Origin of the sequence: Isoptericola sp. NPDC019482, from assembly GCF_040632295.1 — a bacterium.
GTDB lineage: Bacteria > Actinomycetota > Actinomycetes > Actinomycetales > Cellulomonadaceae > Isoptericola.
On record NZ_JBEYBQ010000005.1, the window covers coordinates 1 to 113,927 of the forward strand.

The 113,927-nt window shown below is 74.2% G+C and carries 107 protein-coding genes (1 of these 107 running past the window's edge); 71 read left to right on the forward strand and 36 right to left on the reverse strand.

Annotation, left to right across the window (positions count from 1 at the left end; genetic code table 11):
- Positions 1–119: 119 nt before the first annotated feature.
- Positions 120–755 (reverse strand): nucleotidyltransferase family protein, encoded by a 636-nt coding sequence (locus ABZ493_RS05360; RefSeq protein WP_430581145.1) that lies wholly within the window; start codon positions 753–755, stop codon positions 120–122.
- A complete protein-coding gene (locus ABZ493_RS05365; RefSeq protein WP_430581146.1) occupies positions 752–1,180 on the reverse strand; it encodes a helix-turn-helix domain-containing protein in 429 nt (142 codons plus the stop codon). The genes ABZ493_RS05360 and ABZ493_RS05365 overlap by 4 nt, the downstream gene beginning before the upstream one ends.
- 159 nt (positions 1,181–1,339) lie before the next feature.
- Here ABZ493_RS05365 and ABZ493_RS05370 point away from each other — a divergent pair, with 159 nt between their 5' ends.
- The 3 genes from ABZ493_RS05370 to ABZ493_RS05380 all read left to right on the forward strand — a co-directional run bounded on the left by ABZ493_RS05370 (position 1,340) and on the right by ABZ493_RS05380 (position 4,108).
- A complete protein-coding gene (locus ABZ493_RS05370; RefSeq protein ID WP_430581147.1) occupies positions 1,340–2,206 on the forward strand; it encodes an SDR family oxidoreductase in 867 nt (288 codons plus the stop codon).
- 88 nt (positions 2,207–2,294) lie between these two features.
- A complete protein-coding gene (locus tag ABZ493_RS05375; protein ID WP_430581148.1) occupies positions 2,295–3,179 on the forward strand; it encodes a LysR family transcriptional regulator in 885 nt (294 codons plus the stop codon).
- A complete protein-coding gene (locus tag ABZ493_RS05380) occupies positions 3,176–4,108 on the forward strand; it encodes a serine hydrolase (protein WP_430581149.1) in 933 nt (310 codons plus the stop codon). Before ABZ493_RS05375 ends, ABZ493_RS05380 begins: the two co-directional genes overlap by 4 nt.
- A gap of 13 nt (positions 4,109–4,121) precedes the next feature.
- Here the strand turns inward: ABZ493_RS05380 and ABZ493_RS05385 are convergent, their stop codons facing one another.
- Positions 4,122–5,093 carry an MBL fold metallo-hydrolase gene (locus tag ABZ493_RS05385; protein WP_430581150.1) on the reverse strand — a complete coding sequence of 324 codons (972 nt, stop codon included), beginning with the start codon at positions 5,091–5,093 and terminating at the stop codon, positions 4,122–4,124.
- Between the two features lie 161 nt (positions 5,094–5,254).
- Between ABZ493_RS05385 and ABZ493_RS05390 the strand changes: the two genes are divergently transcribed.
- From ABZ493_RS05390 to ABZ493_RS05420, 7 genes are all read left to right on the forward strand, one after another.
- Positions 5,255–6,235: a bile acid:sodium symporter family protein gene (locus ABZ493_RS05390; RefSeq protein WP_430581151.1), complete on the forward strand. Its 981-nt coding sequence runs from the start codon at positions 5,255–5,257 to the stop codon at positions 6,233–6,235.
- A 42-nt stretch (positions 6,236–6,277) separates the two neighbouring features.
- The gene (locus ABZ493_RS05395; RefSeq protein ID WP_430581152.1) at positions 6,278–6,565 is read left to right on the forward strand and encodes a DUF3175 domain-containing protein; all 288 of its coding nucleotides are present in this window, start codon (positions 6,278–6,280) and stop codon (positions 6,563–6,565) included.
- A 343-nt stretch (positions 6,566–6,908) separates the two neighbouring features.
- Positions 6,909–7,544 (forward strand): TetR family transcriptional regulator, encoded by a 636-nt coding sequence (locus ABZ493_RS05400; RefSeq protein WP_430581153.1) that lies wholly within the window; start codon positions 6,909–6,911, stop codon positions 7,542–7,544.
- Positions 7,541–8,173 carry a GNAT family N-acetyltransferase gene (locus ABZ493_RS05405; RefSeq protein ID WP_430581154.1) on the forward strand — a complete coding sequence of 211 codons (633 nt, stop codon included), beginning with the start codon at positions 7,541–7,543 and terminating at the stop codon, positions 8,171–8,173. Before ABZ493_RS05400 ends, ABZ493_RS05405 begins: the two co-directional genes overlap by 4 nt.
- 477 nt (positions 8,174–8,650) lie before the next feature.
- Complete coding sequence (locus ABZ493_RS05410) at positions 8,651–9,925, forward strand: GAF domain-containing protein (protein ID WP_430581155.1); 1,275 nt, start codon at positions 8,651–8,653, stop codon at positions 9,923–9,925.
- Between the two features lie 90 nt (positions 9,926–10,015).
- On the forward strand, positions 10,016–11,539 hold the full coding sequence (locus tag ABZ493_RS05415; RefSeq protein ID WP_430581156.1) for an aldehyde dehydrogenase family protein: 1,524 nt from the start codon (positions 10,016–10,018) through the stop codon (positions 11,537–11,539).
- Positions 11,540–11,555: 16 nt separating this feature from the next.
- Positions 11,556–11,969 (forward strand): DUF779 domain-containing protein, encoded by a 414-nt coding sequence (locus tag ABZ493_RS05420; protein ID WP_430581157.1) that lies wholly within the window; start codon positions 11,556–11,558, stop codon positions 11,967–11,969.
- A gap of 3 nt (positions 11,970–11,972) precedes the next feature.
- On the opposite strand, the gene ABZ493_RS05425 is transcribed toward ABZ493_RS05420, so the two are convergent.
- Positions 11,973–12,338, reverse strand: coding sequence for a DoxX family protein (locus ABZ493_RS05425; protein WP_430581158.1), 366 nt, complete (start codon positions 12,336–12,338; stop codon positions 11,973–11,975).
- 171 nt (positions 12,339–12,509) lie between these two features.
- Between ABZ493_RS05425 and ABZ493_RS05430 the strand changes: the two genes are divergently transcribed.
- The gene (locus tag ABZ493_RS05430) at positions 12,510–13,502 is read left to right on the forward strand and encodes a hypothetical protein (protein ID WP_430581159.1); all 993 of its coding nucleotides are present in this window, start codon (positions 12,510–12,512) and stop codon (positions 13,500–13,502) included.
- Between the two features lie 14 nt (positions 13,503–13,516).
- Here the strand turns inward: ABZ493_RS05430 and ABZ493_RS05435 are convergent, their stop codons facing one another.
- From ABZ493_RS05435 to ABZ493_RS05460, 6 genes are all read right to left on the reverse strand, one after another.
- Positions 13,517–13,996 (reverse strand): HNH endonuclease, encoded by a 480-nt coding sequence (locus tag ABZ493_RS05435; protein ID WP_430581160.1) that lies wholly within the window; start codon positions 13,994–13,996, stop codon positions 13,517–13,519.
- 215 nt (positions 13,997–14,211) lie between these two features.
- Entirely contained in the window at positions 14,212–14,577 is a 366-nt protein-coding gene (locus ABZ493_RS05440) for a hypothetical protein (RefSeq protein ID WP_430581161.1), read from the reverse strand.
- Positions 14,578–14,701: 124 nt separating this feature from the next.
- Entirely contained in the window at positions 14,702–14,983 is a 282-nt protein-coding gene (locus ABZ493_RS05445) for a DUF3892 domain-containing protein (protein WP_430581162.1), read from the reverse strand.
- A 100-nt stretch (positions 14,984–15,083) separates the two neighbouring features.
- Positions 15,084–15,968: a DUF4190 domain-containing protein gene (locus ABZ493_RS05450; protein WP_430581163.1), complete on the reverse strand. Its 885-nt coding sequence runs from the start codon at positions 15,966–15,968 to the stop codon at positions 15,084–15,086.
- Positions 15,969–16,021: 53 nt separating this feature from the next.
- The gene (locus tag ABZ493_RS05455; RefSeq protein WP_430581164.1) at positions 16,022–16,633 is read right to left on the reverse strand and encodes a hypothetical protein; all 612 of its coding nucleotides are present in this window, start codon (positions 16,631–16,633) and stop codon (positions 16,022–16,024) included.
- Complete coding sequence (locus ABZ493_RS05460) at positions 16,630–17,166, reverse strand: hypothetical protein (RefSeq protein WP_430581165.1); 537 nt, start codon at positions 17,164–17,166, stop codon at positions 16,630–16,632. The genes ABZ493_RS05455 and ABZ493_RS05460 overlap by 4 nt, the downstream gene beginning before the upstream one ends.
- A 175-nt stretch (positions 17,167–17,341) precedes the next feature.
- Here ABZ493_RS05460 and ABZ493_RS05465 point away from each other — a divergent pair, with 175 nt between their 5' ends.
- From ABZ493_RS05465 to ABZ493_RS05495, 7 genes are all read left to right on the forward strand, one after another.
- The gene (locus ABZ493_RS05465) at positions 17,342–19,411 is read left to right on the forward strand and encodes a hypothetical protein (protein ID WP_430581166.1); all 2,070 of its coding nucleotides are present in this window, start codon (positions 17,342–17,344) and stop codon (positions 19,409–19,411) included.
- Between the two features lie 65 nt (positions 19,412–19,476).
- Positions 19,477–21,051, forward strand: a complete 1,575-nt coding sequence (locus ABZ493_RS05470) for a class I SAM-dependent DNA methyltransferase (RefSeq protein WP_430581333.1) — start codon at positions 19,477–19,479, stop codon at positions 21,049–21,051.
- Positions 21,023–22,180, forward strand: a complete 1,158-nt coding sequence (locus ABZ493_RS05475; protein ID WP_430581167.1) for a restriction endonuclease subunit S — start codon at positions 21,023–21,025, stop codon at positions 22,178–22,180. Before ABZ493_RS05470 ends, ABZ493_RS05475 begins: the two co-directional genes overlap by 29 nt.
- A gap of 801 nt (positions 22,181–22,981) precedes the next feature.
- A complete protein-coding gene (locus ABZ493_RS05480; protein ID WP_430581168.1) occupies positions 22,982–23,494 on the forward strand; it encodes a hypothetical protein in 513 nt (170 codons plus the stop codon).
- Entirely contained in the window at positions 23,478–23,876 is a 399-nt protein-coding gene (locus ABZ493_RS05485) for a helix-turn-helix transcriptional regulator (RefSeq protein WP_430581169.1), read from the forward strand. The genes ABZ493_RS05480 and ABZ493_RS05485 overlap by 17 nt, the downstream gene beginning before the upstream one ends.
- Entirely contained in the window at positions 23,866–24,249 is a 384-nt protein-coding gene (locus tag ABZ493_RS05490) for a hypothetical protein (RefSeq protein WP_430581170.1), read from the forward strand. Before ABZ493_RS05485 ends, ABZ493_RS05490 begins: the two co-directional genes overlap by 11 nt.
- A complete protein-coding gene (locus ABZ493_RS05495) occupies positions 24,246–25,793 on the forward strand; it encodes a DUF4041 domain-containing protein (protein WP_430581171.1) in 1,548 nt (515 codons plus the stop codon). Before ABZ493_RS05490 ends, ABZ493_RS05495 begins: the two co-directional genes overlap by 4 nt.
- Before the next feature lie 30 nt (positions 25,794–25,823).
- Here the strand turns inward: ABZ493_RS05495 and ABZ493_RS05500 are convergent, their stop codons facing one another.
- Together ABZ493_RS05500 and ABZ493_RS05505 are read right to left on the reverse strand one after the other, a co-directional pair.
- A complete protein-coding gene (locus ABZ493_RS05500) occupies positions 25,824–27,092 on the reverse strand; it encodes a type II toxin-antitoxin system HipA family toxin (RefSeq protein ID WP_430581172.1) in 1,269 nt (422 codons plus the stop codon).
- Positions 27,089–27,352: a helix-turn-helix domain-containing protein gene (locus ABZ493_RS05505; RefSeq protein ID WP_430581173.1), complete on the reverse strand. Its 264-nt coding sequence runs from the start codon at positions 27,350–27,352 to the stop codon at positions 27,089–27,091. The genes ABZ493_RS05500 and ABZ493_RS05505 overlap by 4 nt, the downstream gene beginning before the upstream one ends.
- A gap of 262 nt (positions 27,353–27,614) precedes the next feature.
- Here ABZ493_RS05505 and ABZ493_RS05510 point away from each other — a divergent pair, with 262 nt between their 5' ends.
- Positions 27,615–30,926: a type I restriction endonuclease subunit R gene (locus tag ABZ493_RS05510; protein WP_430581174.1), complete on the forward strand. Its 3,312-nt coding sequence runs from the start codon at positions 27,615–27,617 to the stop codon at positions 30,924–30,926.
- 3 nt (positions 30,927–30,929) lie between these two features.
- Here ABZ493_RS05510 and ABZ493_RS05515 read toward each other — a convergent pair whose 3' ends face one another.
- A complete protein-coding gene (locus ABZ493_RS05515) occupies positions 30,930–32,030 on the reverse strand; it encodes a class I SAM-dependent methyltransferase (RefSeq protein ID WP_430581175.1) in 1,101 nt (366 codons plus the stop codon).
- Positions 32,031–32,156: 126 nt separating this feature from the next.
- Here ABZ493_RS05515 and ABZ493_RS05520 point away from each other — a divergent pair, with 126 nt between their 5' ends.
- Both ABZ493_RS05520 and ABZ493_RS05525 read left to right on the forward strand, forming a co-directional pair.
- Entirely contained in the window at positions 32,157–34,937 is a 2,781-nt protein-coding gene (locus ABZ493_RS05520) for a LuxR family transcriptional regulator (protein WP_430581176.1), read from the forward strand.
- Positions 34,938–35,003: 66 nt separating this feature from the next.
- On the forward strand, positions 35,004–36,200 hold the full coding sequence (locus ABZ493_RS05525; RefSeq protein ID WP_430581177.1) for a glycosyltransferase: 1,197 nt from the start codon (positions 35,004–35,006) through the stop codon (positions 36,198–36,200).
- 20 nt (positions 36,201–36,220) lie between these two features.
- Here the strand turns inward: ABZ493_RS05525 and ABZ493_RS05530 are convergent, their stop codons facing one another.
- From ABZ493_RS05530 to aceA, 4 genes are all read right to left on the reverse strand, one after another.
- Positions 36,221–36,643: a hypothetical protein gene (locus ABZ493_RS05530; protein ID WP_430581178.1), complete on the reverse strand. Its 423-nt coding sequence runs from the start codon at positions 36,641–36,643 to the stop codon at positions 36,221–36,223.
- Between the two features lie 65 nt (positions 36,644–36,708).
- Positions 36,709–36,885 carry a hypothetical protein gene (locus ABZ493_RS05535; RefSeq protein WP_430581179.1) on the reverse strand — a complete coding sequence of 59 codons (177 nt, stop codon included), beginning with the start codon at positions 36,883–36,885 and terminating at the stop codon, positions 36,709–36,711.
- Positions 36,886–36,950: 65 nt separating this feature from the next.
- A complete protein-coding gene (gene aceB, locus ABZ493_RS05540) occupies positions 36,951–38,672 on the reverse strand; it encodes a malate synthase A (protein ID WP_430581180.1) in 1,722 nt (573 codons plus the stop codon).
- A gap of 97 nt (positions 38,673–38,769) precedes the next feature.
- Positions 38,770–40,080, reverse strand: coding sequence for an isocitrate lyase (aceA, locus tag ABZ493_RS05545; protein ID WP_430581181.1), 1,311 nt, complete (start codon positions 40,078–40,080; stop codon positions 38,770–38,772).
- Between the two features lie 149 nt (positions 40,081–40,229).
- Between aceA and ABZ493_RS05550 the strand changes: the two genes are divergently transcribed.
- Positions 40,230–41,738 carry a helix-turn-helix domain-containing protein gene (locus ABZ493_RS05550; protein ID WP_430581334.1) on the forward strand — a complete coding sequence of 503 codons (1,509 nt, stop codon included), beginning with the start codon at positions 40,230–40,232 and terminating at the stop codon, positions 41,736–41,738.
- Between the two features lie 75 nt (positions 41,739–41,813).
- Here the strand turns inward: ABZ493_RS05550 and ABZ493_RS05555 are convergent, their stop codons facing one another.
- Complete coding sequence (locus ABZ493_RS05555) at positions 41,814–42,491, reverse strand: helix-turn-helix domain-containing protein (RefSeq protein WP_430581182.1); 678 nt, start codon at positions 42,489–42,491, stop codon at positions 41,814–41,816.
- Between the two features lie 142 nt (positions 42,492–42,633).
- Between ABZ493_RS05555 and ABZ493_RS05560 the strand changes: the two genes are divergently transcribed.
- Entirely contained in the window at positions 42,634–44,046 is a 1,413-nt protein-coding gene (locus tag ABZ493_RS05560; RefSeq protein ID WP_430581183.1) for an MFS transporter, read from the forward strand.
- A 13-nt stretch (positions 44,047–44,059) separates the two neighbouring features.
- On the opposite strand, the gene ABZ493_RS05565 is transcribed toward ABZ493_RS05560, so the two are convergent.
- Complete coding sequence (locus ABZ493_RS05565; protein ID WP_430581184.1) at positions 44,060–44,569, reverse strand: hypothetical protein; 510 nt, start codon at positions 44,567–44,569, stop codon at positions 44,060–44,062.
- Positions 44,570–44,678: 109 nt separating this feature from the next.
- Here ABZ493_RS05565 and ABZ493_RS05570 point away from each other — a divergent pair, with 109 nt between their 5' ends.
- A complete protein-coding gene (locus tag ABZ493_RS05570; protein ID WP_430581185.1) occupies positions 44,679–45,446 on the forward strand; it encodes a VTT domain-containing protein in 768 nt (255 codons plus the stop codon).
- Here ABZ493_RS05570 and nhaA read toward each other — a convergent pair.
- A complete protein-coding gene (gene nhaA / locus ABZ493_RS05575) occupies positions 45,412–46,788 on the reverse strand; it encodes a Na+/H+ antiporter NhaA (protein ID WP_430581186.1) in 1,377 nt (458 codons plus the stop codon). The two genes, ABZ493_RS05570 and nhaA, sit on opposite strands and share 35 nt — an antisense overlap.
- 46 nt (positions 46,789–46,834) lie before the next feature.
- Positions 46,835–47,407, reverse strand: a complete 573-nt coding sequence (locus tag ABZ493_RS05580; RefSeq protein WP_430581187.1) for a DUF1697 domain-containing protein — start codon at positions 47,405–47,407, stop codon at positions 46,835–46,837.
- A 259-nt stretch (positions 47,408–47,666) separates the two neighbouring features.
- Between ABZ493_RS05580 and ABZ493_RS05585 the strand changes: the two genes are divergently transcribed.
- Positions 47,667–49,052 (forward strand): PhoH family protein, encoded by a 1,386-nt coding sequence (locus ABZ493_RS05585; protein ID WP_430581188.1) that lies wholly within the window; start codon positions 47,667–47,669, stop codon positions 49,050–49,052.
- A 21-nt stretch (positions 49,053–49,073) separates the two neighbouring features.
- Here the strand turns inward: ABZ493_RS05585 and ABZ493_RS05590 are convergent, their stop codons facing one another.
- Positions 49,074–50,420: an FUSC family protein gene (locus ABZ493_RS05590; protein ID WP_430581189.1), complete on the reverse strand. Its 1,347-nt coding sequence runs from the start codon at positions 50,418–50,420 to the stop codon at positions 49,074–49,076.
- Positions 50,421–50,489: 69 nt separating this feature from the next.
- On the opposite strand from ABZ493_RS05590, the gene ABZ493_RS05595 reads away from it, so the two are divergent.
- Entirely contained in the window at positions 50,490–50,978 is a 489-nt protein-coding gene (locus ABZ493_RS05595) for a MarR family transcriptional regulator (protein WP_430581190.1), read from the forward strand.
- Positions 50,979–51,173: 195 nt separating this feature from the next.
- On the opposite strand, the gene ABZ493_RS05600 is transcribed toward ABZ493_RS05595, so the two are convergent.
- Positions 51,174–52,610, reverse strand: a complete 1,437-nt coding sequence (locus ABZ493_RS05600) for a class II fumarate hydratase (RefSeq protein ID WP_430581191.1) — start codon at positions 52,608–52,610, stop codon at positions 51,174–51,176.
- An 83-nt stretch (positions 52,611–52,693) separates the two neighbouring features.
- On the opposite strand from ABZ493_RS05600, the gene ABZ493_RS05605 reads away from it, so the two are divergent.
- On the forward strand, positions 52,694–53,248 hold the full coding sequence (locus ABZ493_RS05605) for a DUF1697 domain-containing protein (RefSeq protein ID WP_430581192.1): 555 nt from the start codon (positions 52,694–52,696) through the stop codon (positions 53,246–53,248).
- Between the two features lie 6 nt (positions 53,249–53,254).
- Here ABZ493_RS05605 and ABZ493_RS05610 read toward each other — a convergent pair whose 3' ends face one another.
- Genes ABZ493_RS05610 through ABZ493_RS05620 form a run of 3 tightly spaced genes read right to left on the reverse strand, consistent with a single transcriptional unit; the run spans position 53,255 to position 55,163 of the window.
- Positions 53,255–53,893: a carbonic anhydrase gene (locus ABZ493_RS05610; RefSeq protein WP_430581193.1), complete on the reverse strand. Its 639-nt coding sequence runs from the start codon at positions 53,891–53,893 to the stop codon at positions 53,255–53,257.
- A gap of 29 nt (positions 53,894–53,922) precedes the next feature.
- A complete protein-coding gene (locus ABZ493_RS05615) occupies positions 53,923–54,882 on the reverse strand; it encodes a carbohydrate kinase (RefSeq protein WP_430581194.1) in 960 nt (319 codons plus the stop codon).
- Positions 54,879–55,163 carry an exodeoxyribonuclease VII small subunit gene (locus ABZ493_RS05620; RefSeq protein ID WP_430581195.1) on the reverse strand — a complete coding sequence of 95 codons (285 nt, stop codon included), beginning with the start codon at positions 55,161–55,163 and terminating at the stop codon, positions 54,879–54,881. The genes ABZ493_RS05615 and ABZ493_RS05620 overlap by 4 nt, the downstream gene beginning before the upstream one ends.
- 102 nt (positions 55,164–55,265) lie before the next feature.
- Between ABZ493_RS05620 and ABZ493_RS05625 the strand changes: the two genes are divergently transcribed.
- A complete protein-coding gene (locus tag ABZ493_RS05625) occupies positions 55,266–56,885 on the forward strand; it encodes an ATP-binding cassette domain-containing protein (protein ID WP_430581196.1) in 1,620 nt (539 codons plus the stop codon).
- Positions 56,886–56,900: 15 nt separating this feature from the next.
- Here the strand turns inward: ABZ493_RS05625 and ABZ493_RS05630 are convergent, their stop codons facing one another.
- Positions 56,901–58,049 (reverse strand): epoxide hydrolase family protein, encoded by a 1,149-nt coding sequence (locus tag ABZ493_RS05630; RefSeq protein WP_430581197.1) that lies wholly within the window; start codon positions 58,047–58,049, stop codon positions 56,901–56,903.
- A gap of 73 nt (positions 58,050–58,122) precedes the next feature.
- On the opposite strand from ABZ493_RS05630, the gene ABZ493_RS05635 reads away from it, so the two are divergent.
- Complete coding sequence (locus ABZ493_RS05635) at positions 58,123–59,085, forward strand: WYL domain-containing protein (RefSeq protein ID WP_430581198.1); 963 nt, start codon at positions 58,123–58,125, stop codon at positions 59,083–59,085.
- Here ABZ493_RS05635 and xseA read toward each other — a convergent pair.
- Positions 59,051–60,343 (reverse strand): exodeoxyribonuclease VII large subunit, encoded by a 1,293-nt coding sequence (gene xseA / locus ABZ493_RS05640; protein WP_430581199.1) that lies wholly within the window; start codon positions 60,341–60,343, stop codon positions 59,051–59,053. The two genes, ABZ493_RS05635 and xseA, sit on opposite strands and share 35 nt — an antisense overlap.
- A 75-nt stretch (positions 60,344–60,418) precedes the next feature.
- On the opposite strand from xseA, the gene ABZ493_RS05645 reads away from it, so the two are divergent.
- Complete coding sequence (locus tag ABZ493_RS05645; protein ID WP_430581200.1) at positions 60,419–61,462, forward strand: 4-hydroxy-3-methylbut-2-enyl diphosphate reductase; 1,044 nt, start codon at positions 60,419–60,421, stop codon at positions 61,460–61,462.
- A 26-nt stretch (positions 61,463–61,488) separates the two neighbouring features.
- On the opposite strand, the gene rmuC is transcribed toward ABZ493_RS05645, so the two are convergent.
- A complete protein-coding gene (gene rmuC, locus ABZ493_RS05650) occupies positions 61,489–63,066 on the reverse strand; it encodes a DNA recombination protein RmuC (protein ID WP_430581201.1) in 1,578 nt (525 codons plus the stop codon).
- Between the two features lie 72 nt (positions 63,067–63,138).
- On the opposite strand from rmuC, the gene ABZ493_RS05655 reads away from it, so the two are divergent.
- The 7 genes from ABZ493_RS05655 (at position 63,139) to ABZ493_RS05685 (ending at position 70,430) form a co-directional block, all read left to right on the forward strand.
- The gene (locus tag ABZ493_RS05655; RefSeq protein ID WP_430581202.1) at positions 63,139–63,957 is read left to right on the forward strand and encodes an ABC transporter ATP-binding protein; all 819 of its coding nucleotides are present in this window, start codon (positions 63,139–63,141) and stop codon (positions 63,955–63,957) included.
- Positions 63,927–65,528: a hypothetical protein gene (locus ABZ493_RS05660; protein ID WP_430581203.1), complete on the forward strand. Its 1,602-nt coding sequence runs from the start codon at positions 63,927–63,929 to the stop codon at positions 65,526–65,528. The genes ABZ493_RS05655 and ABZ493_RS05660 overlap by 31 nt, the downstream gene beginning before the upstream one ends.
- Before the next feature lie 77 nt (positions 65,529–65,605).
- A complete protein-coding gene (locus tag ABZ493_RS05665; RefSeq protein WP_430581204.1) occupies positions 65,606–66,655 on the forward strand; it encodes a GNAT family N-acetyltransferase in 1,050 nt (349 codons plus the stop codon).
- Positions 66,656–66,816: 161 nt separating this feature from the next.
- Positions 66,817–67,998: a phosphotransferase gene (locus tag ABZ493_RS05670; RefSeq protein ID WP_430581205.1), complete on the forward strand. Its 1,182-nt coding sequence runs from the start codon at positions 66,817–66,819 to the stop codon at positions 67,996–67,998.
- Between the two features lie 11 nt (positions 67,999–68,009).
- Positions 68,010–68,798 carry a pentapeptide repeat-containing protein gene (locus ABZ493_RS05675; RefSeq protein WP_430581206.1) on the forward strand — a complete coding sequence of 263 codons (789 nt, stop codon included), beginning with the start codon at positions 68,010–68,012 and terminating at the stop codon, positions 68,796–68,798.
- Positions 68,799–68,823: 25 nt separating this feature from the next.
- Complete coding sequence (gene ychF / locus ABZ493_RS05680) at positions 68,824–69,909, forward strand: redox-regulated ATPase YchF (protein WP_430581207.1); 1,086 nt, start codon at positions 68,824–68,826, stop codon at positions 69,907–69,909.
- 95 nt (positions 69,910–70,004) lie between these two features.
- Positions 70,005–70,430, forward strand: coding sequence for a hypothetical protein (locus ABZ493_RS05685; RefSeq protein WP_430581208.1), 426 nt, complete (start codon positions 70,005–70,007; stop codon positions 70,428–70,430).
- A 13-nt stretch (positions 70,431–70,443) separates the two neighbouring features.
- Here ABZ493_RS05685 and ABZ493_RS05690 read toward each other — a convergent pair whose 3' ends face one another.
- Positions 70,444–70,854: a YciI family protein gene (locus ABZ493_RS05690; protein ID WP_430581209.1), complete on the reverse strand. Its 411-nt coding sequence runs from the start codon at positions 70,852–70,854 to the stop codon at positions 70,444–70,446.
- Positions 70,855–70,875: 21 nt separating this feature from the next.
- Here ABZ493_RS05690 and ABZ493_RS05695 point away from each other — a divergent pair, with 21 nt between their 5' ends.
- Entirely contained in the window at positions 70,876–71,361 is a 486-nt protein-coding gene (locus ABZ493_RS05695; protein ID WP_430581210.1) for an acetyltransferase, read from the forward strand.
- Between the two features lie 80 nt (positions 71,362–71,441).
- On the forward strand, positions 71,442–72,011 hold the full coding sequence (locus ABZ493_RS05700) for a dienelactone hydrolase family protein (protein WP_430581211.1): 570 nt from the start codon (positions 71,442–71,444) through the stop codon (positions 72,009–72,011).
- A 16-nt stretch (positions 72,012–72,027) separates the two neighbouring features.
- Here ABZ493_RS05700 and ABZ493_RS05705 read toward each other — a convergent pair whose 3' ends face one another.
- Positions 72,028–73,647 carry an alcohol dehydrogenase catalytic domain-containing protein gene (locus ABZ493_RS05705; RefSeq protein WP_430581212.1) on the reverse strand — a complete coding sequence of 540 codons (1,620 nt, stop codon included), beginning with the start codon at positions 73,645–73,647 and terminating at the stop codon, positions 72,028–72,030.
- A 145-nt stretch (positions 73,648–73,792) separates the two neighbouring features.
- Here ABZ493_RS05705 and ABZ493_RS05710 point away from each other — a divergent pair, with 145 nt between their 5' ends.
- From ABZ493_RS05710 to ABZ493_RS05720, 3 genes are all read left to right on the forward strand, one after another.
- Positions 73,793–74,212: an oxidoreductase gene (locus tag ABZ493_RS05710; protein ID WP_430581213.1), complete on the forward strand. Its 420-nt coding sequence runs from the start codon at positions 73,793–73,795 to the stop codon at positions 74,210–74,212.
- A 34-nt stretch (positions 74,213–74,246) separates the two neighbouring features.
- A complete protein-coding gene (locus tag ABZ493_RS05715; RefSeq protein WP_430581214.1) occupies positions 74,247–74,702 on the forward strand; it encodes an SRPBCC family protein in 456 nt (151 codons plus the stop codon).
- A 123-nt stretch (positions 74,703–74,825) separates the two neighbouring features.
- Positions 74,826–75,593, forward strand: coding sequence for a phosphatase PAP2 family protein (locus tag ABZ493_RS05720; RefSeq protein WP_430581215.1), 768 nt, complete (start codon positions 74,826–74,828; stop codon positions 75,591–75,593).
- A gap of 109 nt (positions 75,594–75,702) precedes the next feature.
- Here the strand turns inward: ABZ493_RS05720 and ABZ493_RS05725 are convergent, their stop codons facing one another.
- Entirely contained in the window at positions 75,703–76,386 is a 684-nt protein-coding gene (locus tag ABZ493_RS05725; RefSeq protein WP_430581216.1) for a LysE family translocator, read from the reverse strand.
- Positions 76,387–76,494: 108 nt separating this feature from the next.
- Here ABZ493_RS05725 and ABZ493_RS05730 point away from each other — a divergent pair, with 108 nt between their 5' ends.
- The 19 genes from ABZ493_RS05730 (at position 76,495) to ABZ493_RS05820 (ending at position 101,859) form a co-directional block, all read left to right on the forward strand.
- Positions 76,495–76,926 carry a GNAT family N-acetyltransferase gene (locus ABZ493_RS05730; protein WP_430581217.1) on the forward strand — a complete coding sequence of 144 codons (432 nt, stop codon included), beginning with the start codon at positions 76,495–76,497 and terminating at the stop codon, positions 76,924–76,926.
- A 101-nt stretch (positions 76,927–77,027) separates the two neighbouring features.
- On the forward strand, positions 77,028–77,831 hold the full coding sequence (locus ABZ493_RS05735) for a GNAT family N-acetyltransferase (RefSeq protein ID WP_430581218.1): 804 nt from the start codon (positions 77,028–77,030) through the stop codon (positions 77,829–77,831).
- A gap of 10 nt (positions 77,832–77,841) precedes the next feature.
- A complete protein-coding gene (locus ABZ493_RS05740; protein WP_430581219.1) occupies positions 77,842–78,057 on the forward strand; it encodes a hypothetical protein in 216 nt (71 codons plus the stop codon).
- Positions 78,054–81,026, forward strand: coding sequence for an FtsX-like permease family protein (locus ABZ493_RS05745; RefSeq protein ID WP_430581220.1), 2,973 nt, complete (start codon positions 78,054–78,056; stop codon positions 81,024–81,026). Before ABZ493_RS05740 ends, ABZ493_RS05745 begins: the two co-directional genes overlap by 4 nt.
- Positions 81,026–83,764, forward strand: coding sequence for an FtsX-like permease family protein (locus ABZ493_RS05750; RefSeq protein ID WP_430581221.1), 2,739 nt, complete (start codon positions 81,026–81,028; stop codon positions 83,762–83,764). Before ABZ493_RS05745 ends, ABZ493_RS05750 begins: the two co-directional genes overlap by 1 nt.
- Positions 83,765–83,818: 54 nt before the next feature.
- The gene (locus ABZ493_RS05755) at positions 83,819–84,766 is read left to right on the forward strand and encodes an ABC transporter ATP-binding protein (RefSeq protein ID WP_430581222.1); all 948 of its coding nucleotides are present in this window, start codon (positions 83,819–83,821) and stop codon (positions 84,764–84,766) included.
- Positions 84,763–85,494, forward strand: a complete 732-nt coding sequence (locus ABZ493_RS05760; RefSeq protein WP_430581223.1) for an ABC transporter ATP-binding protein — start codon at positions 84,763–84,765, stop codon at positions 85,492–85,494. The genes ABZ493_RS05755 and ABZ493_RS05760 overlap by 4 nt, the downstream gene beginning before the upstream one ends.
- A 211-nt stretch (positions 85,495–85,705) precedes the next feature.
- Positions 85,706–87,328, forward strand: a complete 1,623-nt coding sequence (locus tag ABZ493_RS05765) for an ABC transporter substrate-binding protein (RefSeq protein ID WP_430581224.1) — start codon at positions 85,706–85,708, stop codon at positions 87,326–87,328.
- Between the two features lie 251 nt (positions 87,329–87,579).
- Positions 87,580–88,506: an ABC transporter permease gene (locus tag ABZ493_RS05770; protein ID WP_430581225.1), complete on the forward strand. Its 927-nt coding sequence runs from the start codon at positions 87,580–87,582 to the stop codon at positions 88,504–88,506.
- A complete protein-coding gene (locus ABZ493_RS05775) occupies positions 88,499–89,476 on the forward strand; it encodes an ABC transporter permease (RefSeq protein ID WP_430581226.1) in 978 nt (325 codons plus the stop codon). The genes ABZ493_RS05770 and ABZ493_RS05775 overlap by 8 nt, the downstream gene beginning before the upstream one ends.
- The gene (locus tag ABZ493_RS05780; protein WP_430581227.1) at positions 89,473–91,254 is read left to right on the forward strand and encodes an ABC transporter ATP-binding protein; all 1,782 of its coding nucleotides are present in this window, start codon (positions 89,473–89,475) and stop codon (positions 91,252–91,254) included. The genes ABZ493_RS05775 and ABZ493_RS05780 overlap by 4 nt, the downstream gene beginning before the upstream one ends.
- Positions 91,255–91,371: 117 nt before the next feature.
- Entirely contained in the window at positions 91,372–93,129 is a 1,758-nt protein-coding gene (locus ABZ493_RS05785; protein WP_430581228.1) for a BCCT family transporter, read from the forward strand.
- Between the two features lie 57 nt (positions 93,130–93,186).
- A complete protein-coding gene (typA, locus tag ABZ493_RS05790) occupies positions 93,187–95,097 on the forward strand; it encodes a translational GTPase TypA (RefSeq protein WP_430581229.1) in 1,911 nt (636 codons plus the stop codon).
- A 9-nt stretch (positions 95,098–95,106) separates the two neighbouring features.
- The gene (locus ABZ493_RS05795) at positions 95,107–96,186 is read left to right on the forward strand and encodes a PIG-L family deacetylase (RefSeq protein ID WP_430581230.1); all 1,080 of its coding nucleotides are present in this window, start codon (positions 95,107–95,109) and stop codon (positions 96,184–96,186) included.
- Positions 96,183–96,602, forward strand: coding sequence for a DUF6113 family protein (locus tag ABZ493_RS05800; protein ID WP_430581231.1), 420 nt, complete (start codon positions 96,183–96,185; stop codon positions 96,600–96,602). Before ABZ493_RS05795 ends, ABZ493_RS05800 begins: the two co-directional genes overlap by 4 nt.
- Before the next feature lie 203 nt (positions 96,603–96,805).
- Entirely contained in the window at positions 96,806–98,938 is a 2,133-nt protein-coding gene (locus tag ABZ493_RS05805; protein ID WP_430581232.1) for a VanW family protein, read from the forward strand.
- A complete protein-coding gene (locus tag ABZ493_RS05810; protein ID WP_430581233.1) occupies positions 98,938–99,855 on the forward strand; it encodes a hypothetical protein in 918 nt (305 codons plus the stop codon). Before ABZ493_RS05805 ends, ABZ493_RS05810 begins: the two co-directional genes overlap by 1 nt.
- A gap of 22 nt (positions 99,856–99,877) precedes the next feature.
- Complete coding sequence (locus tag ABZ493_RS05815; protein ID WP_430581234.1) at positions 99,878–100,834, forward strand: prephenate dehydratase domain-containing protein; 957 nt, start codon at positions 99,878–99,880, stop codon at positions 100,832–100,834.
- Positions 100,831–101,859: a prephenate dehydrogenase/arogenate dehydrogenase family protein gene (locus ABZ493_RS05820; RefSeq protein ID WP_430581235.1), complete on the forward strand. Its 1,029-nt coding sequence runs from the start codon at positions 100,831–100,833 to the stop codon at positions 101,857–101,859. Before ABZ493_RS05815 ends, ABZ493_RS05820 begins: the two co-directional genes overlap by 4 nt.
- Positions 101,860–101,894: 35 nt before the next feature.
- Here the strand turns inward: ABZ493_RS05820 and ABZ493_RS05825 are convergent, their stop codons facing one another.
- Complete coding sequence (locus ABZ493_RS05825; protein ID WP_430581236.1) at positions 101,895–102,110, reverse strand: hypothetical protein; 216 nt, start codon at positions 102,108–102,110, stop codon at positions 101,895–101,897.
- Positions 102,111–102,323: 213 nt separating this feature from the next.
- Between ABZ493_RS05825 and fdxA the strand changes: the two genes are divergently transcribed.
- The 3 genes from fdxA to ABZ493_RS05840 all read left to right on the forward strand — a co-directional run bounded on the left by fdxA (position 102,324) and on the right by ABZ493_RS05840 (position 105,308).
- Complete coding sequence (gene fdxA / locus ABZ493_RS05830; RefSeq protein ID WP_429762524.1) at positions 102,324–102,641, forward strand: ferredoxin; 318 nt, start codon at positions 102,324–102,326, stop codon at positions 102,639–102,641.
- Entirely contained in the window at positions 102,641–103,792 is a 1,152-nt protein-coding gene (dapC, locus tag ABZ493_RS05835; protein WP_430581237.1) for a succinyldiaminopimelate transaminase, read from the forward strand. The genes fdxA and dapC overlap by 1 nt, the downstream gene beginning before the upstream one ends.
- A 193-nt stretch (positions 103,793–103,985) precedes the next feature.
- Complete coding sequence (locus tag ABZ493_RS05840) at positions 103,986–105,308, forward strand: citrate synthase (RefSeq protein ID WP_430581238.1); 1,323 nt, start codon at positions 103,986–103,988, stop codon at positions 105,306–105,308.
- Positions 105,309–105,369: 61 nt separating this feature from the next.
- On the opposite strand, the gene ABZ493_RS05845 is transcribed toward ABZ493_RS05840, so the two are convergent.
- Complete coding sequence (locus ABZ493_RS05845; protein WP_430581239.1) at positions 105,370–106,188, reverse strand: hypothetical protein; 819 nt, start codon at positions 106,186–106,188, stop codon at positions 105,370–105,372.
- A gap of 112 nt (positions 106,189–106,300) precedes the next feature.
- A complete protein-coding gene (dapD, locus tag ABZ493_RS05850) occupies positions 106,301–107,269 on the reverse strand; it encodes a 2,3,4,5-tetrahydropyridine-2,6-dicarboxylate N-succinyltransferase (RefSeq protein ID WP_430581240.1) in 969 nt (322 codons plus the stop codon).
- A 31-nt stretch (positions 107,270–107,300) separates the two neighbouring features.
- On the opposite strand from dapD, the gene dapE reads away from it, so the two are divergent.
- From dapE to ABZ493_RS05870, 4 genes are all read left to right on the forward strand, one after another.
- Positions 107,301–108,515, forward strand: coding sequence for a succinyl-diaminopimelate desuccinylase (dapE, locus tag ABZ493_RS05855; protein ID WP_430581241.1), 1,215 nt, complete (start codon positions 107,301–107,303; stop codon positions 108,513–108,515).
- Positions 108,512–109,393 (forward strand): TIGR00730 family Rossman fold protein, encoded by an 882-nt coding sequence (locus ABZ493_RS05860; protein ID WP_430581242.1) that lies wholly within the window; start codon positions 108,512–108,514, stop codon positions 109,391–109,393. The genes dapE and ABZ493_RS05860 overlap by 4 nt, the downstream gene beginning before the upstream one ends.
- Positions 109,390–110,370 (forward strand): dihydropteroate synthase, encoded by a 981-nt coding sequence (gene folP / locus ABZ493_RS05865; RefSeq protein WP_430581243.1) that lies wholly within the window; start codon positions 109,390–109,392, stop codon positions 110,368–110,370. The genes ABZ493_RS05860 and folP overlap by 4 nt, the downstream gene beginning before the upstream one ends.
- A 163-nt stretch (positions 110,371–110,533) precedes the next feature.
- Positions 110,534–110,701, forward strand: coding sequence for a DUF3117 domain-containing protein (locus tag ABZ493_RS05870; protein WP_079573043.1), 168 nt, complete (start codon positions 110,534–110,536; stop codon positions 110,699–110,701).
- Between the two features lie 86 nt (positions 110,702–110,787).
- Here the strand turns inward: ABZ493_RS05870 and ABZ493_RS05875 are convergent, their stop codons facing one another.
- Complete coding sequence (locus ABZ493_RS05875; protein ID WP_430581244.1) at positions 110,788–111,375, reverse strand: O-methyltransferase; 588 nt, start codon at positions 111,373–111,375, stop codon at positions 110,788–110,790.
- Between the two features lie 173 nt (positions 111,376–111,548).
- Between ABZ493_RS05875 and sigE the strand changes: the two genes are divergently transcribed.
- The 3 genes in view from sigE to ABZ493_RS05890 are tightly spaced (each overlapping or abutting the next) and all read left to right on the forward strand, a layout consistent with a single transcriptional unit that may run on beyond the window.
- Complete coding sequence (gene sigE, locus ABZ493_RS05880) at positions 111,549–112,193, forward strand: RNA polymerase sigma factor SigE (RefSeq protein ID WP_430581335.1); 645 nt, start codon at positions 111,549–111,551, stop codon at positions 112,191–112,193.
- Positions 112,190–113,215, forward strand: a complete 1,026-nt coding sequence (locus tag ABZ493_RS05885; protein ID WP_430581245.1) for a zf-HC2 domain-containing protein — start codon at positions 112,190–112,192, stop codon at positions 113,213–113,215. Before sigE ends, ABZ493_RS05885 begins: the two co-directional genes overlap by 4 nt.
- Positions 113,212–113,927 carry the 5' portion of a trypsin-like peptidase domain-containing protein gene (locus ABZ493_RS05890; RefSeq protein WP_430581246.1) on the forward strand. Its footprint extends 667 nt past the window's final position, so only the first 716 of its 1,383 coding nucleotides appear in the window; it begins with the start codon at positions 113,212–113,214; its stop codon lies beyond the right edge, outside the window. Before ABZ493_RS05885 ends, ABZ493_RS05890 begins: the two co-directional genes overlap by 4 nt.

Here is a 113,927-nt window from a genome sequence, read left to right on the forward strand (position 1 = left end):
CACTTTCCCCGGGCCCCGGCCGCCCGCCCCCCCCCCCCCCGCGTGTTGGCGCCCCCTTTCCCGTGCACTTCGGGCGTCCCTCTCCCCCCCGAAATCGCGCTCACAACACCTCGGGGTGGTCAGGCGAGGAGGTCGAGGTCGGCCTCGGTGTCGACGTCGCGGCCGTCGCCGGGGTGCACGACGACGTCGATGAGGTCGGCGTGCGCGCGGAGGAACGCGCGGGCCCCGGCATCGCCGACGGCGCTCGCGGCCGCCGTCTCGGCGAGCGCGGCGTCCAGCACGAGCGGGTGGGCCCAGCGCGGCCGGCGCTGCTCGGGTGCGGCGTGGTCGGGGGCTGCTGCGCCGGCCCACCGCGAGGCGGTGACGCGGCCGGGGCGGTGCGCGGCGAGCAGGCGCGCGACGTCGTCGGGCGTGACGCCGGGCTGGTCGACGTGCGCGACGACGACGCGCGCCGGAGTCTCGCCGCCGCGGGGCTCCAGGGCCGCCGCGACGCCCGTCCGCAGCGACGACGCCATGCCCGTGGCCCAGTCGTCGTTGACGACCACGCGGGCCGCGCCGAGGTCGGCGGCGACCGCGACCCGTGAGGCCTCGGCGCCGAGCACGACGACGACCTCGTCGCAGCCGCCGTCACACAGCACGCCCGCGACGTGCTCCACGAGCGGCCGACCGCCGTGGGCCAGGAGCGCCTTCGGGCCGCGGCCAAGCCGGGTGCCCGCGCCCGCGGCGAGCAGCACGGCGACGGTGCGACCCGTCACGAGACCTCGCGCCGCGCGTCGTAGCGCTGCTGGGCCGCGCTGACCTCGTCGACCGAGCCCTCGAGGACGTCGAGGAGCCCGACGAGCCGGTCGGCCACGCGCCGGCCGAGGTCGGTGAGCGAGTACTCGACGTGCGGCGGGATGGTGGTGCGGACCTCGCGCACGACCATGCCGTCGCGCTCGAGCGTCTGCAGCGTCTGGGCGAGCATCTTCTCGCTCACCCCGTCGATGCGGCGGCGCAGCGCGTTGAAGCGGACGGCTCCGTCGCGCAGCCCGGCCACCGTGAGCACTCCCCAGCGCCCGGTGACCGCCTCCAGCGCCTGGCGCGACGTGCAGCCGCGCGAGAACACGTCGGCGATCATCGCGTCGGTCGGGCCGGCGTCGACAGGGTCGACAGTGTCGACGGCGGGGGAGTCGGTGGTCACCGGCCCAGGATACGGCGCAGCCCGCCGGCAGGCACTGTGACGATCACCGCACGCTCTGAGGGTTGGCACTTACGAAAAGTAAGCGCATGCTGGCGGGGCGGTCCGGTCGACGGGCCGGCCGCGAGCCCCACCTGAGCCTGCACCCGAAGGAGCATCACCATGACCATCGCCGTCACCGGCACCAGCGGCCACCTCGGCCGCCTCGTCGTCGAGTCCCTCCTCGCCCGCGGCGCCGCACCCGCGGACGTCGTCGCCCTCGCCCGCTCGACGGCGAAGGTCGCGGACCTCGCGCAGCGCGGCGTCGTCGTCCGCGAGGCCGACTACGACCGCCCGGAGACGCTCGCCCCCGCCCTCGACGGCGTCGAGGTGCTGGTGCTCGTCTCCGGGTCCGCCGTCGGCCAGCGGGTCCGCCAGCACGGCGCCGTGATCGACGCGGCCAAGGGCGCCGGTGTCCGCCGCGTCGTCTACACGAGCGCCCCGCACGCCGACACCTCGCCCCTGGTCCTCGCGCCGGAGCACAAGGCGACCGAGGAGCTGCTCGCGGCGTCCGGCCTGACCACGACGGTGCTGCGCAACGGCTGGTACACCGAGAACTACCTGCCCGACGTCGAGCGGGCCCGGGAGACCGGCGAGATCGTCGCGTCGGTCGGGGACGGCCGCGTCGCCAGCGCGAGCCGCGCCGACTACGCCGAGGCCGCCGCCGTCGTCGCCCTGGCCGACGACGGCGCCCACGACGACGCGGTCTACGAGCTCGGCGGGGACGTCGCCTGGGACTTCGACGAGCTCGCCCGCACCGTGACGGAGGTGCTCGGCCGTCCGGTGACCTACCGCCCGGTCGAGCCCGACGAGCAGCGCGCGGCCCTGCTCGCCGCGGGTCTCGACGAGGGCACGGCCGGGTTCCTCGTCGCGCTGGACGCGGACACCCGCGCCGGGCTGCTGGCGGAGACGACGGGCGTGCTCGCCGGGCTGATCGGCCGCCCGACCACGCCGCTGGCCGAGGGCCTGCGCCGGGGCCTGCAGGCCTGAGCGCCCGCGCGTCACCGCTCCGGCCGGCGCCTCGTCGTCCCGCCGACCCTCCGCCGTTCGCGGAGGGGCCGGCGGGGATAATCGCCCCGTGGACCTCGAGAACACCTGCCGTGCGTTCGTCGCGGTCAGCGAGCGGCGCAGCTTCACCGGCGCGGCGGCGGCGATCGGCGTGCCGCAGCCGGTGGTCAGCCGCCGCGTCGCCGCCCTCGAGGCGCACCTCGGGGGGAGCCTGTTCGACCGCACGACGCGCGAGGTGTTCCTCACGGAGCTGGGCCGCCGGCTGCTCCCGGCCGCCGAGCGCGTCGTCGAGGCGGCGGACGACCTGCGGGCGGCGGCGACCATGCGCGAGGCGCCGCCCCTGCGCCTCGTGATCCCGGAGGACCTCTCGCCGACGGTCACGGCCACGCTGATCGGTGACGCCCGGCAGGCGGGGGTCGTGCTGCGGCCGCTGCCCGCCCCTCCGGCACGACGCGTCGAGCTGGTGCGCGACTCGCGCGCGGACGCCGCGCTCGTCGTGGCCACGGCCGGAGCGGCACGCTGGGCCGCCCCGCTGGGCTGGGGCGGGGGCGGCCCGCGCGGCGGGGCGCGGGTGTACCTCGACGAGCTGTCCCCGCGCCGTGGCGACCCCGGGCCGCCCCGGCGCGTGTGGGTGACGCCGGAGGACGACAACGCCCTCGTCGGCGACGCCCTGGCCCGGCACGCCGTCGCCGCAGGCTGTCTGCCGCAGCAGGTGCGGGTTTCCCCGCTGGTCCCCGCGCTGGCCGCGGTGACGACCAGCGAGGACCTGCTGCTCTGCACCCCGGTGCAGGCGCGCGAGCTGGGGCTCTCCTGGACGTCGCCGGGCGGCGTCGACCTCGCTCGTACCCACCGCCTGGAGCTGCGTCCGGGTGATCCGGCGGGGGCGGCCTCCGTCATGGACGCCCTGGCCGAGGCGGTCGCGCTCGCCCTCGGGGCCACCGAGGTCACCGCGTGATCGCTGGAGCGGCCGCGGCGAGCGAGGTCCGGCGGGTGCGGCACGAGCTCGCCGAGGCAGGCCTGACCGCGGGGATCCTCGTCCGTGACCTCGACTCCGGTCGGGAGGTCGGCGTCGACCCGCACCTCGAGCTCCCGGTCGCCTCCCTCGTCAAGGTCCCGATAGCCCTCGCGACGCTCGAGCGGATCCGTCGCGGGGAGCTCGACCCCGCCTCGACGGTGGTGGTCGACCCGGGGCGTGCGACGACCACCGGGCCGCCGGGCATCACGCGGTTCAGGCACCCCGCGTCGGTGGCCCTCGACGACCTGCTCTACCTGGCCGTCTCGCTGAGCGACAGCAGCGCCTGTGACGCGCTGCTCGCCCTGACCCCTCCCGCCCACGTCGGCCGGGTGCTGCGCGAGCTCCGGGTGCCGGACGTCGAGATCCGGCACGGTCTCGGCGAGCTGGACGACACCCCGGCGGAGGCGCTGGAGCGCTTCGCGCCAGGACTCGGGCACGCCTTCGCGGCGCTGGCGAGCACGGCGAGCGGCGGGAGCGTGATCCGGTCGCTCGACGTCTCGGTGTCGACGACATCCTCGGCGCGCGATCTGGCCGACCTCCTCGGCGCGGTCTGGGCCCCGCACCGGCTTGACCCCGCGGTGTCCGGCCGGCTGCGCGAGCTGCTCGCCGCCAACGTGCACCGGCAGCGCCTGGCGCCCGAGTTCGACCGCGACTCGTCCACCTGGTCGTCCAAGACGGGCACCGTGCTCAACCTGCGGCACGAGGCGGGGGTCGTCGAGCACGCGGACGGCGGCCGGCTCGTCGTCGTCGTCCTCAGCCGGTCCAGCGTGGCGGCAGGGGCGCAGCCGGCCGCGGAGATGGCGCTGGGTCGTGCAGCTCGTCGGCTGCACGACCTGGTGCGCCGCACCGCACCCCCGGCACGCCTGTGATCCCGCCGTCCCCTCAGAGCAGGTCGAGCGGCGTCCGGTAGTCGGGCACGACGACGCGGGTCCGGGGCGATGCGCGTCGGATCGCGGCCACCGTGGCACGCAGCCGGTCGGCCGTCCCGTGGTCCTGCACGGTGGGCGGGTCGGTCGGCGCGGCCTCGAAGTGGTCCCAGTGGACGGGGACGACCAGCCGCGGCCCACCGAGGACGTCCATGAGCCGGGAGGCGTACTCGTGGGTGACGTCGTTGGCCGGCACCGGCACGGCGACCGCGTCGGGCCGCAGCCCGCGCAACGACACGTCGTCGAAGTCGCTCGCCCCCAGGAGCAGCACGCTGCGGCCCGACGGCGCGCGGAGCAGGTAGGCGAGGGTGTCGCCCTCCGGCAGGTCGGCGACGGTCGCGGGGCGCTCCGGGACCGCGTGGCGCACTCCGGGGAACAAGACCCCACCGTTGCCGGACCGGCTGTGCAACGACCGGACGGCGCGGACCACCAGGTCGGCCAGCACGATCTCCTCGCCGCCCTTGAGCACCGCGAGCTGGTCGTCGGCCACGCCGAAGGACCGCGCGAGGTGATAGCCCGTCAGGGTGGTGAACACCGTGCCGCCCCGCGTCGCGGCGATGTGCGGGACGTCGCCGAAGTGGTCCCAGTGGGTGTGCGTGACCAGGGTCGCGGTGACGCGGCGGGCCGGCTCGGGCCGCCCCAGGACGTCGTCGATCGCCGCCGGGTCGACCGTGAGCTGCGTGCCGCGGTCGAACCGTCCCTTCGCCAGCCCGGTGTCGAACCGGGTGAGGTAGGGGTCGATCAGCAGGTGGGCGCGCGGCGTGCGGACCTGCCAGCCCGCCACGCCGAGCCAGCGGAACGCGGCGAAGCCGGTCGTGCCTCGGTCCGGCGTCCGCGGCGCGGCGAGGGCGGGGGCACCGGTCAGCGCCCCGGCAGCGGCGGTTCCGGCCATGCCGAACAGGGTCCGGCGGCGGACGGTCGGGGTCATGTCAGTCTCCTCGGGTCGTCGGGGCCACGACCGTGCCACCTCGCGATCGATGCCCGCCAAGACTCGAGACGGTCCTTTCATGCGCTTCGGGCATGAGTGGTCAGGTCGGTGCCGCGCGGACGTGTCCGCGCCTCCGGTGCTGCACTCCCTACACTCGCCCGGTGCGTCGTGTGCTGAGCCGTTGGGTGGACCCGTTCGTCGTCACGCTGGTCGTGGTGATGGTGCTGGGGCTGGTGGTGCCCGTCGGCCCGGGCGTGCAGCAGGTCGTCGACGTCGCGGCGGACGTCGCGGTGACGGTCCTGTTCCTCGTCTACGGCGCGCGGCTTTCGACCCGCGAGGTGTGGGCGGGGCTGCGCAACTGGCGCCTGCAGGGCGGCATCCTCGTCGCCACGTACGTGCTCTTCCCGGTGCTCGGCCTCGTCGTCGCGTGGGCGATCACCCCGCTGGTCGGCGCGCCGCTCGCCGCGGGGATGCTGTACCTGTCCCTGCTGCCGTCGACGGTGCAGTCGTCGGTGGCGTTCACGTCCGTGGCGCGCGGCAACGTCGCGGGCGCCATCTGCGGCGCCACCGTGTCCAACGTGCTCGGCATGGTGCTCACCCCGCTGCTGGTGCTGTGGCTCATGACCGACGCCGACGGCGGCGCCGGCGCCACGGCCGGGCACGGCCTCGACGGGCTGCAGACCGTGCTGCTGCAGCTGCTGCTGCCGTTCGTCGTGGGCCAGCTGCTGCAGCCGTGGGTGGGCGACTGGGTCCGCGCCCGCCGCTGGCTCACCCTGTCCGTCGACCGCGGCACGATCCTGATCGTCGTGTTCTCCGCCGTCGCGGCGGCGAGCTCCGCGGGCGTCTGGGCCGGCACCTCCGGGTGGGCGATCGTCGTGCTGCTCGTGGTGAGCGGGGTGTTCCTGGCGATCATGCTCGGCCTCACGTGGTGGGGCGGGGCCGCGCTCAAGCTGCCCGCCGAGGACCGGATCGCGCTGCTCATGTGCGGGTCCAAGAAGTCCCTCGCCACCGGCCTGCCCATGGCCAGCGTGCTGTTCCCCGTCGCCGCGGCCGGCGTGATCGCGATCCCGGTGATCATCTTCCACCAGCTCCAGCTCGTGGTCTGCGCCGTGCTCGCCCGCCGCCTCGCCCTCCGCGACTGACGCCTGCTGCGAGCACCGGGAGTGCTGCCTAGCGTCGAGGGCATGGCGAAGGACGACGACGGCGAGCGGTGGTCGCAGGACGTCACCGAGCACTCCGACGCGCTCGACCTGGAGGACGACGTCTTCACCTGGGACGACCCGGCGCGTATCGCCGCGTCCCTGAAGCGGTCCGCCGAGGCGAGCGACCGACGCAAGGGCTCGGCGTACCAGTCGGCCATGTCGATGCTGACGTTCTACGTCAACCGGGCCGGCAAGAACCTCCCCGCCGCGCAGCGCGACGTCCTCGAGCGGGCGAAGGACGAGCTGCGCGCGGCGTTCGGCCGGGAGTGACCGTCGACGTGCGGCGCAGATTGCACAGACATGTCGCTGCGCCCTGCACGAACCCGGACGCACCGCGCGCGACGTGCGAAGTTCCCGCGTGGTTCCCGCTGCACGCTACGACTGCCCCTGCTGCGACCGCGTCACAACCCCCGCACGGGGTTCTGAACCAGCCGGGGGTTGTGAAGCGGGTTGTGAACGGCGTGTCGCCCGCGCGTCGAGCGCGCGGTCCGGCCATGTCAGAAACGGTCGGTTCTGAACAGTGTTGCACGTGACACGCGGGGCTGGCGTGGTCCCCGAAATTCCCACTCCTGGCCGACTGGCCAACTTGAGGCCTACAGGCTACCTTGGCCATATGGCCAAAGGTTCGAGTGGTATTTCACGGAAGCAGATGCGGGTCGCTGATCGTCGCCGGCTCTTGGTCGAGGCGGCGTTGCGTGTGATGGCTCGCGAGGGCGTCGCGGCCGCTTCGACGCGGGCGATCACGCAGGAGGCGGGGATGCCGCACGGGGCGTTCCACTACTGCTTCGAGGGCAAGCAAGACCTCTACCGCGCGCTGCTGGCCGCGGAGATCGATGTCGATCTTGACGCCCTCTGGGCTTCCGTCGTGCCCTCCGCAGCCCCGGCGGACGTCCTCGAGGCGCTGCTCCTGGCGCAGTGGACGCCTATCGAGGCCGACCCTGATGCCCAGTTGGTCCTCTTCGAGCTCGGTGAGCTGGCCCTGCGTGACCCTGACCTGCGCGAGCTGGCCGAGTGGGAGCAGCGGGCTGCCGTCGACAAGGCCACCGAAGCCCTCGAACGCCTCGTCACCGACCTGAGTTGGACCCTCGCCAGGCCCCCGCGCGCCGTAGCGCAACTGACCGTCGCCACGGTCGACGGCGTGGCGCGCGCCTGGCTGCGTCATCGAGACGACGACCAGGCACGTGCCACGCTGAGCGACCTTGCCAGCCTTCTTGCCACGTTCGTCGCTCAGAACGGAACCGACCTGTGAACGTCACCTACCGCGACTACCGGGCTGCCGACGCCGAGGCGGTCAAGACCATCCTCGACGAGGCATTCGCCATCGTGGCCACCGTCGGAGCCGCGCACCTGCGCGAGCCCGCCCGGGAGGTCTACCTCCGCGATCGCCTGGCCACCTCCACCTGGGCCCAGGTCGCAGAGGCTGACGGAAACGTGGTCGGCATCATCTGCGGCCGCATCCCCGGCCAGTCCTCCCTGCCCGGCCACTGGGGCCACCGCCTGGCCACCGTTGCCAGCGTGGCCCGCGCCGTCATCACCGGCATCGCCCAGTACAAGTCCCTGGCGAAGTACCCCCGCCTGGCGGCCTCATGCGTCGAGCTCCGCAAGCGGACCGCCGCGCCGACCACCGATGAGCTCACCCTGTTCGCCGTCGCCGCAGACACGCGCGGCCTGGGTGTGGGGCGCGGCCTGTACGAGCGGTTCTGCGACTACCTGCGCGACCACGGCCGCACCGACTACTTCCTGTACACCGACGACAAGTCCTCCTACGGCTTCTACGAGTCCCGAGGAATGACCCGCGCCGCCACCAAGGACATCAGGTATCGGTACAACGGCAAGCCATCGGTCTTGAAGACCATGCTCTACACCGGATCGCTCTGACGCCTGGCCCTCGCGATGCCTTCGGAGGCCACGGAGACCTTGGCCTCAACCACCCCCACCGCACCGATGCGGCCGCGGCCGGCGCCCGGTGTGCTCTCTCGGCCCCGGTCGTCCTGAGCTCGACGGGCGCGACTCAGATCTGACCGATGAGCGCTCACGAGCACTCTCGGCGCCCGCGGCCGGTCCCACCAAGGTCACTCGGAAGGGCAGCCGGCCAGCGCGACCGCCGAGGTTTGAGACCTCCAGAACCCGATTTTGACGTGCCTCAGAATCGGTGGTTTCTGACGCGTGTCTCTTGAACGTGCTGCGACCGTGGAGCGTTGAACTGCGCACCCTCACCCCTTGGTCAAGAGCGGGTGCATTGCCGGCGGATCGTGCAATCTACGATGCATCTCGACAGTGACCTCATCCTCGACGGACTGGACGCCGCCCCTAGACTGGCTCGCACGCACCGGACGACGACGTCGGGAGGTCGCGGTGGAGCGCTCGGCCGCCTCGGTGGCGCGCGGGGACAGGGCCCGCGCGGCAGCCGCGCGTCGTGATCCGCGCACCGTGCGCGCGGCGTACGAGCGCTTCCTCGGCACGGGCGAGCCGCCCGGCGGCATCGACCCCGTCGTCGCCGACTCGTGGCGCCGGTCCCTGCGCAGCGGCGTCGACCCGGACACACCGCACCCCCAGGTCGCGCTCGGCGACGCCGAGCTCGCCGCGTACCGCGCCGCCCACCCGCTCGCCGCGGTCATGCCCGTGGTGCGCGAGCTCGTGGTCGACGGCGCGGCCGACGACGGGCTCGTCGTCGCGGTCTCCGACGAGATCGGGCGGCTGCTCTGGGTGGAGGGCAACCGGCGGCTGCGCGGCACCGTGGAACGGGTGGGGTTCGTGGAGGGCGCGGTGTGGGGCGAGGAGAGCGTCGGCACCAACGCGCCGGGGACGGCGCTCGCGACCCGCCGCGCCGTCCAGGTGATCGGCGCCGAGCACTTCTCACGCCCCGTGCAGGAGCTCAGCTGCGCTGCCGCGCCGATCCGCGACCCCCGCACCGGACGGGTGGTCGGCGTGCTCGACGTCACCGGGCGCCGGGCGGCGGCGACGCACGTCGTGCTGTCGCTCGTGCGGGCCACCGTCGCCACCGTGGAGCGCGAGCTCGCGACCCGCGCCGGCGCGGCCCCGCACCCGTCCGGCATCGCGCCGGTCGACCTCCGTGTGCTCGGCCGCCCGCTGCTGCGGACGCCCGCGGGGGACCGGCCGCTGTCGCTGCGGCACGCCGAGATCCTGCTGCTGCTCGCGGAGCACCCGCGCGGCCTGGCCGCCGACGAGCTCGCCGTGCTGCTGCACCCCGGCGAGCTGTCCGACGTCACCGTGCGGGCCGAGGTCTCCCGGCTGCGGCACGTCGCGGGTTCGCTGCTCGCCGGGTCGCGGCCCTACCGGCTCGCCCGCCCCCTGCACACCGACGCCGACGACGTGCGCGCGGCCCTCGCTACCGGCGACGTCGGCGCCGCCGTCGACGCCTACGCGCCGCTGCTGCCGCGGTCCGTGGCCCCCGGCGTCGAGCAGCTGCGGGCGGAGCTCTCCGCGGAGGTGCGCGCCGCCGTCCTGGCCGCCGGCGACCCCGACGCCCTGGACGCCTGGGTGCGCGGCGCCGACGGCGCCGACGACCACGCCGCCTGGACCCGCCTGCTCGGCGTCGCCCCTGCCGGCAGCCCGCAGGCCGTGCGCGCCCGCGCCCGTGCGGGGCTGCTGGACGAGACCCTCTCGTGACGGCCTGACTGCAACGGGGCTGCAACCCTGAGCCTCCTACCGTCGCGTCCATCGCGGCGCGACGAGGCGCCGCACGTGCGAGGAGGCAGCATGACCGTCTACGCAGCCCCCGGCCAGCCCGGGGCGATCGCCGAGTACCGCGCGCGGTACGACCACTGGATCGGCGGGGAGTACGTGCCGCCGTCGAGCGGCCAGTACTTCGAGAACCCCAGCCCGGTCACCGGCCAGACCTTCACCGAGGTGGCGCGCGGCAACGCCGACGATATCGAGCGCGCCCTCGACGCCGCGCACGGCGCGGCGCCCGCGTGGGGGCGCACGTCCGTCACCGAGCGGGCGAACGTGCTCAACAGGATCGCCGACCGGATGGAGGCGAACCTCGAGAAGATCGCCGTCGCGGAGACGTGGGAGAACGGCAAGCCCGTCCGCGAGACCCTCGCCGCCGACATCCCGCTCGCCATCGACCACTTCCGCTACTTCGCGGGCGCCATCCGCGCGCAGGAGGGGTCGATCTCCGAGATCGACGAGGACACGATCGCGTACCACTTCCACGAGCCGCTCGGCGTCGTCGGGCAGATCATCCCGTGGAACTTCCCGATCCTCATGGCCACGTGGAAGCTGGCGCCGGCGCTCGCGGCGGGCAACGCCGTCGTGCTCAAGCCGGCCGAGCAGACGCCGGCGTCGATCCTGTTCCTCATGGACCTCATCGGCGACCTGCTGCCGCCCGGCGTCGTCAACGTCGTCAACGGGTTCGGCGTCGAGGCGGGAAAGCCGCTCGCGTCGAGCTCGCGCATCCGCAAGATCGCGTTCACGGGCGAGACGACGACCGGGCGCCTGATCATGCAGTACGCGTCGCAGAACATCATCCCGGTCACGTTGGAGCTGGGCGGCAAGAGCCCGAACATCTTCTTCTCGGACGTCGCGTCGGCCAGGGACGACTACTACGACAAGGCGCTCGAGGGGTTCACGATGTTCGCCCTCAACCAGGGGGAGGTGTGCACCTGCCCGTCGCGCGCGCTGATCCAGGCGGACATCTACGACCAGTTCCTCGGCGACGCGCTGGAGCGCACGAAGGCGGTCAAGCAGGGCAACCCGCTGGACACCGACACGATGATCGGCGCGCAGGCGAGCAACGACCAGCTCGAGAAGATCCTGTCGTACATCGACATCGGCAAGGCGGAGGGCGCCAAGGTGCTCACGGGCGGGCACCGGGCCGAGCTCGACGGCGACCTCGCCGGCGGCTACTACGTGACGCCCACCGTGTTCGAGGGCAAGAACTCGATGCGGATCTTCCAGGAGGAGATCTTCGGCCCGGTCGTGTCCGTGACGGAGTTCGCGGACTTCGACGACGCCATGAAGATCGCCAACGACACCCTCTACGGCCTGGGCGCCGGCGTCTGGTCCCGGCAGGGCGAGACGGCGTACCGCGCCGGCCGCACGATCGAGGCCGGGCGCGTGTGGACGAACTGCTACCACGCCTACCCCGCGGCCGCGGCGTTCGGCGGGTACAAGGGGTCCGGCGTCGGGCGCGAGAACCACAAGATGATGCTCGACCACTACCAGCAGACCAAGAACCTCCTGGTCAGCTACTCGGGCCAGAAGCTCGGGTTCTTCTAGGCCGGCGGAGGGGACGATGAGCGACGACGGGGTCTCCCGTGTCGCCGTGACCGACGCCGCGGCCGGGCTCCTCGCCCGGCTGCGGCGTCAGCACGGCGAGCTGATGTTCCACCAGTCCGGCGGCTGCTGCGACGGTTCCAGCCCGATGTGCTACCCGGACGGCGACTTCCTGCTCGGCGACGCCGACGTGCACCTGGGCGACCTGCGCCTCGTCGACGGGCCGGACGACGCGCCCGGCGCGACGGGGGAGGAGTTCACCGTGCCGGTCTGGATGAGCCGCGCGCAGTTCGAGTACTGGCAGCACACCCACCTGACGATCGACGTGGTGCCCGGCCGCGGGGCGGGGTTCAGCGTCGAGGCGCCCGAGGGCGTGCGGTTCCTCATCCGGTCGCGGCTGCTCACCGACGCGGAGTGGTCCGCGCCGCACTGAGGATCACCAGCCGGCGAACCGCCCGACGGCGACGAACGCGGCGGCCAGCAGCAGGAGCACGTTGACCCACAGCTGCGCCAGCTCGCGGCGGCGGACGTGCACCGCGATCGCCAGCGCCTGCAGCACCACGAGGCACGTCGCAGCCGTCGGCGTGAGCCACGGCTGGACGCCGGTGGCCAGCGGGAGGATCAGCCCCAGCGCGCCCGCGATCTCCGCCAGGCCGATGAGGCGCACCACCAGCACGGGGAAGTCGTCCACCCACCCCATGCCGGTGCGGAGCCGGTCGCGGCGACGGGTGAGCTTGGCGACACCCACCGCCAGGTAGAGCAGGGCCAGCAGCCCGGCGGCGACCCACAGTCCGATGTTCATCGTGCCTCCTCGCGGCAGCAGCTCGTCGGCGGGGCGGCGGCGGTGCCAGGTGTCGTGCACGGTGTGGAGCGGCGACGCCGTCGTACCTGCTGGGAACCTAGCGCGGCCACGACGCGACAGGAACGACCGCGCCCGTGGTGTCGGAGGGTCGGCGCCCGATATGTTCTCCCGGTGACCCGAGAGACCCTCCCCTCCCTGTCGGCGCTGCCCGCGTGGCTCGTGCCCTCCGTGTACCTGCACTGGTCGGCCGACTGGCTGACGGAGTCCGTCGCGATCGCGACCCGCTCGCCGGAGCACCGGCTGCCAGCGGGCCCGGACGGTCCGCAGCGCGGGGACGTGGTCGTCACGGTGCTCGGCGACGCCGGCGTGGTCGCCGCCGTCGAGCTCATGGGCGCCAGCGACGGCGAGAGCTGGGTGAGCGACGACCTGTTCGGCCCCGACCGGCCGATCGTGTGGGCCGACCTGTTCGAGGGGGCCGACACGTACACCGGCACGTCCGGCTGGCTGCCGCCCGAGCACGCCCGGCTCGTGCTCGACGGCGTCGCGGAGCAGTTCCGCGGCGGCCCGGTGCACACGCTGGACCCGGGCGACTGCGGCGCCGGTGCCACCGGCCCCGACGTGCATGCCCTGCGCATCCTGGGCCACCGCGCCGTCACGGGCTGGTCGATGCGCCGCGAGGAGCGCTGCGCCACCTGCGAGCGGTTCGTCGACGTGCACCGCATGCAGGCCCACGACGACGGCGCCGTCCGCCTCGGCACCACCACCGCCGGGGGGCGCACGCTCGAGCAGCTCGTGCGCGACGTGCACCTGCTGTGCGGCCAGTGCCACGACCTGCTGCACGCGCACACCGTGGCGTCGCAGCGCGCGCGGATGCGCCCGCAGTGCCCGGGCTGCGGCGCGCGCGGCAAGACCAAGCGGATCGTGTGGGGCATGACCTTCCAGGACGACGTGATGAACGCCGAGCCGGATGTCGTCTACGGCGGCTTCGAGGTGCCCGTGCCCACCCCCGAGTGGTACTGCACGGAGTGCCACGCGAACTTCGCGAGCAGCGTCATCGCCTCCCGCGCCCTCACCCCGGCGGACCGCGGCGGCGCGAACGCCCTGCCCGCCACCGGGTCGCTCACCGTGGTGCCCGACCTGCCGGAGGACGAGCCCGCGGCCTGAACCGTCCCGGGGCGTCAGGCCGCGGCCGGCGCGGTGGCGCGCCGTCGCCGGCGCACCAGCCCGTGCTCCGCGGGCGGGACGAACGGCGCGAGCAGCAGCGGCATGCCGGCCTCCAGCGGGGTGCGGTCGGCCTTGCGCCCGTTGCACGGCTCGCACGCGGCGACGAGGTTGAGCCACGACGAGTCGCCGCCGCGGGAGCGGGGGATCACGTGGTCGACCGTCTCCGCGGGGCCGCCGCAGTAGGCGCAGACGCCGTCGCGACGCTTCACGCCGTCCTTGGTGACCGCCGGCCGCCCCGCGCCGCGGTACCGCCAGCGCATCGCGACGTACCGCACCAGGCGCAGCACACGAGGCATCGGGTACGGGCCGAAGCGGTGGCCCTCCACCGCCTCCTCGACCACCGCGACCTCCCGGACGAGCATCGTGATGGCGTGCTTGACCGACACACGGTGCAGGGGCTCGTAGCCCGCGTTGAGCACCAGGACGTCGGCCACGGCTCCGCTCCCTCCACCCTCGGTCCGGCCAGCCGGGCATGCCGTGTGAATCCGGTCACAGCATGCTGCCGAGGTGAAAGTATGCCGCCGAGGCGCGGAAGTCCAGGGCAAAGGCCGGCCAGGTGGCGGACGACGGAGGATCCTGAGAGTCTCAGCGTCGCCCACGTTCACCTCGCTCGTCGGGGTCGTGCAGCGTAGTTGTGGGAAGAGCGCTCTCAGATCTCGGAGTGGGCGGTGTCGAGGAAGAACGCCGCGAAGTCGGCCGGGAGCGAGCGCTCGTAACCGTTCGGTCCTGCCCCGCGAACCAGAAGTGAGTCTCCTCTGATGGCTCCGCCGTACATCCCCACCCCGGCGACCTCGAACAGCGCCGTAGCCCGTTCATTGACGAGGTCCTCGGGCAAGGCTGCATATCTGGAGTTGACGTAGCAGACGACGTCGAGACCGCCGAGGTTGAGATATCCCCCCTCGACAGGGCCGCCCTGAACGTATCGGTAGTAGTTCATCGCGTTCTTCTCGTCCACCGTCACTTCGGTGATCGGTGCCGTGTGATCGTGCGGGAAGTGGAGCGCCTTGATGGACACTTTCAGTCTTCTCCATTCGTCGGTCCTATCGATGCCTGGAAAGTACCGTGCGGGTTGAATGCGCAGACTGCTGAGGAGTGGTCGCAGCGGGTGAATTGCTGGAGACACGCCGCAGATCCCCCGCTCAGAATCGGGGGAGCCGCAGCAGGTTGTCGGTCTCCGTGCCGTTGGCGACGGTCGCGATGTAGCGGGTGCCGCGAGGGCTGATGCGCGCGACGACGTCGGTCTGTTCGTGCGTGACCGGGTGCAGCGTGCGGTACCGCGTGCCTCGGACGATGTCCGTGTGCACGGCGTCGCGGGACGCCACGCGGAGCGGACCGGTGGTCAGCTGGGACACGGCGACCGCCTCGATGTGCTCGTTGTGCGTACCGGGGTCGGCAACCCGGACGGAGTGGATGAACGGCATGGTCGGCTCCTCGTTCTCGCATGGACGGGGTCGTGCTGTTGGCGGTCGTGGGTGACCGGCGGGCGCGCAGGGCGTGGACCTGCGCGCCCGCCCGCGGATGTCAGCCCTTCGCGCGGAAGAAGACGGGGTCGGCGAACCAGCCGGCCGTCAGCGTCCAGGCACCGGGGGCCCCGGCGGGGACGGCGACGCACACGTTGCCCTTGGCGGAGCCGCCCTCGTAGAGCTCGTCGACGTCGGTGAGGTCGTCGGGGATGACGCCGCACGAGTCGGAGTAGGTGACGTTGTCATCACCGACGAACTCGACCGTGAGGTCGACCCACGGCGTGCCGGTCTCGGTGCCCGTGTAGGTCGCCTCGACCGGCACGATCCAGTACTCCATCCCGTCGGCGGGCGCCTCGTTGAACTGGTTCTCGGCGCGGATGTCCGCCCAGGCCTCGTGGGGCTTGCCGAGGTCGACGGTCCAGTCGTCGTTGCCCACGGTCTCGGCGAACGTGAACGGGTTGTCGCGGGTGCCCTCCTCAGCAGGGGCCGGCTCGGGGTCGGCGGCGACGTCCTCGTCCGTGGCGGCCTGGTCCGCGACGTCCGCATCGGACTCGGCCGGGGCACCTTCACCGGTGACGGCGGGGGTGTCGTCGAGCGAGTCGGCGACGTCGTCGAGCACCGAGCTGTAGAAGGCCTGCGACGCCAGGACGGCGGCGCCGGCGACGACGGCCAGCACGATGCCCGCGACCGCCATGCCCTGCCGGGGCGCACCACGGCGGGCCTTGACCAGGCCGACGATCGCCAGCACCAGGCCGACGAGCGCGAGAACGAACGCCCCGTTGTTGACGATGGGGATCAGGGACAGCAGCAGCGCGACCAGGGCGACGACGAAGCCGGCCACGGCGAGGCCGTTGCCTCGCGCCGGGGGCGGCGTGCCGAGGGCCGGGGGGAGCGGGGGGACCGGGAGCGGCTCGAACGTCGGGCCGTTGGGGGTGGTGGACATGGGAACTCCTTCGGTGGTGTCGGGTGAGTGCTGGGGGAGCGGCTCGCGCGGGGTCACTGCTTGTCCCACGTGCCGCAGCGGTTCGTCTCGAAGTCCTGGCCGTCGCGCAGGGTGACGGAGGGGCGGCCGCCGGTGACGATGTCGTTCTGGACGATGTCGTCCTGGTTGGTGCCGGACCGGTAGATCGCCCAGTAGCAGTCGCCGGCGACGGACTCGGTGGTGCGGTAGGTGCCGGCCTCGACATCGGTGCCGACGGTCCAGACGCCCTCGTTGATGCGGCGTTCCTCGATCTTCTGCTCGGTCTTGCTCACGGCCTTCTCGCGGTCGGTGACGTCCTGCTCACGCTGGTCGAGCCCGGACTCACGCTCGTCGAGCTCTGCCTGGCGGGTCGTGGCGGCCGCCTCGGCGTCCTCCATCCGGCCCTCCGCCGCCTCCGCACGGGCGAGGGCGAAGTCGAGCTCGTCGCGCGTCGAGCCCAGTTCGCCGCTGGTGTCAGCGACCTGGGCCTGCGCGGCCCGGGCTTCGTCGGACCGGTCGACGGCGACGACGGTCGCACCCGCCGCGTACGCGACCAGGAGCGTCGCAGCCGTGCCCAGAGCGACCGCCGCGCGGTGCTCGCGCAGCCATCGGGACAGCGGCCGGGGCCGGGCGCCGGCGCCGTTCACGTCGGGTCCCCCGCCGGCGCGACGGTGAGGAGCAGGTCGAGCCCGGTGTCGGGGTGGTAGCTCCACGTCGCGGTGACGCCGTCCCAGCTGTCGGTCTGCCTGCCGTCGAGCGCGCGGGTGGAGTTCATGAGCTCGGTGACGCGCGACGGCGCCTCGAGCGCACCGAGCACGCAGTCGACGGTCGTGTAGCTGGCGCCGCTGAAGTCCTCCTCGCCCTGGGCGTCGAGCGCGAGCGTCGTGCCGTCGTCGACGAGCTCCAGACCGTCACTGGGCCCGCAGTCCGCGTAGGCGGCCTCGAAGGCCGCCGACCCGGGCTCGGTGTCGGCGACGTCACCGGCGGGCTCCGCCTCGCCGAGCGACAGGGCGAGCGCCACGACGGACGCTCCGACGACCATCCCGCCGAGCGCCGAGGCGACCACGGTCCCGCGGCTGAAACGCCGCTCGTCGGTCGTCCGGGCGTCGGTCGTCCGGACGTCGCCCGGCGGGGGCGGCGCGGTGCTGAGCCGGCCGTCGTCCGGTGCGTCGTGGTTCATCATCGGCTCCTTGCGTCGATGTGGTGGGTGGGGGGGTGCCGACCCGTCTGGCAGGAGCATCGACTCTTGGGCGGGGCGGTGTCAGAAAGAGGGGTGATAAAGCCTCTTATCGCGTCGTCGTGGCGCGGGTGGAAGGCGCCGTGGCCCTACCCTGGGCGCGAAGAGAGGAGGCGCGATGGACCCGACATCGACGCGACCGGCGCGATCCGTGCTGGACGACCTGACCCTGTCCCTGCCGGACATCGCGCTCACGGCGGGCGTGCAGCGACCGGTGGTTTCCATGTGGCGCACGCGCCACGCCGGAGGCCCCCACCCGTTCCCGCCACCCGTCGCGGACGACGCCGGCCCGCCGCGCTTCCGTGCGTCGGACGTGGTCGCGTGGGTGGAGCGCACCGGGCTGGGGAAGAACCCGCACTTCGCCGCAGACGTCGCGGTGCGGGGCGTGCTCGACGCCCGGCCGGGTGGCGCCCGCCCGACCGACGGCCTCCTCGCGCTGCTGTGCCTGCGCGCGTACGGGGAGGTGGCGCTCGCGGACCTGTCGCCCGACGACGTGCTCGACCTGGCGGACGAGCTCGATCCCGACGACGAGTTCCTGTACCGGGAGGTGGCGGCGCTGGGGGCGTCCCTCCCGGCAACGTGCGCCCTGGCTGACCTCATGGCGTCGGCGGCGTACTCGCCGGGCCGCGCGGCGGAGGCCGTGCTCGCCGACCGTCACCGCGCCGGCCGGCTCGATCTCACCCGCTCCGCGCTCGCGCCGGCCGTGCTGGACCTGGTGGCGCGGGTGGTGGAGGCGGTGGCCCAGGCCGACGTCGTCGCGAGCCCGGCGCCCGGGTGCGGCGACCTCCTGCACGCGATCCTCGCGGCGCCCGACGCCGTCGACGTCCCGACGGCGATGGTGCCGCGGGGCGAGGGCCGGCGGCTCGCGCGACGCCGTCTGGTCGCGCACGGCTGGGACGTCCGGACGCTCGAGGACGGCGACCTGCCGACCGAGGCGGTCGTCGTGTGCCAGGTGCCGGAGGTCGGCGTCGCCGACGTGTCGGACGAGGAGGCGCTGGCCCGCGTCGACGAGGTCGTCCTGTCGCTGGGGCCTGGCCAGCGGGCCGTGGTGGTCGGCCCGGCGAGCGCGCTCGTCGAGGCGGCGTCGAGCCCGTCGGTCGAGTCGGCGCGGTCGGCGCTGCTACGGACGCACCGACTGCGGACGGCTGTGCTGCTGCCGCCTGGCCTCGTCACCGACCGGTCGCGGCAGAGGCTGGCGCTGTGGGTGCTGGGCGACGCGCACCCGGACGTCGCGATCGAGGACCGCTGGACGATGGTCGCGGACCTCTCGGACGTCCGTCCCGGCGCCGCGTTCGACCGGGCCGTGCTGGACGACCTGCTCACCGACGTCGTCGCCTCCCTGGACAGCGCGGACGCCGTGCGCGCGCACTCGTTCCGCTTTGCGCGCTTCGCGCGGCTGCCGCAGGTGCTCGCGCGCGGGGGGTCGCTCGTCGAGTCCGCCCGCGAACTCGTCCAGGTGCCGCGCGACGACGGCGGAGCCTCGACCGTGCGCGTGCGAGAGCTCGCGGAGCGGCTGGACGGCGAGACGCGCCCCGCGCTCGACGTCTCCGTGCGCCGGGGCGTGGCCACGCCCGTGCGGGACGCGATGCTCGGCGTTCTCGTGGACGACGGCCGGGCGCGGCGGTTGCCCGGGCTCCGCCTCGACCCGTCGATGGTGGTGCCGGCGCCGGAGCGCGATCCCGCGCTGACGCGCGTGCTGGGCCCGGAGGAGCTGCTGGGCGACGCGGCGTGGGGCTCGCGGGCGGTCGACCGGCTGAGGCTGGTGGCTGAGCACGCCGACGCGCGACTGACCGAGCCGGGCGACGTCGTCGTCACGACGACACCGCGCCCCGCGGCCGCCGTGGATCGTGACGGCTTCTCCGCCGTCGTCTACCCGGCGTGGGTGCTGCGCGTGCGTGCGCCGGACGGCGACGACGTCGGGCACCGCCTCCTGCCCGAGGTCCTCGCCCGCGAGATCGCGGCCCAGGCGCCGGACGCCAAGCGGTGGCGGTCGTGGCGGGTGCGGCTGTTGCCCGCGGACCAGGCCGCCCCGGTTGAGCGGGCCCTGGACGCCGTCGCGGACCGCGCGGCCGCCGCCCGTCGGGAGCTGGCGCGGCTGGAAGAGCTTGCCGCGACGCTGGTCGACGGCGTCGCGAGCGGCGTCGTACGCCTTGTCGGTAGCGGTGGCCAGGATGAGGCCACCGAATGAGGAAGGAACACCGAGTGCCCCCCAGGAAGAAGGCGGCCACGCCGTCGGTCGCCACGGCGACCACCATGAAGGAGCTGAAGGACACGCTCTGGAAGGCCGCGGACAAGCTGCGCGGCTCGATGGATGCCAGCCAGTACAAGGACGTGATCCTGGGGCTGGTGTTCCTCAAGTACGTCTCGGACGCGTTCGAGGAGCGGCGGGAGGCGATCCTCGCCGAGTGCGTCGCGGACGGGCTCTCCGAGGACGACGCCGCGCCGCTGCTGGAGGACGTCGACGAGTACCGCAGTGCCGGCGCGTTCTGGGTGCCCGAGCGCGCGCGCTGGGCCTACCTGGCCCGGCACGCCAAGGGGCGCACCGCGACGCCGGACGAGCACGAGGCGTCCATCGGACAGCTCGTGGACGACGCGATGACGCACCTCATGGGCGCGAACCCGCCCCTGCTCGGCACCCTGCCCACGATCTTCAACTCGGTGAGCGTGGACCAGCGGCGCCTGGGCGAGCTGGTGGACCTGTTCTCCTCCGCCCGGTTCACGGGCGTGATGGCGGACGGGACCAAGGTGTCCAAGGCCCGCGACGTGCTCGGAGAGGTGTACGAGTACTTCCTGGAGAAGTTCGCGCGCGCCGAGGGCAAGCGCGGCGGCGAGTTCTTCACCCCGCCCAGCGTGGTGCGGGTGCTCGTCGAGGTGCTCGAGCCGTACTCCGGGCGCGTGTACGACCCGGCGTGCGGGTCGGGCGGCATGTTCGTCCAGGCGGAGAAGTTCCTGGAGCGGCACGGCGCCGACCCGCAAGCCATCAGCGTGTACGGGCAGGAGCTCAACCAGCGCACCTGGCAGTTGGCGCGGATGAACCTCGCCATCCATGGGCTCACGGGCCAGCTCGGGCCGCGATGGGGCGACACGTTCGCCCGCGACCTGCACCCCGACGTGCCCATGGATTACGTGATGTCGAACCCGCCGTTCAACATCAAGGACTGGGCGCGCAGCACCGACGACGCCCGTTGGAAGTACGGCGTCCCGCCCGCCGGGAATGCCAACTACGGCTGGATCCAGCACATTCTGTCGAAGCTCGCGCCGGGTGGGTCTGCCGGCGTCGTCATGGCGAACGGGTCCATGTCGTCGAACTCCGGGGGAGAGGGCGACATCCGCGCCCAGCTCGTCGAGGCGGACCTCGTGAGCTGCATGGTCGCGCTGCCGACGCAGTTATTCCGGTCCACCGGTATCCCCGTGTGCGTGTGGTTCTTCGCCAAGGACAAGGGCGCCCGGGCCGGCGAGGTGCTGTTCATCGACGCGAGGTCGCTGGGGCACATGGTCGACCGCGCCGAGCGCGCGCTGTCCGACGATGACATCGCGAAGATCGCCGGGACGTACCACTCGTGGCGCGGCACCGCGTCTGCTGCGGACGCCGGGCTGGAGTATGACGACGTCGCCGGGTTCTGCAAGACGGTGCCGCTCGCGGAGGTCAAGGACGCCGGGTACGCACTGACGCCAGGTCGTTACGTCGGCGCCGCCGAGGCCGAGGACGACGGCGAGCCGGTGGAGGAGAAGATCGCACGGCTCACCAAAGAGCTCTTCGAGCAGTTCGACGAGTCCGCGCGGTTGGAGCGGGTCGTGCGTGAGCAGTTGGAGCGGGTCCGTGGGTGAGTGGAGTGCAACGACCGTCGGACATCTGGCCGAGAACTTTGATTCAGTGCGCAGGCCGGTCAAATCCTCTGATCGTGTAGCGGGTCCGTACCCGTACTACGGGGCGTCCGGGGTCGTCGACCACGTCGACGGGTTCCTCCTGGACGGCGAGTACTTGCTCGTGTCTGAGGATGGCGAAAACCTCCGATCGCGCAGCCTGCCCATCGCTTACCTCACTGATGGACGGTTCTGGCCAAACAATCACGCTCATGTGCTAAGGGGCCGTGAACCGTTCGACACGAGATTCTTGGCCTACGCAATCGAGTCAACTGACTTGACTGGGTACCTCACCGGATCGGCGCAACCGAAGCTGACCAAGAGCGCGCTGGATGGACTCGTTTTGAGCGTTCCGCCCGCCGATGACCGGCGCGCGATCGCCGAGGTCCTGGGTGTGCTCGACGACAAGATCGCGTCCAACACCCGCCTCGCCGCCACCGCGGAAGGGCTTGCTGCCGCGCTCTTCGACCATGCGGTGAGTCAGGGTTCCCGATCCGTCGTGGTCGGGGATGTGTCGACTCTGGTGTCGCGTGGGATAGCACCCTCGTACAGTGACGAGATCGATGGAACAACTGTCGTGCTCGGCCAGAGATGCGTGAGAACGCCTAGGGTTGAGTTGGGGCCCGCGCGACGGACCGAGGATAGAAAGCTAAAGTCGGATCGCATTCTTCAGTTCGGCGACGTGCTAGTGAATTCGACGGGAATGGGCTCGCTCGGGCGGGTTGCGCGTTGGCTCGGCGAAGGTAGAGCAACTGTCGATTCGCACATATCGATCGTGAGGCTTGATCCGCACAAGGTTGACCCAACGTGCGCGGGACACTCCTTGCTCGCGATGGAAGATGCGATCGAGTCGTTGGCGGAGGGCAGCACAGGACAGACCGAGCTCCCACGTGCATCCTTGGCAGGCTTGCGCATCCGAGTTCCGAGTTCCGAAGATGCATCCCTCGGGAAGCGGCTGGACAGCCTGGCGTTGCTTGGACTGGAACACCGCCGGGAGAACTCCCGGCTTGCGGCAATGCGCGACACGCTCCTCCCGCAGCTGATGTCGGGCAAGCTGCGCGTGCGCGAAGCGGCGGAGATGGCAGGACTGTGAGCCAGGGGCGTGTCCGCCTGGTCCGGGGACCTGTCAATGCCGCGACGGTCGCGCGGGCGCCGGTGCGGGAACTGCCGCGCACTTCTGCGGGCCGACCCGCTGTCGTGGTCAACCGCCCGGCTCCGGAGCGCCGGCGAGTGACGTGCGAGTGCGGGCGGGCGTTGGTCGTGCAGGGAGATGGCAAGGTCTCGGTGCACAAGGACAAGCGGACGGGCGAGTGGTGTCCGGGTGGCGGGGCCGTGCACCCACCACAGGCGACGGTTGGGCCCGCGCGTCGCGAGCCCACCATCATGCTCCGCAAGGACCCGTCCCGGCGTCGTCGAGCACAGGCCGAGCCGGTGTCCGTTCGCAGCGGTCGTGTGCACTGCGACCGGTGCGGGCGGACGATCTCGGGGGCGTCCGAGGAGCGCGTTCCCGTGCACCTCAACACCGCGGGAACGCGGCCGTGCCCCGGTTCGGGGGCGCCCGTTGGCGGGCCGCGACCGACGTCGAAGGCGAAGCGGAAGGAATCCGCCCGCGGGGCCACGACGAGCCGTGGGTCGGACCGCGCGGAACGGTCGCCGTCGTCCGGCCGGCAACTGCGCGAACGTCTGGACCCGATCGAACGACGCGAGCGTCGCATCCGCGACCGAGCGTTCGCGGACCTCGAGGTCCGTGCCCCGTCGGAGGACCTGGACGACTCGCTGTTCCGCGCCCAGGCGCGCCGCGGCGGGCTTCCGTCGCTCGGTCGGCGGAACTGAGCTCCCGGCACGGTGACCGTGACGCGATCGAGATCGGACCGGAGATGCGAGGGCTTCACACATGGGTAAAGTCGAGCGTAGGGTTCTCGCCGACGGTCGGATCCACGAGATCGCCTGCGCCGTCCGGGCCGACGGGGTGACGTCACCTGTCGCCACGTTCCTGGACGAGTTGGCAGACGGACTCGTCGACCCATCGTCGGCGCCGGACCTCGAGCACGACGAGCAGATCACCCACCGGGCCTGGTTGGAGGCGGCGTTCGAGCGATTTGCTGACGAGGGTGACCTGCCCGGTCCGCGGGGCTGGAACCGCCTCCGCGACGGGGTCTGGGAGATCAAGCGGTTTAATCTCCGCATCACGTTCTTCGACACGGACGGGGTGGGTGGCTACGACCCCAAGCTCGGGTTCGAGGGAGACGGGTACTGGGCACCACCCGAGCTCCCCGACTTCGACGAGTTCATCCGGTTGGCCACCGCGTTCGTGAAGCCGCCCGCACAACGCAAGACGCCAGATCGAGAGATCTACAGGGCGAAGCAGGTACGAGAAGAGGATGTCAGCCATGACCGACCAGACTGAGTTGGATCGCAGCGCCGCGCGTCTCGCGGTCGACGCCGTCGCGACGATGAACCGTGCCCGCGAGACGGCGGGGGTCTCGCAGCGGGAGCTCGCCGAGCGGCTCGGTGTCGGCGAGAGCCGGGTCTCGCAGATCCTCAACGGCGACGGCAACGTCAGGATGGCCACGCTCGGCCGAGTGCTCAGGGCGCTGGGCTACCGGGTGCGCCTCCAGGTCGAGCCGGTGAGCGCGGACGCGCCGGTGATCCCGCGTCGCGAACGGCGTCGCCGGGTGCTCAGCGAGCCCACGCGTGCGTGGGAGGCGCAGGTCACTCTCCCCGACCTCCCCGACACCGTGCCGTCCGCCTGGTCGGCAGCCCCCGTGACGGTGAAGCATGCCCGCTGAGATCTCCTCCGCCTTCCTGGTCAAGTCATCGGGAGAGCGGGTGCAGGACCCCTTTGCTCCCCGGGTGCAGGTCGAACTTCAGTTTCAGGCTACGGAGCCTGGAGAGGGACACCCGGACCACTGGTTGGTTGGCGCCGACGTGACCGTCCGCAGTGCTGACGCGAGCGCCGAGCAGTATCGGGGGAGCAGTCTGTTCGCCGTCGGGCTGGGCGCGGGTGACCCGCCGTCACCTCCAGCACTTGTCGCGCAGTTCTGGCCACACATTCGCGCCGACCTCACCGCGCAATGCAGTCGCATCGCTGGACAGACCCTTTCCCTGCCGTTCGAGCTGACTGTCGAGCAGCTCACCTCTGCCCTGGAGCAGAACACATGACCGCACCGCAGTACCGGTACCAGTCCCCGCCTAACTGGCCGGCGCCACCGGAGGGCTGGACACCGCCCGACGGGTGGAAGCCGCCCGCAGACTGGCCGGCCCCGCCGGACGGCTGGCAGTTCTGGGTGCCGGTCGATGCGGTATCCGTGACGCCCGCCCAGGGTCCGGTGGCGTCGCAGGCCACCACGGAATCAGCCGCGCCTTCGGTCTCGGCCACGAGTGGTGTGCCCCTGTTCGGGGCGCGCAAGCGGGCCCGCGAGCTCGCGACGTCGATCGACGCGTTGGCGGCCGAGAACGCCCAGTTGCGCGCGGAACTTGAGCGGGTGGGCGCGCTCGGCATCGTCCGCGTCCGTGAGGAACTCGCCGCGGCGCGGCAGGCGTACGCCGACGAGCAGGTGCTGATGGAACAGCAGAGGGCGACGGCGCGAGACCGGTTCGGGGCGGAGATCGCCCAGCTGACGGAGCGGCGAGACGGTCTCGCGGCACGGGTGGCGGACCTCGGCCGGGAGGTCGTCCTGCTCGAGGAGACGGCGCTCCTCCAAGAGGTCGGCGTCTACGAGTACCACCACCCGCTCGAGTCGGCGGACGCGTACAAGGACCGGCTCGCCGAGCTGCGTCGTCGTATCAAGGCGATGGCAGCCAAGGACGGCGGTGCCATCGAGGCTGACACGAGCTGGACGGTGCAAGGCTCCGCAGCCAAGGGGCGCCGGATGGTGGAGCAGACGTCCAAGCTGATGCTCCGCGCCTACAACGCTGAGGCCGAATCGCTGGTCCGGGCGCTCAAGCCGCACCGGCTCGAGGCGAGCGTCGAGAAGCTGCGCAAGACGGCGCTGCAGATCGAGCGGCTCGGCACGGTCATGGCGATCCAGATCAACGACTCCTACGAACGTCTCCGGACACTCGAGCTGGAGCTCGTCGCCGACTACCTGGCCAAGGTCGAGGAGGAGAAGGAAGCGACCCGAGCCGCTCGTGAGGCGCTGCGTGAGCAGCGCAAGGTCGAGCAGGAGATGGCGCGAGCTCGGGAGAAGCTGCAGAAGGAGCGGGAGCACTACGCCAACGCCATGGCAGCGATGCAGGCCAACGGCGACGCCGAGGCCGTGGCACGGCTCCAGGCGCAGCTCGCCGACGTCGACCGGGCCATCGAGGACGTGGACTACCGCGCCGCCAACCAGCGGGCTGGCTACGTTTATGTGATCTCGAACATCGGGGCGTTCGGCGAACACATGATCAAGGTCGGCATGACCCGCCGCCTGGACCCGATGGACCGGGTCCGCGAGCTCGGCGACGCGTCGGTGCCGTTCAACTTCGACGTCCATACGATCTTCTTCTCTGAGGACGCCGTCGGGATCGAGGCCGAGATGCATCGCCGCCTCGCGGACCGGCGGGTCAACAGGATCAACCTGCGCCGCGAGTACTTCTACGCCACTCCGCACGATGCGCTGGAACAGCTTCGTGACCTCGCTGGAGAGGTGCTGACCTTCGAGGAGTTGCCGGAGGCCATCGAGTTCCGGCAGAGCGTGACGCTCAGGGGCGGTCCGGCATAGCGGTCGTCACGTCGTCCGGTACCGGTCGGCTCAGCGATACCGATGCACACCCCGCGCGATCCGGTCGAGCATGCGCTCGCGAAGCTCGCCGATCTCGGGTGAGTCGCTGCGCTCGGCCTCAGCGGTGAAGGCGTCCGACATCGCGTCCGGGATGCGCTCGGCGAGGCTGCGCACCCTGGCCTCCACGGCGTCGGCGTCGAGGCCGGCCTCCCGGGCGAACCGGCGCCATCGCTCGAGGTCGATGTCGGCGAAGTCGCGGCGGCCGCCGATCGCCATCGCGGACCGCCGCAGGCCGACCTGGCTCGTGGAGTCGTAGGGCGCGCCGGACGCGACGTCGTACAGCGGGGCGAGCCGGACGATGTTGTCGAGCAGGACGACGGAGTAGTTCTTCGCGTGGGCGTCCGGCGCCTGGACGAGGACGTTGAAGGCGAGCGCGTCGACGAACGCGTCGAGGTTGGCCTGGCGGACGCGGCGGGTGCTCGCGGCCCGCAGCAGGTCGACGACTGTCACCGCCCTGGGGCCACCGTCGGATTCGTACTTGTCGCGGGGGAACGTGCTCGTCGCCTGGCACAGGTCCTCCTGGTGCAGACGCACGAGGTCCCCGTTGCTGTCACGACGACGGTCGTAGCGCTCCACGACCAGCGCCGTTTCGGCACCGAAACGCTCAAAGCGTGAGTCGGCGGCCGAGAGTCCGGCTCGCCGGGCGGTCTGGAGGCAGACGTGTTCGTTGAGAGCCTGCGAACGGAAGCCGTCCACACCGGGCTTGATGATGTGGGTGGTCGGCTCGGCGCCTGTGGCCTCGAACCACGTGTCGGCCTCTCGCCGCAAGGCGAACTTGGCCTGGGCCCCCGCCAACGACCATCGCTCACGGGGGGCGAGCCAGCTGGCCCCAGGATTGGTGCGCAGCTCGGACAGGCGGGCTTCGATGTCACTGTCGTCGAGTGCTTCGAGGCTGCCGCGCCGGGCCAGGACGTCGGGCACTTCGTCCTCCGAGCAGAACTGCACGGCACCGGCGCAGTCGAGCCCCATGAGCGCCAGGAGCGCGAACGGGTTGCGCGCGGACACGTCGAGCTCACGGGACATCGCCTCGCGAGCCGCCTCGCGCTCCGGGAGAAGGCCCTCGAGGAACGGGTCGACGACCCGATGGTTGAACGGACCACCCGCGAGCGGCATCGTCAGCGACACCGGCGTGGCACCGGGGTCGTCCCGGTAGTGCATCCGGCGCTGTCCGCCCGGCGTCTGCTCGAGGGCGGCCACATGTCGCCCGTACAAGAGGACGGCGAGGTGTCGGCTGCTCACAGGTCCTCCAAGAGGTCCGCAAGGCCCTTGTCGGGCGCCGTTGCCCTGGTCACCGTCAGGTCGAGCCCGAGAGCATCGAGGGTGTCGAGGATCTTGCCCAGCTCGGCTCGTTGAGCCTGTCCCTGCTCGAGGGCGATGAGCCATCGGCGGCTGACTCCCGCACGCTCGGCAAGACCGGTCTGGGTGAGGCCCTCGCGGATTCGGGCGCTTCGGATCGCCGCTCCGATCTGAGCAGGCGTGGTGAGCGCAATGCCAGCCATGAAAGTGATCGTACGTGCACATCTTCGGGATGTGCAAGAGCGGTGACATGGTACTGATGTGCAGGTTCGGTGACATGGTATCGGCCGCGGATCGTGGCTCACGCTGTCCGGCAGTGTCTGCGTGAGCTCCGGGGAGACTGCTCCTCGGTCCCTCCAGGGACGGCCTGATAAGGGTGATTACCGGGCGAACCTGCTGCCACGGGCCGTCCTGTCGGCCACGATGGGTGCCGAGGACGACGACCGCGACGACCACGGAGGACGCATGCGACTGCACGAAGCCGACTGGGAACAGCTCGCGCTGGAGCACCTGGCCGAGCCGCTCGGCTGGCAGCCGCTGCGCGGTGACGCGATCGCCCCCGGCGCGGTCTCTGCGGTCGGGCACGCTGGGTACGCAGCCCTCGGCGAGCAGCCGCAGCGCGAGTCGTGGTCCGAGCTCGCGATCCCCTCCCGGATGCGTGCCACTGTGCGCCGCCTCAACCCCGACGTGCCGCGCGAGTACATGGAGCAGGCGCTCCTGGAGATCCTCCGGCCGTCGTCGCAGGACGCGATCACCGAGAACAAGCGGATCCACGACGTCCTCGTCCATGGGCACCGGATCGCCTACGTGGACGACGGCCGGGAGCAGACGGCGACCGTCCGACTGGTCTCCGCGCACGAGCACGAGAACGAGTGGCTCGTCGCCAACCAGGTCAGGGTCGTGGACGGCGACGTCGAGCGACGTTTCGACGTGGTCCTCTACCTCAACGGCATGCCGGTGGTGATCGTCGAGCTCAAGAACGCGGGTTCCCCCCACGCGGACGTCTCCGCTGCCCATGCCCAGCTCGGCACCTACCTGCGCGAGCTGCCGATGGTGTTCCGCTTCTGCGTGCTCACCGTGATCAGCGACGGGGTCGTGGCGAAGTACGGGACGCCGTTCACGCCGCTCAACCACTACGCGCCGTGGAACGTCGACGACGACGGTCGCGTCGTCGGGCCGGACGGCCGGCCCGACGGAGACCGGCCGTTGCACCTGGTGCACGACGACGGTCTCCTCGGCGAGATCGAGGCGCGCACGCCGCTGGAGGTCACGCTCGACGGGCTCTTCAACCCCGAGCGCTTCGGCCAGCTGCTGCGGGGATTCGTCGCCTTCGACGCCGACGAGGACGGCCTGCACAAGCGGGTCGCGAAGCCGCACCAGTACTTCGCCGTGACCAAGGCGGTCGCCGCGACGGCGGAGGCGGTGCGTGGCGACGGACGTGCGGGCGTCGTCTGGCACACCCAGGGGTCCGGCAAGTCGATGGAGATGGAGCTGTACGCGGCGGCGATCGCCCGCCACCCGGCGCTCGAGAACCCGACGATCGTCGTCATCACCGACCGCACCGACCTGGACGACCAGCTGTTCCAGACCTTCGCCCGGTCGCAGCTGCTCGCCGAGCGGCCGCGTCAGGTCTCTCGTCGCAACGAGCTGCGCAGCGAGCTCGCGGGCCGCACCACGGGCGGCATCTACTTCACGACGTTGCAGAAGTTCGGCCTCACGGCGGAGGAGAAGCGGTCGGGGCGAAGGCACCCCGTGCTCTCCGAGCGGCGCAACATCGTGCTCGTCGTCGACGAGGCGCACCGCAGCCACTACGACGACCTCGACGGTTACGCCTGGCACCTCAAGAACGCGCTGCCGAACGCGACGCTCATCGCCTTCACCGGGACACCGGTCACGGGGGAGCGGGACACCGAGGCCGTGTTCGGCGACGTCATCGACGTGTACGACCTCACCCGTGCGGTCGCCGACGGGGCCACCGTCCCGGTGTACTTCGAGTCGCGACTGGTCAAGGTGGGCTTCCCGGCCGACGTCGACCCCACCGCGATCGACAGCGCGGCGGACGAGGCGACCGCAGGTCTGGACGACGCGGAGCGCGCACGGATCGAGAGGTCGGTGGCGGTGGTCAACGCGGTCTACGGCGCCCCCGCCAGGCTCAGGACCATGGCCCGCGACCTCGTGGAGCACTGGGAGGCCCGACGGGACGCCGCGGCCGAGCTCGTGCGCCCGGCGTCGGCCGTCGGTCAGGAGGTCCACGACGGCACCGGCGGCGCGCCCGGCAAGGCGCTGGTCGTCGCCGGGACCAGGGAGATCTGCGCCCGGCTGTACGAGCAGATCGTCGCGCTGCGGCCCGACTGGCACTCCGACGACGTGACCAAGGGACGGATCAAGGTCGTGTACTCGGGCGACGCAGGGGACCAGCCGCCGATCGCCGACCACGTGCGGCGCGACGGGGAGAACACGCTGATCAAGAACCGGCTCAAGGATCCCGACGACGAGCTCGAGATCGTCATCGTCAAGGACATGCTCCTGACCGGTTTCGATGCGCCGCCGCTGCACACGCTCTACCTGGACCGTCCGCTGCGGGGCGCGCTGCTGATGCAGACACTGGCGCGCGTGAACCGGACGTTCCGCGGCAAGGACGCCGGCCTTCTCGTCGCCTACGCACCGGTCGCCGAGAACCTCGCGGCAGCGCTCGCGCAGTACACGGTCCGGGACCAGGCCGAGAAGCCGGTCGGCACCCCGCTCGCCGAGGTGGCCGACGCCACGCGGGGTCTCGTCCTTGCCCTGGGCGAGCTGGTCGAGCCCACGGGATGGCGGGCGCGGCTGCGCGAGGCCGGGGCGGGCGGCCGCGCCTACATCGGTGTCGTGCTGGACGTCGTGAGCTGGCTCCGCAGCCCCCGCACGCCGCAGAACCGGGTGCCCGCGGACTCCGACGCCGAGCCCGTGGGCGACGCGTTCCGCCGGCGTGCCCAGGCGTTGTCGCGGGCGTGGTCGGCCTCCGGCCGCCACGAGTCCCTCGCGGACCTCGCCGACGACGCGCGCTTCTACGAGGAGGTGCGGGTGTGGATGGGCAAGCTCGACGCCGAGGAGCGGCAGGCGAGCGGACAGCCCATCCCCGAGGACGTCCAGCGCCTCCTCAACCAGCTCACCGCGACGTCGGTCGACGCGCGCGACGTCGTGGACGTCTACGGGGCCGCAGGGCTGGAGAGCCCGCGCCTCGACCAGCTCGACGGCGACTTCCTGGCGAAGGCGCAGTCCACGCCGCACCCGCAGATCACGATCGAGGCGCTCCGCGCGCTCGTGACCGCGGAGGCGCGCACCGCGACCGCCGGCAACCTGGTGCGACGCGAGGCATTCTCGGAACGTCTGTCCCAGCTCATGCTCAAGTACACGAACGCGAACCTCACGTCGGCCGAGGTGATCGCAGCTCTCGTCGAGATGGCACGTGACGTCGTCGCAGAGTCGAAGCGCGGAGAGCGGTTCGACCCTCCGCTCGGCCACGACGAGCTGGCGCTCTACGACGCTGTCGCGCAGAACGAGTCCGCGGCGCTGCTGCAGGGCGACGAGAAGCTCGCCGAGATCGCCCGGGACCTGATCGCCGTCCTGCGACGCGACGTGAAGACCGACTGGACCGTGCGCGACGACGTCAAGGCCAAGCTCCGTTCGTCGATCAAGCGCCTGCTCATCAAGCACAAGTACCCGCCGGACCAGCAGCCCGAGGCCATCCGCCTCGTCATGGCACAGATGGAGGCGATGGCCCCGCGATACGCGGCGTGACCGTCACTTCCGCACCTCGAAGACGAGGTTGAACGGCGTGCGCGCGACCTCGCGGAACCGGGTGAGCCCGCCGGCGGTGACGACGTCGCGGATGCGCGACGGCCCGGCCTGGGTGCCGAGCGCCAGGCCGACGTCCTGGGCCAGCGAGGTGGGGGTGCACAGCAGCGTGGAGAACCCGTAGTACGCGCGGCCCACAGGATTGAGGTTGTCCTCCACCCGGTCACCGGCCATCGGCTCGACGACCATCCAGGTGCCGTCGTCGGCGAGCGCGTCGTGCACGTGCCGGGCCGCGCCGACGGGGTCGCCCATGTCGTGCAGGGCGTCGAACATCGTCACGAGGTCGTAGCCGGTGCCCGGGAAGTCCTGCGCCGACGCGACCTCGAAGCGGACGCGGTCGCCCACGCCCGCCGCCTCGGCACGCTCGCGCGCCGTCGCGATCGACCCCTCGTGGTAGTCGTAACCCACGAACGTCGAGCCCTCGAACGCCTGGGCCATGAGGATCGTCGAGGAGCCGTGGCCGCAGCCGACGTCGGCGACGGTCGCCCCTCGGGTCAGCCGCTCCACGACGCCGTCGAGGGCGGGCAGCCACGCCTCGACGAGGTTCGCGTGGTAGCCCGGGCGGAAGAAGCGCTCGCACCCGACGTGCACGTCCACGCCGTGCTCGTGCCAGCCGAACCCCGCCCCCGTGCGGGCGGCCTCGAGGATGTGGTCCGTGTCGTGCACGGTGCCGAGCGCGATCTGGAACAGCCCGGGAAGGAACGCGGGGCTGTCCTCGACCGTGAGGGCGACCGCCTGCTCGGGCGGCAGCGTGTACCGGCCCGAACCCGGGTCGTACGTCACGTACGCGCCCGCGGCCTGCGCGTTGAGCCACTCCCGGGCGTACGGCTCGGCCGTGTCGGTCCGTGCGGCGAGCTCCGCGGGCGTGCTGGCGCCGTGCGCGGCGAGGTCGCGGTAGTAGCCGAGCTTGTCGCCCATCACCACGAGACCGGCGTTGAGGGTGGCGCCCGCCTCCTCCACGGCGCGGAACACGAACGCCATCAGGGCGTCGGTGTCGACCTGCGGCGCGGGCGCGGTGCCCGGGCCGGGAGCCTGGATGTCGGTCATCGTTCTCTCCGTCCGTCGGGTGCCGGCGGGACGCCGGCAGCCTCCTGCTGGCGACGGTAGGGACCGCGCGGGTGAACCCGCGTCAGGGGCCCCACCTGGTGATGCCGCGCTGCCTAGACTCGAAGGGTGCTCCTGGGGCGCGACGCCGAGGTCGCGACGATCGACCGGCTCCTGGCAGGGGCCCGGCTCGGGGAGGCAGGACGTCTCGTTCTCCTCGGCGAACCGGGCGTCGGCAAGAGCGCGCTGCTCGAGCACACGGCGGCGGCGCTGGGCGCGGGCGGTCCCGGCCCGGCGGCACCCGTCACGACGGTGCGCGTGCTGCGGGCCACGGGCACCGTCGCGGAGTCCGAGATCCCGTTCGCCGGCCTGTCCCAGCTCTTCGCGGGCTGCCTCGACCGGATCAGCGACCTGCCCGGCCGCCAGGCTGCCGCGCTCGCGGCGGCGCTCGCGGCCGGGGACGGCGCGCGGCCCGCGGCGGCGCCGGTGCCCGGGCCGGCGGCGGGCGACCGCCTGGCGGTGGGCGCCGCGACGCTCGGGATGCTCACCCGGTGCGCGGAGGACGGCCCGGTCGCCGTGCTCGTCGACGACCTGCACGACCTCGACGCGCCGTCGGCGCAGGCCCTGGTCTTCGCCGCCCGCCGGCTGGGCGCCGACCGGGTCGCGATGGTCCTCGCCGCCCGCACCCCCGAGGCGGACGATCTTGTCGTCGGGCTCCCGGTCGTCAGGCTCGCAGGGTTGGCGGAGGTGCCCGCACGGGCTCTCGCAGAACGTGCCGCCGGCGGGCCGGTGCCGGCGGGCCGCTTCGCCGAGCTGTACGGGCGGTCGGTGGGCAACCCCCTCGCGCTGATCGAGCTCGCGACCCATCCGGGCGCGTTGTGGCCCGAGATCGCGGGCATGCCGTCGACCGTGCCGGAGACGATCACCAGGGCGTTCTCCCGGCGCGTGGGGCTCCTGCCCGCCCCGGCGCACGAGGTCTTGCTGGTGGCGGCGGTCGCCGACGGCGACCTGGCCCTGACCTCAGCCGCTGCGGCGACGCTCGGGCTGGACCTCGCCGACCTCGACGCGGCCGAGGACGCCGGCCTCGTGACCTCCGGCGGCGGGCGGCTCGCGTTCCGCCACCCGTTGCTGCGGTCGGTCGTGTACACCGGCGCCCCGGCGGGGCGACGGCGGGCCGCGCACCGGGCCGTCGCCGCGGCCCTCCCGCCCGGGGACGACGACCGGCGTGCCTGGCACCTGGCGGAGTCCGTCCGAGGTCCCGACGCGGCCGTCGCCGACCTGCTCCACAAGGCGGGCGACCGGGCGGCGGCACGGGCGGGCCACACCGTCGCGTCGGCGGCGTACCGGCGTGCGGCGGCGCTGAGCCCGAGCGTGGAGCGGCGCGGCGACCGACTGCTGCGGGCGGCGGGCGCCACCTGGGCCGCGGGGGACGCGCGGGCTGCGCTCCGCCTGCTCGACGAGCTCGGCGAGCTGGCCGTCGCGCCCGCCGTGGCCAGGGGAGCGCTCGAGCTGCGCGCCGGCGTCGCCGCGCGGACCGGTGCCCTGCGCGACGCGGTCACCATGCTCCGCCGGCTCGCGGCCGAGACGTCGTCGTCCGACGACCGCGTGCACGTGCTCGCCGACGCCGCCTACGTGGCGTTCTTCTTGGGAGGCACCGCTGTCTCCCTCGAGCTCGCGGCCGAGCTCGAGGCCCTGGTGCCCACCACGACCACCGCCCGGGCCCGAGCCCTGGCGCTCCTCGGCTGCGGCACGGCCCGCGTCCTCGCCGGGCGGGGCGGGATCGCGGAGGTGGGTGCCGCCGTCCCGATCCTCGAGGCGGACGCGGGCCTCGCGTCCGACCCGCGCTGGTGGCGGTGGCTGATGATCGTGCCCCTCTACCTGCGGGACGCGTCCGGCGCCGGCGCGCTCGCGGACCGCGTCCCGGAGGTGCGTCGCGCGGCGACCGTCGCGGAGCTGCCCGGCCTCCTCTTCCTGGCGGCCCGCGGCCACGCGACGGGCGACACCTGGGAACGGGCGACCGCGGAGTACTCGCTCGCCGTCGACATCGCCCGCGAGACCGGTCAGCGCGGGCCGCTCGCGGCGGCACTCGCGGGCCGGTGCTGGCACGCCGCCCGGCAGGGGGACGTGGTCCGGTGCCGGGCCGACGCCGACGAGGCGATGCAGCTCTGCCGGGGCGGGGACATGCACCTGCTGGAGGCGTGGGTGCGCTTCGCTGTCGGGGACCTCGCGCTGTCCCGGGGCGACGTCCCCACCGCCGTCGCGGAGCTCACCGACCTCGAGGCTCTGCTGGAGCGGTACGGGATGGAGGACGTCGACCTGGCGCCCGTCCCGGAGCTCGTGGAGGCGTTGGTCCGGGAGGGCGACCTGGCCGGGGCGCGGCGGCGGGTGCCGTCGTACGCCGCCCGGGCCCGTGCCAAGGGCAGCCCGTGGGCGCTGGCCCGCGCGAGCCGCGCCACCGCGCTCGTGGCCGACGACGACGCCGACGCGGCGTTCGACGCGGCTCTCGCGCTGCACGCGCGCACCCCCGACGTGTTCGAGGCCGCCCGTACGCGGCTCGCGTACGGCCAGCGGCTGCGCCGCTCGGGACGCCGCGTCGACGCGCGCGGGCATCTGCGGGCGGCGCTGGAGACGTTCGAGCGGCTGGGCGCGGCGGCCTGGTCGGAACGCGCCGCCTCGGAGCTCACCGCGACCGGCGAGGTCGTCCGCCGCTCCGGCGACGGGTGGCGGGCCGCGCTCACGCCGCAGGAGCTCCAGGTGGGGATCCTCCTCGCGGACGGGCACACCACCCGCGAGGCGGCGGCCGCACTCTTCCTGTCGCCGAAGACCGTCGAGTACCACCTGCGCAAGGTGTACGTGAAGCTCGGCATCCACTCGCGCGAGGCGCTCGCGGCGGCGTTGTCGGACGGGTGAGCGGCCGCCGCTCGGGCGGGCGGATCTCACCCCCTCCGCCCGACAGGCGCGTCCTACCCTCGAAGGATGCGGGTGCTGTTCGCGACCACGGGCGGCCAGGGCCACTTCCGGCCGATGGTGCCCCTCGCCCGCGCGGTCGCCGACTCCGGCCACGAGGTCCGCGTCGCCGCGCCCGCCTCTTTCGCGAAGCACGTCGCGCCGACCGGTCTGCCGCACGAACCGTTCGACGACGCGGACCCCGGGGCGCTGGGCGCCGTCTTCGGCGCGCTGCCGAGCCTGTCCCCACAGGAGGCGAACGCGCGGGTGGTGAGGGAGGTCTTCGGCCGCCTCGACCCCGTCGCGGCGCTGCCGGCGGTGACCGGCCTCCTGGCCGCGTGGCGACCCGACGTCGTGGTCCGCGAGCCCGCGGAGGTGGCCTCCCTCGTCGCCGCGGAGGCGGCAGGGGTCCCGCACGTCCAGGTGGCGATCGGGCTGTGCTCGCTGACCAGGACGTTCGTCGACGAGCTGACCGGTCCGCTGGCCGAGCTCGCGGCCCGGGAGGGCGTCGAGACCGACCTCGCCGCGGCGGCGGCAGCCGAGCCCGTGTTCACCAGCGTGCCGCCGTCGTTCGACGACGACCGCGAGGGTGCCGGCGTGGGTGACAGCGTGGGTGACAGCAGCGCTCACGACGCCGTCGCGCCGGTGCGCTACCGGATCCCGGCGCCGCGCACGCCGGCCCCGCCGTTGCCTGCCGGGGGAGACCCTGACGCCCCGCTCGTCTACGTCTCCTTCGGCACGGTCGCCGCGGCACAGGGCGTGTTCGACGGCACCTACTCCGCCGCCGTCGACGCCCTGGCCGGGGTGGAGGCCCGGGCCCTGGTGACGGTCGGCGCTCACGGCGACCCGGAGGCCTGGGCCCCGTGGCCGCCCAACGTGCGCATCGAGCGCTGGTGGCCGCAGGAGGCGGTGATGGCGCTCGCGGCGGCGATGGTCGGGCACGGCGGCTTCGGCACCACGACGCTCGCGCTCGGGGCGGGCGTCCCGCAGGTGGTCGTCCCGCTGTTCGCGTCGGACCAGTGGGTCAACGCCCGCCGGGTCGCCGAGGTGGGGGCGGGGCTCGCCCTCGAGTCGGGTCCGGGACTCGCCGCCAGGCTCGGGGACGCGGTGCGCGCCGTGCTGCACGAGCCGCGCTATCGGTCCGCGGCGCAGGGGATGGCCGAGGAGATGGGTCGCCTCCCGGAGCCGCGCGCCGTCGTCGGAGACCTGCTCGCGCACGCCCGGTGAGCGGCCGGCGAGGCCTGCCCTCACGCGTCGTCCAGCGCGAGCGACCGCACCTGCCCGCCGGCGGCGACGAAGAACCCGCGCAGCCGCACGCCCTGGGCGTCGGCCTGCTCGCGCAGGTCGCAGTTCCAGGCACGGTCGTCGGCGGTGAGCGTGGCGTCGCCGGGCCGTTCGAGCACGACGACGGCGCAGCCGCCGGGTGCCTCGTCGTCGACGACGCTGCGCAGCACGGTGCCCAGGCCGACGAGGGCGGCGGAGTCCGGCCGCCGGGGGACGTCGTCGATCGGCAGCGCGAGCCCGAGGAGCCGGTCGTCGGCGTCGAGCCAGGTGAGGGTGAGGGAGCGCCGTCGTGGGTGGACGCCTCCCACGAGGAAGTGGGCGAGCTCCAGCAGCTCGGCGTCGTCGGCGATCTCGTCGCCCGGGCGGAACGGGGTGATGGTGTCCATGCGGTGTCACCCTGCCGCACCGGCGCCACCGCCCGCCGAGGTTATCCACAGCCTCTCCCAGCGGATCAGGGGGTGAGGACCTCTGCGAACTCGGCCCGGCCCAGGAAGTCCGCCCAGCCCGCGGGCGTCAGCCCGAAGCGGTCGTCGACGGTGGCCGGATCGGCGCCCCGCTCGAGGAGCAGCCGTGCGTCGTCCGGGGCACCGGTGCTCGCCGCGTGGTGCGCCGAACAGGCGGTTGACACCGTGATGGCGGCCCGTTGGACCGGATAACGGTGTCAACCGCCTGTTCGGCGACCGACGAGGGCGCTCAGCCGGCGAGGTAGCGGGCGTAGGCGCCGGTGGTGAGGAACGGCGGGAACTCCTCGCCCAGCGCCACCTCGCGGAACAGCGCCGCGGCGTCCTCGAAGCGGTCGCCGGCGGACCGGGGGAGGCCGCGCAGGACGTCGCGCAGCACAGCCTCGCAGCGCACGCGGGTGATGGGCAGGCCGTCGTCCGTCGTCGTGCCGGAGGCGACCCACTGCCACACCTGCGACCGGGAGATCTCGGCGGTGGCGGCGTCCTCCATGAGGTGGTCGATCGCCGCCGCGCCGGTGCCGCGCAGCCACGACTCGATGTAGCGCAGCCCCACGGACACGTTCGTCCGGAGCCCGGCCGCCGTGACGGTGGCGCCGCCGCGCCGCGCCGAGGCGACGTCGAGCAGCTCCGCCTGGCCCACCTCGACGTCGTCGCGCGAGCGGTCGACCTGGTGCTCGCGCTCGCCGAGCACCTCGTCGAACGCGCCGCGCGCCACCTCGACCAGGTCGGGGTGGGCCACCCAGGTGCCGTCGAAGCCGTCGTGGGCCTCGCGCGTCTTGTCGGCCCACACCTGCTCGACGGCGCGCTCGGTCACCTCGGGGGAGCGGCGGTCGGGGATGAAGGCGCTCATGCCGCCGATGGCGTGCGCCCCGCGCTTGTGGCACGTGGCGACGAGCAGCTCGGTGTACGCCCGCATGAACGGCGCCGTCATCGTGACCTGCCCGCGGTCGGGCAGCACGTACGACGACCCCCGCTTGCGGAAGCACTTGATCACGCTGAACAAGTAGTCCCAGCGGCCCGCGTTGAGGCCGGCGCAGTGGTCGCGCAGCTCGTAGAGGATCTCCTCCATCTCGAAGGCCGCGGGCAGCGTCTCGATGAGGACCGTGGCGCGGATCGTGCCGAGGGGGAGGCCGAGCGCCTCCTGCGCCGCCTCGAAGACCTCGTTCCACAGCCGCGCCTCGCGGTAGCCCTCGAGCTTCGGCAGGTAGAAGTAGGGTCCGCGCCCGCGGGAGACCAGCTCGTGGGCGTTGTGGAACAGGTACAGGCCGAAGTCGACCAGCGAGCCCGACGCCGGCTGCGTGGACCCGTCAGGGCCGGTGTACGCCAGGTGCGACTCGAACAGGTGCCAGCCGCGCGGCCGGAACACGATGGTCGGCAGCTCGGTGAGGTCCGTCGACCGGAGCGCGTAGTCCTTGCCCGCCGGGTTGGTGAACGTCAGCGTGCCGCGGATCGCGTCGTGCAGGGCGAGCTGGCCCTCCACGACGTTGCGCCACGTCGGGGACTGTGCGTCCTCGGCGTCGGCCAGCCAGCACCGGGCGCCGGAGTTCAGCGCGTTGATCGTCATCTTCGGGTCCGTCGGGCCCGTGATCTCGACGCGGCGGTCGCTCAGCCCCGGCGCCCCGGCCGCGCCCGCGACCCGCCAGGACGGGTCGTCGCGCACGGGCCGGGTGGCCGGGTGGAAGTCGGGGTCGTCGCCGTCCGCGATGCGCCGCATCCGTCGCTGCCGCTCCAGCAGCAGCTCGGTGCGGTCGTCGGCGAACCGGTCGTGCAGCATCGCCAGGAACGCCAGCGCCTCCGGGGTGAGGATCTCCTCGTCGCGCGCCGCGAGCGGGGCGGTGACGGTGAGGTGCCCCTCCGCGAGCGACGTCCCGCCCCAGACGAACGGGTCGGTCGCGGTGTCGGCGAGCGGCGTCGCCGTCGTCGGGCTGGTGGTGGGGGGAGCGAGGGTGGTCATGACGAACCTCCGGGAACTTCGGCCGACGGTTCGGACTCCGTACGTCATCGGGCGAATGACGTACGGGATCCGAACCGTCGGCGGGGTGCGGGCAGGGTCAGAACTGCGCGGCCTCGGTGGAGCCGGCGAGGGCGAGGGTGGCGGCGTCGGGGTTGAGCGCCGTCGACACGCGGTCGAAGTAACCGGTGCCGACCTCGCGCTGGTGCTTGGTCGCGGTGTAGCCGCGCGCCTCGGCGGCGAACTCGGCCTCCTGCAGCCGCACGTAGGCGGACATCTGCTCCCGGGCGTAGCCGTGGGCGAGGTCGAACATCGAGTAGTTGAGGGCGTGGAAGCCGGCCAGGGTGATGAACTGGAAGCGGAAGCCCATGGCGCCCAGCTCGCGCTGGAACTTCGCGATGGTGTCGTCGTCCAGGTGCTTCTTCCAGTTGAACGACGGCGAGCAGTTGTACGCCAGCATCTGGTCGGGGAAGTCGGCCTTGACGGCCTCCGCGAACTTCCGCGCGAGCTCGAGGTCCGGGGTGCCGGTCTCCATCCAGATGAGGTCGGCGTACGGGGCGTAGGCCTTGGCCCGCGCGATGCACGGCTCGACGCCGTTGCGCACCTCGTAGAAGCCCTCGCCCGTGCGGCCGCCGGTGAGGAACGGGCGGTCGCGCTCGTCGACGTCGGACGTGATCAGCGTGGCGGCCTCGGCGTCCGTGCGGGCGATGACGACGCTCGGCACGTCGGAGACGTCGGCCGCGAGGCGCGCGGCGTTGAGGGTGCGCACGTGCTGCTGGGTGGGGATGAGCACCTTGCCGCCCAGGTGGCCGCACTTCTTCTCGCTGGCGAGCTGGTCCTCCCAGTGCACGCCCGCGGCGCCCGATGCGATCATCGACCGCATCAGCTCGTACGCGTTGAGCGGGCCGCCGAAGCCGGCCTCGGCGTCCGCCACGATCGGGGCGAGCCAGTCGCGGGTCGGCGCGCCGTTCTCGGAGACGTCGATCTGGTCGGCGCGCAGCAGCGCGTTGTTGATGCGGCGCACGACGGCCGGCACCGAGTTGGCCGGGTAGAGCGACTGGTCGGGGTAGGTCTGGCCCGCGAGGTTCGCGTCGCCGGCCACCTGCCAGCCCGAGAGGTAGATCGCCTGGAGGCCGGCCTTCACCTGCTGCACGGCCTGGTTGCCGGTGAGCGCGCCGAGCGCGTTGATGAAGTCCTCCTCGTGCAGCTGGCGCCACAGCCGCTCGGCGCCGCGGCGGGCCAGCGTGAACTCCTCGCCGACCGAACCGCGCAGCGCGACGACGTCCTCGGCCGTGTAGGTGCGCTCGACGCCCGCCCAGCGGGGGTCGGACGCCCACTGCTCGGCCAGCGCGGCGGCGGTCTGCGTCTGGTCGCCGGTGGCGGTGGTGCGGGGCTCGAGGGTGGCGGTCATGTCGTGCCTCTTTCGTCTCTCGGTTCGCGTGCTGTGGTGCCGATGACCATGACCCTCGCGCGCCGTGCCGCCCCGCGGCCAGGATTTCTGAGGAGAAATTCCGCGGTTCTTCTCCTGGACGGAAGGTGTGGCGCGTGTCACCCTCGACCATGGCCATCTCGACCGACAAGCGGCCCGGTACCCAGGACGACGCCACGCCGACGCGCATCCCCATCGAGCACGAGGCGGACGCCCTCACCATCGGCCGTCGCATCCGGTACCTGCGCACCCGCCGCGGCATGACCCTCGAACAGCTCGGAGAGGCCATCGGACGTGCGCCGTCACAGGTCTCGATGCTCGAGAACGGCAAGCGCGAGCCGACGATCGCCCGACTCCAGGCGGTGGCGCGCGCCCTCGGCGCGAGCGTCGAGGACCTGCTCTCGGCCGAGCCGCCGTCGCACCGCGACGCCATGGAGATCGAGCTGGAGCGCGTGCAAAGGGGCTCGCTCTTCTCCGCGCTGGGCGTACGTCCTGTGAAGGTCGGGAAGTCCCTGCCGACGGACGCGCTCGAGGCCATCGTCGGGCTCCAGCGCGAGCTGGAGCGGCTGCACTCCGAGCGCGCGCTGACCCCGGAGGAGGCGCGGCGCGCCAACACCGAGCTGCGCGCGGACATGCGGGCGCAGGACAACTACTTCCCCGACCTCGAGATCGTCGCGCGCAGCCTGCTCGACGACGTCGGGCACGGGCGCGGGCCGCTGCCGCAGCGCGCCGTGGGGGAGCTGGCCGCCCACCTCGGCTTCTCGATCCACTACGAGCCGGACCTGCCGCAGTCCACGCGCGCCGTCATCGACCAGCTGCACCGCCGTGTGTACCTGCCGAGCAACGGGATCCGCGGCCGGTCCGAGGCGCGGTCCGCCGTGCTGCAGGCCCTCGCCTCGCACGTCCTGGAGCACGCCGAGCCGCGCGACTACCGCGAGTTCCTGCGCCAGCGGGTCGAGGCGAACTACCTGTGCGCGGCGCTCCTGGTGCCCGAGCGCGAGGCGGTCAAGCAGCTGCGCGAGGCGAAGGAGCGGCGGTCGATCTCGCTGGAGGACCTGCGCGACGCGTTCGCCGTGTCCTACGAGACCGTGGCGCACCGCTTCACGAACCTCGCGACCCGGCACCTGGGCATCCCGGTGCACTTCATGAAGGTCCACGAGTCGGGGGCGATCCACAAGGCGTACGAGAACGACGGCGTGCGCTTCCCGGCCGACCCCCTGGGCACCGTCGAGGGGCAGCACGTGTGCCGCCACTGGACGGCCCGCGTCGTGTTCGGGATCGCGGACCGGCTCAGCCCCTACTACCAGTACACCGACACCCCGACGGGCACGTACTGGTGCACGTCCCGCGTGCAGGACACCCCCGACGGGCGGTTCTCCGTGAGCGTCGGCGTCCCGTACGCGCAGGTCAAGTGGTTCCTGGGCCGGGAGACGACGGCGCGCAGCACGTCGCGCTGCCCCGACGAGAGCTGCTGCCGGAGGCCGGCCGAGCCGCTCGCCCGCCGCTGGGGCGGGCAGGCCTTCCCGAGCGCCCGCCCGCACGCGTCGATGCTCGCGGCCATGCCGTCCGGCGCGTTCCCCGGCGTCGACACCACCGAGGTCTACGAGTTCCTGGAGCGGCACGCGCCGGGAGACGCGTGACGCCGACCATGCACCTGTGCACGTCCTGAGCAGGCATTCCGTGCACAGGTGCATGGTCGGCGCGCTCGGCAGGGCTCAGTCGTGCCAGGCGCCGACCCACTCGTCCCAGCTCGGGCCGTCGCCGAGCCCGACGTCCTCGCGCGCCCTCGCCCGCAGGCCGGCCAGGACGAGCCGGAGGTAGCGCAGGTGCAGGGCGTCCGCCTCGGCGCGCGGGAAGGGGAGCGTCGGGCGCAGGTGCAGCAGCAGCTGCATGACGTCGGCGGTGGTGAAGCCCGAGGGCAGCAGGCCTGCCGCGCGGTCGTGCGCGATCAGCCGCTCGAGCCCCGCGTGCAGCTCGGCGGTGGCGTCCGCGAGGTCCTTCGGCAGGGGGCCGGTCGCACCCGTCGGGCGCAGGATCGGGCCGGTGGCGCCCGTGATCTGCCGCGTCAGGAACGCCCCCACCGCGCCGTCGGCCGCCTGCTCCGGCGCCGCGAACTCGTCGGCGACCTCGGCGGCGAGGCGGGCAGCCTCGCGCACGCCGTGCACGCGCAGCGCCTCCACCAGCGCCTCCTTGGTGGGATAGCGGCGGTACACCGAGCCGACGCCGACGCCGGCGTGGCGCGCGACGTCGGCCATGGACGCGCCGTGCCCCTGGGCCGCGAACACCTCGCGGGCGGCGGCCAGCACCGCCGTGTCGTTGGCGCGGGCCTCGCGCTGGCGGCCCGGCAGCGGCGGGTCGGCGCGCTCGTCGATGCGGTCGGCGGGGGAGGGCATGGGCTCACGGTAGCCCGCGGTGCGATGCTAGGGTGAATCGGAACGGTGATTCCGTTCCGATTCGGTCCGTCCGACTCACCGCCCACGCACCAGGCCCGCGCGACGAGGCGCAGCCACCCCATCACAGAGAGCGAGCCCGCCCGTGCCTCCGACCAGCCCTGCGCCCGACCATGCGCCAGACAGCACCGTCGTCCGCCACCCCGGGCGCGTGATCTTCGCGCTGAGCGCCGCCGTGCTGGCGTTCTCGCTGATGCAGACGCTCGTCGTCCCGGCGCTGCCGACGCTGGGCCGTGAGCTGGGCGCGACGGCGCAGGGGACCGGGTGGATCCTCACGGCGTTCCTGCTCGCCGGAGCGGTCTTCGCGCCCGTGGTCGGCAACCTGGGAGACCGGTTCGGCCACCGCCGCGTGCTGCTCGGCGCGATCCTCGTGTTCGCCGCAGCGACGCTCGTGGCCGCGGCCGCCCCGAGCCTCGGCGTCCTGCTCGGGGCGCGTGTGGTGCAAGGCGTGAGCACCGCGACGTTCCCGCTCGCCCTGGCGATCGCCCGGTCGACGCTGACGGGGCCGCGGCTCGCGGCGGCGTTCGGCTGGATCCCCGGCATGATCGGCCTCGGTGCGGGCGCGGCCCTCGTGGTGGGCGGCGTGGTCGTCGACGCCCTCGGCTGGCGCTGGCTGTTCGTGCTCGGCGCCCTGCTGATCCTCGGCTCGGGCGTGCTCGTCGCCGCCTGGGTGCCCCGCGGGGGCGCACCCGCCGTGCAGCGCCGGACCGACTGGCCCGGCATCGGGCTCCTCGCGGGCGGCCTGGTGGGCGTCCTGCTCGCCGTCTCCCAGGGCGGCACCTGGGGCTGGACCTCGGCCCGGACGATCGTCGTCGGCACGGCCGGCGTGCTGCTGCTCGTGGCCCTGGTCCTCGTCGAGCGCCGCACCGCCGCGCCCGTTGTCGACGTGCGGACCTTCCGGCACGGGCCGATCGTGCTGGTCAGCCTCCTGACGGTGGCCGTGGGCTTCGTGCCCTACGTCTGCTACGTCGCACTGCCGCTGCTCATGCAGGCGCCGGTGGGCACCGGGTACGGCCACGGGATGAGCGTGACCGTCTCCGGCCTGGCGATGCTGCCCAGCGCCGTCCTCGTCTTCCTCGGCGGCCGCGCGACGCCGGCGCTCGTGCGGCGGGTCGGGCCGGGCGGCACCGGGGCCGTCGCCGCGGCCGTGATGCTCCTCGGCGCCGTCGGGCTGGCGCTGTGGCCGACGACGCCGTGGGCCGTGGTCGTGGCGTTCTCCGTGCTCGGTCTCGGCAACGGCATCGGGTACGCGATCTGCGCGCAGCTCGTCGTCTCCTGGTCGCCGCCCACCGAGACCGGCGCCGCGACCGGCCTGAACAGCGTGGTGCGGACCGTCGGCTCGGCGGCGGCGGCGCCCGTCGTCACCGCGCTGCTGGCGGCCGGCGCGGCCGACCCCGCCGGGGCCTACTCCGCCGCGTTCTGGGTCGCGGCGGCGGCGAGCGTCGTCGGCGTGCTGGTCGCGCTCGTCCTGGCGGTGCGGTCCCGCCGGACGGCCTGAACTGCCGGACGCCTCACCACCGGGACGCGGACTCGGCCGGGCGGGACGCCTTCCGGTACCAGCGGAGGAGTCGGAGGACCAGGACGCTCCCCGAGACGAGGACGACGAGGCCGGCGACGAGCGGTCCGGTCCACCAATCGGCCGGCCGGTACACGGCCTCCGCGTCCGCACGGTCCTCGACGTAGGCGGGGCTCACGGGTGGCGGTCGTTCGTCGCCGCGCGACGTCCCGAGGTCGTCGCTGAGCAGCGCGTCCACCAGCACGATGCTCCCGTCGTCGGCGGCGAAGGTGCCGCGCCAGCTGCAGCGCTCGGAGCCCCACGCCCGCCGGCCGTGGCGCTGGGTGCAGTGCTGACGCTCCGGCGTGAACACCCCCACCACGCCGGAGCCGTGCGTCACGCGGTAGGTGTCCACCGACCCGTCGGCGACCAAGGTGAGGACGCCGACCGCGAAGAGGGCGATCGCCACGAGTCCGGCGACCAGGCCGACGCGGGCGCCCACGGCGCGGAGCTCGGGGGACGGCACGGCCGGAGCATAGCGGTCCCGCAGGGGGCGCGGCTCAGGGTTCCCCCAGGGTCGAACCGGGGGCACACCCCATGGTGGCGGGCGGTCCCGGCGCCGGAGGGTGGGAGGCATGATCGACGCGATCGCCACCGGGGTGGCCCAGGTCTGGGGGCAGCTGGAGAGCACGCTGTTCGCGCTCGTGTCCTCCGCCTGGGCGTTCCCCGCCCTGTTCGGGGCGACCGCGGCCGACGGATTCTTCCCGCCCGTGCCCGGCGAGACCGTGATCATCATGATGGCGGTGGGCGCCGAGACGGGTCAGGCCGTGAACCTCGCGCTCGTCGTCCTCGTCGCGGCCCTCGGCGCGTGGTGCGGCGACCAGGTCGCCTACGCCCTCGGGCGGGCGCTCGGCACCACGCGCGTGCCGTTCCTGCGCGGCCCGCGCGGTCAGCGTGCCGTGGCCTGGGCAGCGCGCTCCTTCGAGCGGCGCGGGGCGTCCGTCGTCCTCGGGGCGCGGTTCGTGCCCGTGGGGCGGATGGCGGTCAACGTCACCGCCGGCGCGGTCGGGTTCTCGCGGCGCCGTTTCATGGGGCTGTCCGCCGTCGCGTCGCTGGCGTGGGCGGCCTGGTCCGTGCTGCTCGGCGTCGTGGCCGCCCAGCCGCTGGGCGACCACCCGCTGCTCGCCGTCGCCGTCGGGATCGTCGTGGGCACGGTGCTCGGGTTCGTCGTCGACCGGGTCCTCACGGCCTGGGCCGCCCGCGGCCGCCGCGCCGCGCCGGCGCCGCGGACGACCGCGGTGGCGCAGCGGGAGCCCGCGCTCGCGGCGGGCACCGCCCCGCGGATCCCTGCCCGCGGGGCGGCCGCGCTCAGTGCTCCTTGCGGTCCTTCTCGTCCCCGATGAAGTCGGCGACGGCGTCGTCGACCCCGTCGAGGTTCATGTCGGGCGTGCGGGCGCGCCGCGCGTCCCAGCGCAGCGTGAGGGCGCCGAGCACGGCGGCGATCACGGAGCCCAGCAGGATGGCGGCCTTGGCGCCCTCGGTGTGCTCGGACGCGTGGCCGAACGACAGCTCGGACACGAGCAGCGCCACCGTGAACCCGATGCCGGCGAGGAAGCCGACGGGCAGCAGGTCGCGCACGCCGATGCCCTGCGCGAGCCGGAGCGGGGTGAGCCGCGTGACCAGCGCCGTCGTGCCCAGCACGCCGATCAGCTTGCCCACCACGAGCCCGATCGTGATGGCCGGGACCACCGGCTGCCCGAGGATCTCGGTGACGCCGCCGCCGTCGACGAGGTCGACGCCCGCCGCGAAGAAGGCGAAGACCGGCAGTGCGACGCCCTGCGACCACGGCTTGACCGCCCGCTCGTAGCGGTGCGTGCGCGGCTCCGCCTCGCCGTGCATGGGCCGGGCCGCCACGGTGAAGCCCATGAGCACGCCCGCCACGGTCGCGTGCACCCCGGAGGCGTGCATGAACGCCCAGGCCACCGCGAACAGCGGCACGAGCATCCACCAGTACGGCCGGCGGGACCGCACGACCAGGCCGAAGACCACGATCACGGCCAGCGCCGCGGCGAGGTAGCCGAAGTCGAGGTCCGACGTGTAGAAGACGGCGATGACGATGATCGCGAGCAGGTCGTCGACCACCGCGAGGGTGAGCAGGAACGTGCGCACCGCGGCGGGCAGCCCCTTGCCGAACACGGCCAGCACCCCGAGCGCGAAGGCGATGTCGGTGGCGGTGGGGATGGCCCAGCCCTGGAGGGCGCCGGGCTCGCCCAGCACGACGACGATCACCGAGTAGAGGATCGCGGGCACCGCCATGCCCCCGACGGCGGCGAGCATCGGCACGCCCGCCTCCTTCGGGCTGCGCAGGCTGCCGGCCACGAACTCGTGCTTGAGCTCCACGCCGACGACGAAGAAGAAGATCGCGAGCAGGCCGTCGGCCGCCCACTCCGCGACCGTGAGGTCGAGGTGCACGGACAGCGGTCCCAGCCGGTCGAAGCCGAGCACCGCCTCGGACAGCGCGAAGTACGCCTCGCGCCACGGCGCGTTCGCGCAGATCAGGGCGAGGACGGCGGCGCCGATGAGGAGTGCTCCGCCCGTGGTCTCGCGCGAGGCGAAGCGGCGCAGGCGGGTGCCGAAGGGTGGGGTGGCGGTCTCGGAGGTCAGGGTCGTGCTCCCGTCCGGTCGTGGGGTCGATGGTCCTGCCGGCGTCGCAGCCGGTGCCACCGACCAGACTTCCCGGCTCACCCGCGGGTCAGCCTAACGTCCGGTGGCGGGTGCCGGCCCCGGCGTCTCAGGTCGCCTCGCCGGCCATCGCCACCAGCTTCGTCAGGGTGTTCCAGTTCCGCGCGGTGGTCCAGGTCCCCGCTGCCTTGTCGACCAGCGCGGGGGTGAGCTTCGACCGGCCGATGCCCACCACGTAGTCCACGTAGAGCACGCCGTCGACGACGGCGACCCGCTCCGGCCGGTCCTCCACCAGCCGCGCGAGGGCGTCGGCGTCCACGGGTTCGGGGGAGACGTGCACCTGCACGTGGGACGGGTGGTCGGCCACGGCGTCGGGGAACGGGTCGGCAGCGAGCACGGCGGCCGCACGCTGCGCCGGCAGGGCGACGACGCGCAGGTCACCGCCGAGGCGGTCGGCCAGCGCCGCCGCGACGCGCCCGGCGACGTCGCCGTCGGGCGCACCGAGGGCGACGAGGTTGCCGCTGTTGGCGTAGGTGCGGGCGTCGGCGAGGCCCGCCGTGGCGGCGGCCTCGCGCAGGTCGGCGGAGGTCACGCGGCGGGACCCGCCGACGTTCACGCCGCGCAGCAGCACGACCCAGGCGGTGCGTGCGTCGTCGGAGGACGCGGAGGGGTTCGGGGCCACGGCTCCATGGTGCTCGCCCTTCCGGCGTGCGTCGCGGCGGGGTCCGGCGCGTGAACTGCGGGTGACAACTTCCCGACCCGCCGACGTGGGGGTGGTGGCGCGAATCACAGCGTCGTAGTTTGGCGCCCAGGGACGGAGTCCAGCCGTCCTCGGGGAGGCCAGCCGATGGGGTTCACGCTCCGTGCGGGAGGGCCGGCTCCGGCCGGGCGCCGCACGGTGCCCCCGGGGCGGCCGCCCGTCCACCTGGAGGGAGCTCGCCGTGGCCCGAACCGCACCCGTCCCTGAGCGCGACACCGTCGACACGGTCGACGCCACCGACCCGGACGGCACCACCCCCCGCACATTCGTCGTCGACACGTCCGTGCTGTTGTCCGACCCGCGGGCGATCCACCGCTTCGCCGAGCACGACGTCGTCCTGCCGGTCGTCGTGATCACGGAGCTGGAGGCCAAGCGGCACCACGCCGAGCTCGGCTACTTCGCGCGCAGCGCGCTGCGGATGCTCGACGAGCTGCGTCTCAAGCACGGCCGCCTCGATGCGCCGATCCCCGTCGGCGAGGCGGGCGGCACGCTCCGCGTGGAGCTCAACCACACCGACCCGCAGGTGCTGCCGGCCGGGTTCCGCCTCGGTGACAACGACACCCGGATCCTGTCGGTCGCGGCGAACCTCGCGGCGGAGGGCTGTGACGTCACCGTGGTCTCCAAGGACCTGCCGATGCGGGTCAAGGCGTCGGCGGTCGGCCTGCGCGCGGAGGAGTACCGCCACGAGCTCGCCGTCGACTCCGGCTGGACCGGGATGCGCGAGATCGACGTCGCGGACGAGCAGGTGGGCACGCTGTACGAGGGCGGCGAGCTGGAGCTCGCGGCCCTCGACCCCGCCGTCGTCGAGGCCGCGTCTCCGCTGCTGTGCCACACCGGGCTGGTGATCCACTCGCCGGGCGGTTCGGCCCTCGGGCGCGTCACGCCCGACAAGACGGTCCGGCTCGTGCGCGGCGACCAGGACGTCTTCGGCGTGCACGGCCGCTCCGCGGAGCAGCGCATCGCCATCGACCTGCTGCTGGACCCGGAGATCGGGATCCTGTCGCTGGGCGGGCGCGCCGGCACCGGCAAGTCGGCGCTGGCGCTGTGCGCCGGCCTGGAGGCGGTGCTCGAGCGCCGGCAGCACCGCAAGGTGATCGTGTTCCGCCCGCTGTACGCGGTGGGCGGGCAGGAGCTCGGCTACCTGCCCGGGTCCGAGTCCGAGAAGATGAACCCCTGGGCCCAGGCGGTCTACGACACGCTCGGTGCGCTCGTCTCGCCCGACGTCGTCGACGAGGTGATCGACCGCGAGATGCTCGAGGTGCTGCCGCTGACCCACATCCGCGGGCGCTCGCTGCACGACGCCTTCGTCATCGTGGACGAGGCCCAGTCCCTCGAGCGGAACGTGCTCCTCACGGTGCTGTCCCGCATCGGGCAGGACTCGCGCGTGGTCCTCACGCACGACGTCGCGCAGCGCGACAACCTGCGGGTCGGCCGGCACGACGGCGTCGCCGCCGTGATCGAGGCGATGAAGGGGCACCCGCTGTTCGCGCACGTGACCCTCACGCGCTCCGAGCGGTCGCCCGTCGCCGCGCTGGTCACCGAGATGCTGGAGTCGCTGGAGATCTGACGGGGCGTGCCGCGCCGCCGGTCAGGCCGCCGCAGGCGCGGCCGGCCGGCGGCGCGGGTGCACCAGGACGACGGCGAGCACGCCGACGACGGCGCCGAGCACGGTGTCGAGGGCGCGCGACGCCGCGATCCCGGCGGGGTCGACCGACCCGCCGAGGGACGTCATCAGCAGCGCCATCGGCGTGATGGTGAGCATCGCCAGGCCGTAGTGGCGCCCGACGACGACCTCCGTGACGACCTGCAGCACCACGACGACGGCGCAGGTCGCGGCGAAGGACAGGTGCGCCGCGAGCAGCGGCCAGGCGAGCAGGGCGCCCAGCACCGTGCCGCCCCCGCGCTGCAGCGCGCGGACCACGGCGTGGTGCGTGCTCGCTCCCTGCAGGGTGGCCGTGGCGCCGAGCTGCGCCCACGCGGGGTGGCTCAGCCCGGCGGCGAGCGTGCCCGCGCCGGCGACGACGCTCGCCAGCACCACGCGGACCCCGGCGAGGCGCCAGCCGGGGACGCGCCACGTGGTACGGACGTCGTCGCGCAGGCGGCGGCGGGGCGGCAGCGCATCGGCCGGCGCGACGGCGCGGGCCGCGTCGCCGGGCGCGGAGGGTGCGGAGGGCTCGAGCGCCTTCGCGACCGCGGCCAGCTCGGCGGCCAGCACGCGGGCGGTGTCGCGGGTGCGCCGTCGGGACAGGTCGTCGGCCAGCACCTCGCGGGCCCGGGCGACGGCGGCGGACGCGGCCCGCGCGGTGCCGGGGTCGTCGGGCCCGGCGTCGAGCGACGTCCGCACCGCGTCCGCGGCCCGGCGGACGGCCAGGCGGGCCGGCGCGCTCGGGCGCACGAGCCAGCCGCTCATGCCGACGACCCACGCGACGGCGGCGCCGAGGGCGAACGCGACGCCCCGCTCGCCGACGTCGGACCAGGTGAGCGGCCCGACCATGCCGCCCGCCGCGGCGAAGACGACGATGCTCGCCCCGGGCGGCCCGGTGCGGACCAGGGCGCACAGGGCCGTGGCCACGCCGGCGACCAGCGCCACCACCGCGAGGACGACGAGCGTCGGCGCGCCGGCGGCGGTGAGGGAGGCCGTGAGCAGGAAGGCCGCGACGAACACGGCGGCGACGCCGGCCAGCAGGGTCGCGCGCCGCCGGTACGGCTCGTACCGGCCGTAGAGGATGACGAGCGCACCCAGGGAGGCGAACGCCGCCAGGTCGGTGCGCCCGACGGCGGCGCTCAGCGCGAGGACGACGGCGGCGGCGGCGCCGACGCGCAGCGCCGCCGCGATCGTGGCGTCGGCGGGGTTGACGCGGAGCGCGGCGCGCAGGTGGGCGGGGTCGAGGACGTCGCGGGCGCTCGTCAGGACGGGGGAGGAGGTGGGAGGCATTGTCGGCCATGATAGTTCACAGGTAAATCATCATGGAAGTAGTTGGGGTGTGACCTCTATCCTGTCGCCGTGGACTACATCGAGCGCGTGCGCGCGCAGTGGGCCGAGCGGCTGCCCGACGTCGACACGTCCCCCGCCGACGTCGGCGCGCGGGTGCGCCGGATCGCCGCCCTGCTGGAGTCTGAGATGTCCGACGACCTCGCCGGCCGCGACGTCACGCGGGCCGAGCTCGACGTCCTCACCGCGCTGCGGCGGTCCGGGCGACCCCTGCGGGCGGGCGAGATCACCACGATGACGGGGTCCCCGGGCGCGTCGATCACCAAGCGGCTCGATCGGCTCGAACGGGCCGGCCTGGTGGAGCGTGCTGTGCACGAGCGGGACAAGCGTGGCGTGCTGGTGGCCCTGACGGCCGAGGGGGAGGCACTCGTCGACGAGGTGTTCCCGCGGCAGATCGAGCACGAGCGCTCGGCCCTGGCGGACCTCCCCGCGGCGGAGCGGGCCGAGCTCGGCCGGCTGCTCGCCGTCGTCCTGCGCCGTCTGGACCCGAAGGACTACTGATCGCGGGGAGGCGCCGCACGTCTCAGGTGGAACCCCCCAGCCCCGCGCCCCGAGGGGCGCCTCCCCGCGTACCGCCGACAGTAGCAGGTGAGGTTAGCCTTACCAACCCCTGTGTCGAGTCCCGCGTGTCGAGTCATGGGAGAACGCCGACGGCGGCGCTCCCGAGGGGAGCACCGCCGTCGCGTGGCAGGGACGTCAGGCCTGCGGGGGCTTCGTCATCTTCAGGACGTCGAGGGCCGAGTCGAGCTGGGCCTCGGTGACCTCGCCGCGCTCCACGAAGCCGAGGTCGATCACGGCCTCGCGGACCGTCATGCCCTGCTTCACCGAGTGCTTCGCGACCTTGGCCGCGGCCTCGTAGCCGATCACGCGGTTCAGCGGCGTGACGATCGACGGTGACGACTCGGCGAACGCGCGGGCGCGGTCCACGTTGGCGGTGATGCCCGAGACCGTCTTGTCGGCCAGGACGCGCGACGCGTTGCCGAGCAGGCGGATCGACTCCAGCACGCCCTGCGCGATGACCGGGATCTGCACGTTGAGCTCGAACGAGCCGCTGGCGCCGGCCCACGCGACGGTGGCGTCGTTGCCGACCACGCGGGCGGCCACCATGAGCACGGCCTCGGGGATCACCGGGTTGACCTTGCCCGGCATGATCGACGAGCCCGGCTGCAGGTCGGGGATCGCGATCTCGCCCAGGCCGGTGTTCGGGCCCGAGCCCATCCAGCGCAGGTCGTTGCAGATCTTGGTGATCGAGACGGCGATGGTGCGCAGCGCGCCGGAGAGCTCGACGAGGCCGTCGCGGGCCGACTGCGCCTCGAAGTGGTCGCGCGCCTCGGTCAGCGGCAGGCCCGTGTCCTCGCGGAGCAGCTCGATGACGCGCTGCGGGAAGCCCGCCGGGGTGTTGATGCCCGTGCCGACCGCGGTGCCGCCCAGCGGGACCTCGGCCGCGCGGGGCAGCGCCGCCTCCACGCGCTCGACGCCGTAGCGGATCGCCGCGGCGTAGCCGCCGAACTCCTGGCCCAGCGTCACCGGGGTGGCGTCCATGAGGTGCGTGCGGCCGGACTTCACGACGGTCGCGAACTCGTCGGCCTTCGCGCCCAGGGCGTCGGCCAGGTGCTTCAGGCCCGGGATCAGGTCGTGGATCGCGCCGGCCGTGGCGGCCACGTGCACCGACGTCGGGAAGACGTCGTTGGACGACTGCGAGGCGTTGACGTGGTCGTTCGGGTGCACGTCCTTGCCCAGCGAGCGCGTGGCGAGCGTGGCGAGCACCTCGTTGGTGTTCATGTTCGACGACGTGCCCGAGCCGGTCTGGAAGACGTCGATCGGGAAGTGACCGTCGTGGGCGCCCGAGGCGACCTCGTCGGCCGCGGCGACGATCGCGTCGGCGATGTCCTGGTCGAGCACGCCCAGCTCGGCGTTGGCGCGCGCGGCGGCCTTCTTGATGCGCGCCAGGGCCTCGATGTGCCCGCGCTCGAGCGTGGTGCCGGAGATCGGGAAGTTCTCCACGGCCCGCTGCGTCTGCGCACGGTAGAGCGCGTGCGCGGGGACGCGCACCTCGCCCATCGTGTCGTGCTCGATGCGGTACTCGGTCTCGCCCGCGCCGGACGCGCCGGGGACGACGGTGTCGGAAGTCATGCCTCTATCGTGCCGCACCCGCGCGGCCGGTCCGTCGTGAGCCGGGTCACTCCCGTGTCGGTGCAGGAGGGGAGGATCGTCGTGTGACGTACTCCCACGTGGTGCTCTACCGGGCGATGAACCTGGGCCATCGAGGCAGCCCGGTGCGCGCCGAGCTGGAGGCCGCCCTGCTGGAGGCGGGGGCGCGCGCGGTGCGGTCGTTCCAGACCAACGGCACCGTGCTGCTCGACCCGGGCGACGACGCGTCCGCGGCCGAGCGCGTGGTGCGAGAGGCGGCGCCGCGGCTCGCCGAGCGCTCGGGCTACACGCACGCGGCGCTCGTGCGCCCGCTGGCCGACGTCGCCGCCGCGATCGACGGCGACCCGTTCGCGCTCACCCGCGACGAGCGGACGTACCGCGACACCCTGACGTTCGTGGACGGCGGGCGCCCGCTGCCCCTGGACCTGCCGTGGACCGACGAGCGCGACCTGCTCGACCTCGTCGCCGCGCCACCGGGCGTCGTCCTCGGCGTGGTGCGGGGCGGGCCGGGCAGCTGGGCCGACCCGAACTCGCTCGTCGAGCGGCTCACCGGGGGCGTCGCGACGACGCGCACCCTCGGCACCGTGCGGCGGCTGCTGGCGGCCGCCGCACGGGCCTGAGCGGGGTCAGTCGACGGGCTGCTCGCCGATCTCGCCGTCGACGGCCACGAGGTGCGCGCTGCCGTCGTCCAGGTCGTAGACGACGCCGACGACGGCCAGGCGGCCCTCGTCGATGGCCGTGGCGATGGCGGCCGAGTAGCCGCGCAGCAGCGCGACGGTGTGCTTGACGTGCTCCGTGCGCAGCACGTCCGGATCGATCGGCCCGGTGACGCCCTGGCGGCTCGTGAGCTCCGCGACCGAGGGGATGACCTTGTCGACGACGGCGCGCACGAAGCCCGGGGGCTGCTCGCCGGTCGCGAGGGTGTGCGCGGTCGCCGCGACGGCGCCGCACGAGTCGTGCCCCAGGACCACCACGAGGGGCGTGTGCAGCACCTCCGTGCCGTACTCGATGGAGCCGAGCACGGTCGTGTCGACCACGTGCCCCGCGGTCCGCACGACGAACACGTCGCCGAGGCCCTGGTCGAAGATGATCTCCGCCGCCACCCGCGAGTCGGAGCACCCGAAGATCACGGTGTGCGGGTGCTGCACCGAGCGCAGCTCGCGCCGGCGGACGGCGTCCTGGTCGGGGTGGTCCGGCTCGTCGCGCACGAACCGGCCGTTGCCGGCCCGCAGCCGGGCCCAGGCGTCGGTGGGGGTCAGGGTCATGAGTGCTCCTCTGCTCCGTGCTCGTCTGCTCAGTGCTCGTCTGTACCGTGCTCGTCGACCCGCACGCGGTCCGGCCCGATGAGGTCGCGGGGCCACGGCGGGTTCGCGCCGGCGCGGGAGACGGTCACGGCGGCCACGGCGACCGCGCGCACGAGCATCCGTGCCGTCGCCGCGCGGTCGATGGCGCGCAGCGCGTCCCGCCGGGCAGCGCCCAGCAGGTCCGCGCCCCACAACCAGTCCAGGAGGGCGCCCATGAACGAGTCGCCCGCGCCGACGGTGTCCACCACGTCGACCCGCGGGGCCGCGACGGCGACCTCGCCGGCCGCCGTCACCGCCGTCGCTCCCTCGCCGCCGAACGTCACCACGACGACCGCCGGGCCGGTGGCCTGCCAGGCGCGCGCGACGTCGAGCGGCGCCCGGTCGGGGTAGAGCCACGCCAGGTCCTCGTCGCTGACCTTCACCACGTCCGAGAGTGCGACGATCTCCTCGACCCGCGGCCGGACGACGTCGGCGTCCCCCATGATCGCGGGCCTCGCGTTGGGGTCATAGGTCACTGTCGACGTCGCCCGGGCGACCTCCACCAGCCCCCGCACGTCGGCGTCCCCGGGCGGGAGCATGGCCGCGATGGAGCCGGTGTGCACCGCGAGCGTCTCGGCGGTGGCATCCGCGTCCGCGGGCACCTGCCACTCGAGGTCGAACTCGTAGGTCGCGGCGCCGGTGTCGTCGAGGGTCGCCTGCGCGACGCTCGTGCGCTCGGCGCCGTCGCTGCCGTCGACCAGCCGGACGCCGGACTCCGCGAGCCAGGACCGGACGTCGTCGCCGCGCGCGTCGCGGCCGAGCCACGTCGCGAGCCGCACGTCGCGACCGAGACGGCCGAGCGTGAGCGCGACGTTCGCCAGGCTGCCGCCGGGGTGCTCAGCGCCGGACCCGTCGGGGCGGTGCACCGCGTCCACCAGGGCCTCGCCCACGGCGAGGACGTGGGCGCTCACGCGTCGTCCTCGTCGGCCTCGGAGGTGCCGTCGGCGCCGGACGAGGTGGCGGACGAACCCGCCTGCGCCGCCGCGAGCCGCTCCCGCGCGCCGTCGAGCCACTGCTGGCAGCGCGCGGCCAGGGCCTCGCCGCGCTCCCAGAGGGCGAGGGACGCCTCGAGCGGTTCGCTGCCGGCCTCGAGCCGGGCGACCACCTGGACGAGCTCGTCGCGCGCGTCCTCGTAGCTCAGCGCGGCGACGTCGGCGGGGAGGTCGGGGGTACCGGGGTTCGCATCGGTCACGGGGGACAGTCAACAACACCGGGCCGACAGGCCGCCGCGGTCGTCCGCGGGCCGGGCCGAAATGCCTTGCGACCGGACGGCGCGTCGGGCAGCGTGCGCGGCATGGGTCATCTGGAGGTGGCGCACGTCGAGCACGTGCTGCCGGACGGGCGCACGCTGCTCGACGACGTTTCGTTCCGCGTCCCCGAGGGCAGTGCCACCGCGCTGGTCGGCCCGAACGGCTCCGGGAAGACCACCCTGCTGCGCCTGCTGTCGGACGACCTCGTGCCGCAGGCCGGGTCCGTCACCGTGACGGGCGGGCTCGGCATCATGCGGCAGTTCGTCGGCTCCGTGCGGGACGAGACGACGGTGCGCGACCTGCTCGCCTCCGTCGCGCCGCCCCGGATCCGCGACACCGCCCGAGCGGTCGACGCGGCCGAGCTGGCGATCATGGAGGTCGACGACGAGCCCGCGCAGCTCGCGTACGCGCAGGCCCTCGCCGACTGGGCCGAGGCGCAGGGCTACGAGGCCGAGACGCTGTGGGACGTGTGCACGGTCGCGGCGCTCGGTATCCCGTACGAGCAGGCGCGCTGGCGCGAGGTGCGCACGCTCTCGGGCGGCGAGCAGAAGCGGCTCGTCCTCGAGGCGCTGCTGCGCGGCCCCGACGAGGTGCTGCTGCTCGACGAGCCGGACAACTACCTCGACGTGCCCGGCAAGCGGTGGCTCGAGGACCAGCTGCGCGCCACCCGGAAGACCGTGCTGTTCGTCTCGCACGACCGCGAGCTGCTCGCCCGCGTCGCCGACCGCATCGTCTCCCTCGAGCCCGCGCCGTCCGGCGCCGACGCGTGGGTGCACGGCGGCGGTTTCGCGACGTTCCACGAGGCGCGCCGGGAGCGGTTCGCGCGGTTCGAGGAGCTGCGTCGGCGCTGGGACGAGAAGCACGCCCAGCTCAAGAGGCTGGTGCGCGAGCTGCGGCAGGCGGCCGCGAACAGCGACGCGATGGCGTCCCGGTACCGGGCGGCCCAGACCCGGCTGAGCAAGTTCGAGGAGGCGGGCCCGCCGCCGGAGCCGCCGCGCGAGCAGGACATCCGGATGCGCCTGCGCGGCGGCCGCACCGGCGTGCGGGCGCTGACCTGCGAGGGGCTCGGGCTCACCGGCCTGATGCAGCCGTTCGACCTCGAGGTGTTCTACGGCGAGCGCGTCGCGGTCCTCGGGTCGAACGGGTCGGGCAAGTCGCACTTCCTGCGGCTGCTCGGGGGCGACGACGTCGCGCACACGGGGGAGTGGCGGCTCGGCGCGCGCGTCGTGCCCGGCGTCTTCGCGCAGACGCACGCCCACCCCGAGCTGTTCGGCCGCACGCTGACCCAGATCCTCTGGGAGGACCACGCCCGCGACCGCGGCGCGGCGATGTCCGTGCTGCGCCGCTACGAGCTCACCGTCGCCGCGGACCGCGCGTTCGACCGCCTGTCGGGCGGGCAGCAGGCGCGGTTCCAGATCCTGCTGCTCGAGCTGGCCGGCTGCACGGCGCTGCTGCTCGACGAGCCGACCGACAACCTCGACCTCGCCAGCGCCGAGGCGCTGCAGGACGGGCTCGAGGCGTTCGACGGCACCGTCCTCGCCGTCACGCACGACCGCTGGTTCGCGCGGTCGTTCGACCGGTTCCTCGTGTTCGGGGAGGACGGCACCGTGCGCGAGACGCCCGAGCCCGTCTGGGACGAGGGGCGGGTCGCCCGGGCGCGCTGACGCGGCCCCGACGGGCTACGACCGGCCCTCGAAGAAGGCGCGCAGGTCCGCCGCCAGCAGCTCGGGCTCCTCCATGGCCGGGAAGTGGCCACCCTCGGGGTGCTCGACCCACTGGTCGATGGCGCCCCAGCCGTTGAAGACCTTGGCCATGAGCGGGTGCGTGTCGAACACGGACCACGCCGAGGGAACCTCGGAGGCGGAGAGCCAGTCGAGCCCGGAGTGCGAGGCCTCGTAGTAGAGCTGCGCGCTGGACGCGCCGCTGCGGGTGAACCAGTACAGCGACACGTTCGTGAGGAGCTGGTCGCGGTCGACGGCCTCCTCCGGCGTGCGGGACGCCGGGTTCGTCCACGTCTGGAACTTCTCCGCGATCCACGCGAGCTGCCCGACGGGGGAGTCGGTCAGGGCGGCGCCGATCGTGTCCGGGCGGTGGTTCTGCATCTCGAAGTAGCCGTGCTCGGCGGCGTCCGCCTCGCGCACCGCGTCGATCTGGGCGACCTCGTCGTCGGTCAGCCCGTCCGGCATCGGGTAGGCCGCGCCCACCATGCCGAGCGACCGGCCGTCGCTGCCGACGTGGGTGCCGATCACGCGCTCCGGGTAGAGCGCGGCGAGCCGGCCGGTGGTGCCGGCGCCGATGTCGGTGCCGTGCACGGCGAACCGCTCGTACCCGAGCCGCGTCATGATCTCGGCGTACGCCTCGGTGGTGCGCGCGACCTCCCAGCCCGTGCCGGACAGGGGCGTCGAGTAGCCGAACCCGGGCAGCGAGGGCACGACGACGTGGAACGCGTCGGCGAGCAGCGGGAGCAGCCGCTGGTACTCGACGAACGACCCCGGCCACCCGTGGCACAGCAGCAGCGGGGTCGCGTCCGGGTTCGCGGAGCGGGCGTGCACCACGTGGAAGGTCTGGCCGTCGACGACGGTCGTGACCTGCTCGTGCGCGTTGAGAGCGGCCTCCTGGGCGCGCCAGTCGAAGCCGTCGCGCCAGTACTCGGCGAGCTCGCGCAGGTACGGCAGGGGGATGCCGCGGCTGAAGTCCGTGCGGTCGTCGCGGCCGGGCACTGGCACGGGCCAGCGGGTACGCGCCAGGCGGTCACGCAGGTCGTCGAGGTCCGCCTGCGGGACGTCGACGCGGAAGGGGACGAGGGCGGTGTCTGCGGTGGGGTTCATGACTCGGTTCATGACTCCACGCTCGCACCTATCGCGGAAGACCTGCTTCCGCGATAGGTGAGATGCTCCGAGAGTGCTCGAGACCTCGGCCCGCCTCCTCCAGCTCCTGTCCCTGCTGCAGCTGCGGCGCGACTGGACCAGCGGCGACCTCGCCGAGCGGCTCGGGGTGAGCACCCGCACCGTGCGCACCGACGTCGGCAAGCTGCGCTCGCTCGGTTACCCGGTCGAGGCCCGGCCCGGCGTCGCCGGCGGGTACCGGCTCGCCGCCGGGTCGGCGATGCCGCCGCTGGTGCTGGACGACGACGAGGCGGTCGCCGTCGCGATCGGGCTCGCCGCGGCCGCGCACGGGCAGCACGGCGAGGGGGAGACCGCCCTCACCGCGCTCGCGAAGGTCGAGCAGGTCATGCCCGCGCACCTGCGGCGCCGCGTCGAGGCCGTCCGGGAGGCGACGAGCGTCGTGCCGGGCGGGGACCCGGCGCCGGACCTGCAGGTGCTCGGCGGCGTCGCCGCCGCGATCCGGGCCGGCGAGCGGCTCCGGTTCCGGTACGCCTCCCACGACGGCGCCGAGTCCTCCCGGCATTCGGAGCCGCACCGCCTGGTGCGCTGGGGGTCGCGCTGGTACCTGCTGGCCTGGGACCTCGACCGGCGGGACTGGCGTGTCTTCCGGGCCGACCGGATCACGCTGCGCCCACCCACCGGGGCCCGGTTCCGGCCGCGCGTCATCCCCGAGGACGCCGTGCTGCGGCACGTCGTGGCGCGGGTGGGCCGGGCCACCTGGCGCTACCGGGCGCGGATCCTCGTGCACGCCTCCGCCGCGCAGGTCGTGGCGAAGGTCGGCTCCCCGCTGGAGGTCGAGGAGGTCGGGCCGTCCACCTGCCGGATCGAGGTGGGCAGCGACGACCCCGACCGGCTCGCCCTGTGGATCACCCGGCTCGACCTGGACGTCGAGGTGCTCGAGGGGGAGGAGCTCGCCGCGGCGTTCGCCCGGCTCGCGGACGGGTTCAGGCGGGCGGCGCGGGTGCCGCCGTCGCGGTGACGGCGGCGTCCAGCGACCCCTCGGCGACGCGCACGTGCACGGCGTCGCCGGTCGTGACGTCGTGGCTCGCCCGCACCACGTGCCCGTCCGTGCGCTGCACGACGGCGTACCCGCGCTCCAGCGTGGCCTGCGGGGAGAGCGCCCGGACCTGTGCACCCAGGCGGCCGATCTCGCCCGCCGCCCGCAGCAGCGCGGCGTCCAGGCAGTGGCGGGCGTGCCGCACGTGCTGGGCGATCTCGCGCTCGCGGACGTCGACCGTCGTCTGCGGGCGGGCCAGTGCCGGGCGCGACCGCAGGGCGTCGAGGCCGTGCTGCTCGCGCTCGACCCGCCCGGCCACCGCGGCGCGCATCCGCCGTCGCGCCTGGTCGAGGCGCAGCCGCTCCTCGGCGACGTCGGGCACGACCTGCTTCGCGGCATCGGTCGGCGTGGACGCGCGGTGGTCGGCGACGAGATCCAGCAGCGGGGTGTCCGTCTCGTGGCCGATGGCGCTGACCAGCGGGGTCGTGCAGGACGCCGCCGCCCGGACGAGGGCCTCGTTGCTGAACGGGAGCAGGTCCTCCACCGAGCCGCCGCCGCGCGCCACGATGATCACCTCGACCTCGGGTCGGGCGTCGAGGTCGGCGATCGCCGCGCTCACCTCTCGGACGGCGTCGACGCCCTGCACCGCGACCTCGCGGATCTCGAACCGGACCTGGGGCCAGCGGGCGCGGGCGTTCACCACGACGTCGTGCTCCGCCTTCGACTCGCGCCCGCACACGAGGCCCACGACGGCGGGCAGGAACGGCAGCGGGCGCTTGCGGTCGAGGTCGAACAGGCCCTCCGCGGCGAGGACCCGCCGGAGCTGGTCGATGCGGGCGAGCAGCTCGCCGACGCCCACCTGACGCACCGCCGTCGCGCGCATCGACAGCCGGCCCGTCTTGACCCAGAACTCGGGCTTGGCCTGCACCACCACGTGGTCGCCCACCTCGGGCTTGTGGTGCAGGCCCGCGTAGATCCGCGACAGCAGGTGCACCGGCAGGGAGGCCTCGGCGTCGGTGTCCCGCAGGGTGACGAACTGCATCCCGGCCCGGGGCCGGTACGTGTGCTCCACCACCTGGCCCTCGACCCACACCGTCGACATCTTCGCGACGTAGTCCCGGATCTTGGCGGACAGCAGCCGCACCGGCCACGGGCGCTCCGCCGACGTGTCGCGGGCGAGCTCGGGCAGGGGCTGCGGCTGGGCTGTTGGCCGGGATTCCGGCTGGGACTCGTCCGACACGGCGTCCAGCATGCCCCACGCCCCCGACGGAGCCTCGTCACCGGTCGTCCACAGTCCGTACCTAGACTGTTGCCCGTGACTGTGACCAGCCCGGCCCCCGCCACCCCGACGTCCACCAAGCGCGTGCTCCTCGCCGCGCCGCGCGGCTACTGCGCGGGGGTGGACCGCGCGGTGGTCGCGGTCGAGAAGGCGCTCGAGACGTACGGCGCGCCCGTGTACGTGCGCAAGGAGATCGTGCACAACAAGCACGTGGTGGAGACACTGCGCGACCGCGGCGCGATCTTCGTCAACGAGACGGACGAGGTGCCCGAGGGCGCCCGGCTCGTGTTCTCCGCGCACGGCGTCTCGCCGGCGGTGCGCGCCTCCGCCGCGGCCCGCAGCCTCGACACCATCGACGCCACCTGCCCCCTGGTGACCAAGGTGCACAAGGAGGCCGTCCGGTTCGCCAAGGACGACTACGACATCCTCCTCATCGGCCACACCGGGCACGAGGAGGTCGAGGGCACCGCCGGCGAGGCGCCCGACCACGTGCAGGTCGTCAACTCCCCGGACGAGGTCGACCAGGTGCAGGTCCGCGACCCGGAGAAGGTCGTCTGGATCTCGCAGACCACCCTGTCCGTGGACGAGACGATGGAGACCGTCCGCCGCCTGCGCGACCGGTTCCCCGAGATGCAGGACCCGCCCAGCGACGACATCTGCTACGCCACGCAGAACCGCCAGGTCGCGGTGAAGAAGCTGGCCCCGGAGTGCGACGTCGTCATCGTCGTGGGCTCCGCGAACTCGTCGAACTCGGTACGGCTCGTCGAGGTGGCGCTGCAGGCGGGCGCCCGCACGTCGTACCGCGTGGACCGCGCGGCCGAGATCGACGACGCCTGGCTCGACGGCGCGACGACGGTGGGCGTCACGTCCGGCGCGTCGGTGCCGGAGATCCTCGTGCAGGACGTCATCGCGCATCTCGACAGCCACGGCTTCGGCGAGGTCGAGGAGGTGCGCACCGCCACCGAGGACCTGATGTTCTCCCTGCCCCGCGAGCTGGCGCGCGGCCTCAAGGCCGCCGGCCAGGAGGAGAAGCGGCCCCGCCGCGGCGCGCGCACCGCGCTGCCCGTCGAGCCGGCCTGACGCCGCCGCCGAGCCGGCCGCGGCGCTCAGCCCGCGGCCGACTCGCCCTTCTCGTCGGCCCCGGACGAGCGCTCGAGGTCGCGCTGTGCGGCGTCGACCAGTGACTCGACCGAGTCGTCGCGGTCCCCGCCCGCGGTCAGGGTGCCGAGGTCGACGACCAGGCCCTCCTCCACGGCGAGCAGCTCGGGCTTGGTGACCGCGCGGGTCGTGTCCTCGACCGCCTTGAGCGGCTCGATCGACTGACCCGCATCGACGACCTTGAGCTCGACCATCCGCCGTGCCTGCGGCAGCACACGCGTCTCCAGCGACCCGACGAACGAGTTGTAGTGCTTGGTCGCGGCGGTCATCGACTGGCCGAGCTTGGTGATGCTCTTGGTCATCGTGACGATGCGGGCGTACAGCTCCTTGCCGGTCTGCAGCACCTTCTGCGCGTCCTCGGCGATGGCGTCCTGCTGCCACGCGTACGCCACGGTGCGCAGCATGGCGACCAGCGTCATCGGGGTGGCGACGAGCACCCGCTTGCGGATGGCCGTCTCGAGCAGGTCGGGCTGTCGCTCGACCGCCGCGGCCAGGATCGGCTCGGCGGGGACGAACAGCACCACGAACTCGGGCGCCGCATCGAACTGCGACCAGTAGGCCTTGCCGGCGAGCACCTCGACGTGCTTGGCCAGGTCCTTGGCGTGGGCGTCGAGCTCCCTGTCGCCGTCGGCCGGGCTGTCCGCCTGCTGCGCCCGCAGGTACGCGCTGAGCGGCACCTTCGCGTCGACCACGATGTTCTTGCCGCCCGCCAGGCTCACCACGAGGTCGGGGATCAGCGTCTCGCCCTCCGCCGTCGTGCGGTGTACCTGGGCCTCGAAGTCGACGTGGTCCATCATCCCCGCGGCCTCGACCACGCGCTTGAGCTGGAGCTCGCCCCACACGCCGCGGGTCTGGTTGGAGCGCAGTGCTGAGACCAGGTCGCTGGTGCCGACACGCAGCTGCGAGTTGACCGTCTCGAGCTGGCGCAGCTGCTCGGTGAGGGCCGTGTGTCCCTGGAGACGCGCCTGCTCGGCGGTATCGACGCGGGCGTTGACCTTGTCGAGCGTCTTGCTCATCGGGTCGAGCAGCGCGCGGATCGCCTGCTCGCGCTGGGCGAGCGTCTCGTCGTTCTTCTGCGTGCTGCGGCGCAGCCGCTCGTCCGCCAGGTCGAGGAACTGCTTCTGGTTCGCCGTGAGAACGTCGTTGGCCAGCGCGCGGAACCGCTGCGCCGCGGCCTCCTGGTCGCCCTTGGCCTCGGCGAGCTGCTCCTCGAGGTGCTCCCGTACCTGGGTGAGCAGCCGGTCGGCCTGCTCCCGCGCCTCTGTCACGCGCCGGTCCGCCTCCTGGCGGGCGTGCTCGCGCTGCTCCGCCAGCCGTCGGTCGCTCTCCTCGTTCGCCTGCGCCAGGCGGCTGCGCAGCTCCGCGGCGTCGCGGCGCAGCACCTCGAGCTCGCCGTGCTCCTGCACCCGCTGCATCTCCTGCGACCGGCCGGCCTTGGCCGCGCGGTTCGCGTGCCAGAGCCATCCGACCAGGATGCCCAGCACGAGGGCGCCGAGGATCAGGATCACCGCGAGGCTCGTCGTCATGGGCCACACGGTGTCATGGGGCACCGACACGTCCCAGCCCCCACGCGGCGCCTCGCCCACTACGGTTGACCCGTGAGCGACCAGACCGGGCCGCCGCCCGCCGCCCCCGTCCCCCCGCCCGACCTCGCCGCCGCCCTCAGCCTGCGCGGGCTGTGGAAGCGCTTCGGCCAGAAGATCGCCGTCGCGGGCGTGGACCTCGACGTGCCGACCGGCTCGTTCTTCGGCCTCGTCGGCCCCAACGGCGCGGGCAAGACGACGTCACTGTCCATGGCGACGGGCCTGCTGCGGCCGGACTTCGGCACGGTGCACGTGCACGGCACCGACCTGTGGGCCCTTCCCGAGCAGGCCAAGGCCGAGCTCGGCGTGCTGCCGGACGGCGTCCGCCTGTTCGACCGGCTCACCGGCGCACAGCTGCTCACGTACGCGGGCCTGCTGCGCGGGCTGGACCGCGACACCGTCGCGGAGCGCACCGAGGACCTGCTGCAGGCGATGGACCTGGTCGGCGACCGGGACACGTTCGTCGTCGACTACTCGGCCGGCATGACGAAGAAGATCGGCCTCGCGTCGGCGATGATCCACGCGCCGCGCGTGCTCGTGCTCGACGAGCCGTTCGAGGCGGTCGACCCGGTCAGCGCCGCGAACATCCGCGACATCCTGCACGGGTACGTGGGCGACGGCGGCACGGTCGTCGTGTCGAGCCACGTCATGGACCTGGTGCAGCGCATGTGCTCGCACGTGGCGGTCATCGCCGGCGGGCACGTGCTCGCCGCCGGCACCGTCGCGCAGGTGCGCGGGGAGCAGAGCCTCGAGGACCGGTTCGTGGACCTCGTCGGCGGACGTCGGGAGTCGGAGGGACTGGCGTGGTTGCGCAGCTCGTCCGCCTCAAGCTGACCCTCCTGGCCAACACGTTCCGCCGGAGCGTGTGGCAGACGATCGGCCTGGTGATCGGGTCCCTGTACGGGCTGGGCGTGGTGACCCTGGTGGTCGCCGCCGCCATGGTCGGCGGCACCGCGGACCCGGTGGTGACCGGCCACGTGCTCACCCTGGCGGGCGCGCTCGTGGTCCTCGCGTGGTGGGTCGTGCCGGTCTTCGCGTTCGGTGTCGACGCGACCCTCGACCCGCGACGCTTCGTCACCTACGCCATCCCGCGACGCACGCTGCTGGCCGGGCTCGCGCTCGCCGGGCTCGTCTCGATCCCCGCGGCGGTGACGACGCTGGGCGCGCTGGGCGTCTCCTTCGCCTGGTGGCGGGATCCGGCCGCGCTCGTGGCGGCGCTCGTCGGCGGCGTCCTCGCGACGGCCCTGTGCGTCGTCGGCTCCCGCGCGGTGACCACGGCCCTGGCGCCGCTGCTCGACTCGCGGCGGTACCGCGAGGTGCTGGCGATCGTGGCCGTGGTGCCGCTCCTGCTGATCGGGCCCGCGTTCGGGTGGCTCGCCGACGGCGTCGAGGTGACCGTGGACGGGGCCGGCGCGGACGCGCTGGGGTCGGCGATCGCGCCGCTGGCCCAGGTGGTCGGCTGGACCCCGCTCGGGGCGCCCTGGTCCCTCGCGTCGGCCGTGCACGACGGCGCGTGGGCGCTGCTCGCGGCCCGGCTCGTGGTCTGCCTGGGCACGCTCGCGCTCGCCTGGGCGGTCTGGGACCGCGCGCTCGCCCGCGAGCTCGTGACGCCGCACGGCGGCGGCGCGTCGGCCACCGCGGCGAAGGGCCTCGGCTGGTTCGGCCGCCTGCCCGCCACGCCGCTCGGGGCGGTCGCCGCGCGGACCGCCACCTACTGGGTCCGGGACCCCCGGTACGCGGCGTCGATCGCGATGGTGCCGCTGCTGCCGCTGGTGCTGCTCGCCGTCGGCACGACGAACGGGGCGGGGGGCGGGCTGCTGCTGGTCATGGCGCCGCTGGCCGCGTGGCTGCTCGGCTTCGGCATCTCGAACGACGTCGGCTACGACAACACGGCGTTCGCGCTGCACGTCGCGACCGGCGTCCGGGGCCGGGTCGACCGGTGGGGGCGCGTGCTCCCCGTGCTGGTGGGCGGCCTGCCGCTGTGCGTCGCGTTCGCCCTCGTCGGCTGCGCCGTCGCGGGCCGGTGGGACGCGCTGCCCGCGCTGCTGGGGCTGACGGCCGGCACGCTGGGCGCGTCGCTGGGGATCTCGAGCGCGGTGTCCGCGCGGCTGGTGTACCCGGTGCCGAAGCCGGGGGAGAGCCCGTTCAAGTCCCCGCAGGGCGCCACGATGGCGACGATCGTCGCCCAGTTCGCGACGATGGGGATCACCCTCGCCGTGAGCGTCCCCACGCTCGCCCTCGCCCTGCCGGCGATCCTGCTGCCGCAGGTGACGCTCGGGTGGGCGGCGCTCGCGGTCGGGCTCGTCACGGGAGTGCTCGTCCTGCTGCTGGGCGTGCGGTGGGGCGCCCGGACCTACGACCGGCGGCTGCCCGAGCTGCTGCAGCAGGTCATGGCCTTCGGGTGACGTCGTCGCGGCCTCCTGTCGAGGTTCATGACGGGCCGGTCATGGGCGCACCAAGGATGCTTTGCGACAATGGGCGCGTGACCGTTGCGAACCCCGAGCACCTGCCCCTGCCCGACGGCTGGACGACGTCGACCCCCGAGCTGTCCGACCTGCCCCGGCTCGGCGAGCTGCGCGGGGCGGTCGCCGCCCCGTTCACGGGGTCGTCGGTCGTGAACCAGGACGCCCTCGCCGCCGAGGTGGCGGGCCCGGTGTCGTGGACGCGGCGCCAGGTCGTGGCGCGCGACCCCGAGGGCGTGGTGCGGGGCTGGGCGTGGGCGCACGACCGTGCCGCGGGGCGCGTCGTCGTGGGCGTCGACGTCGACCGCGCGACGCCGGCGGCCGACGGGCTCGCGGCCGCGGGCTACGCGTGGGCGGCGCGACAGGGCCGCGAGCTGGCGGCCCAGCGCGGGGTGACCCGCACCCAGCTCGACGCGGGCGCGTTCGAGGGGGACACGACCCAGCAGGGCTGGCTCGCCGCCGCCGGCTACGAGCGGGCCCGCTCGTGGCTGCAGATGTCGCGGCCCGTGGTCGCGGAGGAGGCCCACCGCGGCGTCCTGCCCGACCCGCGCCCGGGAGTGACGGTGCGTCGCGTCGCGACGCACGACGACGGCTTGCCGGTCGCCGAGGACCTGCAGACCGTGCACCGGGTGCTCGAGAGCGCGTTCGAGGACCACTTCAACTCCTACCGCGAGAGCTTCGGCGAGTTCCTCGTGCGCCTGCGGTCCGACCCTGGCCACCGGTGGGACCACTGGTGGCTGGCCCTCGTCGACGACCCGCAGGACCCCGACGCGGCGCCCGAGCCGATGGGCGCGCTCGTCGGCGCCGTGCTGCCGTCGGGCGCGTCGGGCAAGGAGGGCAGCTACATCGAGTACCTGGGCGCCGACCGCCGGGCCCGGGGGCGCGGCGTGGCGACGGCGCTGCTGTTCGCCGTCGTCCGGGACGCCGCGGCGCGCGGGCGGGATCGCGTGGGGCTCGAGGTCGACGCGGACAGCCCGACGGGCGCCGCGTCGCTGTACGAGAGCTGGGGCTGGCGCACGTCGTACGTGACGGAGTCCTGGCACCAGGACGTCGACGTCGCCACCTCTTGACACGCGGTGGGAGCCCGGCGACGCTGGGTGCAGCGCGACCGGGGATCGCGCCGAGGCTCGCCGGCAGGCCCGAGGCCCTCCCCGCAGCACCGACCAGGTGAGCGACGCACACACCGATCGGCAGACCTGCGCGAGCCCAGGTGCCGAGCGAGGTGCTCCTCATGAAGACGCTCCCTGACCGACCCGACATGGGCCAGCTCCGCCGACAGGCGAAGGAGCTGCTCGCCGGGCTCCGGTCCGCAGACCCGACGACCACGTTGGCCCGCGCCCAGACGGCGCTCGCCGACCGGTACGGCTTCGGCTCCTGGACCGAGCTCAAGGCCGAGGTGGACCGCCGCAGCGGGCCCGGCGCCGAGGTCGACCCCGGCACGGCCCGAGAGCTCGCGACCCGTTTCGGGCTGGGCGAGCTCGTGGGCCCCATGACCTCTCTCGCGCCCCCGGACGAGACCGGCCGCCGCTTCGCCGTGGCGACCGAGCGCGGGCGGTACGAGGCCCGGACCCTCGACACGTGGTGGCCGATCGTCGAGGTCGACGCCGTCGCGCGGATCCAGCGCGCGGCCGGGGCCGCCGGGGTGATCCTGCCCACGCCCGTGCCCGGGGTCGGCGGCGGGCTCGTCGAGGAGGTCGGCGGGCACCGGTGGTGGGTGCACGAGCACGTCCCGGCCGGGCCGCCCCTGGTCGCGCCCGTGAGCGCGGGCGTCGCCGCGCAGGTGGGCGACGTGCTGGCGGCGCTCCACGGTCTCGCGCTCCCCGTCGACCGCGTCAGCCCGTGGCACGCCGGCCGGCTGCGGCCGACACCGTGGAAGGACGTCCTCGCGGCGGCTCGCGACGACGGCGCGTCGTGGACGACGGCGCTCGGCGACGCCGCGCCCGCCCTGGCCGAGCTGGAGGCCCTCGGGTCCGCGGCCGTGCCGGAGCGGCCCGTGCTGAGCCACAACACGCTCGGCCCGGGCCAGTGCCGGCTGCGCGCCGACGGGCGGCTCGTCGTCGCCGCGTGGGAGCACGCGGGCGGACAGCCGCCGTCGTGGGAGCTCGCCGACGCGCTCGTGAGCTGGGCCGTCGACCCGGGCGGTGCGGTGAACGACGCCGCGGCGGCGGCGCTGACGGAGGGCTACCGGGCGCGGGCCGGCGGGCTGCCCGCCCTCGACCTCGCGGCGTTCCGCGGTTCCGCGACCGGGCTGCTGAACTACCTGGACGGTCTTGCCGGCGAGGTGCTGGCCGGGCACGCGGGCCCGGGGAGCGACGTCGACCGGTCCGTGGCCCACCTGCTGACGCACCTGCCCACGCCGCGGACCTACGAGCGGCTCCTCGACGCCGTCACCGCTGTCGGGGGTGCGGCGTAGCGTCGCGGGGCATGACGCGATTCACGGCCGACGACGACCTGCGGGGCGCCCGGTTCGTCGAGACGGACCTGACGGGCGCCACCTTCCGTCTCGCGCAGCTCGACGGCGTGCGGTTCGAGCAGAGCTTCCTGCCGGGCGCGGTGATGCGCGGCGTCGACCTCACGGACGCGGACCTCGACGGCGAGATCGCCGGGCTGCGCGTCAACGGGGTCGACGTCGCACCGCTGGTCGAGGCCGAGCTGAACCGCCGGTACCCGGGCCGCGAGCAGGCCCGGTCGGCGGACCTCGTCGAGCAGCGCGCGTCGCTGGACGCGGCGCTGCGCGCCTGGGACGCGCACCTCGCGCGGGCGGCGGCGTCGGGCCCCGGCGCGGTGCACGAGCAGGTCGACGGCGAGTGGTCGACGGCGCAGACGCTGCGCCACCTGGTGTTCGCCATGGACGGCTGGATCCGGTACGGGCTGCGGGGGATCGACGACCCGTTCTGGTACGCCGGTCTGCCGTTCTCGGAGTACGAGCCGGAGGTGGCCGCCCTCGGGGTCGACCTGGGGGCGGCGCCCTCGTTGGAGGAGACCCTGGCCGCGCACGCCGACCGCGTCGCCGAGGTGTACGCCGTCTACGACGAGCTCGCCGGCACGGACGTCACCGCCGACGCCCCGCGCCTCCCGCCGTGGGCACCGGCGGGCCTCACCCGCGCGGTGCACCAGAGCCTGGGCGTCGTCGCGCGGGAGCACTGGGCGCACCTGCAGTTCGTCGAGCGGGACCTGACGACGCTGGAGGAGCGGGCCCGGGCGGCCCGTTGACGCGCGCCACGTAGACTCTCCCGACGTGGCACTCACCATCGGCATCGTCGGCCTGCCCAACGTCGGCAAGTCCACGCTCTTCAACGCCCTGACCCGCAACCAGGTGCTCGCGGCGAACTACCCGTTCGCGACGATCGAGCCCAACGTCGGCGTGGTCCCGCTGCCGGACCCGCGGCTGGACAAGCTCGCGGAGATCTTCGGCAGCGAGCGGATCCTGCCCGCCACGGTGTCGTTCGTCGACATCGCGGGCATCGTCAAGGGCGCGTCCGAGGGGGAGGGCCTGGGCAACAAGTTCCTCGCGAACATCCGCGAGGCCGACGCGATCTGCCAGGTGACCCGCGTGTTCGACGACGGCGACGTCGTCCGCGTCGAGGGCTCGGTCGACGCCCAGGGCGACATCGAGACCATCTCCACGGAGCTGATCCTCGCCGACCTCCAGACGCTGGAGAAGGCGCTGCCGCGGATGGAGAAGGAGGTCAAGATCAAGCGGGGCGACGCCGCGCTGTTCGCGGCCGCCACCACCGCGCAGAAGATCCTCGAGTCGGGCACCACGCTCTTCCAGGGCGCGAAGGCGGAGGGCCTCGACCTCGCCGACGTCGCGTCGCTGCAGCTCCTGACGGCCAAGCCGTTCATCTACGTGTTCAACACGGACGAGGCGGGCCTCGCCGACGCCGGGATGCAGCAGCGCCTGCGCGACCTCGTCGCCCCCGCCGACGCCGTCTTCCTCGACGCGAAGTTCGAGTCCGAGCTCGTCGAGCTCGACGAGGACGACGCCAAGGAGATGCTCGCGGACTCCGGCCAGGACGAGGCGGGCCTCGACCAGCTCGCCCGCGTCGGGTTCCACACCCTCGGCCTGCAGACGTACCTCACCGCCGGCCCCAAGGAGTCCCGCGCCTGGACGATCCGCAAGGGCTGGACCGCCCCGCAGGCCGCCGGCGTCATCCACACCGACTTCGAGCGCGGCTTCATCAAGGCCGAGGTCATCTCGTTCGACGACCTCGTCGACGCCGGCTCCGTCCAGGCCGCCCGCTCCGCCGGCAAGGCACGCGTCGAGGGCAAGGACTACGTCATGCAGGACGGCGACGTCGTGGAGTTCCGCTTCAACGTCTGACGTCTCGTCCCGACGCCACGGCTCACCCTCGAGGGTGAGCCGTCTGCCCCCCCGCAGGGGATCCCAGGGCGCGCCGACCCGGTCAGCCTGGAGGCATGGACACGACGACCGACACGCGCCCCCTCGTCCCGACCCGCCCGTTCTCCCGCCCCCGCCGGATCGCCGGTGGCGTCGGCGCGCTCGCGCTGGTCGGGCTGGGCGTCGCTCACACGGTCACGAACGCCGTCGGCTTCGCCTCCGACCTGGAGGCCTCCTGGCCGCTGTTCCTGATCTTCGGGACGGGGCTCAGCCTGGTGCTGTGGGCGATCGCCGTGGTCGCCTGGCGGTACTCGCGTCGTGGAGCCGGGCGCGTCGCGCGCGCCGTGGTCCTCGTCGCCGGCGTCCTGTGCTGCGCGCTGGCCGTCAACGTGCTGCGGGTGCACCCCGAGGTCGTGCTCTCTCCGGCCGGCCCCGGTCCGTGGTCGCTCGTCGCCGGACCGGCGCTCCTCGTCGCGGCGGCGCTGCCGCGGCGACGGGGATAGGTCGGGAGCGCGCTCAGACGACCCGGCGGACCTCCTGCGGCCAGCCGCAGGCCTCGGCGACCCGGCCCGCCCACGCCTTCGCGGCGTCGTCGTCGGCGACGTCGACGATCGTCAGGCCGCCGATGCGCTGCTCCGCCGGGGCGAACGGCCCGGCGGTGACCACCGGCGTACCGCTGGTGGCGTCGGCGGTGAAGGCCGCGGCGTCGTCCTCGTCCACGCCGGCGGCGAACACGAGGACGCCGGCGTCTCGCATGTCGTCCACGACGGCGTTGGCGAGCGGCCCGCGCTCGGCGAACCAGTCAGGGCTGTGGTCGCCGACCCACTGCTGGTTGAAGTAGATGAGGTAGTGGCTCATCGTCCTCGCCTCGTCGACGTCGTCGGGGATCTTGCGCAGGACGTTACCCGGACCACCGGTGGCCGGCACGGGCCCTGGGAGGATGGCCCCATGACCACTCCCGCCCTCGAACCGGACCGCGGCCCCGAGCCGCTCGACCTCACCGTCCGTCCCGGAGCCGGGCCGGAGGAGTACCCCCGCCTGGTCGAGATCTGGCGGTCCGCGGTCGACGCGACGCACGACTTCCTGGCGGAGGACGACCGCGCGCGGATCGAGGAGCGGCTGGCGAGCGCGTACCTGCCGCACGTGCGGGTGCTCGTCGCCGAGCGGGCCGGCCGGGCCGTCGGCTTCGCGGGGGTGTCCGAGGGGTCGCTCGAGATGCTGTTCGTCGACGCGGACGCCCGGGGGAGCGGCGTCGGGCGCGCGCTCCTGGCCCATGTCGTCGACCGGTGCGGCGTGACGACCGTCGACGTCAACGAGCAGAACGCGCAGGCGCTCGGCTTCTACGAGCACGCCGGGTTCACGGTGATGGGCCGCAGCCCGGTGGACGACGAGGGCCGGCCCTACCCGCTGCTGCACCTCACGCTGTCGAGGTAGCCCGCCGGCGAGCTCGGTGACGCTCGCCGCGCGCTCGTGGAGCAGGCCGAGGATCGTGGTGCGGGATCCGAGGAGGGGCCATGGCCGAGATCATCGTGTTCCACCATTCCCAGGGGCTGACGCCGGGGATCCGGGCGTTCGCGGACGAGCTCGCCGCGGCGGGGCACACCGTCCACGTGCCCGACCTGTTCGACGGCCGGACCTTCGACGACGTCGAGACCGGCGTCGCCCACGCTCAGGAGCTCGGGTTCGACACGGTGATGGCCCGAGGCGTCGCCGCCGCGGAGGAGCTCCCCGCGGAGCTCGTCTACGCGGGGTTCTCGATGGGGGTCATGCCGGCGCAGCGGCTCGCCCAGACGCGGCCGGGCGCGGTCGGCGCGCTCTTCGTCGACGCGTGCCTCCCGGTCGAGGAGTTCGGGACCTGGCCGGAGGGCCTGCCCGTCCAGGTCCACGGCGGCGTGGACGACGACTGGTTCGCCGAGGACCTCGAGTCCGCCCGCGCGCTCGCGGGCTCCGTGCCGACGGCCGAGCTCTTCCTCTACTCGGGCACGGCGCACCTGTTCGCCGACCGGTCGGTGCGGGGGCACGACCCCGCGGCGGCCGCGCTCCTGGGCGAGCGCGCCCTGGCCTTCCTCGACACGCTGGCGTGAGGCGTCGCCAGTGGGTTCAGTCGCCGACGGCGACCTCCCGGTCGGCCACCTTCTCGAGGACGAAGTAGTAGAGCGCGCCGTCGTCGGCGGTGTCCCGCCCGGTCATCACGCCGAGGACGGCGTCGTCCGACAGGCGCACGAAGTGGTCGATGACCGGCTGCCCGTCGTAGACCATCGACGCCGTGGCGACGCCGTCGTGCACGACCGTGCGCAGCGTCGCGCCACCGCGGGCGAGGCGCGCGTCCGCTTCGAGCGTGCCGTCCGGCCGCTCGCAGACGATCGGGGACACGTCGTCGTCCGAGCGGAAGAGCTTCCCGAACCAGCCGGTGCGGGTGAGCAGCCGCTGGGTGCGGTGCGCCGTGCTCACGCCGAAGCCGCGCCACAGCCCGCGCAGCTCGTCGGTCCGCACGGGCGGCAGCGAGCGCCACAGCGCGGGGAGGTCGGACGCCGGGACGCGGCCGTCCCGGAGCAGGTCCGCCAGGGCGGCCGCGTCGGCCGCGTCGGCCGGGACGGCCGGCGCGGCCGGCGCGGCCGGGACCGCGCCGCCGTCCATCAGCAGCACGGGCTTGATCGTGCGACCGGCGCGAAGGTCGTCGACCGCCGACCCGACCCGGGCGAACGGGTAGCCGCGCACGAGCCGCTCGACCGGCAGCCGCCCGGCGCGCCACAGCGCGACCAGGGTGGGCACGTCGCGATGCACGACGGCGTCCCCCTCGATGACGCCGGTCAGCGTGCGGCCCCAGAGCACCTGCGTCTGCGACACCTCGACCCGGTTCGGCCCGGCGTGCAGCGCCACGGTGACGCACACGCCGCGCGGGGCGAGCGCGGCGAGCGCGAGGTCGGTCGTCTCCTGCCGCCCGACGGTGTCGAGCACGTGCGTGGCCGCGAGCGTGCGGGCCGGCACGTCCTGCGGGGCGAAGGCGTCGGTGGCGCCGAGCTCGAGCGCCAGGGCGCGCCGGCCGGGGTCGGGGTCGCTGACGACGACGCGCCCCACGCCGCGGTGCCGGGCCGCCATGACGCCGGCGAGCCCGGTGGTCCCCGCGCCGATGACGAGCAGCGTGTCGCGCGGGCCGGGGGTCAGGACGTGGAGCACGGTCCCGGCGCCGGTGAGGATCCCGCAGCCGAGCGGGGCGGCGACCTCCCAGGGCACGTCGTCGTCGATACGCACGGCGTTGGACTCGCGGGCCAGGACGTGCGTCGCCCAGGACGACTGGCCCATCCAGCCGGTCGTGGCCGCCGCCCCCTCGGCGACGGCGCGCGACCGGGGACGGTAGTTGAGGTCCGCGAAACGGACGCACGAGGCGGGGTGCCCGTCGGCGCACGCCGCACAGCCGCCGCACGAGTCGAAGCTGAGCACGACGCGGTCACCGGGCCGGAGCGAGTCGACACCCGGCCCGACGGTCTCGACGACGCCCGCCCCCTCGTGCCCGAAGATCGCGGGGAACCTGTCGCCGGCGCCGCCCGCCATGCCGAACAGATCCGTGGGGCAGACGCCGGACGCGTGGACGCGGACCAGGACCTCGCCGTCGCCCGGAGGGTCGAGCGTGACGTCCGTGAGCCTCGCGGGCCCGCCGGCCTCGCGGACGACGGCCGCCCGGGCCGCCGTCGTCGCCACCGGGTCGAGCAGGTCGGGCATCGTGGGCTCCCTCGCGTCGTCGTCTCACGTCGTCGTCTCGTGCGTCGTCGTGCCCGAGTGTGGCAGCGCGCGGGCCGGAAGTCACGGATCTTGTGAATCACGATTCACACGGCCTCCGCGGGTCCGCGGCGTGGATACTGAGGGCATGACCCTGTACGACGACGTCGGGGGCTTCGACGTCCTGCTCGCGGTGTGCCGCCGCTGGAACGCGCTCTGCCTCGCCGACCCGGTGGCGGCGCACCCGTTCTCGCACGGCACGCTGCACCCTCAGCACGACGAACGTCTCGCGGCGTACCTGGCCGAGGCGCTCGGCGGACCGCTCCTGTACACCGGCGGCTACGGGAACGAGTCGAGGATGCTGCGGATGCACGCGGGCAACGGGGAGCACGCCGACCTCGACGAGGTGTGCGTACGCCTGTTCCGCGAGGCGCTGGACGACGTCGGCGTCCCGGCGCCGGCTGCCGGGAGCCTGGCCGACTTCTTCGAACGGCAGACCGTCGCGATGCGCGCCTACGGGCGCAGCCGCGACGACGTGCCCGCCGGGTTCGACCTGCCGCGGGCCTGACGACGCCCGCGCCGGCCGGACCTAGGATCGCCGGGTGCCGACGATCGTCCTGGTCACCGAGATCCCCGCGGCCCCGGAGGCGTGCTTCGCGCTGAGCCTGTCGGTCGACGCGCACACGGCGTCGATGCGCCGCTCGGGGGAGCGGGCGGTCGCGGGCGTGACGTCGGGCGCGATGGGCCTGAGCGACACCGTGACGTGGCGGGCGCGGCACTTCGGCGTCCCGTTCCGCATGACGTCGCGCATCACCGCCCACGACGCGCCGCGCCGGTTCGTCGACGAGCAGGTGGCCGGCCCGTTCCGCCGCTGGTGGCACGAGCACCGGTTCGAGGCGGTGCCCGGCGGCACGCGGATGACGGACAGGGTGGAGTTCTCCGCCCCGGCCGGGCCGTTGGGGCGGCTCGTGGAGCGGCTGGTGCTCACCCGGTACATGACGCGCCTGCTGCGCGCCCGCAACGACTGGCTGACGGCGACTCTCTCCTCGCACGCCTGACCGCCGCCCCTGCAGGCCCGGCAGCCCCGGCCTCGGCGGTCTCGGCGGCGCCGGGTCGGACGTGCGGGACACCACACGGGCCCGGACAGGCGATGTCCAGGTGCGCTGCTTACCCTGAGCGCAATGTTGCTCCAGGCTCCCACCGCGCCCGCGCGCGTCCCCGACGGCTCGCGTCCCGGTGCCCGAGCGGTGCGTGCCCGGACGGCGGTCGACCCGCTCGCCCGCCTCACGTCGGCGCCGGCGCTCCTGGCCGGGCTGGTCGTCGTGACGCTCCTGGCGGCCGGTCCGTTCCAGCGGATCGACGAGGCCGCGCACGGGCACTGGGCCAGGGCGCTGACGCCGGGCCTGCGGCCCTTCATCCAGCACGTGCTCGACCCGATCGCCGGGCAGGCGGTCTGCCTGCCGGTCCTCCTGGCGGTCGCTGGCACGCTGTCGTGGCGGCACCGCACGTGGCGGCCCCTGTGGTGCGCGGCCATGGCCGAGCTGGCGTTCTACGGGGGAGTGGGGCTGCTCAAGGTGGTGCTCGCCCGGCCGGCGCCGACGACGGACGACGCAGACCTGTTCGGCGGCGGCCTGCGCCAGCTCGGCTGGAGCGGGATCAGCTTCCCGTCGGGGCACGCCGCGGAGGCGGTGCTGATCTACGGCACGGCCGTCTATCTGGTGGGGCGCTGGACGAACGCGTCGGCGCGCACCATGACCACCCTGCGCCTCGGCGTGGGCCTGGTCGCGCTCAACGCCGTCGCCGTCTCCTACTACCTCGGCTGGCACTGGATCAGCGACCTGGTGGGCGGGCTGCTCGTCGGGGGCCTGCTGCTGCGCCTGCTGGTCGAGGCGGACCGCCGCGGGTGGCGGCCCCGCTCCCGACGGGCGGTCGTGGCCCGGCACCTCTGACACCGACGCCCGCGACACCCGCGCGCCGCTCGCATCCTTGCGCGACCGCCGCCGTCCTGGGAGCGTCGGCCGGACGAGAGCACCTGACTCCGCTGGCGGGCCGCGGGTCTCACACCACCACCGCGGCGCCGGCGAGCGCCAGGTAGACCCCGCCGGAGGCGCGCCCCAGGCGGCGCCGGGCGCGTTCCGACGCGCGCAGCCGCCACGACATCCGGTCGGCGAGCAGGGCGTACGCGGAGTCCACGAGCGCGGCGAGGCCGACGAAGAGCCCGCCGAGGAGCGCCAGCTGGGGCGCGACGGGGCCGCGCGCCGGGTCGGCGAACTGCGGGAGGAAGGCCAGGAAGAACAGGGCGGTCTTCGGGTTGAGGACGTCGACGAGGACGCCGTCGGCGAACAGCCGCCAGCGGCGCGGCGACGACGGGCCGGCGGCCTCACCCTCGCCCGGGGTGTGGGTGCGTGCCGCGCGCAGCTCGCGGACCCCGAGCCACACGAGGTAGGCGGCGCCGGTCCAGCGCACCGCGTCGAACAGGACGGGCGACCGCGCCAGCAGCGCGGCCAGCCCGGCCGCCGCGGCGACGACGTGCAGCGCGGCGCCGGTCTCCAGCCCCGCCATCGACCACAGCCCGGCGCGCCGCCCGTGGGCCGTGGTGCGCGCGACGACGTACACGACGGACGGGCCGGGGACGGCGAGCATGGCGAGGGAGGCGGCGAGGAAGCCGAGCAGGACGGAGCCGCTCGGCAGCAGCGTGCTCGCCGCCTCCGCGGCCTGGTTCGTGGGCGTCCCCGGGGTCATGGTGGGGAGGGAGCGGGGGGACGGTTGCCGCGTGACACTTTCGACGTGGGTGCAACAGGGCGAGGCGCCGGCTCGCCCGCGGCCCGACGCGGGGCGACGATGGCACGCATGACGCGATGGACGGTCGTGCAGGTCACCGACCCCGCGGAGCTCGTGGCCGCGTCGCACCTCTTCGACTTCGCGGTCACGCCCGAGGGCGCCGCGGACACCCTGGGGCGGCCCGGCCACGTCGTGCTGCTGGCCCGCGCGGCCGACGGTCGCGACGTCGGGTTCGTGTCCGGCGTCGAGATGCGGCACCCCGACAAGGACGCGGAGCTCTTCCTGTACGAGCTGGGCGTCGACGAGGGATCGCGCCGGCAGGGGGTGGCGACGGCGCTGCTCGCAGCGCTGCGCGGCGTCGCCCTGGCGCGGGGCTGCCGCGGGATGTGGACCGGCACGGAGGCGGACAACACCGCGGCGCTCGCCACCTACCGTGCGGCGGGCGCGCAGATCGACGACGGGTCGGTCTTCGTCGTCTGGGAGGACCTGACCGAGGGGTGACGACGGCGCCGCCCCTGGTGCGCGGCGCAAGCGCATGACAGGTCGGTACGCCACGGTGAAAACCGTTGCCCCGCGTGCTGCGCTCTGGAAGGGTGACCGCCGTGAACGCACCTGCCGCGGACGTCGCGCGCCTGCTCGCCGCCTACGACGACCAGCTGAGGACGGACGCCGAGACGCCGAGCGCCGTGGCCGTGACGCGCCTCGGGCCCCTGCGCCTCGCCACCTTCCCGGGCGGGCGCGGCTTCGTCACCTACCGCGACCTCGGCGGCGCCGACGCCGCGACGATCCGCGGGTTCGTCGCCGCGGTCCTGGCGCACTTCCGCGACGACGCCGCGATCACCGAGGCCGAGTGGAAGGCCCGCGGGCACGACGTCGCGCCGGGACTCCACGAGGCGCTGGTCGACCACGGGTTCCTGCCCCAGGACCCGGAGTCGATCATGATCGGGGACGCACGGCTCCTCGTCGCGGACGTCCCGCTGCCGGACGGCGTCACCCTGCGCCGCATCAGCGCGGAGGCGGACGTCCGCGCCATGTCCGCGATGGCCGACGAGGTCTTCGGCGACGACCCGGCCACGTCCCACCACGCCGACCAGATCCTCCACCGCCAGGAGCGCGACCCCGACATGGAGCTGTGGGTCGCGGAGGCGGACGGGCAGATCGTCAGCGCCGGTCGCCTCGAACCCGTGCCCGGTACCGAGTTCGCGGGCCTCTGGGGCGGCTCGACCCGGCCCGAGTGGCGCGGCCGCGGGATCTACCGGGCGCTGACCGCGGCCCGCGCCCGGTCCGCCGTCGAGCGCGGCAAGACCTACCTGCACAGCGACTCGACCGAGTTCTCCCGCCCCATCCTGGAGCGGTCCGGCCTCGTCAAGGTGTCGACCACGACGCCCTACGAGTGGCGCCGCTGAGGGAGACGTCGTGGGACTCGAGGACGACCCGTTCGACCACCGGGTCACCAAGGACGGCACGGTGCTGGTGAGCCGCGGCGGACGTCCGGTCGTCACCGTCGCCGGGGCACGCGCCGCCCGCCTCGTCGCGCTGCTCGGCCGTGACCCCGAGACCGACCAGGAGCTGCTGGCCCGCGCGACGGGCAACTATCGGCGTGGCAACGAGAAGCGGGAGCGCCGCCCGTGACCCGCGCCCGGCTGCTGGCGAGCCGCTCGGGTGCCCGGCGCGGGTTGCTGGTCCTCGTCGCGCTGCTGGTCGCCACCGTCGCGGCGGCCCTCGGGACGGCGGTCGGGGCGGTCCACGCGGCCGAGACGGACGTCGTCCACGACGGGCTCACCCTCGGGGGCGCCCCCGCCACGGTCGCGGTGACCACCCGGCTCGCCGCGGAGGCCGACGCCGCGGCGCAGGACGCGGCGCTGCGCAGCGACGTCGACGCGCTGTTCGCGCCGGCGCCCTACGACCTGGTCCGCGAGGAGGTGCCCGACGACGACTCCGACGACCCGTTCGTGCGCTGGACGCTCACGCCGGACGTCGCCGCCACCGACACGGCCGACCTCGGGGTCCTCGCGGCGGCGTCGGACGCCCTCCTCGACACGGTCCTCGCCGACGACGCCGTGGCGGTGCGCGGCGCGGCGGTCACGGGGGACCTGGGGGAGCGCGCCGCTGCCGCGGCGTCGGCCGCCGCGGCGGCGTCGGCCGTGGCCCTCGTCCCGATGCTGGTGCTCGCGCTGGCGGGCGCGGTCGCCGTCGCGCAGGTGGCCCGTCTGCTCGCGGCCACGCGGGCGGCGGAGGTCCACCTGCTGGTCTCGCGCGGCGCGTCGGCGGGTCAGCTGACCGCGGCCGCGGCGTCCGAGGCGGCGCTGGTGGTCGTGGGCGGGGCGGCCGTCGGCGCGGGTGCGGCGGCGGCCGTGCTCGCGGCCCAGGGCACGGCCGGCGCAGCCCTCGCGGGCACGCTGGCACCCTCGGCCGTGGCGACGGCGGCGGGTGCGCTGCTCGTCCTCGTGGCGGTCGGCGGGACGCAGGCCAGAGCGGCCGCGGCGCTGCGGGTCGCGGACCGGTCGGGTCGCACGCGGCGGGCCGCCGCCTGGGGGACGGTGGTCCTGGTGGTCGTGGCCGCCGGGGTCACCACCTGGCTGCTGCGCCGGTACGGGTCGCCCCTCGTCCCCACGCCCGACGGCGCGCAGACGGACCCGGCGGCCGCCGCGGCGCCCGCGCTCGTGCTCGCGGCCGCGGCCGTCGTGGCGGTGGCCCTGCTGGGGCCGCTGTCGCGGGCGTGGGCGGGGGCGGCCGCGCGCCGCCCGGGCACCGGGGTGCTCGCCGCGCGGCAGGTGGCGCGGCGGCTCCCGGTCACGGCGGTGCCCGTCGTCCTGGTCGTGGTGGCCGCGGGGAGCGTCGTGCTCGCGTCCGCCTACGCCGGGACCGGGCAGCACCTGCGGCAGACGGCCGCCACCGTCGCGGCGGGGAGCGACGTGCGTCTCGTCGCCGCGGACGGGTCGCCCGGCCCCGCCGCGACGTACGCGGCGCTGCCGGGGGCGGAGGCCGCCGCGCCCGTGCGGGCCTCCGAGGCGGTCCTCGACGGGGTCCCGCTGACCACGACGGGCGTGCCCCCCGACCGGATCGCGGCGGTGGTGCGTGGGCCGCACGGGCAGCAGGGCGTCGACGAGATCGCGTCGGCACTGGCCGGCGCCGGCCCGTACGACGACAACCCCCGTCTCCCGGCCGACGCCGGCGAGCTGGTGCTGCACGTCACGGGACAGTTCTACGTCGTCGACGAGGCGGCCACGGGGGAGGCCGGCACGGCGGGGACGGGCGGTGAGCCCGCCTCGTGGGACACGCTCCTGGCGATGACCGGGGCGTTGCCCCCCGAGAGGGTCGCGCTGCTCGCGCTCGAGGACTCGACGGTCGATCTCACGCTCTGGCTCGCCGACACCGACGGGCAGCTGGTCCCCGTCGCCGTCGAGGACCTCGACGTCGACCTGGACGGTGACCTGGACGGCGGCCTCGACGAGGCGCGCCCGATCGGTCCCGACGAGCGCTCGCTCGAGCTCCGGGCCGACGTACCCGCCGCGCCCGCCACCGCCGACGGCGCCCCGGGGACCTGGACGGTCGTCGCGCTCGACGCCCAGCTGCCGCCGTCAGCCGGCGCGCTCACCACCCTGCGGCTCGGGGTCGACACGCTGGACGTCACGACCGGCGACGGGCGCACGGAACAGGTGGACGTCGGCGCCGCCGACTGGGGGCCGGCCCGCGACGACCCGAGGGCGAACGCCCTCTTCGGTGCGCGGCCGGGGACGAGGCTGAGCCTCGTGGTCCAGGCCGACCACGAGGCGATGCCCTCGCCGTTCCGGGTCATGGTGGGGGGCCCGGGCCGCCGGCCTGCCGCCGTCGTCCTGTCCGAGGACCTGGCGCGCCTGCTCGACGTCGCGACCGGGGGCACGACGGAGCTCCCGCTGGGCGAGGGCGGGCGCATGCCCGTGCAGGTGGTCGACGTCGTGGACGTCGTGCCGGGCTCGTCCCACCCGGCGGCGGCCATGGTCGGGCTCGACGCGATGCAGGCCGCGTCCCTGCGCCTCGCCACCACCGTGCCCGGCGCCCGCGAGACCTGGGTCCGGGCCGCGCCCGGCGCCGACGTCGACCGGCTGGCCGCCGCGGCCGTCAAGGCCGCCGGGTCGACGCCGGCGCAGGTCAGGACGTCGAGCGGGGGCCAGGCCTCCGACGCCGCCGGGCCCGTGCGCCAGGCGTTCGCGGTCGCCGCGCTCGCGGCCGTGGCGCTCGCCCTCGTCGGGGTGGGCGCCGTGAGCGTCGCCGGCGTGCGCGAGCGGCGCGGCGAGGTCGCGGTGCTCCGCGCCGTCGGCCTGCCGCCCCGGTCCCAGGGGGCGGGCCGCGCGACCGAGCTCGCCGTCGTCACGGCCGCCGCGCTCGTGGCCGGGCTCCTGGCCGGGTGGGTGCTGGCGGCCGCCACCGTGCCGGGCCTGGCCGCGGCCACCCTCACCGGGTTCGCCGTCGCCCCGACGCCCGACACGGCGTTCGCACCCGCGGCGGCGCTGGTGCCCGGCCTCGTCCTCGTCGTGGGGCTGGCGGCCGTCGCGCTCGCCGTGCGGGCCGTCGTCACCGCCCAGGCGCGCGACGGCGGCTACCGGGAGGAGGTGCGCTGATGCTGTGGCTGCTGCTCCGTCGCCACCTGCGCACGGCGTGGGGGACGGCGCTCGTCCTGGCGGTCGTGACCGTCCTCGGGGCCGGCGCCGCGACCGCTGCCACCCGCGCGATCGGCGAGATGCGCTCGGAGCAGGTCACCTACGCCACCGAGCAGCTCTCGCCCCAGCGTCGCGACGTCACCTCCCGGGCGTCGGTGGTGCCCGGCGGCGGCCGGTCGGCCGCGGACGCCGCACTGGCCGATCCGGAGGCCGAGCCGGTCGTGCCGCCGGAGCCCCGGTGGGACGAGTTCCTCGACGGCATGGTGGCGCTGCGCGACGGCCTGCCCCGCCCCCTGCGGGACGTGCTCGGCCAACCCTCGTTCGCCGTCTCGTCCCGGGAGACGGTGACCGAGCAGGTGCCCGGCTCCGGGATCGCGATCCCGCGGGTCGTGCTGCGGGCGTCGGCGCGGATGACCGAGGACCTGCGGCTCGTCGAGGGGGAGTGGCCCGCCGCGACGCCCGTGGTCACGGGGTTCAACGGCCCCGAGGGCGACGAGCCCGTCCAGGTGGTCCTGTCCCGCCAGGCCGCCGACACGCTGGGGTGGGAGCTCGGCGGGACGTACGCCATGGACGTCTGGAAGTCTCCCCCGCTGCGCGTCGTCGGGCTCACCGAGCCCGTCGACCCCGACGCGAGCACCTGGTACCACCAGCCGTTCGGGCGCAAGGCCCAGCTGGGCGTGACGCCGTCCGGCAGCACCATCGCGACCGCCGCGGTCTACGTCGACCCGGCGATGATCGGCTCCCTCGCCTTCCGGGAGGTGAAGACCGAGCTGTGGTACCCCGTGACCGTCGAGGGCCTGAGGTCCGACGACGTCGCCACGCTCGCCGACCAGGTGCGCGGCCTCACGCACGAGACCCTGACCGTGCTGCCGGGCGACCCGGCGACCCTGCAGGCGCGCACCGCGCTCTCCGACGTGCTCGACGCGCTGATGCGCGAGCGCGTCACGACCGACGCGATCCTCGCGGTGCTCGTGGTGGGGCCGCTCGGCGCGCTCGGCGCGGTCGTGGTGCTCGCGGCGCGCCTCGTCGTCGAGCGCCGCCGGGCAGCGCTCGCGGTGCTGCTCGCGCGCGGGGCGACGGGAGCGCGGCTGCGGCTGCTCACGGCGACCGAGGGCCTGGCCGTCAGCCTGCCTGCCGCCGTCGTCGGCGTGCTGCTGGGCCTGCTCGTCCGGCCGGGCGAGGTGACGGGGACGCAGCTGCTGTGGGCGGCCGGCGCGGCGCTGGCGCCCGCGGTCGCGGCCGCCGCGGTGACGGTGCCGCGGTCGCTACGTGGCGAGCGCCGCGACCTCGCCGCGGGCACCGGCGGACGCTGGCGCCGGACGGCGGAGCTGGCGGTGGTGGGCGTGGCGGCGCTCGCGGTCGTGCTCCTGGCGCGCCGCGGCGTCGTCGGGGGCGCGGGAGGCGGCGGGGTCGACCCCCTGGTCGCGGCGACGCCGCTCCTCGTGGCGGCCGCGGCCGCCCTGGTCGCGGTGCGCGCGATCCCTCTGCTGGCGCGGGGCCTCGAGCGGCTGCTCTCCCGACGGCGCGACCTCGTGCCGTTCCTGGGCGCGGCGCGCGCCACCCGCGCCCCGGCGGGCGGCGTCGTGCCGGCGCTCGCCCTGGTGCTCGCGGTCTCCGTGGGCGCCTCGTCGGCCGTGCTGCTGTCCACGGTGGACGCGGGGGTGGCCCGCCAGGCGCACGTCGACCTCGGGGCGGACCTGCGGGTGTCGGGGCCCGCGCTCGCGGCCGAGGACGTCACGGCGCTGCGGGCGGTGGACGGCGTGACCGCGGTGGCCACCGCGGCCCGCGCGACCGAGACGGGCCAGCTGAGGTCGTCCGACGGGAGCTCCCGTGCGGTGCAGGTGGTCGCCGTGGACGCGGCGGGGCTCGCGACGGTGCAGGCGGGGGTGCCCGAGGCCCCGGCCGACGTCGCGGCGCTGGCCCGCCCGGCCGCCGACGGCGCCCTGCCGGTCCTCGCGCTGCGGGTCCCGGGCGTCGCGGCCGGCGAGACGGGACTCGTCCTCGACCTGCAGGACGAGAGCGCCGACGTCGTGGTGACGGGGGCGACGGATCGGGTTCCGGGGGTGATCGACGCGCCGTCGACGCTCGTGCTCGACGCGGGCGTCCTCGCCGGGCCGCTCGACCTGCCGACCGAGCCGCGCACGGCGCTCCTGGCGCTCGACGACGGCGCGGACCCGGCACGGGTGGCCGGGGCGGTGGCCCACGTGCTGCCGGGGGCGACCGTCGACGACCGCACGACGGTCGCGGCCGAGCTGCTCGAGTCGCCCGCCGCCCGGGGGATCGCGACCGGCGCGTGGGTGTCCGTCGCGCTCGCGGGGGTGCTCGTCGCGCTCACGGTGGCGCTCACCCTGGTGCTGGCCGCCCCGGACCGGGAGCGCCTGCTCGCGGTGCTGCGCTCGATGGGCGTCCGGCGCTCGGAGACGCGCGGCCTCGTCGCGTGGGAGGTGGCGCCCGGGGCCCTGGGCGCGCTCGTCGTCGGGACCCTGGTCGGGGTCGCCGTGCCGGCCTTGCTGCGCGCCCGCGTGGACCTCACCGCGCTGACCGGGGGCGGGCCGCAGCCCGCGCTCACGGCCGACCCGGTGCTCGTGGCGGTGGGGGTGGTCGGCTTCGTGGCGACGGTGGTGGTCGGGGCCGCGCTCGCGACGGTCGCGGGTCGTCGCGGCGCGACCCCGGAGCGGTTGCGGGAGGCGGCGGAATGAGGGAGGACGGCTGATGGGCGACGACGAGACGGTGGTGACGAGGGTGGTGACGAGATGGTGGTGACCGAGGACGAGGCGCGGTGGCCGGCGGCCGACGCGGCCCCGACGGAGCCCGACGAGATCCGCTGCCGCGGGCTGGTGCGCATCTTCGCCACGGACGGCATCGAGGTGCAGGCGCTGCAGGGGCTCGACCTCGGCGTCGACCGCGGAGACCTGGTCGCCCTGGTCGGGGCGTCGGGCTCGGGCAAGTCGACGCTGCTCAACATCCTGTCCGGCATGGACGTGCCCACGGCGGGCTCCGCCGTCGTCGCCGGCACGGACCTCCTGGCGATGACGCGGCGCGACCGGGTGCACTACCAGCGGTCGACGGTCGGGTTCGTCTGGCAGCAGACGGGCCGGAACCTGCTGCCGTACCTCACGGCGGCCGAGAACGTCCGGGTGCCGCTCGAGATCGCGCGCTCCGGGTCCAAGGCTGCGCGCGCGGCGCGCGTGACCGAGCTGCTCGAGCTGCTCGACGTCGGGCACGTCGCCGACCGGCTGCCGGGCCAGATGTCGGGCGGGCAGCAGCAGCGCGTCGCGATCGCCGTCGCGGTGGCAGGCTCGCCGCGCGTGCTCCTGGCGGACGAGCCGACGGGCGAGCTGGACGAGGCGACGAGCGTCGAGGTGCTGGAGGCGCTGCGCGGCGTGAACGCCGCGACCGGCGTGACCACGCTGATCGTCACGCACGACCCGGCGGTCTCCGAGCACGTCGCGCGGACGGTGCAGATCCGTGACGGGCGCACGTCCACCGAGGTGCTGCGCCGCACCGAGGTGGACGAGGACGGCGCGCAGCGGCACGTCGCGGAGGAGTTCGCCGTGCTCGACCGCGTGGGGCGCCTGCAGCTGCCGCAGGACTTCGTCAGCGCCCTGGACCTGCGGGACCGGGTGCGGCTCGCGCTGGAGCCCGACCGGGTCGAGGTCCGGCCGGACGGCCGGCGCGGGGGATCGGGGGAGCGGCGATGACCAGCACGACAGCGACGACGACGGTCCTGCGCGCCGAGGGCGTCTCGCGCGTCTACGGCGGCGGCGCGGGTGAGGTGCGGGCGCTGGAGGACGTGTCCGTGGAGGTGGGGGCCGGCGAGCTCGTGGTGGTGGTGGGCCCGTCCGGGTCCGGCAAGTCGACGCTGCTGCACCTGCTCGGCGGCCTCGACCGGCCCACCACGGGCACCGTGCGCCTCGGCGCCGACCCCGCGGCCGACGGCGGCCCGGCCGCCGTCGAGCGCGAGCTGGGCGGGCTGGGCGAGGACGAGCTGCACGCGGTGCGCCGCACCGAGATCGGCTTCGTGTTCCAGTCGTTCGGGCTGATCCCGGTGCTGTCGGCGGCCGAGAACGTCGAGGTGCCGCTGCGCCTGGCGCGGGTCGACGCCGCCGAGCGGGCGGCCCGGGTCGCGGAGGCGCTCGAGGCGGTCGGGCTCGCGGACCACGCGGAGCAGCGACCGTACGAGCTCTCGGGCGGGCAGCAGCAGCGCGTGGGCGTGGCGCGGGCGCTGGTGGCCCGCCCGCGGGTGCTGCTCGCCGACGAGCCGACGGGGCAGCTGGACTCCACGACCGCGGCGCGCGTGATGGCGCTGCTGCGGGACCTGGTGCACTCCCGCGGGGTGGCCGCCGTCGTGGCCACCCACGACCCGGAGCTGGTGGCCATGGCGGACCGCGTCCTGGTGGTCCGCGACGGCCGCCTGGCGACGGTATGACGGTGTCCGGCCCCGGCCGCCGGTCGTGTCCCGGAAGTTGCGCCCAGATACCGGATTGGTCACGGTTCCGGGTGCAAAGGGGGCGAAGGGTATGTGCGGGCCCTGAACGGTGACTAGAGTCACCCGCGCACAGTGCAGTGCGCGGGCACACGCGCCTGCACCTCACCGAGGGGTGATCCCCGCCGGTGAGCGACTCAACTCAGGAGGACACGTGACACCTCGACGACGACTTGCAGGCATCGGGGCCTTCACCCTCGCCTCGGCCCTGCTCTTGTCTGCCTGCGGCGGCGGCTCGGGCGACGACCCCGAGGCCACCGGTGACAGCGGCCCCAGCACGGGCATCGTCACCGTCAGCAACGGCGAGCCGCAGAACCCGCTCATCCCCACGATGACCAACGAGACCTACGGGTCGAAGGTCATCAACAACCTCTTCGCCGGCCTGGTGTACTACGACGCCGACGGCGCCGTGCACAACGAGATGGCCGAGTCCATCGAGACGGACGACCAGCAGACGTACACGATCACGATCAAGGACGGCTGGAAGTTCAGCGACGGCACCCCCGTCACGGCGCAGAGCTTCGTCGACGCGTGGAACTACGGCGCCAAGCTGTCGAACGCGCAGAACCTCTCGTACTTCTTCGAGCCCATCGAGGGCTTCTCGTACGAGAAGGACTCGGAGCTCACCGGCCTCAAGGTCGTCTCGGACACCGAGTTCACCGTCAAGCTGACGCAGCCGGAGTCGGACTTCCAGACGCGCCTGGGCTACGCCGCGTTCATGCCGCTGCCCGAGTCGTTCTTCGACGACCCGGAGGCCGCCGGCGAGACGCCGGTCGGCAACGGCCCGTACGTCCTGGACTCGTGGGAGCACAACCAGCAGATCTCGCTGCGCCCCAACGAGGACTACCAGGGTGAGCGCGCGGTCCAGAACGGCGGCATCGACCTCATCGCCTACACCGAGGAGGACACGGCGTACAACGACCTCCTCTCGGGCAACCTCGACATCGTCACCAACGTGCCGTCGTCGGCGTTCTCCACGTTCGAGGACGACCTGGGCGAGCGTGCCGTCAACCAGGCCTCGGCCGTGATCCAGGTCGTCAACGTGCCGGAGTACCTGCCGGAGTACGGCGGCGAGGCCGGCCACCTGCGGCGCCAGGCCATCTCGATGGCCATCGACCGCGACCAGATCACCGAGACGATCTACAACGGCTCGCGCACGCCGGCGACCGACTTCACGTCGCCGGTCATCAAGGGCTGGTCGGACGACGTCCCGGGCAGCGAGGTGCTCAAGTTCAACCCGGACGAGGCCAAGAAGCTCTGGGCCGAGGCCGAGGACATCGAGGCGTGGGGCGACAAGCCGATCACGATCGCCTCGAACGCCGACTCCGACCACCAGACCTGGGTGGACGCCGTCTGCAACAACATCCGCAGCACGCTCGGCGTCGACTGCGAGTTCGCGCCGTTCCCGACGTTCGACGAGTTCCTCGACGCGCGTGACAACGAGACGCTCACCGGCCTCTTCCGTGGCGGCTGGCAGGCCGACTACCCGGCCATGAGCAACTTCCTCGGGCCGATCTACGGCACGGGCGCGGGCTCGAACGACATGGGCTACTCGAGCAAGGAGTTCGACGCCAAGCTCAAGGAGGCCAACGGGGCCGACACGCCGGAGAAGGCGATCGAGCTCTACAAGGAGGCCCAGACGATCCTCTTCAAGGACATGCCTGGCATCCCGCTCTGGTACCAGAACGTCACGGCCGGCTACGGCGAGGACGTGGACAACGTCGTGTTCGGCTGGGACAGCGACCCGCTGCTCTACCAGGTCACGAAGTCCGAGTGACGCACCGTCCGTGCTGAGCGACCGGCTCGGGGAGGCAGGGAGGACACCCGAGCTGTCCACCCTGGGCCGGTCGCCCGATTCGGAGACTGCCGCCCGCGTCCTGTAGCGTCGCGGGCGGCCACCCGACTCTGAGAGGGGGCGGGGCGTGCCGACGACGCACGCTCCGCCCCCGCCCCTGTCCGGGCGACGACGGCCGGACGACGACCCGTAGCCCGGGGAACCCCCCGGAGCGAACGAGGAGAAAAACACGCATGCTCTGGTATCTCGGACGCAGGCTCCTGCAGGTGATCCCTGTGTTCCTAGGGGCGACCCTCCTGCTCTATGCGCTCGTGTTCCTGCGGCCCGGTGACCCCGTGGCCGGCCTGGGCGGGGAGCGCGGCCTCCCCGAGGCCGTGCAGGAGCAGATCCGTCAGCAGTACAACCTGGACCAGCCGTTCATCGTCCAGTACCTGCTCTTCCTCAAGGGCGTCTTCACGCTCGACTTCGGCGTCGACTTCCGCGGCCGCGACATCATGGACGTGATCGCGCAGGCGCTGCCCGTCACGTTCCAGCTCGCGATCATGGCGCTGGTCATCGAGGCCGTCTTCGGCATCCTCTTCGGCCTCCTGGCCGGGATGCGCAAGGGCGGCTGGTTCGACGGCACCGTCCTGGTGATCAGCCTGCTGGTCATCTCCGTGCCGACCTTCGTCATCGGCTTCGTGCTGCAGTTCGTCATGGGCGTCAAGCTCGGCTGGTTCCCCGTGACGGTCGGCCGGGACCCGAACTTCTACACGCTCCTGCTACCGGCCATCGTGCTCGCGGCGACGTCCTTCGCGTACGTGCTGCGCCTGACCCGCACGTCGGTGGCCGAGAACCTCAGCGCGGACTACGTGCGCACCGCGCGGGCCAAGGGCCTGCGCCGCTCGCAGGTGACGGGCCGCCACGTGCTGCGCAACTCGCTCATCCCCGTCGTGACGTTCCTCGGTGCCGACCTCGGCAACCTCATGGGCGGCGCGATCGTGACGGAGGGCATCTTCAACATCAACGGCGTCGGGGGAACGCTCTACCAGTCGATCATCCGCGGCGAGAACGTCACCGTCGTCTCGCTCACGACCGTGCTGGTCATCGTCTACATCCTGGCGAACCTGCTCGTCGACCTCCTCTACGCCGCCCTCGACCCGAGGATCCGTTATGCCTGAGAACCGATTCGAGACCGTGCCCGGCGGGCGGCGACCGCGCCCCGGGCAGGAGCACTTCGCCGCCGAGGTCGACGAGGGCGGCCTCGGCGCCGTCGACGCGGTCAAGGACGGCGGGGCACCGTCCAGCCTGTGGCGGGACGCGTGGCGCGAGATGCGCCGTCGGCCCATGTTCTGGGTCTCCGCCGCGATCATCGTCCTCGTCATCGCGGTGGCCGCCTTCCCGGGCTGGTTCACGGACGTCCACCCGCGCTTCGAGTGCGACCTGTCGAAGTCCCTCGGCCCCGCCGAGCCCGGACACCCGTTCGGCTTCGACCGGCAGGGCTGCGACATCTACGCCCGCACCATCTACGGCGCCCGCGCGTCCGTCCTCGTGGGCGTGATGTCCACGGCGATGGTCGTCATCCTCGGCACCGTCATGGGCGCCGTCGCCGGCTACTACGGCGGCTGGTTCGACGTCATCCTGTCGCGCATCACCGACATCTTCTTCGCGATCCCGCTGGTGCTGGCCGCCATCGTCATCATGTCGATCACCACCAACCGGACCAGCTTCACGGTGGCCCTGGTGCTCGCGTCGTTCGGCTGGACGTCGATCGCCCGCATCACGCGCGGCACCGTCATGTCGGTGAAGAACAACGAGTTCGTCACGGCGGCCCGCTCGCTCGGCATGGGGCGTGGCCGGATCCTGGTGAACCACGTGCTGCCGAACTCGGCGGCGCCGATCATCGTGTACGCCACGGTCGCGCTGGGCACGTTCATCGTGGCCGAGGCGACGCTGAGCTTCCTCGGCATCGGCCTGCCGCCCAGCACCGTGTCGTGGGGCGGGGACATCTCGCAGGCGCAGGCGTCGATCCGCCAGGCCCCGCAGATCCTCTTCTACCCGGCCGCGGGCCTGGCCATCACGGTGCTCGGCTTCATCATGATGGGCGACGTCGTGCGCGACGCCCTCGACCCGAAGGCACGGAAGCGATGACGACACAGTTCCCAGTGACGAACGGCAACCAGCCCGTCGGTGAGGGCGCCGGCCGCAGCTACGAGGCGGGGACGGACAAGCCCCTGCTCGAGATCCGCGACCTCGAGGTGTCGTTCACCACCTCCGAGGGCGTCGTGCACGCGGTCCGCGGCGCGGACATCACCGTGTACCCGGGCCAGTCGGTCGCGATCGTCGGCGAGTCCGGCTCGGGCAAGTCGACCACCGCGCACGCGGTCATCGACCTGCTGCCCGGCACCGGCAAGGTGACCGGCGGCAGCATCATGTTCGACGGCCGCGAGATCGTGGGCCTGCCCCGCACGGAGATCGAGTCGATGCGCGGCCGGGACATCGGCCTCGTCCCGCAGGACCCGATGTCCAACCTCAACCCGGTGTGGCGCATCGGCACCCAGATCGAGGAGGCCCTCAAGGCCAACGGCTTCGAGGGGGGCAAGAAGGAGCGCAAGGAGCGCGTCGCCGGCCTGCTCCGGGAGGCCGGCCTGCCGGACGCCGAGCGGCGGGCGCGTCAGTTCCCGCACGAGTTCTCGGGCGGCATGCGCCAGCGCTCGCTCATCGCGATCGGGCTGGCCTCGCGGCCCAAGCTCCTCATCGCGGACGAGCCGACGTCGGCCCTCGACGTCACGGTGCAGCGGCAGATCCTCGACCACCTCGAGGTGCTGACGCAGGAGCTCGGCACCGCCGTCCTGTTCATCACCCACGACCTGGGCCTGGCCGCGGAGCGCGCCGAGCACCTCGTGGTGATGTTCAAGGGCCGCGTCGTCGAGTCGGGCCCGGCCCGGCAGATCCTCGCGAACCCGCAGCACCCGTACACCCGTCGCCTGGTCGCCTCGGCGCCGTCGCTCGCGTCCCGCCGCATCCAGGTGGCGCACGAGCAGGGCGAGGAGTCGGACGAGCTGCTGGCGCCCGACCTCGAGGCGACGGTCCCGATGCGCGGGCCCGGCAAGGAGGCGCAGCCCGACCTCGTCGTGGCGAAGAACCTCACCAAGGTCTTCACCATCCGCGGCGGCCGGCCGGGCGCGTCGACGGACTTCAAGGCCGTCGACGACGTGAGCTTCACCCTCAAGCGCGGGCACACGCTGGCGCTGGTGGGGGAGTCGGGCTCCGGCAAGTCCACGGCGGCGAACATGGTGCTGGGGCTGCTCGACCCGACGTCGGGCGTCGTCGAGTTCGACGGCGCGGACATCGGGAAGCTGTCGCCGAAGGAGGCCTTCGCGTTCCGGCGTCGGATCCAGCCGGTGTTCCAGAACCCGTACGGCTCCCTCGACCCGACGTTCTCCATCTTCCGCTCGATCGAGGAGCCCCTGGCCCTCCACCGGGTGGGCGGCAAGAAGGAGCGCGAGAAGCGGGTGCGCGAGCTGCTCGACATGGTGGCGCTGCCCCAGTCGGCGATGCGTCGCTTCCCGAACGAGCTCTCCGGCGGCCAGCGCCAGCGCATCGCCATCGCGCGTGCGCTCGCCCTGCGCCCCGAGGTCATCGTGCTCGACGAGGCGGTGTCCGCCCTCGACGTGCTCGTCCAGGCGCAGATCCTCGAGCTGCTCGGTAACCTGCAGGAGGAGCTCGGGCTGTCGTACCTGTTCATCACCCACGACCTCGCGGTCGTGCGGCAGATCGCCGACTCGGTGGTCGTGATGCAGAACGGCCGCGTCGTCGAGCAGGCCAGCACCGACGAGGTGTTCGACAACCCGCGCCAGCAGTACACGCGGGACCTGCTCGCCGCCATCCCGGGCGCCGGGCTGGAGGGTGCGGCGATCGCGGGCTGACGCCCGAGGAGTCCCCGAGGGGCCGGCGCGCGACCAGGTCGCGCGCCGGCCCCTCGTCGTTCTTCGCACCGTTCCTTCCGTTTGCCGATGGTCGGGCACGGCGTCAGGGTGATGGGCATGGCACGGGCATCGACGCTGGCCCGCGGCGTCTTCTATCCGGCAGCAGGCATCATCCTGCTGTTCGTGCTGGTCGCGGTGCTCTTCACCGACGCCACGGACGCCGTGATGTCCACCCTCCAGCGCGAGGTGATCGGTGCCTTCGGCTGGTACTACGTGCTCCTGGTGGCGGCGTTCGTCATCTTCGCGGTCTGGATGGGCCTGAGCCGGTTCGGCGACATCGTGCTGGGCCCCGACGACGAGGCACCGGACTTCAAGCTCCCCGTGTGGTTCTCGATGCTCTTCGCCACCGGCATGGGGATCGGGCTCGTCTACTACGGGGTGTCCGAGCCGCTGTCGCACTTCGTCACCCCGAAGCCCGGCGTCACCGGCGACGACGCCAACCTCGCCCAGGCGGCGATCTCCCAGACGTACGTGCACTGGGGCTTCCACGCCTGGGCGATCTACGTGGTCGCCGGTCTCGCGCTGGCGTACGCGATCCACCGCAAGGGCCGGCCCGTGTCGATCCGCTGGGCGCTCGAGCCGGTGCTCGGCGACCGGGTGAAGGGCTGGCTGGGCAACGTCATCGACGTGGTGGCCATCATCGGCACGGTCTTCGGCGTCGCGACGTCCCTCGGTCTGGGCGTGCTGCAGGTGGCGCACGGGCTCGGCTATCTCGACGTCGTGGAGCCGAGCACCGCGCTCGAGCTCGGGCTGATCGCGGCGATCACCGCGCTCGCGGCGTTCTCGGTGGCCTCGGGCCTGTCCAAGGGCATCAAGTGGTTGTCCAACGGGAACATGGTGCTCGCGGGAATCGTGCTGGCCGTCGTGCTGGTGCTGGGTCCCACCCTGTTCATCCTGCGCAGCTGGGTGCAGTCGTTCGGGTACTACTTCGCGAACGTGATCCAGATGACGTTCGACACGCTGGCGTTCCGCGGCGACGAGGGCCTGGCGTGGGAATCGAGCTGGACGATCTTCTACTGGGGCTGGTGGATCTCCTGGGCGCCCTTCGTGGGCGTCTTCATCGCGCGGATCTCCCGGGGGCGCACGGTGCGGGAGTTCGTGCTCGGCACGCTGGCGGTGCCGATGGCCGTCGCCACGATCTGGTTCAGCGTGTTCGGGGGAGCGGGCCTGCACCAGGAGATGACGGAGCCCGGGAGCATGCTGGACCCGGCGACGGGCGGCGTGAACACCGACACGGCGATGTTCCAGCTCTTCGCGACCCTGCCCGGCAGCGGCACGTGGCTCGCCGTCGCGGGCATCGTGCTGGTGGTCATCTTCTTCGTCACGTCCTCCGACTCGGGCTCGTTCGTCGTCGACATGCTCGCCAACGGAGGCGACCCGAACCCGCCGCTGTGGAGCCGCCTGTTCTGGGCGATCCTCGAGGGGCTCGTCGCGGCCGCGCTGCTCCTGGCGGGCGGGCTCACGGCGCTGCAGACCGCCGCCATCCTCATCGCCCTGCCGTTCTCGCTGGTGCTCATCGGCATGGCGGTGTCGATCGTCAAGGAGCTCAGCGTCGAGCACCGACAGATCGTGCGCGCCGAGCGGCGGGCGGCGCGGGCGGAGCTCACGGAGCACGTCACCCAGAAGGTGGCGAGCACCCTCGCCGGGCGCTGGGAGAACGTGCTGCCGCCTGCGCCCGGGGCGCTGCGGCTGCGCGTGCCGCGCCGCCGGGACGCCAAGGGGCCGCAGGGAACTGCGCCCGGAACTGCGCCCGGAACCCCGCCCGAGACGCCGTCCGAGCCGCGTGGGGACGAGCAGCCTGGACCGGGCGGGTAAGATAGCGGCGGCCCGATTGACGGGTCGCCTCCCCACCCCAGGAAATGAGACCCGTAGATGTCTGTGCGCTCCGACCTGCGCAACGTGGCGATCGTCGCCCACGTCGACCACGGCAAGACGACCCTCGTGGACGCCATGCTGCGCCAGGCAGGCGCCTTCTCCGCCCACCAGCACGTGGACGACCGCGTCATGGACTCCGGTGACCTGGAGCGCGAGAAGGGCATCACCATCCTCGCGAAGAACACCGCGGTCCGGTACGCCGGCCCGGCGGCGGCGGAGGCGGGCGAGCCCGGCGGCATCACCATCAACGTCATCGACACCCCCGGCCACGCCGACTTCGGCGGCGAGGTCGAGCGCGGCCTGTCGATGGTCGACGGCGTCGTGCTGCTGGTCGACGCGTCGGAGGGCCCGCTGCCGCAGACCCGCTTCGTGCTGCGCAAGGCGCTCGCCGCGAAGCTGCCCGTGATCGTCGTCGTGAACAAGGTCGACCGGCCGGACGCGCGCATCACCGAGGTCGTGGGCGAGACCACCGACCTGCTGCTCGGCCTGGCGAGCGACCTGTCCGACGAGGTCCCCGACCTCGACCTGGACGCCATCCTCGACGTGCCCGTCGTCTACGCGTCGGCCAAGGCCGGCCGCGCGTCGATCGACCAGCCCGCCGACGGCGCGCTGCCGGCGAACGAGGACCTCGAGCCGCTGTTCGGCACGATCCTCGAGAAGATCCCCGCGCCGACCTTCGAGGCGGACATGCCGCTGCAGGCGCACGTCACCAACCTCGACGCGTCGCCGTTCCTCGGCCGCCTCGCGCTGCTGCGCATCTTCAACGGCACCCTGCGCAAGGGGCAGACGGTCGCGTGGGCCCGCCACGACGGCACCCTGTCGAGCGTGCGGATCACCGAGCTGCTCGAGACGAAGGCGCTCGACCGCGTGCCGACCGAGTCCGCCGGGCCGGGCGAGATCGTGGCCGTCGCCGGCATCGCCGACATCATGATCGGCGAGACCCTCACGGACGTCGACGACCCGCGCCCGCTGCCGCTCATCACGGTGGACGACCCGGCGATCTCGATGACCATCGGCATCAACACCTCGCCGCTGGCGGGCAAGGGCGGCAAGGGCCACAAGGTCACCGCGCGCCAGGTCAAGGACCGCCTCGACTCCGAGCTGATCGGCAACGTGTCGCTCAAGGTGCTCCCCACCGAGCGCCCGGACGCGTGGGAGGTGCAGGGCCGCGGCGAGCTGGCCCTGGCGATCCTCGTCGAGCAGATGCGCCGCGAGGGCTTCGAGCTCACCGTCGGCAAGCCGCAGGTCGTCACCAAGCAGATCGACGGCAAGCGGCACGAGCCGATGGAGCGCATGACCATCGACGTGCCCGAGGAGTACCTCGGCGCCGTCACCCAGCTCCTGGCGCAGCGCAAGGGCCGCATGGAGACCATGAGCAACCACGGCACCGGCTGGGTGCGCATGGAGTTCATGGTCCCGGCGCGCGGCCTCATCGGCTTCCGCACGCAGTTCCTCACGGAGACGCGCGGCACCGGCATCGCCGCGTCGATCTCCGAGGGCTTCGAGCCGTGGCACGGTCCCATCGAGTCGCGCAACACCGGCTCGCTCGTGGCCGACCGCGCCGGCAAGGTGACGCCGTTCGCCATGATCAACCTGCAGGAGCGCGGCTCGTTCTTCGTCGACCCCACGCAGGAGGTCTACGAGGGCATGATCGTCGGCGAGAACTCCCGCAACGAGGACATGGACGTCAACATCACCAAGGAGAAGAAGCTGACGAACATGCGGTCCTCGACCGCGGACAACTTCGAGAACCTCATCCCGCCGCGCCACCTCACGCTCGAGGAGTCCCTCGAGTTCGCGCGCGAGGACGAGTGCGTCGAGGTGACGCCGGAGGTCGTGCGGATCCGCAAGGTGGAGCTCGACGCCACGGCGCGCGCCCGGGCGACGGCGCGGGCCAAGCGGGCCTGACCCGCTCCGGTGACCGGCCCCGCGACGCCCGCCGCCGAGCGGCCCGTGCCCGACGGCGGGCTGCTCGCGGTGCACGCCCACCCCGACGACGAGACGCTCGCCACCGGCGCGCTGCTCGCGTCGTGGGCCGTCGCCGGACGGCCGGTCGCCGTGGTGACCTGCACGCGCGGCGAGCGCGGGGAGGTCATCGACACGCCGTCCCACCGCACGGGGCTGGCGCGCCTGGAGGGCGACGGGCCGGCGTTCGCAGCGCACCGGGAGACCGAGCTGTCCGCCGCCCTGGCCGCCCTCGGCGGCGCGCCGGGCGTCGTCGAGCACGTCTTCCTCGACGCCGTCGACCTGTCGGACGCTCAGCGTGCTCAGGTGGGCCCAGCGTCTGACAGGCGGTTCGAGGACTCGGGCATGGCGTGGGTCGCGCCGGGGGTGGCCGGGCCGGCGGACGACGCGCCCGCGACGGCGTTCGCGCGCGTCCCGCTCGACGACGCCGCCGCGCGCCTGGCGGCCGTCGTCCGCACCCGCCGCCCGGCCGTCGTCGCGACGTACGAGGAGCAGGGCGGGTACGGCCACCCGGACCACGTGCGCGCCCACGACGTCACCGTGCGGGCGCTCGAGCTCGCCGCGGACCCGGACGCCCCCGTGCCGGGCGAGCCCTGGGCCGAGGCAGCGCTGTGGCGGGCGGTCACGCCGTCCGCCGCGCTGCGAGCGGGACGCAGGTCGCTCGGTGCCGCCTCCGCGGCAGCCGAGCTCGCCACCCGGGCCGGGCTGACCTTCCCCGACCCCGACGAGGACCTCCCGCCCCTGGCCCACCACGACGCGGAGCTCGACGACGCAGGGCCGCACGGCCTCGAGCGGGTCGACGTCGCGCCGGTGCTCGACCGCGTGCTGGCCGCCATGCGCGCGCACGCCACCCAGGTGCAGCACGCGACCCGGGCGCCCGAGGCCGGTGCCGACGACGCCCTGCTCGGCTGGTACGCGTTGAGCAACGCGGTGCTCGCCCCGGTGCTCGCGCAGGAGCACTACCTCGTGGCTCCCGACACGTCACGGTCGCGCGTCACGGCGCACCCGGCGCCGGTAGGCTCGCCGCGATGACCACGCCCGAGCACGCGACCCCCACCCCGCCCCCCGCCGCTCCCGCGGGTGCGGGCCGGTGGTGGCGGTCCGCCGCGCGCACGGTGCTCGCCGTGGCGCTGGGAGCCGTCGTCGGGGTGCTGGGCACGGTCGCGCACCGCACCCAGTGGCAGGACCTGCCGGTCGGCATCGTCCTGGCCCTCGCGATCACCCTGTCCACCGCCGTGCTGTGCCGGGCGTGGGCCGGGCTGGGCCCGCTGCTCGCCGCCGGTGCCGGCTGGGTGGTCGCCGTGCAGGTGCTCGCCGTCGCCGGTCCGGGCGGGGACGTGCTGGTGCCGGCGCAGCCCGTCGGCCTGGTGTGGACGTACGGCGGTCTCGCCATGTTCCTCGTCGCGGCCTTCCTGCCGCGGTCGTGGTTCTCCGACCGCCGGGGCTGACGGCGCCCGTCTGTGAGCGTCCCGTGCGCGCCGCCCTGCCGGGCGTGACGAACCTGTGGGGACCGACGTCCGATTTGGCACTTTCACCCGGACTTGCTCCGGGACGGCAGGTGCCGCCCGAGTAGGATCCCCCAGGCGGGTCCGCCCCGCGTCACCTGTCCCCCCGGGGCGTCGCCCCCGCACCCCACCCTGACGGAGCATGCATGGGTCACCCGACCGAGCGCGAGCCGGACCCCGCCGGGCCCGCACCCGCCGAGCCTGCGCGCCCCGAGACCGATCCCCAGGCCACCGCCCCAGAGCAGCCGGCTCCGCAGCAGCCCGCGGCCCAGCAGGCGCCCGCGAACGAGCAGCCCGCGGAGGAACCGGACACCCCGTACCAGCCGCAGGTGCGGCTGTACGAGCAGCGCGTGGTCGCCACCGTGCCGGCGCCGCCGTCGGGCCCGCCGACGCAGGCGCTGCCGGCGGTGGCCCCTGCTCCTGGCGTGCCCCCGGTGGCCGAGTCCGCCCCGACGATCTTCACGACCGCGACGGAGCCCGCCGGCCCGCCGCCCGCGGACCCCGGCTCGCCGCTCGACGGCCTGACGGGTGACGGCGCACCCAGCCGCGCGCCCAAGGTCGCGCTGTGGGCCGGCGTCGGGCTCGTCGTCGTCGCGGGCCTCTATGCGGGGGCGCAGTGGGCCGTCGCGGGGACGGTGCCGAAGGGGACCAGCGTCGCCGGCGTCGACATCGGCGGCATGGACTCCGGGGCCGCGGTCGCGGCGCTCGAGGACGACCTGGGGCCGCGGGCCGCGGAGCCGGTCGAGGTCCGGGCGGGGGAGGCCTCGAGCACGATCGACCCGGCCGAGGCCGGGCTGTCGTTCGACGCGCAGGCGACGGTCGACGGGCTCACCGGGTTCTCGCTGAGCCCCGTCCACCTGTGGGAGCACCTGGTCGGCGCCGACGACGTGCCGCCCGTGGTCGACGTCTCCGACCCGACGCTCACGTCGGCGATCTCGGGCCTCGAGGACTCCCTCAAGGTCGAGCCCGTGGACGGCACGGTCGGGTTCAAGGGGGCCGAGGCCGTGTCCACGGACGCGGTCGAGGGGTCGGGCGTGCTCGTCGACGAGGCGGTGGACGCCGTTGCGGACGCCTGGCTCGTCACGTCGGGCCCGGTGGACCTGCCGACCGAGGTGGTGGAGCCCGCGGTCACGCAGGCGGAGACGGACGCCGCCCTGGAGCAGGCGCAGCAGGTGGTGAGCGGCCCCGTCACCGTCGACGTGGGGGAGCAGTCCGCCGAGCTGTCGCCGAAGGCGCTCGCCAAGGCGACGTCGTTCAAGAACACCGACGGTGAGCTGACGCCGCGGTTCGACGGAGAGAAGCTGGTCTCCGACGTGGTGGACGACACCGACGACCTGCTCACCGAGCCGGACGACGCGCACTTCGTGTTCTCCGGCGGCAAGCCCGTCGTCGAGGGCGGGGAGCAGGGCACGACGCTCGACCCGGACGACACCGCGTCCGCCGTCGGCGAGGCGGCCCTGTCGGACGAGCGCACGGTCGAGCTGAAGCTCGTCGAGCGCGAGCCGGAGCGCACCAAGGAGGCCCTCGAGGGCATGGGCGTCAAGGAGGTCGTCTCGTCGTTCTCCACCCCGCTGACGAGCGAGCCGATCCGTACGCGCAACCTCGAGCGGGGCGCCCAGCTGGTCACCGGCACCCTCGTGGCGCCGGGGGAGACGTTCTCGCTGCTCGACACGCTGTCGCCCATCGACGAGTCGAACGGCTTCGTCGCGGCGGGCGTGGTGAGCAACGGCGTGCACACCGACGCCGTGGGCGGCGGCCTGTCCCAGATGGCCACGACCACGTACAACGCCGGTTTCTTCGCCGGGTTCGACGACGCCGGTCACCAGCCGCACAGCTACTGGTTCAGCCGGTACCCGGCGGGGCGCGAGGCGACCATCTACGTGGGCGCGATCGACATGAAGTTCACGAACGACACGCCGTACGGCGCCGTCATGCAGTCGTGGGTGTCGGGCGGCGAGCTGCACGTCCAGATCTGGTCGACCGAGTACTACGAGGTCGACCCGGGCGTCGGCGACAAGCGGAACGTCGTCCCGGCGACGGCCGTGCACAAGTCCGGCGCGAGCTGCGAGCCCTACCCGGGCGGGAACGACGGGTTCACGATCACGAACTACCGCAAGGTCTACCACGACGGCGACCTGGTCAAGGACGAGTCGAAGACCTGGACCTACAAGCCGGACAACCCGGTGGTCTGCGACCAGCCGAAGGCCGATCGTGACGCGGACCGCGAGCCCGCGGACGACGGCGACGGCGGGGACGACGGAAAGGCCAAGGAGGACTGATGCTCGGACGCTCGGAACGCGAGTCCCCGGCGCACGCCGCGCTGGCGGCGCACGACGCGGGCTGGTCGGGGGTCGCCCCCGGGTCGGCGGTGGCCACGGCGGTGCCGGACGAGTCGATCGAGCTGCTGGACCTCGGCACGACGTCGGACACGCTCGCCACGGTGGCGACGATCGACGACCTGGCGGCGGTGGTGCACCTGGGTCACCCGGAGCAGCCGTCGCCCCGGCTCGAGGAGGCGCTGCTCGCCGGCGAGCCGTCGCTCATCCTCACGTCGGCCGTCGCCGTCGCGCCGCAGTGGGTGTGGGTGGCCCCGGCGGGCGCCGCGGGCGGCCAGGTCGTCATCGACGAGGCGGGGATGCGCGACTGCCAGGACCTGCTGCGCGCGATGGGCGTCAGCCCCCGGCTGGTGCCGGCCCGCACGTCGGTCGACGAGCGCGTCGCGCTGGCGGGGCCGGCGGGCTCGCTCGTGGTCGAGTGCACGCGGGTGCCCGCCGGGTGGGTCGAGGTGCCCGGCAGCGAGCGCCTCGCCGGACGGCTGCCGGTCTGGTACGGGCTCCTGGAGTCGCGGGCCGCCTGGCCCCGGTTCGACGCGCCCGCCCAGGTGTGGCTCGCCGTGGGGCCGTCGGACGACCACCGCGGGTCGCTGCAGCACACGCTGGCGGTCCTGTCGGAGGCGGGCGTCGACCTGCAGCACCTGCGCAGCCACCCGTCCCCCCATGGGCCGCACGTGTTCTTCACCTCGTTCCGGTGCGCGTCCGTCGCGGTGCTCGACGGCCTTGTCGCGGAGCTCGACGGGCGCGGCGTCGCGCACCGCACCCTGGCCGTGCTGCCGGGCGACGGCTTCGTGCCGGGCCCCGTGCCGCTGGCGCCGCAGTGGGCCGAGGGCGCCGGGGCCCCGGAGACAGGCGCTGAGTGAGCCGCCGAGGGAGGACCGGCCGATGAGGATCGCGTACCTGGGACCCGAGGGCACGTTCACCCACGAGGCGGTCCGCCGCTGGGTCGGTGCGCGGACGGGCGGCGGTGAGGTCGCGCAGCGGCCGCTGGCCACGGTCCGGGAGGTGCACGACGCCGTCGCGTCGGGCGCCGCGGACCGCGGGGTGGTGGCGATCGAGAGCTCCGTCGAGGGGTACGTGGTGCCGTCGCTCGACGCCCTGCTGGGCAGCCCCGACGTGGTCGCCGTCGACGAGGTGGTGCTGGACATCTCGTTCGACGCCTTCGTGCGCCCCGGGCACGCCGACCCCTCGGGCCTGCGCGAGGCGACGGCGCACCCGCACGGGCTCGCGCAGTGCACGCGCTTCGTCGCCGAGCGGGACCTGCTGCCGGTGCCGGCGTCGTCGAACGCGGCGGCGTGCCGCGACCTCGCCGACCACCAGGTGGCGTTCGGGCCACGGTTGTGCGGCGAGCTCTACGGGCTGGAGACCCTCGCGACCGGGGTGGAGGACTTCGCCGGCGCGCGCACGCGGTTCGTCGTGCTGTGCCGCCGGGACGACGCGACGGCCGCGTGGGCGCCGCTGCGCGCCGGACAGGCGACCGAGGCCTGGCGCACCATGGCCGCGGTGACGCCGGTCGTCACGGGGCCCGGCGTGCTGGCGCGCGTCACCGCGGAGTTCGCCGAGCGCGGCGTGAACATGTCGAGCCTCGTGGAGCGGCCGCTGAAGGTGCGCGAGAGCCAGTACGTGTTCGTCGTGACGCTCGACGGCGCCCCCTGGGAGCCGCAGGTGCGCGACCTGTTCGCCGCGCTGCTCGGGGCGGGGGACTCGCTCAAGGTGCTCGGCGCGTTCCCCGTGGCGCCCGGTGGTCCCGGGCTCGACGGCGTGCTGCCCGACCACGTGCCGACCGGCAGCGTGCTGGGCTCGGACGACGAGGCGGCGGTCGCGCGGGGCCTGCTGTGGTGAGCGGGGCGCAGGGCCCGGGCACCGTCGGCACCGTCGGTGTCGTCGGCCTGGGCCTGGTGGGCGGCTCGCTCGCGCGCCTGCTCGCGGCGCGGGGCGTGGACGTCGTCGCGACCGACACCGACGCCGGCACCCGCGCCGACGCGCGTGCCGTCGGGCTGCGCGTCGCCGACGACCTGGCGGGCGTGTGCGCGGCGGGGCCCGACGTCGTCGTGCTCGCCGTCCCGCTGCGCGTCGTGCGCGCCACGGCCGCCGAGCTGGCGCCGCTTCTGGACCGTGACGCGACGGTGACCGACGTCGGCTCCGTCAAGGGCCCGGTCCGCGCGGCGGCGGCCGCCGCGGGGCTGGGGGACCGGTACGTCGGGGCGCACCCGATGGCCGGCACCGAGCACAGCGGCTTCGCCGCGTCCGACGCGGCGCTGCTCGACGGGGCGCCCTGGGCGGTCACGGTCGCGGAGCCGGGCGCGGCCGCGCCCGGCGAGCCGCGGCGCCTCGCGCAGGTGCTGCGCCTCGTGACCGGACCGCTGGCCGGTACGGCCGCGGTGGTCACGGACGACCGCCATGACGAGGCGGCGGCCCTGGTGAGCCACGTGCCGCACGTGCTGGCGACGCAGCTCCTCAACGCCGCGGCGGGTGCCCCGGTGCGCGACCTCGCGCTGGGCCTCTCGGCGGGCAGCTTCCGCGACGGCACCCGGGTCGCGCTCACGGACCCGGCGCGCACCGAGGCGATGGTCACGGAGAACGCCGCCTGGGTGGCGCCGGTGCTGCGCAAGGCCGTGCGCGACCTCGAGGTCGTGATCGGCGCCCTGGAGACCAACGGCTCGCTCCATCATTTCTTCCACGCCGCGGACGACGTCCGCGAGCTGCGCGCGGGTGGCCGCGCCCGGCCGACGGGGTCCGAGGAGTCGCTGCCGGTCGGCGACTCCTGGACGTCCGGCCTGGTCGACGACCTCGTGGCGCGCTGCACGGCGGGCGCCGTCGTCGTGGGCGTCGACGTCGGCGCGGTCCGGGTGCGCGCCCCGCGCTGAGCGGAGCATCCGGCTCGCAGGCTCGGGCCGCGGCCTCAGGTCTGGTCGGGGCGCCCCCGCCGCGGTCGCCGCGGCGGGACCGGCTTCACGGCCTCGACGTCTTCGGCGGCGACGGCCATCTCCGGCAGGTCGGCGGAGCGGTCGGGACGTACGCGCAGGCCGGCGGGCCCCACGGCCGTGAGAATCCCCACGACGTCCGCCCACCGCGCCCCGTGCTCGGCCGCCTCGGCGGGGGACAGACGCCGCCGCACGACGACACGGGTCCCGGCGGGGACACCGGCCCAGGCGGGTGGTACGGCAGGTGGGACGGCTGACGGTGAAGGCACCACGTCAGCGATACTAGAGTTGGCCGCGCGGGCCGAGCGCCCGCGCCGGTCAGCACCGGAGAAGCACCATCGATGAAGCATCGAGACCCGCAGCCCGCTCGCCGGGCCGCGCCCTCGTCACCTGGAAGGTAGCCCGCAGTGACCTACGTGATCGCTCAGCCGTGCGTCGACGTCAAGGACAAGGCGTGCATCGAGGAGTGTCCCGTGGACTGCATCTACGAGGGCTCGCGCTCCCTGTACATCCACCCGGACGAGTGCGTCGACTGCGGCGCGTGCGAGCCGGTCTGCCCGGTCGAGGCCATCTACTACGAGGACGACGTCCCCGAGCAGTGGAAGGACTACTACCGGGCCAACGTCGAGTTCTTCGACGACCTGGGCTCGCCGGGCGGCGCCGCCAAGATGGGGCTCATCGAGAAGGACGACCCCATGATCGCCGGCCTGCCGCCCCAGGCCTGATGGGCTTCGCCGACCTCAGCGGCCTGCCCTATCCCTGGGACACGCTCGAGGAGGTGCGGGCGACCGCCCGCGCGCACCCCGGCGGCGTGGTGGACCTGTCGATCGGCACGCCGGTCGACCCGACGCCGCAGGTGGTGCGCGACGCGCTCGCGGCGGCGTCGGACGCTCACGGCTACCCGTTGACGCACGGCACGCCCGCGCTCCGGGAGGCGGTGGCGGGCTGGTTCGCCCGTCGCCGCGGCGTGCCGGGGCTCGACCCGGACGCCGTGCTGCCCACCCTGGGGTCCAAGGAGCTCGTCGGCCTGCTGCCGTCGCTGCTGCGCCTGGGCCCGGGCGACGTCGTCGTGCACCCGGCGGTCGCGTACCCGACCTACGACGTCGGCGCCCGCCTGGCCGGCGCGACGCCGCTGGCCACGGACGACGTCGACGCCTGGGCCGGGCGCCGCGACGTGCGACTCGTGTGGGTCAACTCGCCGGGCAACCCGACCGGTGAGGTCGCCGACGTCGCGCACCTGCGCCGCGTGGTGGAGGCGGCGCGGGAGATCGGCGCCGTCGTCGTGGGCGACGAGTGCTACGCCGAGCTGCCGTGGGCCGACGCCTGGGTGGGCGACGGCGGCGTCTCGCGCGTGCCCAGCCTGCTCGACCCGCGGGTCACCGGCGGCAGCCCCGAGGGGCTCCTCGTCGCGTACTCGCTGTCGAAGCAGTCCAACGTGGCCGGCTACCGCGCCGCGTTCGTGGCCGGCGACCCGGCCCTCGTGTCCGGCCTGTTGGCCACCCGCAAGCACCTCGGCATGATCGTCCCCGCGCCGGTGCAGGCGGCGATGACCGCCGCGCTGGGGGACGACGCCCACGTCGCCGCGCAGCGCGAGGTCTACCGCGGACGCCGCGCCGGGCTGCTCGGCGCGCTCGAGGCGGCCGGCTTCGTCGTCGACGGCTCCGAGGCCGGCCTGTACCTCTGGGCCCGCCCGGCGGACGGGTCGCCGCTCGCGGGCGCGACGTCGCGCGACCTCGCGGCGTGGTTCGCGCGCCGGGGCATCCTGGTCGGCCCGGGGGAGTTCTACGGCGACGCGGGGCGGTCGCACGTCCGCGTCGCGCTGACCGCGCCCGACGATCTCGTGGTCGAGGGTGTGACGCGCATCACCACTGCGTGACGAGCGGGATGGCTGCGGCTGGGCAGGGGATTGGATCACCTTGGTGTTGGGGGGTAGGTTCGACCGCAGGCCGAGGTAGCCCTGGAGGATGCCACGGCCGGCGTGCCCCGGGCCGCCCCCGTCCCAGAGTCACGAGTCACGCGCCCACCGGTCCCGTCGTCGGGAGCCGGCAGGCCCGTCACGGAAGGAAGACATGACGTCCACCACGCCTGCCGCAGGCACCACGGGCGACTCCGCCTCGGTCGAGCTCGTCGTCGACGGTACCGCTCGACAGCTGCCCGTCGTCCCGGCCACGGAGGGCAACGACGGCATCGTCGTGTCGTCCCTGCTGAGGGACACCGGCCTCGTCACGGTCGACCCGGGTTTCACCAACACCGCGTCGTGCCAGTCGGAGATCACGTACATCGACGGCGACCAGGGCATCCTGCGCTACCGCGGGTACCCCATCGAACAGCTCGCCGACTCCTCGACCTTCCTCGAGGTGGCGTACCTGCTCATCCACGGCGAGCTGCCGTCTCCGGCCGAGCTGTCGGCGTTCGAGGAGCGGGTCAACCGCCACACGCTGGTGCCGGAGGGCTTCCGCGCCTTCCTGTCGTCGTTCCCGCGCGGCGGCCACCCGATGTCGATCCTGGCCTCGGCGGTCAACGCGCTCGCGACGTACTACCCCGAGTCGCTGGACCCGCACGACCCGGAGGCCGTCGAGCTCGCCACCGTGCTGATCCTCGCCAAGATCCGCACCATCACGTCCTACCTGCACCGCGCCACGCGCGACGAGCCCCTCATGTACCCGGACTACGCCCGCGGCTACGTGGACGACTTCCTGCGCATGACGTTCTCGCGGCCCTACGAGCAGTGGGAGTCCGACCCGGTGCTCGTGTCCGCGATGGACAAGCTCCTCATCCTGCACGCGGACCACGAGCAGAACTGCTCCACGTCCACCGTGCGCATCGTCGGCTCGTCGAACGCGACGCTGTACGCGTCGGTCGCCGCCGGCATCAACGCCCTGTCGGGCCCGTCGCACGGCGGCGCCAACGAGGCCGTCCTCACGATGCTCGAGAGCATCCGCAGCGGCGACGACTCCGTCGAGACCTTCATGAAGAAGGTCAAGAACAAGGAGGACGGCGTCCGGCTCATGGGCTTCGGCCACCGGGTCTACAAGAGCTACGACCCGCGTGCCGCGATCGTGAAGAAGCACGCGGACGCCGTGCTGGACCAGCTCGGTGCCAAGGACGAGCTGCTCGACATCGCCCGCGGGCTCGAGGAGATCGCGCTGTCCGACGACTACTTCGTCGAGCGCAAGCTCTACCCGAACGTGGACTTCTACACGGGCCTCATCTACAAGGCCATGGGCTTCTCGCCGGCCATGTTCACGCCGCTGTTCGCCCTCGGCCGCATGCCCGGCTGGATCGCCCAGTGGCGCGAGATGATGAACGACCCGCAGACCAAGATCGGCCGCCCCCGGCAGGTCTACACCGGTCCGACCGAGCGCGACTACGTGCCGCTCGAGCAGCGCTGAGGCTCGCGCCCCCAGAACGGGTACCGCACCGACGCCGGCCGTCGGCCCGCGGCCAGGACGATCACGACAGGACGATCGTCACCTGGCCGTCGGGCCGGCGGTCGGCGTCGTCGTCCACGACCGCCCACTCGCCGCGGTCCCGGGTCCACGTCCTGGTACCGGCCGTGACCTCCTGCGCGCCGGTGACGGACGCGGTGGCGACGGCCCAGTGGGCGACCGCCCAGGTGGCGAGGTCCCCGTCCAGCGGCACCGCGGTGGCGTCCACGACGACGGCGTTCACGTCGTCGTCGGACGTGTCGGCCCGCAGGGCGCCGGCGGGGAGCCCGAGGTCGCGGGCCGCGCGCTCGGCAAGCAGGTCGCGGGCGGCGGCGCCCGACGGGGCGGCATCGTCCTCGGTGGGCGGCAGCTCGCAGGTGATCGCGCCGGGGGAGTGCCCCGTGAGCGCGGACGCCCAGGCCCGTGACCGGGTCTCGTGCTGGGCGTACGCGTCGGGGAAGCCGGAGCGCTGCACCGCCTGCGCGGCGACGGTCACCTCGAGGTCCTCGTAGCCGTCGACCTTGGCGAGGCCGTCGTAGAACTTCCCCGTCGAGTAGACCGGGTCCATGATCTCCTCGACGGTGCCCCACCCCTGGGAGGGGCGCTGCTGGAAGAGCCCCACCGAGTCCCGGTCGCCGTAGTCGATGTTGACCAGGCGCGACTCCTGGAGCGCGGTCGCGAGACCGATCGTGGCCGCCCGTCCCGGCAGCTCGCGCTGCACCGACGTCCCGACGATCAGGGCGGCGTTCTCCGCCTGGACGGGCGTGAGGTACCACGACGTGCCGTCCAGCGCGGCCGCGCACCGCTGCACCGAGGGGGTGTCGGCCCGGTCGAGGAACCACACGACGCCGGCGGTAGCGCCGGCGCCGACGACGAGGACCGCGGCGAGGGCGGCGCCGGTCGCCCGTCGCCGGCCCTTCCGCCGGCCGCCTCGCCGACCCGGTCTGCCGGACACGTCAGTTCGCGTGCAGTGCGGCGTTGAGCTCGACGCCCACCCCGCCCCGCTCCAGCACCTCGACCGCGCCCGTGCGCGAGTTGCGGCGGAACAGCAGGTTGTCGCGGCCGGCGAGGTCGCGTGCCTTGACCACGAGCGGGTCGCCGTCCGCGCCCATCTCGCCGAGCACCGTGACCTTGGTGCCCGCGGTGAGGTACAGGCCGGCCTCGACCACGCAGTCGTCGCCGAGCGGGATGCCGAGGCCGGCGTTGGCGCCGAGCAGCGACCGCTCGCCCACGCTGATGACCTCCTTGCCGCCGCCCGACAGGGTGCCCATGATCGACGCGCCGCCGCCGACGTCGGACCCGTCGCCGACGACGACCCCGGCGGAGATGCGGCCCTCGACCATCGAGGCGCCGAGCGTTCCGGCGTTGAAGTTCACGAAGCCCTCGTGCATGACGGTGGTGCCGGACGCGAGGTGCGCGCCGAGGCGCACGCGGTCGGCGTCGGCGATGCGCACGCCGGCGGGCACGACGTAGTCGACCATGCGGGGGAACTTGTCGATCCCGAACACGGTGACCGCGCGGCCCGTGTCGGCGCGCAGGCGCAGGCGGGTGGCCTCGAAGCCCTCGACGGCGCAGGGGCCGTGCGACGTCCACACGACGTTGGTCAGCACGCCGAAGAGGCCGTCGAGGTTGACGCCGTGGGGCTGGACCAGCCGGTGCGAGAGCAGGTGCAGGCGCAGGTAGGCGTCCTGGGTGTCCTTCGGCGCGGCGTCGAGGTCGATCACCGTGCGCACGACGACGACGTCCACGCGGCGCGCGTCGTCCCGCTCGGTGAGGGCGTCGAGCTCGGCCGGGATGTCGACGTCGGACTCCGGCGGCGCGCCCAGGACGGGGCTGGGGTACCAGACGTCCAGCGTCGTGCCGTCGTCGGCGACCGTGGCGAGACCGAGGCCCCAGGCGGGGCGGGAGGAGGCAGGCGTCGTCATGCGGCCCAGCGTAGTGGCCTCGTCTGCCACGATGGTGCGCGTGACCACGGACAGCACACCCCCTTCTCGCGACCCCCACCTCGGCGCCCACCTCGATGCCCTGCTCGACCCGGGGACGGTCGCGACGTCGGACCTCGTGGACCTGCTGGCCGCGATCTGCGACGTCCCGTCGGTCTCGGGGGACGAGGCCGCGCTCGCGAACGCCGTCGAGCGGGTGCTGCGCGCCCAGCCGCACCTCGACGTGCTGCGCGACGGCGACGCGCTGGTCGCCCGCACCCACCTCGGCCGCGCGCGCCGCGTGGTGCTCGCGGGCCACCTCGACACGGTGCCGCTCACCGACCCGCCGAACCTGCCGACGCGGCTCGGGACGGCCGCGGACGGCACGGTCGAGATGTGGGGCCGCGGCACCGTCGACATGAAGGGCGGCGTGGCGATCATGCTCGCGCTCGCCGTCGAGCTGGGTCGCCCGGGGCGCGAGCCCGCCCACGACCTGACGTACGTCTTCTACGACCACGAGGAGGTCGAGGCGTCGCTCAGCGGGCTCGGCCGGCTGGTGCGGAACCACCCCGAGGCGCTCGCGGGGGACTTCGCGATCCTCGGCGAGTCCAGCAACAACGGCATCGAGGGCGGCTGCAACGGCACCCTGCGCGTCGAGGTCCGCACCCACGGCGTCGCCGCGCACTCGGCGCGCGCGTGGGCCGGGGTGAACGCGATCCACGCGGCGGCTCCCGTGCTCGACCGCCTGGCCGCCTACGAGGCGCGCGAGGTCGAGGTGGACGGGCTGGTGTACCGCGAGAGCCTCGGCGCCGTCGGGATCCGCGGCGGCGTCGCCGGCAACGTGGTGCCGGACGCCTGCACGGTCACGGTGAACTACCGCTTCGCGCCGTCGCAGGGCGTGGCCGAGGCGGAGGCGCACGTGCGCGAGCTCTTCGAGGGCTTCGAGGTGGTCGTCACCGACGCCGCGCCCGGCGCGCGCCCCGGCCTCGACGACCCGCTGGTGGCGGACTTCGCCGCGGCGGTGCAGGCCGCGACCGGGACGGCGCCGACGCCGAAGTACGGCTGGACCGACGTCGCGCGGTTCGCCGAGCTGGGCATCCCGGCCGTGAACTTCGGCCCGGGGGACCCGGTGCTGGCGCACAAGGACGACGAGCGCCTGCCCGTGGCCCGGCTCGCGGTGGGCCGGGACGCCCTGCGCGCCTGGCTGCTCGGCGCACCGGCCGGTGGCGTGGATAGTCTCGAGGCATGACGCGAGCGACGACCTCCCCGACCGGCCACGGACCCGAGCGCGGCGACGACGGGGTGCCCGAGAAGGGCAAGGGCTACCGCAAGGGGCCCGTGCTGCTGCGGGGCAAGGAGATCCCGGCCCAGACCACCGACCAGCGGCTCCTCGCCGGCGGGGGCGAGTCCGACTGGGTGCACTCCGACCCGTGGCGCGTGATGCGCATCCAGTCCGAGTTCGTCGAGGGCTTCGGCGCCCTGGCCGAGGTCGGCCCCGCCGTGTCGGTGTTCGGCTCCGCGCGCACCCCGGCCGACCACCCCGACCACGCGCTCGCCGTCGAGGTCGGGCGGCTGCTCGCCGAGGCCGGCTACGCGGTGATGACGGGCGGCGGCCCGGGGATCATGGCGGCGGCCAACGAGGGGGCGCACCACGCGGGCGGCACGTCCATCGGGCTCGGCATCGAGCTGCCCTTCGAGCAGGGCATGAACGAGTTCGTGAACCTGGGCGTGAACTTCCGGTACTTCTTCGCCCGCAAGACGATGTTCGTCAAGTACGCGCAGGGCTTCATCGTGCTGCCGGGCGGCTTCGGCACCTTCGACGAGCTGTTCGAGGCCCTCACGCTCGTGCAGACCCACAAGGTGACCGAGTTCCCGATCGTGCTGGTCGGCTCCGACTACTGGGGCGGGCTGCTGGACTGGCTGCGCACCGCCGTGGCGGACCGCGGGATGATCGGTCGCGCCGACCTCGACCTGCTGCACCTCACGGACTCGCCGGAGGAGGCCGTGCGGTACGTCATCGAGCGCGGGCGGGCGCTCGCCGCCTCCGAGCGCGAGGCGTTGGACGAGCTCGTCGAGGACCAGCGGGACGCGGCTGACGACGCGGGCGAGGCGGCCGACGCCTCGTGACGACCGACGCCCCGTCCCCGGCCGGCGTCCCGGCGGCGGGGACCCCGCTGGTGCTGCGCGGGCGCGAGGTCGGCCGCGGCCCGGACGGGGTGCTGCGGCCCGTGGTGATGGCGATCGTCAACCGCACCACGGACTCCTTCTACGCCCCGGCCCGGCGGCCCGACGACGGCGCCGCGCTCGACGCCGCCCACCGGGCCTGGGAGGACGGCGCGCAGATCCTCGACGTCGGGGGCGTGCGCGCCGGCGTCGGCCCGGACGTCGACGAGGCGGAGGAGATCGCCCGCGTGGCGCCGTTCGTCGCGCGGGTGCGCGAGGAGCTGCCCGACCTGTTCGTGTCGGTCGACACGTGGCGCTCCGGCGTCGCCCGCGAGGTCGTGGCGGCGGGGGCGGACCTCGTCAACGACACCTGGGCGGGCCACGACCCGGCGCTCGTCGAGGTGGCCGGCGCGGCGGGTGTCGGCGTCGTGTGCTCGCACACCGGCGGCGCGGTGCCGCGCACCGACCCGTACCGCGTCGAGTACCCGCCCGCCCCCGCGCCAGGCACCGACCCTGGCACCGACCCCGGCACAGATCCCCGCGACGGCGTCCTGGACGACGTCGTCGCGACGCTGCGCGCCGCGGCGGCGCGCGCCGTGGCGTGCGGTGTCCCGCCACGGTCCGTGCTCGTGGACCCGACGCACGACTTCGGCAAGAACACGTGGCAGTCGCTGCACCTCGTGCGCCGGACCACGGTCCTCGCGGGGCTGGGGTACCCGCTGCTCATGGCGCTCAGCCGCAAGGACTTCGTCGGCGAGACGCTGGGCCTGCCGCCCGACGAGCGGCTCGAGGGCACGCTGGCCGCCACGGCGCTCGCGGCCTGGCAGGGCGCGACCGTGTTCCGCGCGCACGACGTCGCCGCCACGCGGCGCGTGCTCGACCTGGTCGCAGCCGTGCGCGACGAGGCGCCGCCGGCGGGCGTGCTCCGTGGCCTGGCCTGACGATCCCGGGTCTCGTCTGGCGACCGTGAGTGTCCGGGGTGTGGAAGTCAGGGGTGGGTTCTGACCTAGAATGGGGGTGCGCGCCTCGGCCCGCCCCCGCCGACCGGTGGGCCGCGGGCAGGGGTCAGGCCGAGGAACCGGACAACGGAATGGAGAGCCACAGATGGCTGCGATGAAGCCGCGGACGGGCGACGGGCCGCTGGAGGTCACCAAGGAAGGACGCGGCATCGTCATGCGGGTCCCGCTCGAGGGTGGCGGCCGTCTGGTCGTGGAGCTCAACGCCACCGAGGCGACCGAGCTGGGCGAGGCACTCCAGGCCGTCGTCTCCTGACGACGGACCCGAGCAGCACGGCGAGCGCCGGACGACCACGTCGTCCGGCGCTCGCGGTGTCTCAGCGGCTCAGTCTCAACGGAGTCTCAGCGGCGCACGGCGAGGAGCAGCCCGTCCCCGGACGGCGCCAGCGCGGACAGCACCCGCTCGTCGGTACGCAGCGACCGGCCGACGTCGCGCACCACGGTGGTGACCTCGTCGCGCCGCGCGGGGTCGGGCACGCGCCCGCCGTGCAGCGCGCCGTCGACGGCGAGCACCCCGCCGGGCCGCAGCAGCCGCAGCCCGGCCTCGACGTGCTCGGGGTAGGAGTGCGGGTCGGCTCCGACGAGCACGAGGTCGTACGCGCCGTCGGTGAGCCGGGGCAGGACGTCGGTCGGGCGGCCCGGGATGGTGCGGGTGCGGGCGGGCGCGATCCCCGCCTCGGCGAAGGCCCGCTTCGCGGCGCGCTGGTGCTCGAGCTCGGCGTCGATGGTCGTGAGCACCCCGTCAGCGGGCATGCCGCGCAGCAGCCAGAGGGCGGCGACGCCGGTTCCCGTGCCGATCTCGACGACGGCCCGCGCGTCCAGGGCCGCGGCCACGACCCGCAGCAGCGCCCCGGTGCCGGGGGAGGCGGCCCCGCAGCCGAGCTCGGCGGCACGCTCGCGGGCGCGCAGCAGCACCTCGTCCTCCGGCACGAAGGATTCGCTGTAGGCCCAGGCTGCGGTGCGTCCGCTGCGGGCGTCGACGTCGGTGGTGATGGCGGTCCTCCACGGCGGGGTCGCCGGCGGGCGGCCGGCGCGGGTGATGCTGCGGTGATCGTACGCGGGAACGCGACGGCGTGCCCGGACGTTGCCGTGGGACGATGGTGATGATGACGACCGACCCCGCACCCGTGCCGGACGCACCCGAGGCCCCCGCCGAGGCGGTCTTCGGCGCGCCCGAGGACGCCGCGCGCGAGACGCCGTGGACGCCCCCGACGTGGGACGAGATCGTGCGCGAGCACTCGGCGCGCGTCTACCGGCTCGCCTACCGGCTGAGCGGCAACCGGCAGGACGCCGAGGACCTCACCCAGGAGACGTTCCTGCGCGTGTTCCGCTCCCTGTCGAGCTACACGCCGGGCACGTTCGAGGGCTGGCTGCACCGCATCACGACCAACCTGTTCCTCGACCAGGTGCGACGCAAGAAGCGCATCCGGATGGAGGCGATGGGTGACGACGCCGCCCGCGTGGCGGCCCCCGAGGACCACGGGCGCCCCGAGCGCGGCTTCGAGCACGCCAACCTGGACCACGACGTGCAGGCCGCCCTCGACGCGCTGCGCCCCGAGTACCGTGCCGCCGTCGTGCTGTGCGACATCGAGGGCCTCAGCTATGAGGAGATCGCCGTCACCCTGGGGATCAAGCTCGGTACGGTCCGCTCCCGTATCCACCGCGCCCGTGCCCAGCTCCGTGACGCGCTGGAGCACCGGCGCGCGGAGGTGACGGCGCACGGCGCGAGCGGCGGTGGGGCGTCGTGACGGGGTACGCCGGCTCCGGGCACCTCGGGGTGTGGGTGAGCGACCTGGCCGACGGCCAGCTCGACGCCGCGGCGACCGAGCGCGCGCTCGCGCACGTCGCGGCCTGCGCCCGGTGCGCGGCCGAGCTCGACGCGGCGCGCGACGCGCACCGCGCCCTGGCCGCGGCCTGCGACGTGGCGCCCGACCCGGAGCTCACGAACCGGCTGCTGGCGCTCTCGGCGTCCATCCCGTCGACGACCGGCGACCCGCTGCGCGACCGCGGCCGGTCCGCGGACTGGGAGCGGCCCCGGGCCTGGGAACCGACCCTGTCGGGCGACCTGGGCTCGCGGAGGCGGCACCGGACCAGGCGGCTGGTCGTCGTGGGGGCGGGCGGCGTCGGCGTGCTCGGCGTCGCGCTGTTCGTGCTGGGGCAGGCGCCCGTCGTGAGCCCCGACCCGTCGCGGGTCGCGGCCCTCACCCTGCTGGCGGACGCCGAGCCGGGCGGCCACGACGCGGCCGCCGGTCGTGCGGCCACCGCCGACGCGCTCGCCTGGCTGGCCGACCACGGCTGGTCGGCGCCCGCCGCGCTGCCCGACGGGTACGCCGTGACCGCGTTGCGCACCGACGGCTGCGCCGGCACGCACGGGTCCCGCGGCGCCGTGGAGCTGGACCTCGCCGGGCCGGACGGGTCGGCCGTCGCCTGCCTGCGGCAGGGCCGCCTCGCGGACCTGGGCGCCACCGTCGCCGGGCCGGATGGGTCGCCGAGCGCGTTCGCCGACCAGGGCCACGACGTGCGCGTGCTCTCCTCCGACCCGTGGCACGTGGCCTGGCAGTCGGGGGACACCGTCGTCGACGTGGCCACCGACGCGGACGAGGAGACGGTCGCCGAGCTCGTGGCGGCCTTCCCCGGCTCTGCCGAGGATGACGACGCCGGGGTGCTGCACGACATCTCGCGCGGCTGGACCACGGTGAGCGACGTGATGACCGATGCGATGACCGATGCGATGACCGGAGAGATGACAGGAGCCCTCTGGCGCCGATGACCGAACCGTCCCGCCCCGACGACCTGTTCGCACCGCCCGAGCCGCCGGCCCGCGCGCCGGAGCCCGACCCGTACCTGCCGCCGCCGGCGGCGTCGCTGTTCCCGGCGACCGGGTCCGAGCCGACGCCGCCCGCCGAGGGCGCCCCCGCGCCGTCCGACCCGGAGGTGCCGGGACCGACCGTGACGGCACCGACCGTGACGGCACCGACCGTGACGGCGACGGGCACGACGGCGAGACCCGCGCGACGCCGGCGCCCGGGCGCGGCGGCGGTCGTGGTGCTGGCGCTGGTGGCGGGCACGGTGGGCGGCTTCGCGGGCGACCGCGTCTCGGACGCGCTGGCGGGCGGCCGCCCCACCGACGCGGCGCTGCCGGCGTCGGGCGCGGACTCGGGCGGGGGCACGGCGGCCGGGGCGTCCGCCGGGACCGACCGCCCGGACGGCTCGGTCGCGGCGCTCGCCGCCGACGTCCTGCCGAGCGTCGTCTCGATCCAGGTGCAGGGCGCGCAGGGCGCGTCCAGCGGGTCGGGTTTCGTGCTGCGCGAGGACGGCTACATCCTCACGAACAACCACGTGGTGGCCCCCGCGGCGGCCGCGGGCGGCTCGGCCGTGGTCGTCTTCGCCGACGGCCGCGAGCGGGACGCCGAGGTGGTGGGCCGCACGGCGGACTACGACCTGGCCGTGGTGAAGGTGGACGCCGACGGCCTGGAGCCGTT

Coding starts and splice junctions, on each gene's coding strand:
- dapC (WP_430581237.1), top strand. CDS start 102,641: ATGGGCTTCGCCGACCTCAGCGGCCTGCCCTATCCCTGGGACACGCTC.
- ABZ493_RS05485 (WP_430581169.1), top strand. CDS start 23,478: ATGACCGACCAGACTGAGTTGGATCGCAGCGCCGCGCGTCTCGCGGTC.
- ABZ493_RS05755 (WP_430581222.1), top strand. CDS start 83,819: ATGGTGGTGACCGAGGACGAGGCGCGGTGGCCGGCGGCCGACGCGGCC.
- ABZ493_RS05770 (WP_430581225.1), top strand. CDS start 87,580: ATGCTCTGGTATCTCGGACGCAGGCTCCTGCAGGTGATCCCTGTGTTC.
- ABZ493_RS05530 (WP_430581178.1), bottom strand. CDS start 36,643: ATGGACACCATCACCCCGTTCCGCCCGGGCGACGAGATCGCCGACGAC.
- ABZ493_RS05675 (WP_430581206.1), top strand. CDS start 68,010: ATGACGCGATTCACGGCCGACGACGACCTGCGGGGCGCCCGGTTCGTC.
- ABZ493_RS05815 (WP_430581234.1), top strand. CDS start 99,878: ATGAGGATCGCGTACCTGGGACCCGAGGGCACGTTCACCCACGAGGCG.
- ABZ493_RS05525 (WP_430581177.1), top strand. CDS start 35,004: ATGCGGGTGCTGTTCGCGACCACGGGCGGCCAGGGCCACTTCCGGCCG.
- ABZ493_RS05750 (WP_430581221.1), top strand. CDS start 81,026: ATGCTGTGGCTGCTGCTCCGTCGCCACCTGCGCACGGCGTGGGGGACG.
- dapD (WP_430581240.1), bottom strand. CDS start 107,269: ATGACGACGCCTGCCTCCTCCCGCCCCGCCTGGGGCCTCGGTCTCGCC.
- ABZ493_RS05670 (WP_430581205.1), top strand. CDS start 66,817: ATGAAGACGCTCCCTGACCGACCCGACATGGGCCAGCTCCGCCGACAG.
- ABZ493_RS05495 (WP_430581171.1), top strand. CDS start 24,246: ATGACCGCACCGCAGTACCGGTACCAGTCCCCGCCTAACTGGCCGGCG.
- ABZ493_RS05425 (WP_430581158.1), bottom strand. CDS start 12,338: ATGAACATCGGACTGTGGGTCGCCGCCGGGCTGCTGGCCCTGCTCTAC.
- ABZ493_RS05555 (WP_430581182.1), bottom strand. CDS start 42,491: ATGCCCTCCCCCGCCGACCGCATCGACGAGCGCGCCGACCCGCCGCTG.
- rmuC (WP_430581201.1), bottom strand. CDS start 63,066: ATGACGACGAGCCTCGCGGTGATCCTGATCCTCGGCGCCCTCGTGCTG.
- ABZ493_RS05370 (WP_430581147.1), top strand. CDS start 1,340: ATGACCATCGCCGTCACCGGCACCAGCGGCCACCTCGGCCGCCTCGTC.
- typA (WP_430581229.1), top strand. CDS start 93,187: ATGTCTGTGCGCTCCGACCTGCGCAACGTGGCGATCGTCGCCCACGTC.
- ABZ493_RS05685 (WP_430581208.1), top strand. CDS start 70,005: ATGGACACGACGACCGACACGCGCCCCCTCGTCCCGACCCGCCCGTTC.
- ABZ493_RS05415 (WP_430581156.1), top strand. CDS start 10,016: ATGACCGTCTACGCAGCCCCCGGCCAGCCCGGGGCGATCGCCGAGTAC.
- ABZ493_RS05760 (WP_430581223.1), top strand. CDS start 84,763: ATGACCAGCACGACAGCGACGACGACGGTCCTGCGCGCCGAGGGCGTC.
- ABZ493_RS05610 (WP_430581193.1), bottom strand. CDS start 53,893: ATGACCCTGACCCCCACCGACGCCTGGGCCCGGCTGCGGGCCGGCAAC.
- ABZ493_RS05505 (WP_430581173.1), bottom strand. CDS start 27,352: ATGGCTGGCATTGCGCTCACCACGCCTGCTCAGATCGGAGCGGCGATC.
- ABZ493_RS05395 (WP_430581152.1), top strand. CDS start 6,278: ATGGCGAAGGACGACGACGGCGAGCGGTGGTCGCAGGACGTCACCGAG.
- ABZ493_RS05400 (WP_430581153.1), top strand. CDS start 6,909: ATGGCCAAAGGTTCGAGTGGTATTTCACGGAAGCAGATGCGGGTCGCT.
- ABZ493_RS05550 (WP_430581334.1), top strand. CDS start 40,230: ATGGCCATCTCGACCGACAAGCGGCCCGGTACCCAGGACGACGCCACG.
- sigE (WP_430581335.1), top strand. CDS start 111,549: ATGATGACGACCGACCCCGCACCCGTGCCGGACGCACCCGAGGCCCCC.
- ABZ493_RS05385 (WP_430581150.1), bottom strand. CDS start 5,093: ATGACCCCGACCGTCCGCCGCCGGACCCTGTTCGGCATGGCCGGAACC.
- ABZ493_RS05480 (WP_430581168.1), top strand. CDS start 22,982: ATGGGTAAAGTCGAGCGTAGGGTTCTCGCCGACGGTCGGATCCACGAG.
- ABZ493_RS05460 (WP_430581165.1), bottom strand. CDS start 17,166: ATGAACCACGACGCACCGGACGACGGCCGGCTCAGCACCGCGCCGCCC.
- aceA (WP_430581181.1), bottom strand. CDS start 40,080: ATGACCGCCACCCTCGAGCCCCGCACCACCGCCACCGGCGACCAGACG.
- ABZ493_RS05630 (WP_430581197.1), bottom strand. CDS start 58,049: ATGAACCCCACCGCAGACACCGCCCTCGTCCCCTTCCGCGTCGACGTC.
- dapE (WP_430581241.1), top strand. CDS start 107,301: ATGGTGCGCGTGACCACGGACAGCACACCCCCTTCTCGCGACCCCCAC.
- ABZ493_RS05445 (WP_430581162.1), bottom strand. CDS start 14,983: ATGCCGTTCATCCACTCCGTCCGGGTTGCCGACCCCGGTACGCACAAC.
- ABZ493_RS05600 (WP_430581191.1), bottom strand. CDS start 52,610: ATGACTTCCGACACCGTCGTCCCCGGCGCGTCCGGCGCGGGCGAGACC.
- ABZ493_RS05800 (WP_430581231.1), top strand. CDS start 96,183: ATGACCACGCCCGAGCACGCGACCCCCACCCCGCCCCCCGCCGCTCCC.
- ABZ493_RS05785 (WP_430581228.1), top strand. CDS start 91,372: ATGGCACGGGCATCGACGCTGGCCCGCGGCGTCTTCTATCCGGCAGCA.
- ABZ493_RS05780 (WP_430581227.1), top strand. CDS start 89,473: ATGACGACACAGTTCCCAGTGACGAACGGCAACCAGCCCGTCGGTGAG.
- ABZ493_RS05805 (WP_430581232.1), top strand. CDS start 96,806: ATGGGTCACCCGACCGAGCGCGAGCCGGACCCCGCCGGGCCCGCACCC.
- ABZ493_RS05775 (WP_430581226.1), top strand. CDS start 88,499: ATGCCTGAGAACCGATTCGAGACCGTGCCCGGCGGGCGGCGACCGCGC.
- ABZ493_RS05695 (WP_430581210.1), top strand. CDS start 70,876: ATGACCACTCCCGCCCTCGAACCGGACCGCGGCCCCGAGCCGCTCGAC.
- ABZ493_RS05570 (WP_430581185.1), top strand. CDS start 44,679: ATGATCGACGCGATCGCCACCGGGGTGGCCCAGGTCTGGGGGCAGCTG.
- ABZ493_RS05420 (WP_430581157.1), top strand. CDS start 11,556: ATGAGCGACGACGGGGTCTCCCGTGTCGCCGTGACCGACGCCGCGGCC.
- ABZ493_RS05725 (WP_430581216.1), bottom strand. CDS start 76,386: ATGACCCCGGGGACGCCCACGAACCAGGCCGCGGAGGCGGCGAGCACG.
- ABZ493_RS05700 (WP_430581211.1), top strand. CDS start 71,442: ATGGCCGAGATCATCGTGTTCCACCATTCCCAGGGGCTGACGCCGGGG.
- ABZ493_RS05705 (WP_430581212.1), bottom strand. CDS start 73,647: ATGCCCGACCTGCTCGACCCGGTGGCGACGACGGCGGCCCGGGCGGCC.
- ABZ493_RS05860 (WP_430581242.1), top strand. CDS start 108,512: ATGACGCGAGCGACGACCTCCCCGACCGGCCACGGACCCGAGCGCGGC.
- ABZ493_RS05590 (WP_430581189.1), bottom strand. CDS start 50,420: ATGCCTCCCACCTCCTCCCCCGTCCTGACGAGCGCCCGCGACGTCCTC.
- ABZ493_RS05810 (WP_430581233.1), top strand. CDS start 98,938: ATGCTCGGACGCTCGGAACGCGAGTCCCCGGCGCACGCCGCGCTGGCG.
- ABZ493_RS05625 (WP_430581196.1), top strand. CDS start 55,266: ATGGGTCATCTGGAGGTGGCGCACGTCGAGCACGTGCTGCCGGACGGG.
- ABZ493_RS05510 (WP_430581174.1), top strand. CDS start 27,615: ATGCGACTGCACGAAGCCGACTGGGAACAGCTCGCGCTGGAGCACCTG.
- ABZ493_RS05490 (WP_430581170.1), top strand. CDS start 23,866: ATGCCCGCTGAGATCTCCTCCGCCTTCCTGGTCAAGTCATCGGGAGAG.
- ABZ493_RS05465 (WP_430581166.1), top strand. CDS start 17,342: ATGGACCCGACATCGACGCGACCGGCGCGATCCGTGCTGGACGACCTG.
- ABZ493_RS05720 (WP_430581215.1), top strand. CDS start 74,826: ATGTTGCTCCAGGCTCCCACCGCGCCCGCGCGCGTCCCCGACGGCTCG.
- aceB (WP_430581180.1), bottom strand. CDS start 38,672: ATGACCACCCTCGCTCCCCCCACCACCAGCCCGACGACGGCGACGCCG.
- ABZ493_RS05730 (WP_430581217.1), top strand. CDS start 76,495: ATGACGCGATGGACGGTCGTGCAGGTCACCGACCCCGCGGAGCTCGTG.
- ABZ493_RS05710 (WP_430581213.1), top strand. CDS start 73,793: ATGACCCTGTACGACGACGTCGGGGGCTTCGACGTCCTGCTCGCGGTG.
- ABZ493_RS05840 (WP_430581238.1), top strand. CDS start 103,986: ATGACGTCCACCACGCCTGCCGCAGGCACCACGGGCGACTCCGCCTCG.
- ABZ493_RS05470 (WP_430581333.1), top strand. CDS start 19,477: ATGAAGGAGCTGAAGGACACGCTCTGGAAGGCCGCGGACAAGCTGCGC.
- ABZ493_RS05515 (WP_430581175.1), bottom strand. CDS start 32,030: ATGACCGACATCCAGGCTCCCGGCCCGGGCACCGCGCCCGCGCCGCAG.
- ABZ493_RS05870 (WP_079573043.1), top strand. CDS start 110,534: ATGGCTGCGATGAAGCCGCGGACGGGCGACGGGCCGCTGGAGGTCACC.
- ABZ493_RS05450 (WP_430581163.1), bottom strand. CDS start 15,968: ATGTCCACCACCCCCAACGGCCCGACGTTCGAGCCGCTCCCGGTCCCC.